Annotated in this window: 103 protein-coding genes and 2 tRNA genes (2 of these 105 running past the window's edge); 43 read left to right on the top strand and 62 right to left on the bottom strand. The window is 39.8% G+C overall.

Annotated features, from left to right (window positions below; translation table 11 throughout):
• On the bottom strand, positions 1–782 hold the 5' portion of the coding sequence (locus tag KTV93_RS02735) for an ABC transporter permease (protein ID WP_218249802.1). Its footprint begins 430 nt before the window's first position; 782 of the gene's 1,212 nt are visible here — the first part of the coding sequence; the start codon lies at positions 780–782; its stop codon lies off the left edge, out of view.
• A gap of 25 nt (positions 783–807) precedes the next feature.
• Positions 808–1,170: a 30S ribosome-binding factor RbfA gene (gene rbfA / locus KTV93_RS02730; RefSeq protein ID WP_218249801.1), complete on the bottom strand. Its 363-nt coding sequence runs from the start codon at positions 1,168–1,170 to the stop codon at positions 808–810.
• A 156-nt stretch (positions 1,171–1,326) separates the two neighbouring features.
• On the opposite strand from rbfA, the gene mce reads away from it, so the two are divergent.
• The 5 genes from mce (at position 1,327) to KTV93_RS02705 (ending at position 4,457) form a co-directional block, all read left to right on the top strand.
• The gene (mce, locus tag KTV93_RS02725) at positions 1,327–1,725 is read left to right on the top strand and encodes a methylmalonyl-CoA epimerase (protein WP_218249800.1); all 399 of its coding nucleotides are present in this window, start codon (positions 1,327–1,329) and stop codon (positions 1,723–1,725) included.
• A gap of 74 nt (positions 1,726–1,799) precedes the next feature.
• Positions 1,800–1,873 (top strand) — tRNA-Ile (locus tag KTV93_RS02720).
• Between the two features lie 396 nt (positions 1,874–2,269).
• On the top strand, positions 2,270–2,983 hold the full coding sequence (locus KTV93_RS02715) for a hypothetical protein (protein WP_218249799.1): 714 nt from the start codon (positions 2,270–2,272) through the stop codon (positions 2,981–2,983).
• A gap of 142 nt (positions 2,984–3,125) precedes the next feature.
• Positions 3,126–3,704 (top strand): hypothetical protein, encoded by a 579-nt coding sequence (locus KTV93_RS02710; RefSeq protein WP_218249798.1) that lies wholly within the window; start codon positions 3,126–3,128, stop codon positions 3,702–3,704.
• A 36-nt stretch (positions 3,705–3,740) separates the two neighbouring features.
• On the top strand, positions 3,741–4,457 hold the full coding sequence (locus KTV93_RS02705; protein ID WP_218249797.1) for a hypothetical protein: 717 nt from the start codon (positions 3,741–3,743) through the stop codon (positions 4,455–4,457).
• Positions 4,458–4,546: 89 nt separating this feature from the next.
• On the opposite strand, the gene KTV93_RS02700 is transcribed toward KTV93_RS02705, so the two are convergent.
• A complete protein-coding gene (locus KTV93_RS02700; protein WP_218249796.1) occupies positions 4,547–5,089 on the bottom strand; it encodes a hypothetical protein in 543 nt (180 codons plus the stop codon).
• Between the two features lie 518 nt (positions 5,090–5,607).
• Here KTV93_RS02700 and KTV93_RS02695 point away from each other — a divergent pair.
• Together KTV93_RS02695 and KTV93_RS02690 are read left to right on the top strand one after the other, a co-directional pair.
• Positions 5,608–5,817 carry a hypothetical protein gene (locus tag KTV93_RS02695; protein ID WP_218249795.1) on the top strand — a complete coding sequence of 70 codons (210 nt, stop codon included), beginning with the start codon at positions 5,608–5,610 and terminating at the stop codon, positions 5,815–5,817.
• A gap of 12 nt (positions 5,818–5,829) precedes the next feature.
• Entirely contained in the window at positions 5,830–6,753 is a 924-nt protein-coding gene (locus KTV93_RS02690; RefSeq protein ID WP_218249794.1) for a helix-turn-helix transcriptional regulator, read from the top strand.
• A gap of 1,063 nt (positions 6,754–7,816) precedes the next feature.
• On the opposite strand, the gene KTV93_RS02685 is transcribed toward KTV93_RS02690, so the two are convergent.
• The 5 genes from KTV93_RS02685 to KTV93_RS02665 form a co-directional block, all read right to left on the bottom strand.
• Positions 7,817–9,415 (bottom strand): ice-binding family protein, encoded by a 1,599-nt coding sequence (locus KTV93_RS02685; protein ID WP_218249793.1) that lies wholly within the window; start codon positions 9,413–9,415, stop codon positions 7,817–7,819.
• A gap of 205 nt (positions 9,416–9,620) precedes the next feature.
• A complete protein-coding gene (locus KTV93_RS02680; RefSeq protein WP_317206439.1) occupies positions 9,621–9,743 on the bottom strand; it encodes a hypothetical protein in 123 nt (40 codons plus the stop codon).
• Between the two features lie 205 nt (positions 9,744–9,948).
• The gene (locus tag KTV93_RS02675; protein ID WP_218249792.1) at positions 9,949–10,770 is read right to left on the bottom strand and encodes a hypothetical protein; all 822 of its coding nucleotides are present in this window, start codon (positions 10,768–10,770) and stop codon (positions 9,949–9,951) included.
• The gene (locus KTV93_RS02670; RefSeq protein ID WP_218249791.1) at positions 10,770–11,585 is read right to left on the bottom strand and encodes a hypothetical protein; all 816 of its coding nucleotides are present in this window, start codon (positions 11,583–11,585) and stop codon (positions 10,770–10,772) included. The genes KTV93_RS02675 and KTV93_RS02670 overlap by 1 nt, the downstream gene beginning before the upstream one ends.
• A gap of 82 nt (positions 11,586–11,667) precedes the next feature.
• The gene (locus tag KTV93_RS02665; RefSeq protein WP_218249790.1) at positions 11,668–12,060 is read right to left on the bottom strand and encodes a hypothetical protein; all 393 of its coding nucleotides are present in this window, start codon (positions 12,058–12,060) and stop codon (positions 11,668–11,670) included.
• Between the two features lie 304 nt (positions 12,061–12,364).
• Between KTV93_RS02665 and KTV93_RS02660 the strand changes: the two genes are divergently transcribed.
• Entirely contained in the window at positions 12,365–12,772 is a 408-nt protein-coding gene (locus KTV93_RS02660; RefSeq protein ID WP_218249789.1) for a helix-turn-helix domain-containing protein, read from the top strand.
• A 146-nt stretch (positions 12,773–12,918) separates the two neighbouring features.
• On the opposite strand, the gene KTV93_RS02655 is transcribed toward KTV93_RS02660, so the two are convergent.
• The 5 genes from KTV93_RS02655 to KTV93_RS02635 all read right to left on the bottom strand — a co-directional run bounded on the left by KTV93_RS02655 (position 12,919) and on the right by KTV93_RS02635 (position 24,743).
• Positions 12,919–18,624 (bottom strand): DUF3320 domain-containing protein, encoded by a 5,706-nt coding sequence (locus KTV93_RS02655; protein WP_218249788.1) that lies wholly within the window; start codon positions 18,622–18,624, stop codon positions 12,919–12,921.
• A 294-nt stretch (positions 18,625–18,918) separates the two neighbouring features.
• Entirely contained in the window at positions 18,919–21,381 is a 2,463-nt protein-coding gene (locus KTV93_RS02650) for a TrlF family AAA-like ATPase (protein WP_341849653.1), read from the bottom strand.
• Between the two features lie 54 nt (positions 21,382–21,435).
• Positions 21,436–21,969 (bottom strand): hypothetical protein, encoded by a 534-nt coding sequence (locus tag KTV93_RS02645; RefSeq protein ID WP_218249786.1) that lies wholly within the window; start codon positions 21,967–21,969, stop codon positions 21,436–21,438.
• Positions 21,970–22,227: 258 nt separating this feature from the next.
• Positions 22,228–24,396, bottom strand: coding sequence for a DUF2075 domain-containing protein (locus tag KTV93_RS02640; protein WP_218249785.1), 2,169 nt, complete (start codon positions 24,394–24,396; stop codon positions 22,228–22,230).
• Positions 24,397–24,413: 17 nt separating this feature from the next.
• Positions 24,414–24,743 carry a nucleotide pyrophosphohydrolase gene (locus tag KTV93_RS02635; RefSeq protein ID WP_218249784.1) on the bottom strand — a complete coding sequence of 110 codons (330 nt, stop codon included), beginning with the start codon at positions 24,741–24,743 and terminating at the stop codon, positions 24,414–24,416.
• 654 nt (positions 24,744–25,397) lie between these two features.
• Here KTV93_RS02635 and KTV93_RS02630 point away from each other — a divergent pair.
• Positions 25,398–26,132, top strand: coding sequence for a type 1 glutamine amidotransferase domain-containing protein (locus KTV93_RS02630; RefSeq protein ID WP_230259183.1), 735 nt, complete (start codon positions 25,398–25,400; stop codon positions 26,130–26,132).
• A 66-nt stretch (positions 26,133–26,198) separates the two neighbouring features.
• On the opposite strand, the gene KTV93_RS02625 is transcribed toward KTV93_RS02630, so the two are convergent.
• The 13 genes from KTV93_RS02625 to KTV93_RS02565 form a co-directional block, all read right to left on the bottom strand.
• Positions 26,199–26,900: a DUF421 domain-containing protein gene (locus tag KTV93_RS02625; protein ID WP_230259182.1), complete on the bottom strand. Its 702-nt coding sequence runs from the start codon at positions 26,898–26,900 to the stop codon at positions 26,199–26,201.
• 38 nt (positions 26,901–26,938) lie between these two features.
• Positions 26,939–27,268 carry a hypothetical protein gene (locus KTV93_RS02620; protein WP_218249781.1) on the bottom strand — a complete coding sequence of 110 codons (330 nt, stop codon included), beginning with the start codon at positions 27,266–27,268 and terminating at the stop codon, positions 26,939–26,941.
• A gap of 54 nt (positions 27,269–27,322) precedes the next feature.
• A complete protein-coding gene (locus tag KTV93_RS02615) occupies positions 27,323–29,446 on the bottom strand; it encodes a Tex family protein (RefSeq protein WP_218249780.1) in 2,124 nt (707 codons plus the stop codon).
• Positions 29,447–29,546: 100 nt separating this feature from the next.
• Positions 29,547–30,614, bottom strand: coding sequence for a hypothetical protein (locus tag KTV93_RS02610; RefSeq protein WP_218249779.1), 1,068 nt, complete (start codon positions 30,612–30,614; stop codon positions 29,547–29,549).
• Positions 30,615–30,730: 116 nt separating this feature from the next.
• A complete protein-coding gene (locus KTV93_RS02605; RefSeq protein WP_218249778.1) occupies positions 30,731–31,030 on the bottom strand; it encodes a hypothetical protein in 300 nt (99 codons plus the stop codon).
• 1,323 nt (positions 31,031–32,353) lie between these two features.
• Positions 32,354–33,637 (bottom strand): amidohydrolase family protein, encoded by a 1,284-nt coding sequence (locus KTV93_RS02600; protein WP_218249777.1) that lies wholly within the window; start codon positions 33,635–33,637, stop codon positions 32,354–32,356.
• A gap of 15 nt (positions 33,638–33,652) precedes the next feature.
• Entirely contained in the window at positions 33,653–36,631 is a 2,979-nt protein-coding gene (locus KTV93_RS02595; RefSeq protein WP_218249776.1) for an amidohydrolase family protein, read from the bottom strand.
• Between the two features lie 167 nt (positions 36,632–36,798).
• Positions 36,799–37,176, bottom strand: coding sequence for a YbbC/YhhH family protein (locus tag KTV93_RS02590; RefSeq protein WP_218249775.1), 378 nt, complete (start codon positions 37,174–37,176; stop codon positions 36,799–36,801).
• Positions 37,177–37,223: 47 nt separating this feature from the next.
• Positions 37,224–38,144, bottom strand: a complete 921-nt coding sequence (locus tag KTV93_RS02585; RefSeq protein WP_218249774.1) for an alpha/beta fold hydrolase — start codon at positions 38,142–38,144, stop codon at positions 37,224–37,226.
• Between the two features lie 162 nt (positions 38,145–38,306).
• A complete protein-coding gene (locus tag KTV93_RS02580) occupies positions 38,307–38,684 on the bottom strand; it encodes a YkvA family protein (protein WP_218249773.1) in 378 nt (125 codons plus the stop codon).
• 575 nt (positions 38,685–39,259) lie between these two features.
• Entirely contained in the window at positions 39,260–39,814 is a 555-nt protein-coding gene (locus tag KTV93_RS02575) for a hypothetical protein (RefSeq protein ID WP_218249772.1), read from the bottom strand.
• A gap of 167 nt (positions 39,815–39,981) precedes the next feature.
• Positions 39,982–40,272, bottom strand: coding sequence for a hypothetical protein (locus tag KTV93_RS02570; RefSeq protein WP_218249771.1), 291 nt, complete (start codon positions 40,270–40,272; stop codon positions 39,982–39,984).
• A 65-nt stretch (positions 40,273–40,337) separates the two neighbouring features.
• On the bottom strand, positions 40,338–40,907 hold the full coding sequence (locus KTV93_RS02565) for a DUF7010 family protein (RefSeq protein ID WP_218249770.1): 570 nt from the start codon (positions 40,905–40,907) through the stop codon (positions 40,338–40,340).
• On the opposite strand from KTV93_RS02565, the gene KTV93_RS12455 reads away from it, so the two are divergent.
• The gene (locus KTV93_RS12455) at positions 40,906–41,040 is read left to right on the top strand and encodes a hypothetical protein (protein WP_256118872.1); all 135 of its coding nucleotides are present in this window, start codon (positions 40,906–40,908) and stop codon (positions 41,038–41,040) included. The two genes, KTV93_RS02565 and KTV93_RS12455, sit on opposite strands and share 2 nt — an antisense overlap.
• 47 nt (positions 41,041–41,087) lie before the next feature.
• On the opposite strand, the gene KTV93_RS02560 is transcribed toward KTV93_RS12455, so the two are convergent.
• The 8 genes from KTV93_RS02560 to KTV93_RS02525 all read right to left on the bottom strand — a co-directional run bounded on the left by KTV93_RS02560 (position 41,088) and on the right by KTV93_RS02525 (position 49,251).
• Complete coding sequence (locus tag KTV93_RS02560; RefSeq protein ID WP_218249769.1) at positions 41,088–41,516, bottom strand: hypothetical protein; 429 nt, start codon at positions 41,514–41,516, stop codon at positions 41,088–41,090.
• A gap of 118 nt (positions 41,517–41,634) precedes the next feature.
• Positions 41,635–42,324, bottom strand: a complete 690-nt coding sequence (locus KTV93_RS02555; protein ID WP_218249768.1) for a hypothetical protein — start codon at positions 42,322–42,324, stop codon at positions 41,635–41,637.
• A 679-nt stretch (positions 42,325–43,003) separates the two neighbouring features.
• Entirely contained in the window at positions 43,004–44,530 is a 1,527-nt protein-coding gene (locus tag KTV93_RS02550; RefSeq protein ID WP_218249767.1) for an AAA family ATPase, read from the bottom strand.
• A 127-nt stretch (positions 44,531–44,657) separates the two neighbouring features.
• A complete protein-coding gene (locus KTV93_RS02545; protein WP_218249766.1) occupies positions 44,658–45,539 on the bottom strand; it encodes a hypothetical protein in 882 nt (293 codons plus the stop codon).
• Between the two features lie 73 nt (positions 45,540–45,612).
• Positions 45,613–46,401: a hypothetical protein gene (locus KTV93_RS02540; protein WP_218249765.1), complete on the bottom strand. Its 789-nt coding sequence runs from the start codon at positions 46,399–46,401 to the stop codon at positions 45,613–45,615.
• Positions 46,401–47,366: an SPFH domain-containing protein gene (locus tag KTV93_RS02535; protein WP_218249764.1), complete on the bottom strand. Its 966-nt coding sequence runs from the start codon at positions 47,364–47,366 to the stop codon at positions 46,401–46,403. Before KTV93_RS02535 ends, KTV93_RS02540 begins: the two co-directional genes overlap by 1 nt.
• A gap of 306 nt (positions 47,367–47,672) precedes the next feature.
• Positions 47,673–48,206, bottom strand: a complete 534-nt coding sequence (locus tag KTV93_RS02530; protein ID WP_218249763.1) for a hypothetical protein — start codon at positions 48,204–48,206, stop codon at positions 47,673–47,675.
• Positions 48,207–48,330: 124 nt separating this feature from the next.
• Positions 48,331–49,251, bottom strand: coding sequence for a M23 family metallopeptidase (locus KTV93_RS02525; protein WP_218249762.1), 921 nt, complete (start codon positions 49,249–49,251; stop codon positions 48,331–48,333).
• 213 nt (positions 49,252–49,464) lie between these two features.
• Here KTV93_RS02525 and KTV93_RS02520 point away from each other — a divergent pair, with 213 nt between their 5' ends.
• Genes KTV93_RS02520 through KTV93_RS02495 form a run of 6 tightly spaced genes read left to right on the top strand, consistent with a single transcriptional unit; the run spans position 49,465 to position 53,991 of the window.
• Positions 49,465–50,472 carry an NAD(P)H-dependent glycerol-3-phosphate dehydrogenase gene (locus KTV93_RS02520; RefSeq protein ID WP_218249761.1) on the top strand — a complete coding sequence of 336 codons (1,008 nt, stop codon included), beginning with the start codon at positions 49,465–49,467 and terminating at the stop codon, positions 50,470–50,472.
• 4 nt (positions 50,473–50,476) lie between these two features.
• Complete coding sequence (gene trhA, locus KTV93_RS02515) at positions 50,477–51,151, top strand: PAQR family membrane homeostasis protein TrhA (protein WP_218249760.1); 675 nt, start codon at positions 50,477–50,479, stop codon at positions 51,149–51,151.
• Between the two features lie 35 nt (positions 51,152–51,186).
• On the top strand, positions 51,187–52,692 hold the full coding sequence (mqo, locus tag KTV93_RS02510; protein ID WP_218249759.1) for a malate dehydrogenase (quinone): 1,506 nt from the start codon (positions 51,187–51,189) through the stop codon (positions 52,690–52,692).
• Positions 52,693–52,740: 48 nt separating this feature from the next.
• Positions 52,741–53,130, top strand: coding sequence for a hypothetical protein (locus tag KTV93_RS02505; RefSeq protein WP_218249758.1), 390 nt, complete (start codon positions 52,741–52,743; stop codon positions 53,128–53,130).
• A gap of 37 nt (positions 53,131–53,167) precedes the next feature.
• On the top strand, positions 53,168–53,782 hold the full coding sequence (locus KTV93_RS02500; RefSeq protein WP_218249757.1) for a DUF1684 domain-containing protein: 615 nt from the start codon (positions 53,168–53,170) through the stop codon (positions 53,780–53,782).
• A 53-nt stretch (positions 53,783–53,835) separates the two neighbouring features.
• Entirely contained in the window at positions 53,836–53,991 is a 156-nt protein-coding gene (locus tag KTV93_RS02495) for a hypothetical protein (protein WP_218249756.1), read from the top strand.
• Here the strand turns inward: KTV93_RS02495 and mtaB are convergent.
• The 3 genes from mtaB to KTV93_RS02480 form a co-directional block, all read right to left on the bottom strand.
• Positions 53,988–55,337, bottom strand: a complete 1,350-nt coding sequence (gene mtaB / locus KTV93_RS02490) for a tRNA (N(6)-L-threonylcarbamoyladenosine(37)-C(2))-methylthiotransferase MtaB (protein ID WP_218249755.1) — start codon at positions 55,335–55,337, stop codon at positions 53,988–53,990. The two genes, KTV93_RS02495 and mtaB, sit on opposite strands and share 4 nt — an antisense overlap.
• Positions 55,338–55,464: 127 nt before the next feature.
• Positions 55,465–56,046, bottom strand: coding sequence for a cysteine dioxygenase (locus KTV93_RS02485; RefSeq protein ID WP_218249754.1), 582 nt, complete (start codon positions 56,044–56,046; stop codon positions 55,465–55,467).
• A gap of 94 nt (positions 56,047–56,140) precedes the next feature.
• Positions 56,141–56,731 carry a DUF1572 family protein gene (locus KTV93_RS02480; protein WP_218249753.1) on the bottom strand — a complete coding sequence of 197 codons (591 nt, stop codon included), beginning with the start codon at positions 56,729–56,731 and terminating at the stop codon, positions 56,141–56,143.
• A 119-nt stretch (positions 56,732–56,850) separates the two neighbouring features.
• Between KTV93_RS02480 and KTV93_RS02475 the strand changes: the two genes are divergently transcribed.
• From KTV93_RS02475 to KTV93_RS02455, 5 genes are all read left to right on the top strand, one after another.
• Positions 56,851–57,732, top strand: a complete 882-nt coding sequence (locus KTV93_RS02475) for a DUF3667 domain-containing protein (protein ID WP_218249752.1) — start codon at positions 56,851–56,853, stop codon at positions 57,730–57,732.
• Between the two features lie 96 nt (positions 57,733–57,828).
• Positions 57,829–59,484: an alpha-glucan family phosphorylase gene (glgP, locus tag KTV93_RS02470; protein WP_218249751.1), complete on the top strand. Its 1,656-nt coding sequence runs from the start codon at positions 57,829–57,831 to the stop codon at positions 59,482–59,484.
• A gap of 84 nt (positions 59,485–59,568) precedes the next feature.
• Positions 59,569–60,681, top strand: a complete 1,113-nt coding sequence (locus tag KTV93_RS02465) for an NAD(P)/FAD-dependent oxidoreductase (RefSeq protein WP_218249750.1) — start codon at positions 59,569–59,571, stop codon at positions 60,679–60,681.
• A gap of 89 nt (positions 60,682–60,770) precedes the next feature.
• A complete protein-coding gene (gene prfB, locus KTV93_RS02460; RefSeq protein WP_218249749.1) occupies positions 60,771–61,883 on the top strand; it encodes a peptide chain release factor 2 in 1,113 nt (370 codons plus the stop codon).
• Positions 61,884–61,947: 64 nt separating this feature from the next.
• The gene (locus tag KTV93_RS02455) at positions 61,948–62,631 is read left to right on the top strand and encodes a DedA family protein (protein ID WP_218249748.1); all 684 of its coding nucleotides are present in this window, start codon (positions 61,948–61,950) and stop codon (positions 62,629–62,631) included.
• 115 nt (positions 62,632–62,746) lie between these two features.
• Here the strand turns inward: KTV93_RS02455 and dnaJ are convergent, their stop codons facing one another.
• The 6 genes from dnaJ to proS all read right to left on the bottom strand — a co-directional run bounded on the left by dnaJ (position 62,747) and on the right by proS (position 69,603).
• Positions 62,747–63,859, bottom strand: coding sequence for a molecular chaperone DnaJ (dnaJ, locus tag KTV93_RS02450; RefSeq protein WP_218249747.1), 1,113 nt, complete (start codon positions 63,857–63,859; stop codon positions 62,747–62,749).
• Between the two features lie 70 nt (positions 63,860–63,929).
• Complete coding sequence (locus tag KTV93_RS02445) at positions 63,930–64,469, bottom strand: nucleotide exchange factor GrpE (RefSeq protein ID WP_218249746.1); 540 nt, start codon at positions 64,467–64,469, stop codon at positions 63,930–63,932.
• 74 nt (positions 64,470–64,543) lie between these two features.
• Complete coding sequence (locus KTV93_RS02440) at positions 64,544–65,287, bottom strand: transporter (protein WP_218249745.1); 744 nt, start codon at positions 65,285–65,287, stop codon at positions 64,544–64,546.
• The gene (locus KTV93_RS02435) at positions 65,287–66,615 is read right to left on the bottom strand and encodes an Nramp family divalent metal transporter (protein ID WP_218249744.1); all 1,329 of its coding nucleotides are present in this window, start codon (positions 66,613–66,615) and stop codon (positions 65,287–65,289) included. The genes KTV93_RS02440 and KTV93_RS02435 overlap by 1 nt, the downstream gene beginning before the upstream one ends.
• A 105-nt stretch (positions 66,616–66,720) precedes the next feature.
• Positions 66,721–68,004, bottom strand: a complete 1,284-nt coding sequence (locus tag KTV93_RS02430) for an OmpA family protein (RefSeq protein ID WP_218249743.1) — start codon at positions 68,002–68,004, stop codon at positions 66,721–66,723.
• Between the two features lie 123 nt (positions 68,005–68,127).
• Positions 68,128–69,603 (bottom strand): proline--tRNA ligase, encoded by a 1,476-nt coding sequence (gene proS / locus KTV93_RS02425; protein ID WP_218249742.1) that lies wholly within the window; start codon positions 69,601–69,603, stop codon positions 68,128–68,130.
• A gap of 142 nt (positions 69,604–69,745) precedes the next feature.
• Here proS and KTV93_RS02420 point away from each other — a divergent pair, with 142 nt between their 5' ends.
• Together KTV93_RS02420 and KTV93_RS02415 are read left to right on the top strand one after the other, a co-directional pair.
• Positions 69,746–70,708, top strand: a complete 963-nt coding sequence (locus tag KTV93_RS02420) for a DUF3300 domain-containing protein (protein ID WP_218249741.1) — start codon at positions 69,746–69,748, stop codon at positions 70,706–70,708.
• Positions 70,709–70,733: 25 nt separating this feature from the next.
• Positions 70,734–72,134: an OmpP1/FadL family transporter gene (locus KTV93_RS02415; protein ID WP_218249740.1), complete on the top strand. Its 1,401-nt coding sequence runs from the start codon at positions 70,734–70,736 to the stop codon at positions 72,132–72,134.
• Between the two features lie 57 nt (positions 72,135–72,191).
• Here the strand turns inward: KTV93_RS02415 and KTV93_RS02410 are convergent, their stop codons facing one another.
• Together KTV93_RS02410 and KTV93_RS02405 are read right to left on the bottom strand one after the other, a co-directional pair.
• On the bottom strand, positions 72,192–72,884 hold the full coding sequence (locus tag KTV93_RS02410) for a ZIP family metal transporter (protein ID WP_218249739.1): 693 nt from the start codon (positions 72,882–72,884) through the stop codon (positions 72,192–72,194).
• Between the two features lie 42 nt (positions 72,885–72,926).
• Positions 72,927–73,664: a class I SAM-dependent methyltransferase gene (locus tag KTV93_RS02405; protein ID WP_218249738.1), complete on the bottom strand. Its 738-nt coding sequence runs from the start codon at positions 73,662–73,664 to the stop codon at positions 72,927–72,929.
• A gap of 134 nt (positions 73,665–73,798) precedes the next feature.
• On the opposite strand from KTV93_RS02405, the gene KTV93_RS02400 reads away from it, so the two are divergent.
• From KTV93_RS02400 to prmA, 3 genes are all read left to right on the top strand, one after another.
• The gene (locus tag KTV93_RS02400; protein ID WP_218249737.1) at positions 73,799–74,974 is read left to right on the top strand and encodes a THUMP domain-containing class I SAM-dependent RNA methyltransferase; all 1,176 of its coding nucleotides are present in this window, start codon (positions 73,799–73,801) and stop codon (positions 74,972–74,974) included.
• A 118-nt stretch (positions 74,975–75,092) separates the two neighbouring features.
• A complete protein-coding gene (locus tag KTV93_RS02395) occupies positions 75,093–76,100 on the top strand; it encodes a glycosyltransferase family 2 protein (RefSeq protein ID WP_425256090.1) in 1,008 nt (335 codons plus the stop codon).
• Between the two features lie 146 nt (positions 76,101–76,246).
• Positions 76,247–77,074 carry a 50S ribosomal protein L11 methyltransferase gene (prmA, locus tag KTV93_RS02390; protein ID WP_218249736.1) on the top strand — a complete coding sequence of 276 codons (828 nt, stop codon included), beginning with the start codon at positions 76,247–76,249 and terminating at the stop codon, positions 77,072–77,074.
• Positions 77,075–77,101: 27 nt separating this feature from the next.
• On the opposite strand, the gene KTV93_RS02385 is transcribed toward prmA, so the two are convergent.
• A tRNA-Arg gene (locus KTV93_RS02385) sits at positions 77,102–77,175 on the bottom strand.
• A 46-nt stretch (positions 77,176–77,221) separates the two neighbouring features.
• On the opposite strand from KTV93_RS02385, the gene KTV93_RS02380 reads away from it, so the two are divergent.
• The 3 genes from KTV93_RS02380 to KTV93_RS02370 are packed head-to-tail and all read left to right on the top strand — an operon-like array spanning position 77,222 to position 81,016.
• Entirely contained in the window at positions 77,222–78,268 is a 1,047-nt protein-coding gene (locus KTV93_RS02380; RefSeq protein WP_218249735.1) for an ABC transporter substrate-binding protein, read from the top strand.
• A gap of 51 nt (positions 78,269–78,319) precedes the next feature.
• On the top strand, positions 78,320–78,964 hold the full coding sequence (gene mtgA, locus KTV93_RS02375) for a monofunctional biosynthetic peptidoglycan transglycosylase (protein ID WP_218249734.1): 645 nt from the start codon (positions 78,320–78,322) through the stop codon (positions 78,962–78,964).
• Positions 78,965–78,982: 18 nt separating this feature from the next.
• Complete coding sequence (locus KTV93_RS02370; RefSeq protein ID WP_218249733.1) at positions 78,983–81,016, top strand: site-specific recombinase; 2,034 nt, start codon at positions 78,983–78,985, stop codon at positions 81,014–81,016.
• Here the strand turns inward: KTV93_RS02370 and KTV93_RS02365 are convergent.
• The 3 genes from KTV93_RS02365 to KTV93_RS02355 are packed head-to-tail and all read right to left on the bottom strand — an operon-like array spanning position 80,994 to position 83,129.
• Positions 80,994–81,287 (bottom strand): hypothetical protein, encoded by a 294-nt coding sequence (locus KTV93_RS02365; protein WP_218249732.1) that lies wholly within the window; start codon positions 81,285–81,287, stop codon positions 80,994–80,996. The genes KTV93_RS02370 and KTV93_RS02365 overlap by 23 nt on opposite strands.
• A gap of 3 nt (positions 81,288–81,290) precedes the next feature.
• Positions 81,291–82,370, bottom strand: a complete 1,080-nt coding sequence (gene recF, locus KTV93_RS02360) for a DNA replication/repair protein RecF (protein WP_218249731.1) — start codon at positions 82,368–82,370, stop codon at positions 81,291–81,293.
• 3 nt (positions 82,371–82,373) lie between these two features.
• The gene (locus KTV93_RS02355; RefSeq protein WP_218249730.1) at positions 82,374–83,129 is read right to left on the bottom strand and encodes a UbiA prenyltransferase family protein; all 756 of its coding nucleotides are present in this window, start codon (positions 83,127–83,129) and stop codon (positions 82,374–82,376) included.
• 61 nt (positions 83,130–83,190) lie between these two features.
• Here KTV93_RS02355 and KTV93_RS02350 point away from each other — a divergent pair, with 61 nt between their 5' ends.
• The 9 genes from KTV93_RS02350 to KTV93_RS02310 all read left to right on the top strand — a co-directional run bounded on the left by KTV93_RS02350 (position 83,191) and on the right by KTV93_RS02310 (position 95,053).
• Positions 83,191–89,061: an alpha-2-macroglobulin family protein gene (locus KTV93_RS02350; protein ID WP_218249729.1), complete on the top strand. Its 5,871-nt coding sequence runs from the start codon at positions 83,191–83,193 to the stop codon at positions 89,059–89,061.
• Between the two features lie 173 nt (positions 89,062–89,234).
• The gene (locus KTV93_RS02345; protein ID WP_218249728.1) at positions 89,235–89,672 is read left to right on the top strand and encodes a hypothetical protein; all 438 of its coding nucleotides are present in this window, start codon (positions 89,235–89,237) and stop codon (positions 89,670–89,672) included.
• A gap of 9 nt (positions 89,673–89,681) precedes the next feature.
• Complete coding sequence (locus KTV93_RS02340; RefSeq protein WP_218249727.1) at positions 89,682–91,898, top strand: zinc-dependent metalloprotease; 2,217 nt, start codon at positions 89,682–89,684, stop codon at positions 91,896–91,898.
• Positions 91,899–92,056: 158 nt separating this feature from the next.
• Positions 92,057–92,632 carry a hypothetical protein gene (locus KTV93_RS02335; protein WP_218249726.1) on the top strand — a complete coding sequence of 192 codons (576 nt, stop codon included), beginning with the start codon at positions 92,057–92,059 and terminating at the stop codon, positions 92,630–92,632.
• Positions 92,633–92,709: 77 nt separating this feature from the next.
• Positions 92,710–93,165 carry a DUF1569 domain-containing protein gene (locus KTV93_RS02330; protein ID WP_218249725.1) on the top strand — a complete coding sequence of 152 codons (456 nt, stop codon included), beginning with the start codon at positions 92,710–92,712 and terminating at the stop codon, positions 93,163–93,165.
• A gap of 1 nt (position 93,166) precedes the next feature.
• The gene (locus KTV93_RS02325; RefSeq protein ID WP_218249724.1) at positions 93,167–93,649 is read left to right on the top strand and encodes a hypothetical protein; all 483 of its coding nucleotides are present in this window, start codon (positions 93,167–93,169) and stop codon (positions 93,647–93,649) included.
• Positions 93,646–94,083, top strand: coding sequence for a hypothetical protein (locus KTV93_RS02320; RefSeq protein WP_230259180.1), 438 nt, complete (start codon positions 93,646–93,648; stop codon positions 94,081–94,083). Before KTV93_RS02325 ends, KTV93_RS02320 begins: the two co-directional genes overlap by 4 nt.
• Before the next feature lie 30 nt (positions 94,084–94,113).
• Positions 94,114–94,518, top strand: a complete 405-nt coding sequence (locus KTV93_RS02315) for a hypothetical protein (RefSeq protein ID WP_218249723.1) — start codon at positions 94,114–94,116, stop codon at positions 94,516–94,518.
• Positions 94,519–94,606: 88 nt separating this feature from the next.
• On the top strand, positions 94,607–95,053 hold the full coding sequence (locus KTV93_RS02310) for a VOC family protein (RefSeq protein ID WP_218249722.1): 447 nt from the start codon (positions 94,607–94,609) through the stop codon (positions 95,051–95,053).
• Positions 95,054–95,281: 228 nt separating this feature from the next.
• Here KTV93_RS02310 and pcaF read toward each other — a convergent pair whose 3' ends face one another.
• The 11 genes from pcaF to KTV93_RS02255 form a co-directional block, all read right to left on the bottom strand.
• Entirely contained in the window at positions 95,282–96,499 is a 1,218-nt protein-coding gene (gene pcaF, locus KTV93_RS02305; RefSeq protein ID WP_218249721.1) for a 3-oxoadipyl-CoA thiolase, read from the bottom strand.
• An 11-nt stretch (positions 96,500–96,510) separates the two neighbouring features.
• Positions 96,511–97,041, bottom strand: a complete 531-nt coding sequence (locus KTV93_RS02300) for an FUSC family protein (protein ID WP_218249720.1) — start codon at positions 97,039–97,041, stop codon at positions 96,511–96,513.
• A 22-nt stretch (positions 97,042–97,063) separates the two neighbouring features.
• Positions 97,064–98,410 (bottom strand): 3-oxoacid CoA-transferase, encoded by a 1,347-nt coding sequence (locus KTV93_RS02295; protein ID WP_218249719.1) that lies wholly within the window; start codon positions 98,408–98,410, stop codon positions 97,064–97,066.
• Between the two features lie 38 nt (positions 98,411–98,448).
• Positions 98,449–99,228, bottom strand: a complete 780-nt coding sequence (pcaD, locus tag KTV93_RS02290) for a 3-oxoadipate enol-lactonase (protein WP_218249718.1) — start codon at positions 99,226–99,228, stop codon at positions 98,449–98,451.
• Positions 99,229–99,325: 97 nt separating this feature from the next.
• Positions 99,326–100,255, bottom strand: coding sequence for a dioxygenase family protein (locus tag KTV93_RS02285; protein WP_218249717.1), 930 nt, complete (start codon positions 100,253–100,255; stop codon positions 99,326–99,328).
• Positions 100,256–100,295: 40 nt separating this feature from the next.
• Positions 100,296–100,586, bottom strand: coding sequence for a muconolactone Delta-isomerase family protein (locus KTV93_RS02280; protein WP_088360142.1), 291 nt, complete (start codon positions 100,584–100,586; stop codon positions 100,296–100,298).
• Between the two features lie 3 nt (positions 100,587–100,589).
• Positions 100,590–101,714, bottom strand: a complete 1,125-nt coding sequence (locus KTV93_RS02275; protein WP_218249716.1) for a muconate/chloromuconate family cycloisomerase — start codon at positions 101,712–101,714, stop codon at positions 100,590–100,592.
• Between the two features lie 152 nt (positions 101,715–101,866).
• Positions 101,867–102,742, bottom strand: coding sequence for an AraC family transcriptional regulator (locus KTV93_RS02270; RefSeq protein ID WP_218249715.1), 876 nt, complete (start codon positions 102,740–102,742; stop codon positions 101,867–101,869).
• Between the two features lie 62 nt (positions 102,743–102,804).
• On the bottom strand, positions 102,805–103,800 hold the full coding sequence (locus KTV93_RS02265) for an alpha/beta fold hydrolase (RefSeq protein ID WP_218249714.1): 996 nt from the start codon (positions 103,798–103,800) through the stop codon (positions 102,805–102,807).
• A 44-nt stretch (positions 103,801–103,844) separates the two neighbouring features.
• Positions 103,845–104,603 carry a tryptophan-rich sensory protein gene (locus KTV93_RS02260; RefSeq protein ID WP_218249713.1) on the bottom strand — a complete coding sequence of 253 codons (759 nt, stop codon included), beginning with the start codon at positions 104,601–104,603 and terminating at the stop codon, positions 103,845–103,847.
• Positions 104,604–104,676: 73 nt separating this feature from the next.
• Positions 104,677–105,771, bottom strand: coding sequence for an MBL fold metallo-hydrolase (locus tag KTV93_RS02255; RefSeq protein ID WP_230259178.1), 1,095 nt, complete (start codon positions 105,769–105,771; stop codon positions 104,677–104,679).
• A gap of 192 nt (positions 105,772–105,963) precedes the next feature.
• Between KTV93_RS02255 and KTV93_RS02250 the strand changes: the two genes are divergently transcribed.
• The gene (locus tag KTV93_RS02250) at positions 105,964–106,389 is read left to right on the top strand and encodes an SRPBCC family protein (RefSeq protein ID WP_218249711.1); all 426 of its coding nucleotides are present in this window, start codon (positions 105,964–105,966) and stop codon (positions 106,387–106,389) included.
• A 257-nt stretch (positions 106,390–106,646) separates the two neighbouring features.
• On the opposite strand, the gene tatC is transcribed toward KTV93_RS02250, so the two are convergent.
• Both tatC and KTV93_RS02240 read right to left on the bottom strand, forming a co-directional pair.
• The gene (tatC, locus tag KTV93_RS02245) at positions 106,647–107,468 is read right to left on the bottom strand and encodes a twin-arginine translocase subunit TatC (RefSeq protein ID WP_218249710.1); all 822 of its coding nucleotides are present in this window, start codon (positions 107,466–107,468) and stop codon (positions 106,647–106,649) included.
• Positions 107,469–107,603: 135 nt separating this feature from the next.
• Entirely contained in the window at positions 107,604–108,563 is a 960-nt protein-coding gene (locus tag KTV93_RS02240; protein ID WP_218249709.1) for a KpsF/GutQ family sugar-phosphate isomerase, read from the bottom strand.
• 230 nt (positions 108,564–108,793) lie between these two features.
• Between KTV93_RS02240 and recQ the strand changes: the two genes are divergently transcribed.
• The 4 genes from recQ to lpdA all read left to right on the top strand — a co-directional run.
• Entirely contained in the window at positions 108,794–110,998 is a 2,205-nt protein-coding gene (gene recQ / locus KTV93_RS02235) for a DNA helicase RecQ (protein ID WP_218249708.1), read from the top strand.
• 18 nt (positions 110,999–111,016) lie between these two features.
• Positions 111,017–112,102 carry a glycosyltransferase gene (locus tag KTV93_RS02230; protein WP_218249707.1) on the top strand — a complete coding sequence of 362 codons (1,086 nt, stop codon included), beginning with the start codon at positions 111,017–111,019 and terminating at the stop codon, positions 112,100–112,102.
• Between the two features lie 154 nt (positions 112,103–112,256).
• Complete coding sequence (locus KTV93_RS02225) at positions 112,257–114,809, top strand: adenosylcobalamin-dependent ribonucleoside-diphosphate reductase (RefSeq protein WP_218249706.1); 2,553 nt, start codon at positions 112,257–112,259, stop codon at positions 114,807–114,809.
• Between the two features lie 289 nt (positions 114,810–115,098).
• Positions 115,099–115,343, top strand: the beginning of a protein-coding gene (lpdA, locus tag KTV93_RS02220; RefSeq protein ID WP_218249705.1) for a dihydrolipoyl dehydrogenase. 1,159 nt of this gene lie beyond the right edge of the window; the window shows 245 of its 1,404 coding nt (coding positions 1–245); its start codon is at positions 115,099–115,101; its stop codon lies off the right edge, out of view.

The following is a 115,343-nucleotide window of genomic DNA, read 5'->3' as shown; positions in this document are numbered from 1 at the left end:
TCCTCAGCCTTGGTTTTAACCTCGTATTTGCTGCCCAGTTTTTCCTGTAAGTCAGCTTTTACAGTGTTGGTGTTTTCGGGGTTTTTCAGTTTAATGACAATCTGGTAAGCAGATTTTTTTGGCAGATCAAGCAGCTCTCTTGTAAGCTCAATCGGAGAAATAACGGTATTGTCGAGTTGATCATTACCCGGAAAAACTCCGGAGACAAATATTTCCCTCTTGTTAAAGATATCTTCTTCTTTGCTGATGATTCCTGTGCCGGGTTTGGGCATCATCAGACTTGCGAATTCCGAACTTTCACCTACGGGAATGGCCAGGCGGTTATCGAGTTTGTTTTCGATTAAAACCTCATTGGAATATTTAAAACTCGGGTAGCTGCCGTAGAAAATATTCTTGTCAATCGGATTTACGAGTACATAAGCTGAATCTACACCACGCAGAGTTGCGATATCCCCGTTTTCGCGGAAATTAATGTACACGCGCTCCTCAATAACTTTTGAGAAATGCGCAATTTCGGTGTCCGATGCAAGGATTTTTGCAGCATTATCAATGGCAGGCAGGGTTTTTCCTTCTTTGCTTTTCAGGGTAATATCTGCGTGAAGATTCGCGATAAGATCACGATTAAGATCCTCCAGTCCTGAAAATACGGAAATAATGATGAACATTGCCGTTACAGCAACCATCATGGCAAGCGCCGCCAGCCAGGTAATAAATGTTACCGCTGTGCTGCCTTTTTTAGCCAGCAGATACCTTGTCGCTATGTAGAGTGGAGTGGTTCTCAAGAAGAAGAATTTTATCGGATTTCGCTTAAAGGATAGGATTATCGCCTTCGCCTTTCAGTTCTTTTTCAATTTTCTCAACATCATCGAGAGTCGTGTCAAGATAGAAATTGATTTCCGGGATAATTCTTACCTGCTTACCCATTTTCTGGCCCATGAAGTTGCGGTACTGCGCCTTATTTTCGTTAATTTCCTTCATGATCTGTGTGCGGAATTCGGCAGGGAAAATACTCAGGTAAATCTTAGCAATGCTTAAATCGGCGGTTACTTTCACATCAGAAACAGTCACCAAAAAGGTCTGTTTGCTTTCCTTGGCCTGTTTGCGGAAGTATTCTGCAAAATCTTCCTGTATAATCTGGGCTACTTTTCTTTGTCTGTTGCTTTCGTTCATGCGGCAAATTTACTATTTTTGTTTGAGATTTGAGGAATGCCGGGTGAGGGATGCGGGATGTTTAAAAAACGTATTAATTCCCATCATTCATCATCCCAGCCAAGGTCAATCATCCAACACCTAACCCCCATCATCCTTCATCAAACACCCAACCCTATGAAAATCGAACATATCGGCATCGCCATAAAATCCTTAGAAACCTCCGATCATCTTTTTGCACGCCTGTTAGGAAAACACAGCTATAAACAGGAATCTGTGGAAAGGGAAGGAGTTACGACTTCTTTTTATGAAGTGGGAGACAGTAAGATCGAACTTCTTGAAGCAACCAATCCTGAAAGTCCGATCGCCAGGTTTCTGGACAAAAAAGGCGAAGGCGTTCACCACATCGCATTCGGTGTTGAAAATATCTATGCAGAAATTGAAAGACTGAAGAAAGAAGGCTTCATATTTATTTCTGAAGAGCCAAAAGATGGGGCCGACAATAAACTGGTGGTCTTTCTTCATCCTAAATCCACCAACGGAGTTTTGGTAGAATTATGCCAGGAAAAGGGATAAAAGCTTTTGAAATTTCAAAAAAATATTTACATTTGCAACTCGCAAAACAGAGGGTTTATCTCCTTTTGTTTTCTGGCCTTGTAACTCAGCTGGTTAGAGTAGCTGACTCATAATCAGCAAGTCCTTGGTTCGAGCCCAAGCTGGGCCACTTGAAATTCCGCAACACCCGTTGCGGAATTTTTTTTTGTGCCCTGAACAGAAAATTCCTGCGGGGTAAGTAGTGGACGTATAGGACTCATTCTTCAGGAAAACTTTTCCTGCAATAGACCGGAGGTCGGTATGTTTCTTTTCTTCATGAATTTTTATCGACCGAAGCTAAGCCATTTTCTTAGAAATTTATCCGGCAAACATCTTTTCCCGGTTTATACTGCATTCTAAAGCTTTTTACTGAACTTCCCAGGCACGGCCTTTATCCTTAAATAAGCGCCTGGAACGGTTAAGGGAGACGTACCCTTAAGCATACTATATCCATACTGTATTCATGCTGTATCCATACTATATAATATATTTATTATCTTTGAGTATCACTAAAATTATCAATAATATGGCAGAGCTTATAGGTATTCTTAAATTTAAGGGAAAGATGGATGGGCTTTCGTTTTATAAAATGAACGGCAAAATTATCGTGCGGAAACCGGGTGGGTTTGACGGAGAAAAGATCCTGAAAGATGAAAAATATGTGAATGTAAGAAAAAACGCCTCTGAATTCGGGCGCTGTTCAAAATTTGGTGCAAAACTGCGGCGGGCTCTCCAGCCTTTTGTAAAGGATTTCCGTGATCCGATTCTTCATGGGAGAGTGGCGAAGATGCTTCACGACCTTATGAAGCTGGATCCCGTATCTTCCAAGGGGGAGCGGACGGTGCAACTTGGGCTGCAGCATGCTGAAAGCGGGAAAATCCTTGACGATTTTGTATGGAACACTGGTGACGGAAAACGATGCCGCTATGATTATGAAAAGCGGACACTGTTTTTTGACCGTATTCCTGCACGTAGTACGAAAGCGGTGGTTACGCTACGGTTTATTGATCCTGATGAGGGGCAGGATCCGCTGGAGTTTCAGGATTTTGTTTTTGAGGTTTCGCTTCCGTGTACTGAGTTTTTTATTGCTGAGGAGGAGGGATTTGAGTCTGTGCAAGCGCATTATCTGAAATTTGCGCTGATCCGGTTTTATGATGCAGATGGTTTCCTGCTGCGCGGAAAGACGGCAGTGGTAGTGGGGTATTCGGGGAGGTGCTGGTTTCGGCGAATCAATATTTAATTTATGCCACGCGAAAGGATTGACTTCGTCGAATTTGCATTTCGTGCGGCTGCCGGGACACTTCTAGCAGCGAGGTATTCAATTATTCTCACACGGACATCTTTTGACTTTTGACTTTTTTACTTTTGATGAAATATCTATCATGAAAACATCAAAAAAAATGACATTACGGGAGGTGATGAAGGATAAGCAAATTTACCTCAGGGCTGAATGTTTGAATTCGAAAGGTTGGAAGGGATGCGAAAATAATGTTCTCTCCGTAGCGGAACGATTTACTAACAACTTAATTCATGCTGCGAAGCAGAGTGCTGACGAGTGTACCCTTTGTGGCCCACTTATTCTCGAGGAAAGGAGCGGTGTTTACAGAGTGGTTCAGGAGGAGCAACCAATCATTCTTCATTTTATTTTCTTAGCTGTAGTTATTGATGAACTGCACCAGCGAAATATGATAACTGTAGAGGTCAACCACATCTTTGAAGATCTTCTGAAATATGAAACTGTTTACAGGATTCATCTTGACCAAGACAGTAATCAATTTTTCCGGGATAAGGTTATTGATAGAATAGTAATTAACGAGAAGAATAAAGAAAGTTCCATTGAAACAACTATAAGAATGGTAATGGATATTTACAGCAGTATTTTGCAAAACTGCTCTGATTATAAACTTATGGAATTATTAAACTCTTCTGTCAAAAATAAATTTGAGATCATAATTTACTGATCAAAAAAAACAAGTACTTTTGAAAAAAACAAAGACATGGATGTTGAAAATTTAAGGAAGGAACATGAAAATTTAATAACAGAGATTGGAAACCTAGAAGGGATTAACTGCACACCAATTACTGATGGTATAGTTGATATTGATAGGTACTTTAAGAGTGATATTAAAATATTATGGATTAACAAGGAAGTTAATAGTGAAGGAGATAATCATGCTTGGAGTATGATTGATGTACTAAATAACTTAAGAAGCAAATTAGAAGATGAAACGGGATGGGGGAATACTTTCATACCGATCATTTATACTCTGTATGGAATTTTTAACCAAACTAACTGGAAAAACACGCCAGATATTAGGGAGGAGTACGAAATAACTGAAATAATCAAAAACATTGCATATATTAATGCAAAAAAACTTCCTGGAGGTGCCAAAGCAAATTATAATGAAGTTAAAAAATACAGTTCTGAAAACGACATATTAAAAAGACAGATTGCTCTTTTTGAACCAAATGTTATCATTTGCGGAGGAACGTTTGATATTCTAGACAATATTTTCGAAGAAATATATGGAGAAGCTTATGATAATATGAGATCGATTTCAAACACAGCGAGAAACCGTATTTATTACAATGAAGATCTAATTATTTTTGAGGCGTATCATCCAGGTCAATACACGATTAAGGACTCTGTATACTGTGATTCAATAAGTCAGAATGTTCTTCTTTGGAATTCAAAATATAGAAATAAAATTTAAATAAAATTCACATCTGTTATTCTTCTCCAACATCGTAAATGGAAAACCTCTCGAAGGTGTACATGATATTCCTAATTGGTGGATTTCCGCTATAACTGAAGCCATTCTTTCAATGGCTTTCTGTTATTAAGAACATGGTTTATGACCTGCGTAAAAGTGGGGGGCGTTCCGACCACAAAAGGTATGATTATGTGATCATGGATATCGATGACGCCAAACTCATTTCCTTTAGAAACTAAAAAATAATTTGCTCCCAAATAAGAACCAGGGCCATATTTAGGAGGAATTATCATTTCGCAACTGCGGTTAATGAAACCATAGGAAATGCCATCAAAACTTACATTTGCATAGCTCATTACAAAGGTATTAACCACTGAAAAGTGGATATGTGTAGTTGTATGGCTTTCCAGATCATATAAATACCATCTGTCTCTGGTCTTTCCCCAAAAATGGTTCTTAAAGGCCGGCTTAACTTCATCGTAAGACTTATGTGTCAAGAGCTGAAAAAACTGGTTGATTAAAATAAACTGTGTACCGGCTTCTAACAGAAAAACGTCATCAAAAATCTGCCGACCCAATCTTTTGTAATACATTATTTCATTATCAGCATGTTCAATTTTAAATTCTTCCATTTTGTAAAGTAAAGAACGATTACGGACAAAGGAAGTCATTCAACTAATTGATGATGTAATTTCTCTTTTCTTCCAGTAGCAATAATTTAGAACTCCGCAAATAATAAGGATAAGATGATAAAGAAAACTGTGTTGACTTAAAAGAAAAACTGAGAGCATACCGCTGATTTCTTCGGTTTCCGTATTGCGTTCCATATATGCTACTAAAGCGACCTATTGTGTCGTTCAAGTAGTTTATATTTGCTTAGTAATATTTGATAGAACTAATGAGCAGCATTTCCAAAAAAGATAAAAAGAAGTTTTGTGAGATCAATGACAAAATTCGCACTGAGGAAATCAGAGTACGAAATTATTTATTAAAACTTACGCTGGAAATGTTAACTCTTAAGAATCAATGCATTATTGATGATTTTGAATTAGATGTTACTGCAAATGTTTTCAGTTATAATGAAAATTTCTGATGGACAAAGGGTGTAGAAGTTGGTGATCCTTTTATCACAGGATCTGAAATAGGTTATATGATGACACATCTTGATGACGAATTTTTCAATACCAACTGGAACGAATGGCAATGGATGACTACAGGAGAACTGAAAGACCTTCATTTCGGTTATCTTATGCACTGTCTGATGTTTCATACTGATTTTAGGCTAGAAGATATTTTGGCTATTGATGATGTCTGGATTACTATAGAAGCCAGTTATCAGTTTTTTACGCAAAAAATATAAAAAGGAAATATTATGGCAAAAGAAGAACAGATGCTGCGTATGCAGTATATTCAGGAATATTTAAGAGGAAGAAAAGATAAAGGGGCAAGTTATCGGGAGACAAAGGCTTACCTGGAAAGAAAATTTGAAGAAAAGGACCTCGGTGAACTGAAATTCACAGAACGTACTTTTCAGCGGGATAAAAAAGCTATTTTGAAAGTAGCAGGCATTCAAATTTCTTACCGGCGCTCCCGGGATGTGTATTATATCGCTGAAGAAGAACTTACCAACGCTGAGGAATCCGTATTTGACAATCTGCTGTTGGTTGAAGCCTACCGTGAAGCCAAAAGCAATTCTGACATTATGATCTTTGAACCCAGGAAATCCCGGGGCTTAAACCTGCTGAACGGAATTATTCACGCGATACAGAACTCAAAAGTGATCAGCTTTACTTATGAAAAATACTGGACGAGTGATAAATCTGAGCGTGTCGTTGAACCTTATGCGCTGAAAGAATTTCACCACCGATGGTACCTTCTGGCTAATGAATTCAAATCTGAAAATCTGTTTATCAAAACTTTTGCATTAGACCGCATTTCGGATTTTGAAATTAAAAACAGCAGTTTTAAAAAGGAGCAGTTTGATCCGCGGACTGCGTTTAGTCAAAGCTTTGGCATTATCGCACCTAATGGAGAAAAGCCGTCAGATATTATTTTGTCTTTTGACCGGGAGCAGGGAAATTATATCAAATCGCTTCCCCTTCATCATTCACAACGGGTTGTAAAGGAAGAAAACGGAAGAACTTTATTCTCTTATTATCTTGTGCCGACTTATGATTTCAGACAGGAAATTTTGTCTCATGGTCAGCGCGTAGAAGTTTTGTCGCCACCAACTTTGAGAGCTGAGATTGAGCGTGACCTGCGTGCGGCGGCCCAGCAGTATGGGAGGGGAGTGTAGTAGGACGCGGAGTTTTTAAGCGGTGGTGTTCCTGCGTTTTCCTGTTTTGAGAAGATGCGACCCATTGCGTATTCAGGGAGGTGGAGCCAGTGGAAGATCAAACGAAGACTCTTTACCCAGTGGACAATGAAGTGATTTAACCACAAAAGTGACAAAAGATTTTGATGGGGAAAGGCAATCAAAAGGGGGCAAAAGGAGTCTGATCATTCTTATCGATTTTAGTGTCCGAGTGGGAGAGGGCAGAGTGATACACTTGGCCAACAAAGGCACGAAGTGAGGACACTTCGCGCAGCAGGAGATTTTAGTTGTTGAGTTTTGGAGTTTTTGAGTTCCTGAGTTGTGGGATTCGGAACTGATGTGGAGAATACTGAAGATTTTCGATCTGTGTAGAAAGACCTATCGAATGGTTCGACATGATATTCCGATGCTAGGGCACGGATTGCAAATCCGCGAGATCTGGTTTATGACCACACGATACAATCGTGCGGTAGCGGGGAGTGAAGTTGTCCGGCAGGCACCTGTTTTGGAAGATTAAGGTAGAGGTGTTATTCGTTTATTCGCCTTTTGGTATAGCGGCAAAGTCCAACCCGTAAAAGCTGGCTTTTTTATTACTTTATGACCACACGATACAATCGTGCGGTAGCAGGGCGATCTACTACGATGCAGTGCAACTAAAAAATGCTCATAAAACTAAAGAAAAGAGGTGTCAGCGAAATTTAAAGTTCACTATTATTTACACTACCGGATTATGGATTCAAGAAAACATCTATCAATCTCAGCACTTTTAAAAAAGATCATGAATAGCGATCAGAAAATTTCTAATAACGATTTTCATCCGAAAATGCATTGGAATAAAGATTACATATAGAGTTGTAAAACAACAGCCTTAAAGATAGTTATGTCTTAAGAACTAGTTTAAGGTGAAAATTGGAATATATGATCACAAAAAAGTCAAAGACTTTTAAAAGAATAACAAAATTGCTGCGATTCACTACTAAGAAAAACTAAAAAAATGTAAAAAAAAACTCTGCCTAATGGCAGAGTTCGTGAAATAACATTTTTATTAAGGTTTTGCAATCAATTTTCCACTTTGCTGAGCTCCGTTTTTACCTTTCAGTTGGTAAAAATATACGCCGGCCGGAAGTGTCATCGGGATTGATGTAGTCTTGTTGGACAGTGTTTTTTCCGCTACTTTAGAACCCGCAGCATTGTAGATCACAAGATTCGCACCGCCTTTTACTTCATCAATGGAAACATTCAATACAGAAGAAAACGGGTTAGGATAAAACTTCGCACCCTGCTTTCCGAAATCTGCAGAAGCGGTACTTAGAGCGAGACAACCGGGAGTCATTACAGCTTCAATACCAAACGTACTGATTCCACCACTTGTGCTAAGCACTCTGCCTTCGATTTTAACGCCGGTGTTGATGATTACTGCACCGTTGTTTCCGATAACCGTTCCTTTAAAATCGGCATAATCATTCAGATTGATAGCTCCGTCCACTTTCCAGAAAACGTTTTTAGCCTGCGCACCATTCTGCAAAACTACTTTTGCATAAGTACTCGTAGATAATGCTCCGTTAATTTTGATCACAAAAACAGCATCTGCATTCCCCTGCGCATTAAGATATACAGTACCGTTCAAAACGGTAGCAGCATTCATAATATAGGTATGGGGCGTAAGTACGAGATCATTTCCGAAAGCTGCTGGATAAAGCAGTTCGATATCGGTCGGAAGCGTGTTTAAATAAGTGTAGACATTGTTTAGATCTGCTGCACAAATGGCAGTAGAAACATCGGGGTTAGCATGAATGGTACCTGTAACATTCTCAGCCTGAAAACCTGTGGTAAGGCCCACATTGGTACCTACATCACCGGTGATAAATGACACTCCGGTATTGGTCACCGCTCCGTTTCCTGAAAATACGGTATAACAGGCAACTGAATTTAAAGTGGGCTGCAATGGTCCCGTAAGAACCGGCGTGCCGCATCCTAAAGGTTTAGCCATGGTGATGCCATCAACCGTTACTGCACCCGTAGTAGAAAGAGCTCTACCTTCCAGGGTTACTCCTGTACTCAAAATAATTGCTGCGTTATTGGCAACGATCGTTCCTTTCATCGCAGTGTTGGTGGCTAAATCTACAAGACCTTCAATTTTCCAGAAGACATTACAGGCCGTAGCGCCGTTCGTCAGCAAAACCTGTGCGTTTGCGCTGGAAGAAAAAGCGCCGCCGATCTGGAAAATAAATACCGAGTTAGAATTTCCGCCGCCATCCAAAGTCAGCGTGTTGTTTAAAGAAGCGGTCTGACCGATGGAATAGGTTCCAGCGGTTAAAGTCTGACCGTTTCCTAATAAAGCTGCAGGAAAATAATTCGGAACTGCAGCATTCAGTTGATTGTACGCAATAATAAGATCAGCAGCAGCAATAGCGGTGGTGCCGTCTGCATCGTGCATTACGCCATTAACATTTCCGAAATTGGTAGCAGATCCGTTGTTGGTTCCTACATTGCCGGTGATGATCGACATTCCGGTGTTCGTTACCGCACCATTAGAGGAAAAGAGTGCAAAATTTGAAGATGTTCCCAGAACAGGTGCTTGAGCACTGATGTTGCCCGTCACCATTATTGCGGCAGAGGCTGCCAATAATAAAAGTTTTTTCATGTGATTGAAATTAAACTGAATCCTTATTTAGTTCAGTCCGGCAAATGTAATTCAATAAATTGCAAATAACACCAACGTTTATTTATTTTATTTCACTAATAATTATTTATTACAACATTTTTAATAATTTTTGCATATAAAAAATATAAATTTATAAATTTCACACTTTAATGAATTTCGGGAACATGATTAAAAGTTTTTTCCTCTAAATATCTTCAAGATTTGCTTTCCTTTTTTGTCCCAGTTTTTTATAGAAAGAAGGCGTTAAACCCGTTATTTTTTTAAACTGCGCCGATAAATGCGAGATGCTGCTGTAACTCAGTTGCAAGGCAATAAAATAACTATACAGATTGATAAAAAATGATCAACCGCTTCTTAATCAATTCCATTTGAAAAAGTGTTTATAAAACTCCTCATTGGGTATAAATAGGTTAAATAGTAAAGATTTAAACCCGTAAAGGTATATTATGAATAATTTTAGTGATTTTGGACAAAATCCCCAATCCTGCACTGGGGGATTCCTGTCTGTATTTTTAGTCGGCTTGAAGAATAAGATTTTTCTCTTTAATCAGATGATCTAATTTTTTGGTCAGAACGTTCAGGATTTCATCCATAATAATTAATTCTTCCGCTGATGACCTTCCCCTGCTGTCTGAATATTTAATATAGTGATCTATTAATTTATAAAAATCAGTGGAAAGTTTTTCAAATAAAAATTCAGTTTTTTCCAGAGACGGATCTGCGTAAACACAAAGTTTCCATATACTGTATGCGTTTAAGTAGTGTGGCATATAATAGGGAAACGCAGCATTAATGTAAATGCGTAACAGGCGCATGATGCTGTTTGAAAACAACTGTACAAGTCCGCAATGATTATCATGCTGCAGGTGATCCCGAAGATTAAAGTACTGTTCTACAAAGTCTTTCACGGTACGATACTGCATGTTAAATTCCCAATCACTGGCCCATACAGAATCCTGCCAATGAATGGCTGGGTGGAAATCATTGGACTGATACACTTTATTTTCATCGGTGATGATCCGCTTCATCAGCTGTTGATGTTTACTCAGATGATTCTGAAGGTATATTCTGCTGTGACCCAATATCACAACATTTGTCCTGCCATTCGACGTGTCCGATACTGAGTGCTGAATATCCTCAATGGCACTGTTTCCAATTCCGTCACCAATGACCAGCAGATAATAGATGCATTGCTTTTCTTCAGGGTTTGGAGAACATATTTCTTTTGTTTGAAATAAGTAAATTTCTTCCGGTGCAAGTTTTGTGATAATGGTTTTTAATACATTCTCAAAATGATGATCTTTAACTTCGGTATCTTTCGCATAACAGTTCATTATTTGTGGTGACTTTTTTTGAAGCGAATCACATGGGTGAATTGCGAGAATTTATCAGCAACCATCTTATACAGCTGTGCTTCTGCTGATTTTACCGCACTAGAAAGCTCTGAATAAATATCAGATTCGCCACCGCCTTCCGCTTCACTTACTGATTCCTCCATTTTGCTGATCAGGTAAAAAGTATGTTCATTTTTCATCACAAAAACTTTCTGAATTTCCGGAATATAGCGGATCAGCTGTGTAAGTCTTGTGTGAAGGTTTCTGTCAAAGAAATTACAGCCCATGTATAAGTTTTCCAGGTATTCCACATGATGCTCAAATAAGGTCAGGTAATTCTGAAAGGCCGCTGCATACCTCTGGCCGGCGTGAAATTTATTGGCTTCTGTCATCAGGAGGTCATGGTCATGGTAAAACTTCTCCTTAAAAACATTCAGCTTTTTCTTAAACGCTTTCTTTGTGGGGTGCGTTTTCAGCGGTACACCAACTTCCTCATTCATCCAGACCATTGCTGAGGGATCAGCGTAATACTGATAGAAAGGATTGCCGCATTTCAACTGAAATTCTGCTTTATGGTGATAAGCAATATGGATACTGACCTGAGCAGCTGCAGCTTTGGCTATCCATTTTCTGGCGCGCAGGGTTTCTGCCTCTTTAGGGTCTTTCATCAGGATCAGTACTTCTATTGATGAAGTGTTTTCAGGCTTTAACACATGCAGCTGAAGCACTGAAAATTCATGAAGGGCTTGAGAGATCTGATTTCTGATGACCTCATGCGGTAAAGGAATGCTGATTTTCTGTTTCGTTTCCATCATTTTGTATTTTTAAAGGTTAGGACACAAATTTCTTTAAGGTACAGGAGCTATTCAAGTTTGAAGAGGGATATTATATTCCTGATTATGGATATTTTATCTTTTCAATACCCCGTTCGCGGATGAGTTGGGCCGCATCAAGCATTTTCTGAAGATGTAAAAACGGAGAAATAACATTCCCCTGTGGATGATCGCTATACGGACCCAGAGAAAAATAAGTAACCTCCGTAAGAAAATCCTCGAATTCCTGGAGAGAAAAATCCCTAAAGGCTCTCGTAAATACCAAAAACGGATCAGTGTACTCGTCGTCGAATAACGAACCCTGCATGACGTGAGAAACATATTGAGGAGGTTCACTCAATTTCCATTTTTTCGATCCTGACGTCAGCACATAAGCCGCACGTAAAAATGATTTGAGGGAAACATAAAAATGCAGAACCAGTGAAGGATCACGCTGTAAAAAGACTTGTGGCCTCATTGTAAAATGCATGAGTTCAAATAACCGGTCTTTGGTTTCACTTAATGTACCGCTTGTAAACAAGTCATCAAATACTCTCAATGAGCAAGTCCCTGAATACGAAGCCCAAAATCTGGCTTCAAAATCTATTTTTTTCTTTTCATCACTTTAATCTTTAATTTGGTACGAAGTTGAAGAATGATGAAGAGCTATACTATTCTGAAAAGGGATAATATATCCACGGCATTAGGATTTTTACCTCAATTTTTTTAACTTTACTTTTCAACGGATCGCCGTATCTTTAGGGCTCAGAAAAACAATACGCATGGAACAGAAAATACATCAGGGACGCAACGTGAAACGCTTCAGAGAAATGCTGGGCATCAAGCAGGAGGCATTAGCCTTTGACCTCGGTGAGGACTGGAATCAAAAGAAAATCTCGCTGCTGGAGCAAAAGGATGTCATTGAAGATCCTCTGTTGAAAAAGATTTCTGAAGTACTGAAAATCCCCGTAGAAGCTTTTCAGAATTTTGATGAGGAACAGGCGGTGAATATTATATCGAATACGTTTAATGACCAGTCGAACGGATATAATTACTATCCTACTTTCAATGTTAATCCAATAGAAAAGTGGATTGAGGCTCTTGAAGAGATTAAGCGTTTGAATGCTCAATTAATAAAATCAAAGGATGAGCAGATTAAATTGATGGAGAAATTGATTCAAGATAAATAAAATATTATATAAATAGAAATCCCGAGAACGCTCTCGGGATTTCTAATTTTTTGATTTTAATACTCAATTCAAAATATGCAAGTCCGATAAAAGAAAGATTTCCCTGGGTTTGTTTGGGTAATTCAACCCAAAATTATAGTTTAAAATTAAACTACATTTACACGGCCATCTTTTATATTTACATTCCCCGTCTCAAGTAATATATTAATCGCAGCACTTATAATTTGGGCAATTTGATTTCCAACCTTCATAAAACCCAATGTTTTTGACGTAATTCTTACCAGGTCCTCCTTACCTAAACTTAAATTCATTTCCAGAATTTCCATGACCACCAACATGATTTCTTCCTGAGAAATGTCTTCTATTGATCTTTTTTCAACAGAGTTATCTCGGTACTGATGAAGATTTTCCGGGTTGACCATTTCATTCCAATAGAAAACCTGGTGTGTTTCATTTTTCGAAACTGCCGGTATGCTCTCAACTATTTGTGTGAGATACCCATTGAGTTTAGTACCAGCTCTTGCAGTATTCCATAATTTAAGAACTTTTCTGAATAAGTAATTTTTGCTGATCGGAGCTTCGACTGAAATTATTTTGGTGAATTGATCAATAAGTAAAGTTCGGTTCTCCAAAAAGTATATGCTCTCTGAATTCGCGGATGCTGCAAATTCTATAACCGCACTTTCGTAAGGAATCATAGCTTTATTGAAACCGATGCTTTCGATTTCGAGTAAAGGATTTTGCGATCTAAGTGCGTCCGTTGGTAAAACTGGTTCAACTGTTTTTTCCTCTTTAGGCAAATTTTTATAATGCTCCACTTTTTCCTCTACCTGCGCAATGATCTTATCTTTATTTTTCAGCCAATCCAACGTCCAAATTCGATATAAATTCCAATCTAGGCCTGCTAATACATTGGGTGCCAATAGTTCCCGGTCGTTTGTGGTATGTATATTATAGTAGTTTTCACTATCGACCAATATCCCCAGCACATACTCATTTTCATTCTCGGGATGTACAATCCCCAAATCTACTTTATAATCTGAGGTACCGATATTTCTGCTCACTTTCAGACCTTTGCTTTCCAGATGTTTTGCAATAGATTCAGTGAGAGAAATTTTATCTGTATTTTCCGCAGGCAAACGCAGGGAAAAGTTGCCTTTTTCTGCAAAATGTAGAAAGTCTTTTAGACCTTTCACCCCTTCAGATTTTGTCCGGTTCAGGTCTATCTGGTCACTCTTCAGCGAAGAAAACACTTTCATTTCATACCGCGCTCTTGTAACCGCCACATTTAATCTTCTCCATCCTCCGTCCCGATTCAATGGACCAAAGTTCATCGATATTTTATTTTCCTCGTCAGGACCATATCCAATTGAAAACAGAATGAAATCCCGTTCATCGCCCTGCACATTTTCAAGATTTTTAATAAAAATGGGCTCTTCTGTATTCATCGCGAACTCTTCCAACTGCGGATTCTCCTGAAACAATTTCTGCAATAAATCTTCAATTAAAGTCTGTTGGGTCTGACTAAAAGTTACAACACCTAGCGACTTTCTGATACCTAAGGACAAGTGTTTTTTAATATAATTAATAATTGCAAAAGCTTCATTCTTGTTTGTTCTTGTTTTCCCCTTGTCATAAAATCCTTCTACAAATTCAAACGTCACCTTCTGATTTAAATCATCAGGAGAAGGGAACGTTAACAACTTACTGTCATAAAAGTTTTTATTACTGAAGGATATTAAACTCTCGTGCTTGCTGCGATAATGTCTTAGCAAATAATTAGACGGGATCGATAAAGCCAGACAATCCTCTAAAATACTTTCCAAGTCCTCCATTTCTAAATTATCTTCATCCACCTTCGAAGAAGAAAAGAAACTGGTTGGGGGCATCTGTTTTGGATCTCCGACAATTATCGCCTGCTTTGCTCTTGCTAAAGCACTTATTGCTTCTGATGTTGGCAATTGAGACGCTTCATCAAAGATGACCAGATCAAAATGCTCGCTGTCCACGTCAAAATATTGCGCGACTGAAATCGGACTCATGAGCATGCACGGTTTTAGTCGTGGAATTAAAGCTGGAATCTGATCAAAAAGCCTCCTGATAGAAACACCTCTACCTCTGCTCCTAATTGCTTTCTGTAAAAATCCAATTTCCGAGCTTTGAGCAGCATCCTGACTGAAATTTGGAATATTTGAACTTAATTTTACAATTAACTTATTTTTGGAAATATCTACGAACTCTTTGTGGAGCTTTTTATACTGCTGAATTAACGATTCGTAAATATTGATATCAAAACCTGTTAAAACTTCAGAGTTGTAAGTAGTTTGGATGAAATGATTGAAGTGCAGTATTTTATTAAAATCAAACTGGATATTATTAGGATTTACTTTTCCTTCCTCTAACAAATCAACAAACCATTTAAGATCTATTTCCTGTGCTTTCGTGCTGTAAATATTGTAATTAATCCAGTTTTCCAACTGATGAAGATTGACTTTTATGTCCGAAAGCTTCTCCAGATTCGGAATTTCTGACAGATAATTTTTAAGATGCTCTTCCGTATTTTCCAGCAGGTTTGCGTCCGCTGTGATCTGCTCAATTTCCTGTGTTATATTCAGATTTATAAAGTTCCCTTTCATCCATTCCTCCGGGCTTTCAACCAAAGACTGTTTAAGACTTATATCCAGTTGTTCCACGTGGCGCAGAGACGTTTGGAGATGTTTAGTGTCCAGATTATCATTCAGGAAATAATGTGCGCGCAAACTGCTGTAAACATTAAACTTATTTTCAGAAAGCTTACCCTTTACAGTCTGATACTCTTCCAGCCGGCTAAATAGTTGATCAATAATTTCTTCGGATTCTATTTTTGAATTGGCATAACCCTGCAACTGCTTCTTTACTTTTCGCTGATTGATCCATTTTGGCAAAAACCACGCATGTCTGTATTGGTTCCAGGTTATTCGTAAGGGAGCGACATCCATTCCCAGAATATTCTCGCTGAATTTTACTGTAATGGCAGATTCCAGACTTTGCATTTTAGCATTAAATTCAACCCATTGGTTCAGATCCTGCTGTTTTTCTTTGTCGAAATAGAACTCAAAAAGCGCTGGATGAATTTGGTTTTCTTTAATAAAGCTAAAAACCGATGAAAAGGCCTTGTACTGATTACTGTCAATTTGATACTTATTAAATAAATCCTGGGCTTTCTCATAAGTCGAGCGGTAGTTCTCAATCGCTTTCGAAAGATTATTCTGATGGTCGAACTGATGGCTGTCTATTTTCACTAGACGTAACGGATGAGTAGAGGGCGCACCGGTTTTCACACCAATAGAACTGAAGGGCACAATCCAATCGTTCCAGGTATTCCATTTTGAAATTGTTAGATTTTTAAAATCAATATGTACTTTTTCTCCGTCAAAGTAGGAAACTGTATTACTTTCCAAAAACGAAATGGAATCATATAAGCTCCAACCTATTGAATTTTTATGATGTAACTGAGTGACGTATTTGTTTATTTCATTTTTACGTTCGTCTAGCCGTGTCGCTTCCTGTAAAAAATTTTTGTTCAGCTGATACTTAGGTACCGCTAGGACCTCTTCGAACTGTTTTAATACATCTGACTTCTTAGATTTATTAGAGTGCAATTCTAAGCAGAAAGGTGCCAGTCCAATATTTTCCAATCGCTTGTGTACGACATCTAATGCCGCTTTTTTTGCTGCCACAAACAATACTTTTTTATTGTTGGCTAGTGCGTCTGCAATAATATTGGTAATGGTCTGTGATTTTCCCGTTCCCGGCGGACCATGAAGAATGAATGTTTTGTTCTGATTGGCATTCAGTACCGCATTTAACTGGGAATTGTCCGCTGGAATGGGCAAAGTTAATGCCGCCGAAGCCAGATTTTCCAACTCAAGATAGTCCGCCTCTACACTTTCCAAAGTATTGGATAACTTACCGTCAATCAGACTTTTTACGATAGGGCTTTTTTGAATTTCCTCAGCATATTTGGAAATATCCTGCCATAAGATGAGTTTATTAAATGAAAAAGTACCTAAAACAATCTGCTCCAATACGTCCCAACCTTCCAAATTAAGCACTGCGCTGCGGATCATAGCTAGAACCCTAGGGACATCTACACCTAAATCGTCCATTGGCAGCGTTTGCAACGCATGCAGATTCAGATTGTATTCCTGCTTCAAATACTCGATTAACGTGATGTTAATCATGGTTTCTTCTTCGCGGCTTCTCAAAGTATATTTCGAAGTGACTGATTTTCTGAACAGTTCCACAGGAATAAGCAAGATGGGCGCAAAACGCGGGACGTTTCTATTTCTGGGTTCAAACCACTTCAGTAGACCGAGACCCAGATATAAAGTACTTTTTCCGTTTTCTTCTTCGGCAAGTTTGGAGGTACGGAAAAGGTTCGTTAAAATAGCGTCTAAATCATCATTATGGTAGGTCGTAAGCAGGCGATTATATTTGAACTCATCGTTTGCAAGTTTAAATAAATCAGAGGAACTGTGTATAGGTGGCAGATAGTTGTTATATTTTCGCGTAACCGGCTGATTATTATCCGGCTGTATGGTGTATGCCTTGCCTTCGGCGAAAGTATCCTCAAGCAGGTTAATTTTTAGATCAACAATCTGAAGCATGCTCTTGGTAAAACGTAAATTGAGCAGATTATTCCGCAATGATAAATCCAGCAGTTTCCTCTCCCATATTTTCTGTTTGGTAAGATTGGTGAAATCGGTAAGTTCAAGATTGTCGTAGGTTTCACCAAGATCGTATTCGTCATCTAAAACAATGTCGGCCATACCGCCCACAGATGGAATATTATTCTTTAATCCCGAATTAATCGGTGATATTGATAAAGGCACCACGCCATTAGATCTTGTATTTTTAATATCGAGGGAAAGAACAAAATCCGCCTCGTTCAGTAATTGCACTTCAGCTTCTGCGATCGCTTTGCTGAACGGTATGTTGCTTCCTTTACAGAGAGTGGTAGTTTCAATTATTATAATCTCCCTGATTCCTTGCGCAATTCTCTTGGCGATCGCTGCCTGATCAAAATTGATCATCGACTCGAAACGCTTATCTTCAAGCCAGACTCCTACAAAAGCGTGCCCTTTTGTAATAATGACGATGGGGTTTAGATCGCTTGCTTCAAGACATGCTGCGAACAGAAGGGTAATGTCAATACAGTTTCCAAATTTAGTTTCAATAACCTGATCTACAAGTCGGATTCGTTGACCATGATTTTCAAAACTCGGCGGCATCGCACTATAAATCAACTCTTTGTTCTGAATAGCCTTGTATAATGCAGAAACCAGTTGAATTACCCTATCTTTATTTTGAGCCTGATAACCCTCAAATGCCAACGTAAACCCATTTTGCTCCAGAATTTTTATGGCATCAGATTTTATTTCATAGATCTTGGAATTATTAGGAGTAACATATGAACTCAGTAGTTGTGGAAGAAACTGTAAACCGCCGAAATAGTCTATGGGCAAAACGTCTAAATTAAATTGCGTTGCAGCCACTTCCGTATCATTTGAAATGACGGTAATCCTGATGCTGTCAATATCTTTTTCTGACAGGTTTTTAAGCAGCTGCAACTGATAGTGAAAATCAAAATGAGTAAGGGTAAAAGAGCCGCCGGAAACCTTATCTATGAAAGTACTGTACTTTTCGAATATTCCTTGGCTTGAAGTTATTTCCACTTTAAGATTTTCCAGTTCTTCGTTTAAATTTACGACCGTAACTGAAGACAGAAAATTATACTTATTCAAACTAAAAGTATAATTGAAATAAGGGGTGCTTTTTACAATGATTTCGGGTGTAAAGGTTTCAGTCATTTGTGTTTTATGTTAATGGTTAATTTCTGTTACTCTTAAAATTCTCTCCCTGCTCCAGCATATTATTGTACACTTCATCCGGTATATTAGGCGGATAACCGGACGCTTGCAACTCACTGATTCCCTTTTTAGCTATGCTTTGATGTCGCCTCTGTCACTCCAGTCGGGATAACACGACAATAGAAAATCACTAAGGTTTTCCTTAGTCAGTATCCTGATGAGATGTACATACCCTTCCTTTTTCATAACATGGATAAATGGATTTTTATAATTGGATCTTATATATTTCTTTGATTAAATATTCTCGTAATATTTTAATTTTCTTTTATTAAATGCAGGCATTGCTCCTTCTAAAACTTTTACAATACACTCGTTAATTTTGGGATTTTCGATTGCACCTGCTTTAAATGAAAATTTATAATTATTTTCTTTATCAAGTTCAGTGTAAATTACTTGTTCTGCATCTGCGACAACTGCTAAATTTGGATTATGCGTAACTAGTATTATTTGTCTTTTTGATTTAGCTTTCTTAATAAATGGAACTAAAATATTTGCAACGCTGTGATTATCGAGATTATCTTCCGGCTGATCAATGATTAATGGAATATCATTATTATCAAGTAGCAGATAAAATATTAATAACAAAGCTCCTTTTTCCCCGGGAGATAGCTGATCTAAATTTTTATTTCCCTGTCGTAATTCATAATTATAGTCAACGAAATCAAGGGAAAATAAATAATCATACAAATCCACCACATCATTTACTTGATTTTCAATATATGTCTTTTTCTCTGGCTCTCTTAAATCAGTAAAAAATGGATTTACTAAATTTTCCAATAGCTTACTAACACCATCAAAAATGCTAATATCCGCATTCTCAATTAGTTTTCTGAATTGTAATTCTGCATTTTCTTTTCCGTAAAAAGTTCCAGCTTTATTAAAAGATATAAAATCTAAAAACCGTTTCTGAAAACTTGAAGTAAGGGTAAAAGACGCTTCTATTTCTATCGGATATTCAGATAGTAATTCATTGTTTTCACAAATAATATTGTCAATACGTTGTTTTACGTTTTGGTAAGTTGATAATACAGAAGTTTTTAAGTCAAAGATCTCTTTAGTCAATCTTAATCTTTCAATTTTATCGGTTTCAATATCACTTGTGAGGTTTGTATTTAAATAGTTTAGTTCTTTTTTATAGAACTCGAGCGTACCATGAGTGGTTGGAGTACCAATTATTTTATTTTTAAGATCTTCCCAATTCTTTTTTTCTAACAGATAATGCTGGTAAATCTTGTCAGCTTCACCTAAAGATTTTTGTATTTCTTCTTTTCTTTCTATGTATTCTTTTAGAATAGCTTTTTCAGATTTGTATGTAGGATCCGTCGAAATAGATTCATCTAATGATAATTTGTAAACTTCGTATTGCATGTTTTTTTCAGACAACAGTGTTTCTAGAGTTTCTAGATTTGAAGTAACTGTAATTAATTGATCAATGTCGAGATTTTCATATTTTGATATTTCTGAAGCTAAACTATTTTTAAAATCAACAACTTCTTTAATTTTATTAACAATTCGTTGTTTTACTGATTTTAACTCGTTTAACTCAATGAGAAGAGTCCCTTTTAGCTCTTCAGTTGCTTTTATTTTGTCTTCTTGCTGATTTATTTTATTAGTTAACTCTTCGACCTCATCATTAATATTTTTATTCTGTTCTGCATGGTCAGGATCATCATTAGGGTTTGTAACAGCAATTGGCTCAATTAAAGCATCTAACTCATCTTGCCTTTGCTTAATATGTTCTTCAATACTATTTTGGTGTAAAGGATTTAACTTAATTTCTTTATTTAGTATTGATTCATTAATAGAATGTAATTTACCTTTCAACAGAATAATTTCTTCTTTGCTTACACTATTTTTATAATCAATTAGTTCCTTGAAGTTTGTCTTTCCTAACTTCTCATCTTCTTCCAAGTGAGTAAATACAACATTCTCGATTTCCTTATTAAAATCTTCTACAGATTCATTAGTAATACTTTCAAAATAGCCTTGTGGTAAATACTTTACTTTTTCTGTATGTAGACTATCAGTTTTGTGATTTAGATTTTTTACACTTTCAGCACCGCTTAACCATTTTAGTTTTGCTTCAAAATTCTGGGAAATACGGCCACTATTCTCGCCAAACTTTTTTTTATTCAAGAAAGAAAAATCATCATGTCTTCCATTGTAATCTCCACAAAGTCCTATTATATCAGCTAAAGCGCTTTTGCCATTTCCTTTATTACCGATAATAGCAACTAATTCAGGATTTAGAGGTATTTCAATATCTCTAAACCAGACACCATGAGAACTTTCATCATATCCCGTCACTTGATTTATTGTAATCGATTCAATATATTTAGTCCTGTTAGTGTTAACTCTTAAATTAATATTAGGTTTATCTCCTACAAACAATCTACTTTCTTTCTCTATTAAAACTTGTTTCAACCCATGAAAAGATATATCGGACTTTAACCAATTTAAACAATTTCCAACTCTATCTTTTTCAGATGTTTCCGTAGAAAAAGAATGGGCATCACTGCAATCAAATAAAAAATCATTGACATTTTGTGAATTAAGTTTTTCTTTCGCCTTATTATAATTCTCAATTGACTCTGCTGCCGTAAAAACTATATTTGCGCTATTAATTATAGATTTCTTTTGAGCAATCGATGCATCTGTCCATTGCAATTTATCCCATTCGGTTTTACCTATAGCAATGAGATATTTATCGGTAAAACAATCTTTATTTAAAGAATCAAAAATCTGACTTTCCTATAAATTCAGATTATTAAATCCTTCAATCAAATCGGAACCGTAATTGTGCAGTTGATCTGCAGGAACACTTTCTTTTATCTTTCGTCCTAATTCTTCTACACTACTTCTCGTTATTGCCCTAGTCCATGCGGCTCCGTCAGATTCTAAAACATAGGATTGTTCTAAAGTATTAAGAAACTGACTTTTAATTGTTTCAATTGAAACTTCAGGGGAAAATATAACGTGAAAATTTATTCGTTTAAGATTTTTAAAATCAACTCCAGCAAACTTTTCAATTCTGAATTCTAAAACAGGTATTAACAACAAATTATTTAAACGCCCATTTTCGTTCTGTTCGCGTAATAATCTTTCATATCCATCAATAAAGAAATAATCATTTATCCCTACAACCTTAAACTCGCTAGGCAAGTTTTCTAAATCGGTTATATATTTTTCCCACACATCACTATCATTTCCATATCTATGGAAAATCGATGCTGGCGTATGTACATGTAAATCCCAAATATTCCATTCAGATCCTTTATTTATCATTGTTACGTTTTTATAGATATTAGTTTTAGTTTTCTTTATTTTAAGCACTCACTTCCTCCCCAACCGCCAACCGCGACAACAACAAACTTTGCAGTTGCGTGAGTTTTGGTTTTATTTCAATTTAATTTTTATCTTTTCCACAATCTCGTTCTCCCCCTTACTCCACCCAAAAAGTTTATAAACCATCTAATGTTTTTCTTTATCTGTACTAGTGGTTTTGGACTCAAAATGTTTTTTTGTTTTTTGTCTAACTTTAGTTTATAACACTTTCTCAAACACCCCAATCACCTTAAAATTCATCGTCTCCTCATCTCGTAAAGAAATAGCTTCAAAAGATTGAGTAGATAAAGGTTTTAAAGAAATTTCTTCATGATGCCACCCTTCCTCATCAATGGTCTTTTTACTGGTATATTCCTTTATGGTGTAGTTTGCACCCGTTTCACTGTCGAAGATATCAGCACCTTCAACCAAGGTGATCAACCCGTTTCTACTGCCTGCTGAATATTTTTTGAATAAACACAGGCTTCTGTTCGGAATGACTTTGTTCATCGATTCACCCATTACTCTACAGACAAAATAGTCAGGATGATTGGTCATGTTTTTTAATTCTATATATTTTACTTCTGCTACCGTCTGCAAGTCGGAAAACTGTCCGGCTGCAATTTCAAGATCATAATAAGGAACCGTAAATTCATTAGGAGTATCAACGATAGCGTAAGCCATCACCTCATCTTTAGAATTCTTAAATGACGGAATCACCTGTGCGAAGTATTTCCTCAAATTTGGATTGCACACATAAATGTAGGTGCCTTCAATGCCTCTAAGTAATATGGTTTTGTAAATATTAATGACATAATCCAATAAAACCTTAGTATCTTTTATTGAGTTTTTACCGTTTTTATCCTTATAATTTTCTTTATAGACCACTAATTCGTTGGTTGTAAAATCATAATCCAGCTCCGGTCCGATTATGACTCCCGTGTAATTCAGATCATAACCTTGTGTGGTATGAATACAACCTACCTCATTGATTGCATTTGGAGAATTCACCCAATCTGTTACAATACTGTTCCATTGTAATGCGGTATCACCAATTACGATATCAAATTTTGACCGATCATTTTTTGAAATCCATTCCCATGCAAACCCTGCGACCATTCTTGATAATCCTCTCTGATTTTCCTTTACATGAATTTGTTCAACCATTTGATTTAAATCATCAAACAATTTTAGATCATAAAATCCAGTATTCTGTTGATTTTGTTCGGTCAGGTCTGCTTTATCAAACATTTGATGAACCAACTTTACATATTGATTTCCTCCCTTTACCCTGAATTGTGTAATTAACTTTTCATTGCGTGTACTTGGCAGTTGTTTTAAAGCGTAGAAACTCTCCGGACTGGCATCAGATGGTTTGATGGATTGAAACTGGTCGTAAAAAATAATGGATTTTTCACTTTGTAGCTGAATCCAATCCAATTCAGAGGAAGTCATTTTATCTAACCCTAACAGCTCACAATTTTTATCAAAAGTTCCGAAATAAGAACCGAGGTTCACCCTCCTTCTGAGACGGTGGCCCTCATCAACAATAAGCAAATCATATTTTTGCCTGGTTATTTCGGAAGGTCCGATCACCATCTTATGAGACAGGCCCTTGATATTCTTAAAAACATTAGAGATGGTTTTACGGAATGATGCCATCGGTATGACCAGAGCCATATTCAGATCTCCATATTTAGCTTTCACACTTTCTAAAAGCCTAAACAGCTCTTCATCCTCCTCATCAAAATCTGAATAATTAAAGTCATTTAAATCTGTTTTTAAAAGCTTAAAAAGGAAAATGGCAAGAATCGATTTACCGGTACCTGCTCCACCCTGAATTAAACTGACTTTCGCCTGCTCATCTAAGAGACAGATCAAAATTGTTTTCAGTCCGTTAATCTGTTCTTTAGAAAGTGATTTGTAAGGAGAATATTTAAAAAGATCAGAGTTATCAATATAGTCGAGGGAATGTCTGGCAATTCCCATGCTTCTCAATTCACCCCAGATATCTTTGAATAATTCCCAGTAGGTCTCCTTTTGTTGGTAGTACTGGTGATTTGATATTCCCAGATTCCCATTTTGGAGGGAATAAATCCCGTCTGCAGCAATATATCTGATAAGATTGGATTCAACATCCAAAGTCGCAGATTTATTAAACATTTCACTCAGAATCAAATTGACACTGCTTAAGTTCTTTTTTCTCTCTGATTTAGAATGGGCTTTTAATCTGGTGAGAACGTCAGTCGTTTCACCGACATAAGCTTCCTTACTTTTTTCTTCTTCTAAAAAGTAAACAAGTGGCCAATTGAGAAATTCACGGTGATTTTCAAGTATGGCAGATTCCAGATCAGTGTCGAAAGAGTATTGTTTAATGTTAAAACTCATTAGTAAGATAATTGAGACTACAGTTCGTTGTATTTGGTTGCATTCCCTTTAGCTTTATCGACAGGATATTTTTCAGCATTTTTCTTAATCTTATCCAACACAATCTGATGAATATCCAGATTGTTTTTATCCGCTAATAACAATGCATACATCAGCACATCAGCTAATTCATCTTTTAGCTTGTCTACATTGAAGTCTTCATTTTTTTTCCAAAGAAATAATTCAAGAAGCTCCGAGGCTTCCACAGAAAGTGCAAGCGCCAAATCTTTAGAATTATGAAACTGTCCCCAATCTCTTTCGTCCCGAAATTTTACTATTTTGTTTATAAGTGTTTTGATGTCTTTCATAATTCTGTCTTTCTGAAATACCTGTAAAAAGCTTAAAAGCAATAGAATCAAAGATATTAAAAATAAATGTCTAAAAATTATATCAATCAGTTTATACTGCCAATTCTTTCAGGTACTTTCAAGTTTTCTATTTAATCTTCAAAGTATATATTTAAAGTCCTTTAACTGTTTATAAAATCCTTAATTAAGTCCAAAAGCTCCTGCTGACTGTATTGCAATGAAGTAACATTTTTGGAATGATTTGGTCTGCACCAGATGCAACCGTATTTTTTCAGGGAAAAAATAAAAGAAGTTTTTTGCCGAAAAGTGGTTACTTATCTTACTCCCATACAACAGGGGTATTTCAAAATAAAATGAGTGCTGGCCTTCGAGAGCCTCAGGCACCACCTTCGAGAGCCTCAGGCACAGCTGTTGACTTCGTTCAGGAATCGGTCGCACTTTTTTTTTCCGTTTATCAAACAGTGTTCCTTCCGCCGTGGGTATCCGAGCCGATGGAGTAGCGGTGAAAAAGCAGGTTCGATTAAATTTCATAAAAGATGAGGTCCTTTCGCCAGCCTATTTGCGTTATTCATTGTTTCAATGATGCTGCACACCAATTGGAACAGATGTTGACGTGAAACAGCAGTAAAAATGTTGCGATTTCACCTGTTACGGATGAAAATATCCCGCATTCTTTTACTGACTAAAGTAACTAAAAAAACAAAAGCAATGCACGTACTGTTTGTATTAACTTCCCATGACAAACTGGGAAACACTGGAAAAAAAACCGGTTTCTGGATTGAAGAATTTGCAAGCCCCTATTATTATCTGACTGATAAAGGGGTCGAAGTAACCCTTGCTTCTCCTGCGGGAGGACAGCCGCCGATCGATCCCAGCAGTGATAAACCAGAAAACCAGACTGAAGCCACCATCCGTTTCAAAGCTGATGAGGCACTTCAGGAAAAACTGAGCAGAACGATTCCTCTGGCAGATATTTCTGCCCAGGATTACGATGCCGTATTTTATCCGGGAGGTCACGGACCGCTTTGGGACCTTGCAGAAAGTGAGGATTCCGCAACGCTGATAGAAACTTTTTATGGTCTTCAGAAACCGGTAGCGTTGGTTTGCCACGCTCCTGCAGCGCTGAAAAATGTGAAAAACCAAGAGGGTCAACCTTTGGTTAAAGGTAAAAAGGTAACAGGGTTTGCGAACAGTGAAGAAGATCTTGTACAGCTTACCGAAGTAGTTCCTTTTCTGGTAGAAGATATGCTGAAACAGAACGGCGGGATTTATTCCAAAGCAGGTGATTTTGAACCTTACGCCCTGGAAGATGGTCTGCTCATTACGGGACAGAACCCTGCATCGTCTGAAAAAGTGGCAGAACTTTTACTGGAAAAACTTCAAAAGTAAAATATTTAAACTCAGTCCTAAAGTTCCGGATGATTTTCATGCCGGAACTTTTTGTTCAACCCCATTTTAACTGATTCTTTTCTTATTGATGGCTTCCACCCAGTCCTCTCTTTTACAGCGCGGGCAGCAACCGGCATTACCTACAGCTTTGTTTTCTGTATAACCGCAGAATGTACAGGAGTAACAACCCGGTGTCTCAATATTTTTAACAGGTCTGTTCAAGGAATCAGGCATTACAGAAAGTCCGGGTCTGATGTTTTCGTCTGCATAATAAAAGACGCTTAATTCGCCTGAAGTCTCTTCAATTGCGGTCTCCACCTGGCCGAGGTGAGAAATACCTTTCAACCTGAGTTCTGCAAAGAATTCGTCACTTCCGAGATTTTCTTTTTTAAAGTTTTCCAATACAAAAACACCGTCCTGAATCAGGCACAGCGGTTTACCTTCCAGCATATCCTCCGCTTTTTTAGATTTCCCTACGATATAGGTCAGTCCGGCATATAACAAGATAATAATGAGGAAGACAAGCAGCGAGAATACGATCCCCACCTCTTTGTAGAACATCGGATCGCCCGCGGCTGATCCCAAACCGATAATAACAACAAGTTCCACTACCGACAGCTGTTTCACCCCGCGCTTTCCCATAAACCGCAGGCCGGTAATGATGATGATAAACATGATGAGGGTCCGAAGCGCCACCTCCGGCAAAAAGGACCACTCTTCACTTCCCAGGACAATAGCGGACCAGTCGATTGTAAGCATATTTTTCATGAAATAACCGTTTGGCATTTTATAGCCAAAAGAGTGCCTTATTCCCGGCGCAACATGATGACAATATCAGTAGCGCTGTTCTGCAGCACAATTTCTTTATCTGTCCATTCCAGGATTCTGTAGAGTTTGCGGTTAAATTCAAAAGTGTTGCGCAAGTGAAAAACGTGGTAGGGATATTTTAAGATTGTGTTTTCTTCGTAGGCATAGCCGTTAGTGTGAAATCTTACTTTAATCTTTCTGAAGTTCTTATTCTCGGGATCATCGTGCCTCGAAACCGTCCACACCGACTGATCGTCCAGGTTCTTCCGGCTTTTTTGCGAGCAGCCCAATATGAAGCAGATTAAAAAAGCGTAAATCAGAAGTTTCATTGAACATTTAAAAGGAGGAAAGTTTTATAAATATATGAAAAATCATCCTGAAATCTAGAGTATCATACTCAGCTGCACCCTTTTTCTGGCCTCATCCACTTCGGTCACCCTTACCTGAACGTGCTGATGCAGTTTCACCACTTCATTCACATCGGAAACAAAACCGTCTTTCAGCTGGGAAATATGCACCAGTCCGCTTTCCTTGATCCCGAGATCCACAAAACAGCCGAACGCCGTGATGTTGTTGACGATGCCGGGCAGAATCATTCCGGTTTTTAAATCTTTAATGCTTTTAACGCTCGGGTCAAACTCAAAGACTTTAGCCGCTTTCCTCGGATCCAAACCGGGTTTTTCCAGTTCTTTCAGGATATCTTTAATCCCCAAAATACCGATTGTTTCGGTTACATATTTTTCAGGACTGATCAATGCAATTTTTTCTTTATCAGCGATGAGGTCGATGGTTTTAATGCCTAAGTCTTTTGCCATTTTCTCAACGACAGGGTAGGCTTCCGGGTGAACCGCTGAATTGTCCAGCGGGTTTTTGCTGTTGGCAATTCTCACAAAAGCTGCGGCCTGCTGAAAAGCCTTTTCTCCCAGTCTCGGAACTTTTTTCAGTTGTTTTCTGTCTTCAAAAGCTCCGTTTTCTGCACGGTAATTCACAATATTCTCTGCCATCTTTTCCCCGATTCCCGAGACATAACTCAACAGCGATTTGCTTGCCGTATTCAGATTGATTCCGACAGAATTTACGCATTTCATTACGGTAGTATCCAGTTCGTTTTTCAGCTGGGTCTGGTCTACATCGTGCTGATACTGTCCGACTCCGATTGATTTCGCATCGATCTTTACGAGTTCTGCCAATGGATCAGAAAGTCTTCTGCCAATCGAAATGGCTCCGCGAACCGTGACATCGAAAGATGGAAATTCATCCCTCGCAATTTTGCTTGCTGAATACACCGACGCGCCGGCTTCGGACACGACAAAAACCTGAGGCGGCGTATCGAAAGCTATTTTCTTTATAAAGAACTCTGTTTCCCGGCTTGCCGTCCCGTTTCCAATCGAGATCGCCTGAATATTATAAGCGTTCACCATGGAGCGGATCTTCTTCATCGCCATTCCGCTCTCGTTTTGCGGCGCGTGAGGGTAGATCGTTTCGTTGTGCAGGAGGTCGCCTTTTTCATCCAGACAGACCACCTTACAGCCGCTTCGGTAACCGGGATCGATGGCAAGAATCCGTTTTTCGCCCAAAGGCGGCGCGAGGAGCAGCTGTCTGAGGTTTTCAGAAAAGATGCCGATTGCTTTTTCGTCTGCCTTCTGTTTCGCTTCCTGCAAAGTTTCGTTGGAAATTGCGGGTTCAAGCAATCTTTTATAACTGTCCGCGACTGCAATTGCAATCTGATCTGTACATTCGTTATTGGATTTCAGGATGGCGTTTTCGATAAGGTCGAGCGCTTCATCTTTGTCGACATCAATTTTGGTTTTAACAAAACCTTCAGCTTCCGCTCTTAGCATCGCTAAAAGACGGTGCGACGGAATTCTGTTCAGGCTTTCTTCCCAGTCAAAGTACTGGGAGAATTTCTGTGCGGCTTCCTCTTCTTTTTTGGCTTTTACCACCTTGGACGAAATCAATGCCTTCCGCTGGAATAACCGTCTGAGGTTTTTGCGGACGTAGCCGTTTTCATTAATCCATTCCGCCATAATGTCTCTGGCGCCCTGAAGCGCGTCTTCCAAAGAAGTCACCTCATCATTCAGGTATTTTGAAGCAAGGAACTGAAGGTCATTCGCTTTCTGGCTCATAATGATTCTGGCCAAAGGTTCCAGACCTTTTTCTTTCGCGGTGTCGGCTTTGGTTTTTCTTCTTTTCCTGAAAGGCAGATACAGATCTTCCAGTTCCTGAAGGTCGAAACTTGTTTCAATCCGCTGTTTCAGTTCAGGGGTCAGCGCGTTCTGTTCCTCAATGGATTTAAGGATGCTTTCTTTCCTTTTAATAATTTCCTCAAACTGGGCATTGAGTTTGGCGATCTGCTCAATCTGAACTTCGTCGAGGTTTCCCGTGGCATCTTTGCGGTATCGGGAAATAAAAGGGATGGTACAGTCTTCGCCCAGAAGTTTCAGGGTTGCACTGATATTTTTGTCTGAAAGTGGTAGGGATTTTTGAATAAAGCCGGTGGCGGTCATAGGAGATTTTTAAGACCGCTAAAATAGGGAGAATTAAGGATATTCAATCAAAAGAAAAATGTCAACCGGTGTTAGCATAAAGATTTAAAAAATCCGGCCGTTATTCTGCTGGTTCGTTTTGAAACACTTTCACCTTTACCATTTTAGATGGATGCAACTCTAATGTAATGGAAGGTTTAAATTCCGACGTTTTACCCACCGAACTCCAGTAGGTCGCGTACCGAAGTTTGCCCGCTGCCAGAGCATTCATAAATTCAACCGCATGTTTTAAATTTTCTTCTGAATAAGGTGCGTCGGCGCCGATGAGACTGTCTGTATTTTGTCCAGCTTCTTTAATAATAAGTTTTTTGAGGTTCTCATAGGTGCCCATTAGTTCCCGCATCTGTTCCTCGGGAGTACCTGAAGCTGCAGTTTGAGGGCGCATTCCCAGCATGAAACTCTCCTCATAAACTCTTCCTCTGCCGTTGGCTTTAGGAAGATAGCCAAGTTCATAAATCATCTGAACCCCCGTTTTATCATCGGTTTTTCCATAATAATCATGGTCTTTCAAAGCAAAAGGGAGTTGTCCCGTCATTTCCTGCAAACCACGCTTTTTGTAATCACTTAATTTATCTTCGCGCCAGTCGGCATAATTAACCTTCAGTTGAAGAAATGAAAGTTGAGCAAGAAAATTTTTCTTCCCTGATTCTTTTAACTTCGCGACCGTATTTGTGGAATAGAGAGGAAAATCATTTAAAGCACTGGTATGGGAAATATTCTGTAAGGCAATGGTTTTAGCCGGGAAAGTATAAACAGTATAGCCCAAGTCTTGATAAACGTTGGTATAGCGGGTCCTTTCTTTTTTGGCAACCTCATGCGTCTCGAATTCCATAAGATCAAAATTTTTCAGCAACATCTTTTCCAGTTTAGTACGGTCAGCTTCTGTGGTAGAACCAAGAGCTGATTTATCTGCGTCGCTGAGAGCCGAAATCATATCCTGAAGAGATGCTTCCAGAAAAGCATCCACTTCTTCGTCGGTAGCGTTTTCACTCACTCTGCTGAGGTGAGACTGAACGAAAAGGAGGTTGTATTCCGGCAACCGGAAAACGGTATAGACTGAAGCGGACTGCGCAGTTACAAGTGAACTGAAAAAAAATACCAGTATAAGGGGGAAATGTTTTATTTTCATGAGAGGAATTGAAACGATTTTTGAAGCCGCTAAAATACTGGTTCTCAATGAATACTGCAATACTGATGGGGAAAGAAAATTTAAGCAGAATGAACCGTTTTTTTTAATACTATTAATCAGGCATCTGTAGCGATTCTGTCGAATATCTGGTGGGTAGAGGTGCGGTCGGAAATCGTGATGAGTTTCACATTTTCAGGCAGCACATTCTCTTTCAGGTTCTGAATGAAAATGTTCGATTTTTCACCAAACAGTCTTAAATCGATAATTACGGCGTCGAGATCAGCTTTTGAACAGATATTGAACACACTTTGGGTTTCGGTAGGCTTCACCACCTCAAACTTTTTCTGCTTTAGAAAATTGGAAATTTTAGAGAGGGAATATATTTTATTGTCGAGGATAAGGATCTTGCTTTTCATAATCATTTTCAGTAAGTTATGAAACACTAATAAAAAATTATGCCAGACGTGGAATGTTGTACTCATTTTTAATTTAAACGTTGTCACTGATTAAAAAAGAACGCTGTCAAAATCCTGGACTTTGACAGCGTCTGAAAAGTTAAAAACTATTATTCCTATGCTGAGTATTTTCTTTATCCGGCTTATCTTATCAACTTTGCCAAAGTGATTTTCATGCTGACTAAAACTTTGGCAAAGTAAGAGGATTTTCGTTTTGACTAAAGTCATATGAGTGCTGCATTTTAAAGTAAGGGCTGAAGCCTGATTCTATTGATAGGCAGGAGAAAATTTTAGATTTTGACTAAAGTCAGCAATACGTCTAAAAGAAATCAACGGGCTAAAGCCCGCTGCTATTCATGATATTATTTAAGAATGATGGAGTTTAATTTTTATCACGCCGCTCCGGAATTTTTCTTTATACCGCTTATCTTAAAAACTTTGCCGCGGTGATTTTCGTGCTGACTAAAACTTTGGCAAAGTAAGAGGATTTTCGTTTTGACTAAAGTCATATGAGTGCTGCATTTTAAAGTAAGAGCTGAAGCCTGATTCTATTGATAGGCAGGAGAAAATTTTAGATTTTGACTAAAGTCAGCAATACGACTAAAAGAAATCAACGGGCTAAAGCCCGCTGCTATTCATGATATTATTTAAGAATGATGGAGTTTAATTTTTATCACGCCGCTCCGGAATTTTTCTTTATCCGGCTTATCTTATAAACTTTGCCAAAGTGATTTTCATGCTGACTAAAACTTTGGCAAAGTAAGAGGATTCTAGTTTAGACTAAAGTGATATGAGTGCTGCATTTTAAAGTAAGGGCTGAAGCCTGATTCTATTGATAGGCAGGAGAAAATTTTAGATTTTGACTAAAGTCAGCAATACGACTAAAAGAAATCAACGGGCTAAAGCCCGCTGCTATTCATGATATTATTTAAGAATGATGGAGTTTAATTTTTATCACGCCGCTCCGGAATTTTTCTTTATACCGCTTAGCTTAAAAACTTTGCCGCGGTGATTTTCGTGCTGACTAAAACTTTGGCAAAGTAAGAGGATTTTCGTTTTGACTAAAGTGATATGAGTGCTGCATTTTAAAGTAAGGGCTGAAGCCCGACGCTATTGATGCCAAAAGAAATCCCCTTTTTAAATGAGCTTTTCACAGAATGAGCGCTTTGCCGGAGGGCTGATCGTGCTTTAACGAACATTGTTTCTTATAAACTTTGCCAAAGTGATTTTCATGCTGACTAAAACTTTGGCAAAGTAAGAGGACGGTGGTATGTTTTAAGATTATTATTCCGCAACGGAATATTTTTCTTTATACCGTTTATACAGTTCCTTCTGCTGGTTGTTGAGGTCGATCTGTCGGCCGTCGATAAAGGCTTCAGTGACATTATTGGTCAGCTGGTCCAGCGCGTCGCCATCAGAAATAAACAGCGTAGCGCTTTTACCCACTTCCAGACTGCCGTACTCTTTGTCGATACCCAGCATTTTCGCCAGGTTCAGCGTTATACTTTGAAGGGCTTTTTCCCTGTCGAGACCGTAAGCAGCGGTGGTTCCTGCCAGGAATGGCAGATTGCGGGAATCGGAAAAATCTTTTCTGGCGCTGTAATCCAGACCGTGGAGAATGCCTTTGTCCGCTACCTTTTTTGCGAATTCATAAGGCAAGCGCGGCGACATCGATTCGTTAGGCGGTAAAGAGTGTGGATTCGTAATAATCAGCGGGAATCCGCTTCGCTTGATTTCATCCAGCACGCTTTCCAGACCTGCATCTCCCAGAAGTACGGTTTTCTTTACCCCATAATCCTGCGCGAATTTAATGACTTCCAGTGCGTCATTGGCTCCAGAAACCTGTGCGAAGAGTATTTTTTCTCCGGTCAGCACCGGCGCAATGGCTTCCAGTTTATAATCTTTGATACCGGTTTTGGGCTGATAGGCTTTAGCTCTGGCAAAAAGCGTTTTCAGTTCGGTAATGTTGGCGTCACGGCGCTCCTTAAATTCCTTATTTCTCTTTTCATCCGTTGATTTACGGAGTTCCGGCCATGAAAGATGTAAAACATTATCAGTGGACACCACGGCATCCTGCCAGTTCCAGCCGTCGAGGTTCATTACAGAGGAAGTTCCCTTTAAAATTCCGTTGCCCAACACAGGCTGCGCGAGCAGCACTCCATTCGTCCGAACGGTGGGAATCACGTGACTGTCGGTATTGAAAGCAATTAAAGTCCGGATTTCCGGTACAAAACCGTTGGATTCCACGAAATCTACGGTTGCTTTGGTGGCGGAAACTTCCACCAGACCAAGCGAATTGTTGACGAGGATAAAGCCGGGATAGACGTGCTTTCCTGTGGCGTTAATGACTTTCGCGTTCGCAGGTACCGGTGTGTTGATGCCGGTTATTTTTCCTTTATCGAAAATAATGGAGGCATTGGGAACAACGCTTCCTGTCGCGGTATGCAAAGTCGCACCCGTAATCGCTACAGGAACCGTCTGCTTCGGTGCCGGTGCCGGCCTCTGGGCAGAAACCATTCCCGAAATACAAAGCGTAAAAGAAAGTATGGTAAATATTGATTTTTTCATGTTCTTGATTGGGGATTAATGGGAGTGGGACTCATGTTCTTCGCCTTCCAAAGTGTCGCAGTGGTAGAGAACGCGCTGTTTCTTTTCAGCACTTTGGGTGTTGCCTTTTCCGGTATCTTCAGAGAAGAGCATCTTTTGGATGATCCTGTTTTTCTCGTCTTTTACCATCTGGTCTTTTCGCTGCTGCTGCGCTGCGTCAAAATAAAGGGTTCCGTCGACAAAAGTTTTATCCACCGTCGCATAAATACTTAAAGGATTATCCGTCCAGAGTACCAGATCAGCATCTTTCCCCGGCTCAATGCTTCCCACTTTATGATCGATCTGCAGCATCTTCGCAGGATTGAGCGTTACCATTTTCCAGGCGTCTTCCTGAGGAACATTTCCGTACTTCACGGCTTTACCCGCTTCCTGATTCAGCCTTCTTGCCATTTCCGCGTCATCAGAATTGATCGCGACATTTACACCCGCCTGCAGCAAAAGCGCCGCGTTGTAAGGAATGGCTTCCCGCACTTCTTCCTTGTATGCCCACCAGTCGGAGAACGTAGAGGCATTGGCGCCGTGCTTTTTCATTTTGTCGGCTACTTTATAGCCTTCAAGAATGTGGGTAAAGGTCTGCACCCGGAAATCGAAACGGTCAGCTACATCCATGAGCATATTGATTTCACTCTGCACATAGGAGTGACAGGTAATGAAACGGTTGCTTTTGAGGATCTCAAGCATGGTTTCCAACCGGAGGTCTTTGCGGTAGTTTTTATTGGTGCTTTTTTCCTTTTCATATTCCAGTGCACGGGTAAACCAGAAGTCAAACGCCTGCTCCACACCGCCACGCGATTGCGGGAAACGGTTTGGGTTATTGCCCCAATTGCTCTGCTTCACATTTTCCCCCAAAGCGAATTTAATGTAGGGTTTTGCGCCCGGGAACATCATGTCTTTAGGATCTTCGCCCCATTTGAATTTGACCATTGAGGCCTGTCCGCCAATCGGATTGGCCGAACCATGAAGCTGCTGAGCAGAAGTAACCCCGCCCGCGAGCTGACGGTAGAAATTTACATCATCAGGATCGATGGCGTCGCTCATGCGCACTTCGCCGGAGTTATTACTTCCGGATTCGTTTACGCCGCGTGCAAGCCCGATATGCGTGTGCTCATCGATGATGCCGCTGGTCAGGTGAAGGTTGCTTCCGTCAATAACGGTAGCGTTTCCGGCAGAAAGTCCGGGTCCTACCTGTACGATTTTCCCTTTGGAAACCTTTACATCGGCATTTTTTACGATGCCTTTAGCATTGTTGGTCCACACCGTTGCGTTCTTAATCAGATAATCCTGCTGCGAAGCCAACTGTTCCGCACCGAAAGCAGAAAACGGATACCAGATTTTTCCGGGTTCATCGCTTTTGGCCTTTTCATCTTTTTTAAGTTCAGGTTCGAAAGCCTTTACGTATTTAATCGTAAACGGAATGTTTCTGCCGTCTTTATCAATGGCGATTCCTGTTCTGTTTTTATAATCGGTAAGCGGGAGCATTACCCGGTAATTCTGCAGCGAATCGTTCGGCAGTTTTACTTCCATCGCCATTTTATAATCCGCTACGGCGAGTTTTACTTTACCTTTCTTATCGTTTTGGGTAATTTCCGCTTCGGGCTTTGTGATTTTTCCTTTGATCTTCAAATCATAGGTCTGGTTATTAAGCTGCACCTGATAATCGCCGCGCACATCGGTATCGGGCATGCGGTTGATGATATTCTGCTTACCGGAAACCCAGTTCTCATAAATCACCGACTCCTTCATAAAAAGGTCATCAGAAACAATGATGAAATTCGCCATAGAACCTTTATTAAGATTTCCGAGCGAACTTACCTGAAGGATCTGTGCCGGCTTTTCGGTGAGCGACTGCAGGATTTCTTCTTTGGAAAGCCCTTTTTTATTCAGGTCTCTGAGTTTATCAAGGAAGGAGTTTTTATCCTTAAGTTTAAACATGGTCAGCGCAAAAGGCACTTTTTCTTTCGCCATACACACCGCGTTGTAGGGCGCCAGTTCCCAGTGCTTAAGGTCCGCGACATCCAGGTCTTCCACATTCATGAGGTCCTGGCTCTGGAACGGTTTCGGATATTCGAGCGGAAGAATGAAGGTTCCGTTGGTCGCTTTCATTTCTTTGGCTCTCTGGTATTCGTTGCCTGAACCTACGAATACAAACTGCGTCGCAGCTTCATCACCAATGGCATCAGCTCTTAGAACATCCCATTTTTCTGAAGTTTCAATAATGGTCGGCAGTTTGCGGTAGCGGTTGAAGGCTTCCAGATTGGTGTTTTTATTTTCGAGGTGGCCGCCTTTTGAATACCAGTCTGCATCCAGATAAAGCTGGCGGAGCAGCGCCACCGATCCCACGAGTGAAGAAGGGTAGGCCTGTCGGGAACTTCCTTTGTTCAGGGAAAGCAGAAAACCAGCATCTTCTTTAATTACTTTTTCGGAGGAAATGCCTTCGCCCAAACCGATGAGCACTGCAGAACCGCGCACGATTCCGTCTTCATTAAAACTCAGCACCGAGCCGAAACCCTGGTTCAGATAATCCTGAAAATCCTTACCCTGGTTCGTAAAAGTGCTTACCGCCCGTGTATCCGCTTTTACCGCATCGTTATAAGCCGCGGAAGTCGCATCTGTAGGCAGATAAGTGCTGCCCGGATTGTATTCGCTGCGTTTGGCTTTTTCAACACCGATAGTGGCATAGGGATCGATAAAAGAAGGATAAACAAATGCCCCACGGCCATCGATCACCACCGCGTTTTTTGGGATGTTCACTTTGCCTGAAGCCACTACTTTGCCTTCCTGAAAGACCAGTACGGCGTTTTCGACTTTTGTTCTGTAATCCTGATAAAGGGTGATGTTTTTAACGGCATAGAGGCTGCGGTCTTTTCCCTTGGTGTCATTGGGCCAGTAGCCGACCTGTGCCGCGCCTGCCACAAAAATCCCCAGAGAAAATGCAGAGAGTAATTTCCTGATCATGAATTGAAGTTTTCAAAGGTTGGTTAAACCCGTAAATTTATAAATATTTAGGACTTAAAGCCGCTTATTCATAAAAATAACCGCACTTTTTAGTACGGTTGTCGATAAATCTTTACTATTTGTGATGATCAATCACCTTCGGACATGTGAGTGGACTGTTTATGAAACTATTTGTAATGGATTATTTTTAAAATCTTTCCGTCCCGGGGATCAATATCAATCTCAAATGTTCCTCCGAATGCAGGCATTCCGCCGGAGACTAACTTTTCTACCGTGCTATTATTTAAAGTGCCTTTAAGTGACCATACTTTATTTCCCAGCAGCCTGACTTCATAGGGTCTTTGATCCTTTATCCGGGATTGGCCGTATGTTTCAAACAGAATTTCTTCAGCGATATCAACAGCGGTTTCTTCATTTTTAACAGTGCAGCCGTCGCAGTTGCTAACCTGCTGGTTCAGCGCGGTATATCGGTCTGTACTGAAAAATGCTCTGTATACCGCTATGCCCATAACCATCAGTATCAAAAATATAACTGCTCTTTTCATTTTCATTTGATCTCTTTAATGATCTGGTTTATCAGATCCGTTCAAAGTTAGCGTTCTTTCCTGATAAATGAAAAAACACTTTTGATAAACTCATCACTGTTTTCGTAATACAGCAAATGTCCGCCCCTGATCTGTACGACTTTCTGTTTAGGGAATTTAAACAGTTTATAGTGCTGCGGACCTACTGCGTGATCCTGAGTTCCGCTAATGACCAGAACGGGAACTTTTATATCCGGTGTAAGTTTGGTAAAATCATCATAATATTCACCGATGTTCCATACGTTGTTCCGGAAGCCATTCTCCTCAGGTCTTTTTGCATCGATAGCATTCACCGCATCCATATTCGGATGGCTGTCGGTAAGGAGTTTATACATCAGACCTTTCTCATTCAGTTTGCCCATCGCTTCGCCAAGTGCCGGCATATACTGACCGTCTTTAATTTCGATTTTGCTGCCCGTAAGTTTATTGGCATATGCAACCTGGCTCATGACAGAATCGTTAAGGTAAAGCGTGCTGTTGACCAGTATCAAGCCTTTCAGGTGCTGGCCGTATTTCGCCGCATAACCTGTCGCGATAATGCCCCCGAAAGAGTGCGACATTAGATAGACTTGGTCTGCGCCCAGTTTTTTGCGCAGGTCTTCAATATCCTCCACCATACGGTTTACGGAATAATCATTGGTTACTGAAGCTCCGGAACGTCCGCTGCCGCGCTGGTCGTAATATACCATTTTGAGGTGGCTTTCCAGGTTTTTGCCTTTAAGGTTTTCGAAGGATTCGCTCCACATGCCGGGACCACCGTGTACATAAATGCAAAGGTCGCCGGTTCCGGAAACTTTGGTGAAAAGTTTGGTGCCGTCGGAAGCTTCAGTGAAAAATGGAGTGGAGGTGGGTGTGTTCTTAGAAAAGGTTTGCGCGAAGAATAACTGCGCAAGGACAATGCATAGGGCAGTGAGAAGTCTGTTTTTCATGGAAATAAAATGGTTATTAGTTTTTAGTTTTGTTTTGCGATTGGTAGCGTGCGTTATTTTTTTGTTACAGAACCATCAAAAAAATCATCATGATCACCATCAGACCTGATGGATTTTAAAGCTGAAAGGGCAATTAACTCACTGGCTGTACTACTATTTTCATCAGTCAAACCATTTCCGGGAGTAGCCAAAGAGCAGAAAAAGCAGATAGCCATACAGCAGCACTACGGGAAGTGCATAATACCACTTCGCCGGGAGTTTTTCTTTGCTGTCGATCTTCGCTTTAATATCGTCGATAACGTATTTTGGGATGAGGCGTAACGTGGCTTTGATGAGCAGGGGCACCAGAAGGAGGTCATCCAGCAGGCCCAGGCCCGGAATGAAATCCGGAATCAGATCGATGGGACTCAGCAGATAGGCGACGGTAACACCGGCCAGGATCTTTGCAGCCAGTGGCGTGCGTCTGTCGAACAGGGCGTGGTAGATAGGAACGGTTTCCTGTTTCAGTTTTCTGACCTGTTCTTTTAACTTGCGGAGCATGAGGGTAAAGGAATTATAGCGACCGTAAATTCTGGTGATCTGAATGTAACCAAAAGTACACCAGAGATTATCTCAATGCGGATTAGGAATCAGCCGTCAGCCATTATGTGTACTTTTTTTTACAGTCTTAACATTTAGTTTGTTTGACTTTTGTGGTTGAGGTTTAACCACAAAGAACACGAAGCGCTCACAAAGGTCACAAAGATTGTGTTGCTGACAACTTCTGTGTGCTTCTAAACAGAATTATAATCAACTTCTTTGAACCACGGCGGGGACGGAGGTTTTTACGGCGGACACAGGGATTCTTTTACAGCATGAGCATAAACTTTTGTGACTTTTGTGGTTGTTTTAACCACAGAGGGCACAGCGGTTTTTACGGCGGACACAGGGATTCTTTTACAGCATGAGCATAAACTTTTGTGACTTTTGTGGTTGTTTTAACCACAGAGGGCACAGCGGTTTTTACGGAGGACACAGGGCTTCTTATACAGTATCAGCATAAAACTTATGTGACGTTTGTGGTCGAGGCTTAACCCAAAACGCGCGGGACAGCGTGATAAAGTGTGGTTCTGTCCTCAGTCAAACTGCGCCGCGTAAACCATAAGATCGCGGTAAAGCGGGTCGGTAGATTTATAGTACAGGCGGATGAGGTTCCGTATCTGGTCGCCGGTAGCGCTGGGAGTTATAAAGACTTTCGCATATTCCACTTCGCTTTCTGCCATTGCCGTGTGATCTGCCTGAAAGCCTTTTAAAAAACTACCGGTTTTCGTGTAATAAAGGATAAAGTTATCCGGAACGTAGCCGGTAGCTTTCTCAATGAATCTTGCAGTCTCGCCGCCATTAAGGTAAGCCACAAGATTTTCAGAATTGTTTTTATCGGTCATGAATCTCAGTGTGGCATCATATTCCACGATTTTATAAGAAACTCCGCCGTCCATAGAATAGCGTACCCGTACCACCGCCGGCTGTTCTACATTAAGGCCTGTAGGTTCTTCACCAGCCATGATGAACTGGTAATGCACACCGTCATTGGCGGTCCAGTTATAAAAGTCCACGACCTCTACTTTTTTTAGCTGAGACTGGAATACTGTAAAAGAAAGAAAGAAAAGAAAGGAGAAAAATGTTTTCATATTCAGGTTTTATAGATCAAATATATTAATAAAACCGAATTTCTCTACAGATGACGTAATTTTTTTTAAAATTTATTTTATAAAATGCAATCGTTCTTAGTTTCCAAAGCCCGGATTATCCTAAGCTACCCGAATCTGTGCTGTAGACTGTGATAAAGTATGAATTTTTATCTGGCTTCTGTTTTCTTTTTGGCCGGCTCCGTTCCGTTGTTTTTTACTTTATCTGCCATATATTGCTGTGCTGCATAGGTTCCGGCTCTTTTACCCTCTTCAAAACATTTGCTGCTGCTGCCCTGCGACTGCCAGCAACTCGTGTTTGAGGGTATACTTGGCGGATATTCATTCGTGATCCGGCGATAGTAATAACGGTATGAATCTTCATAAACTTTATCACCCTCCTGGGCGTAAAAAGCTACGGTCCCAAAGACCGTCATCCCTAAAATCAGTAATTTTTTCATCGTTGTATGTTTATTAAATGGTAAATCAACAGCGTAAAAAGTTGATAACAGCGGTACGCTTCACTTTAAGCATCCGTCACCGCATCAGTGCTGCTGCTCCTGCTTTTCCTGAAAAGCCCAAAAAGCACAGTCCCAAAAATAATTTCAGTCACCGCACCGGCTAAGGCAGAGTAGAACGCACCGGCCTGTAACGCAAAAAGCACCCAGGCAGCAACGGCGAGCAGACCGCCCAGAAGCCAATAAGCACGCATCCCGTACAGACTCGAAAAAGTAAGATAACGTCCGCCAATAATGAGCAACATTCCCTGGAAGAACCATTCCGGTTTTACCATTGAAAGACCGTAAGCCAGCGGGATACTCATAATCATCCACACCGTCCCTTCCATGGCCGACCTGCCAAGCGGATTCCCATTGGTGTGACTGCCGGATATTCCCGCCAGTTTGCCAATCAGCATAGAAAGCGGAAAGATCATCATGCCGCCGATAATTAAAGTCCAGATTCCTGTATTCACCTCATACCGTAGCACGGCAGCAGCGGCACAGAGCCAGACCAGTCCCGAGCTGAAGACACCCGAAGCGCCGTAGCCATAACCTGTTCTCATATCGTGCTGGGCATTCTCAAAGTTGTTGATCATGATCTGGTGGTTTTTACCAAAGATAGAAATCTTTTCGAAAGCACAAAGTCCGGAAATTGAAGAGCAGGTGATGTCAGAATTTGCGGAGCGGAGGGGAATTCACTATATTGACACTTATAAATTTGCAGCCTAAATCTTAACAGTTTTTATTTGCTTTTTATCATAGAATGCGCAGCAGGGTTATTCATCATCAGAAATGATGTCATCAATCGACGTTTCATAAAGCAGCCTAATTCTTTTATAATTTTTCATGCAATCATAAAAATATTCTGAAATAGGCGTTATAAATTCCCGTTCATGTATATATTTCTCTTTCATCTCTTTCACACTATTATATGTTGAAAATTTCGTTTCGTTGCTATAATTAGCCCATCTCAACCCTTTCCATTTATTGGAACTCATCCAAAACATGACCTTATTCTTATAAACGAGTGACGTATCATTTGATGTTCCATTACTAGATCGGTCAATCTGTAATTCTTTATCTGAGGTTATAAGATTACCCTCAATAAACATTTTTAATCTCCCTTTAAATAAACTTTTCTTTATATGTAAATGCAATTCTACATTTTCGGATTGAAAATGAAAAGTCTTGGTTATATCATCCATAATTTATGATTTATTTTTTCTCCCTAGCAAACATTTTAACCACTTTCAAATTAAGCGTTAGATAGTAAATATTAGTGCAAATACGAGAAAGAATTTGCGGTAGCGGTGGGGGGTGAATTTATCGCTTCTTTTTGAAGACATTAAAAATGCTTAAAATGCTTTTCGCACCTTCATTTTGCAACATTGTTGAAGTTGATTTTGTCTTTAGTGGTTTATTCGATGTGGTCGGCTTGGTGTCATTTTCGATAAAAATTAATAGACCATTTTCATCTCTCCTTGCCACCACGCCAAAACTACAACCACAACCAAAACCTTCACAAGTGCAATTTTTATGTGGTAATCTGTCGCTATCCAAAAATTCGTCTAAATTAAAAGCTTTTCCATCGTCTGCTGTACATTCAGGGCAACAATTTTTGATCGAATTATAAATTTTAGCATCCATAACCACCCCTGTGCCTGTTTGTGATATTTTGTAATGTGTTTTTTTTGCATCAATAGACTGCTGTTTAAGTCTGTCAACGTCTTTTCCTTCTTCATAATTAAATCGGAACATTGCCATTGCATAATAAATTCGTGACTGTAAATCGGAGTCCTTGGCTTCTCTCTGCAGGTGTTTGTTGAATTGATACCATATAAAGTCTCTTAATGCTCTAACATTGCCAGCCTCTATATTTGAATTGATAAAATCATTTTCAAGTTCAACTGTCGGTACGCCTAATTGTTGTAACGTTAGAAATGTAGATTTCTTTATCCGGTTAAATTCTTTCTCTAATTTTCTTGTATCATCCATAATGTGTTTTTCTACCATTCAATATCTTAATTTTTCGATGCATTTTTGTGCTTCCTCCGAAAACTCGCGTTCATAATCAATTACATAAATTAATAACTTTGTGCCGACTTCTGACAGCCCACTACTGCGACGCTGATAAAATAAAGACCTTAAGGATTATGGAATTTATAGTTTCGACTCATTTTCAACTATGATTTACCTAAAAGTAGAAAATTATACTGATATTATTGTGCCCACGCGAAGGGATTCGCGCGGCAGCGGGGGGGCTTTATTTTTCTTCTATGCCCTTCTTAATCCTTTTAACTGTCTCATTCATAAATTCAGTTTGAAACTTCTTATAGTTATTACGAAAATTTACATCATTAACACATTCTTCAAGTAATCTTTGATTTAAGCGCACTTCTTCTCTTAATTTAATGTTATCGTAAACTAGATAGCCAATCACTAATAGTAAAAGAACGTTGAAGACAGGAAAGTTTGTTGATTTCATATTGATTATTTGGACATTTAATAATTTTGGATCACTGGATTTCGTGCGGCAACAAGGTTTTTTAGGTAGTCAACAGAGCAACTCCCTATATTGACACTTATAGATTTGCAGCCTAAATCTTAACAGTTTTTATTTGCTTTTTGTCATATAATTATGCGCAGCGGGGCTTTGTCATAGAATGCGCAGCATGGATAGCAGCGGTGTGTTTTAGCTTTCGGTTGCTAACTCATAAAAATTGTCAACTATGCGAGTTATAATTTCACTTGTTCTTGTTATTACCTCTTGTGTTTCAACAGGATTTAATTCCTTCCATCTCAGGAATAATAATGATGCATCTTCGCCCCAAAATTCGATTTCAGAATTAAACCATCTTTTCATAGTATCTCTATTGTCTGCTACGCCATTTATGCTATCGAGAAAAACACGTTTAGTATATCTGAACGTGTTGTCCCAAAATAAATCACTTTCTGGAAGACTTTGTAGAAAATCTCGAACTATATTCTCGGGCCGAACTATTCCAGGTAAAAAGATTACATTATTTGGCTGGGTCTGATTGAAGCCTGATTTAAAATCTCCATCAAGAACAACAACACTTTTAAAAAACTCTTCAAAGCCTTTATCTATTAGTGTCTTATATGTCCCGCAACTTAAACTTAGATTTTTATATGAATTTTCACAACCGAAATCGATTCCATCTACAATACCTTTAAAGAAACAACATGCCTCATAATCTTCGAAATAGAAGTTTACCTTTCTCGGCCTAATCGTTCTTAACGCTTCATGATTCAAATCAGCTAATAAAATATTTAATTCTTGAAAGCCTTGAGTCGCCGTTACAGTACCCAAAGAATTTGTTAAACTAACAAAATTTGTATGATGTTTAAATTGAGAACCATTCCTTGAGGATAAGAAATTTAATAAATCCGATGAATGGGTTGTGAAAACGATTTGTACATCTGATTCTCTACCTATCCTGAGCATTACTTTCAACAAATTTTTTTGAGATGCTGGATAAAGCGTAGCATCAAGTTCATCACTTAATAAAAGTCCATCAACATAATTTGGATCATTCTGTTTTAGTTGTTTAAAGGAAAGTAAAGCTAATATTATTTGCCCAATATTATCTTGACCAGCAGAAATTCCGTGTGCGTCAAAATTATTCGTAGTTGGAGAAAATGAATTTTTATTATTTGAAATAGTGTGTACTGGGCTTATAGTTTCGGTTGCAGAAAATATTTCATTATAAAGTTCACTATATTCTGTGGCTAACGCAGGAGTTAATGTTTGTACTCCCATTCTAATATTTCTTTCATTTTCTTGAGCAAGTGGTATAAGCCTTTTTAAACTTAAAAAAATAACGGGTTTCATTATTTTTCCACCGTGCCTAACTCTTCCTCCCACATCTATTCGATGCCTAATTCTTCCATTTTCGTTAGTTTCTCTCAATTGGGCTTCTTTTTCTGTACGATCGGTAAATATAATTTTATATTGATAGGAATTACCAGCATCGTGTTGACTTGAAAAACGGAATACAGATGAATACTTAGTTTCAAATCTGCTATTAAATAAATTGTGAGAAGTATTACCAAATTTAAAAACATGCCCTATCAACCCCAATAGTGAGGTTTTTCCAGTTCCATTTCCACCCGCTATAACTGTTATTGTACTTCCCAAATTAAAACTAAGATTGCTCAAGTGTCTAAAAGTGGTAATTGAAACTTTCGATATTTTCATAATTTCTATTTTAAGATTAACATGTTTAACGTTTACTATTAACAGTTGGGTATTTCTGGTGTGGCGGGGAGTATACTAACAGATATTTGCTAATAGAAATACACTGTCAAACTATAATTAATACAAACTATTTAAACAATATATCTTCATTTTTATATATTAAAATATTAGGAGGTAACTTCCCATTACTAACATTGTCATTGTGTTCAACTAACTCGATAAAAATGTATTTGTCATTGAGATAGCGAATGTTTATAACTTGCTTAGTCCCATAATCTATTTTTACTTTTTCAGTAATGTTTTTAAAATTTTCCACTCTTTTAGGTAGAACCAATGTTAGCCTTATAAAAAAAAGTGAAGCGATTGTTAAAACTAAGATAAAAACCATTCCTATACCTACCACGAATTTTGATGTAATGCTGGCGACCTTAGAAAGATTTGTTTCTTGAAGTGGTAGTGCATTTATACTCCCACTTCTTATTTTGTCGTTTTTATAATTATAGATGTTCCAGCTAAACATGAAAAGTCCTCGTAAAAAAAAAGGAGAAATAAAAATCGCAAAACAGAGTAAAGTCAAAATAATTAAAAATCTCTTATTGGCCACCTCGCCATGAAAAATATCTGTTCTCCAAAATGTGGCGAGTATTAGGGTAACAGAAGAAGTCATTAGAATAATACCCCGTACTAGATTCCACCAAGAAAACTCTTCTAAATTATCAATCGAGGTTACATTTCTAAACTTAAAAAAAATATTTGTTATAATAAAGCTTAATATTATCAATCCAAAGATTGCCAATATTAAAAGACCATCAGGTATCATTTGAGAAATTGAAAAAAATCGAATGAATGCTGGATCAATCAAAGCTAATTCTAAAATTTGCCATATACCACCTATTATTGTTGGAAACAATAATATAAAGGGGAGGAATCCTTTATATTTCTCAATATGTTCATCATATCGATCAACATTGTTTCTTAATGCTAAGGTTAAAGAACCATTATTTTTCATCTTAAAATATTTTCGATTGTACTGCTGTGACTCCAATATTTTTGTAATTACGTTTACTTGTAAAAATTTATTTTCACCTTATATTATTTTGCTGTACTTCATTTTGAAGTTTTGTTATTTCATCCAGGTTTTCTACGTTTTTGACTACAACATATCGCTTTGTTTTTGTATCTTGTAAGAAAAGGTAGAGATTATTGATATATATAACTTCATATTTACTGCCAGCATTTATATTCATTGTGTTTTCTATTAGATTATAATTACTGACTTTGTCAAATGAGTGTATTTTTATTCTTGTTGACAATGCGTTAAATGAGATAAAAGTTGTTATAACATGAAATATAGCAACATAAAAAAGAAATCGATGAATTTCTAATGCTGTTGTTTTTTCACTCTCATCATCTTCTGATATTTCAGAACGATTTCCCGTACTAAAAATTACAGGTAGTATTGCCGCCGGTAATAAGAGCAGCAGATTGAGAACAGGTATATTCCATTTAAGTAGTACAGTGGTAATTAGCCAAAGCAGTGTGTACGTTACTATAAAGAAGGTGATTTTAGTGTCTATATTTGCCTTTCGTCGTAAAAAATTAAAGATAATTATAAACCAATAGTAAACTAACGATACTGTAAGAAAAAACACCAAATATAAAACCCCATCTAAAAGCCCTTGACCAGGGGAATAAAAGTTAACTAAGGAGGGATTCAACCAAAGTAAAGTAGATACTTGATTTAAAGCACCTACTAATGTAATAATTATACTTAATACCGTTACATTATCCTTTAAAAAACTCCATACCTGGGGTAATATTTTTATTAAACTATCAACTTTTCCCAGTCTTATATTTGTTTCTTTTTCCATTATTTCCCCAAATTCAGCAGCGTTCCACTACCGCTTCCCAGCGTAGTCGTCGGCATTACGCCGTCCCATTTCAGTACGCGTTGGTATTCCACATAAGTAGGCGTAATTTCCTGCTGCTTCAGGCTGATCGCCTTGGCATCGGCCTGCGCCCGGATCACAATAGAAGCAGAATCTCCTTTTGCAAGCTGGATTTTCCGCTGTGCATCCGCCTGCGCCACACGGGCCTGAGCTTCCGCCTTAATCGCATCAGCATCGGCGGTCGCCTTGTCTTCAATCGACTGGCGGATGGCTTTCGGGGGCTGGATATTGGTTTTCAGCTGGGAAACCAGAAACCATTTTCCGATCCTTTTATTGACTTCCGACAGAATTTCCGCTTCATAGGTTTCCCGGTTGTTGAACAGGTAATCAATCGAATGCCGGTTCGCCACATCATTGATGGCCCCGATGATGGCGTTGTTCAGCCACCCGTCCTGAATGGCTTCCAGTCCGCCTTTTTTATAGGTAGACCTCAGGTTGGTAAACATATCCGACGCCGTTGATTCCTTCACCGAATAGTTGAACGAAGGCTTGATCGGGCAGGGGAACCCGCCTTTGGCCACGATAATGGATTCAGGATATTCGATATGTCTCTGGTCGAGTGGGATTTCCTGGATCTCCTGGGTGTATTTGTTATAGAATACGACTCCCGAAACTTCCTCCGTATCGGAAACGCCTCTCCGGTCGCCGAGTAAGTTGATGAGCAGGCCTTTGTGTCCCACGCTGATCACGTCGTAATTCATGGGCTGTATGAGTGCCGCGAGTGCTGCCAGCAGGATAAAGGTGACGGGTTTCCATTTCACGCCGTTGGGTATCTGTCTGCCGTTTTTATCCGGCGGTGAATAGGTGAGGATATCGAGTTTTTTGGTAATGATTCCGATGGTCACCACAAGGGCGATGAGGACAAGAAGTAAAAATGTTAAAGACATAAATAGTTTTTAGATGTAAGTTCCTAAAGATAATCATTTCGCGGAATCCCGCAAAGAGGAAAACCGTAAAGCATACAATGCGCAGGCGGCGCAAAAAAGTGTACCGCAAAAGCAGCAAAAACCCGCCGGTAAGTTTCCAAAAAAGGGCAGAACTTGTAGGGACGCCCTGTCTTTATCGGTATTGGATTACCGCAAAGGAGACAAAAGCCTTGTGTCTCTCAAGGTAGCCAGTACAAAAGCGCCCCACAATGTGGAGCGCCGTAATTAAAGATTCCAGAGGCTTTAAATAAAGTAATGCTGAATGGGCTATTTCACTTTTTCAAGCAGGTAAAGCCGGGTGCCCGCCATGGTGAGATTTCCTTCAAGGATAAGATTTTTACTGCTGACATCAATCACCGAAATATAGTTGCGTGAATTGTATTCGATATAATTCTCCCGCTCGCCATTCGACGGGTTTTTCCCGAATTCGAGATCGTATTTGGTCCAGTCTTCCTTGTCTGAACTGCAGTGTACAGGCTTGAATTTACTTTTGCGTGAATTGAATTCAATCTGCTCGAAACCGTTTTCACATTGGGTTTCAAAGGAAGTTTCGGGGTTCTGCCGGGTTTCGTAATCGCTGAACGGACCTTTGTAGATTCCCACCACTTTCCAGGTGCCGTTCAGCCGGTCTTTATCGATTTTGCCCTTTGCTTTGCTTACCGTCCAGCTGATGCCTTTCACGGTGCCTTTCACGGCTTTATAGCCTACGGTGGCAACTCCTTTTACCACTTTTGCCGCGGTGGAAACCACACACGACTGTAATAGAACTGCGGCGGAAATAAGGACAATAAATTTTCTCATGGGATAGTTTTTATCTCACGAATATAAGTTTTTTTTAACGGTGCAGTCACTTTGTGCGGACTTAAAACGTTGAGCCGGAAACAAAAAACGCTCCGTAAGGAGCGTTGATATCTTTGGGAACCTGTTATAAATTGATAAACAGTTTAGGATTCACCGGGGTGTTGTTCTTATGAACTTCGTAATGAAGATGAGGGCCCGTAGAACGTCCGGAGTTGCCTGATTTGGCAATCACCTGATTCACTTCTACCGTTTGGTTGGCCTTCACACTGATGGTGGAAAGATGCCCGTACAGCGTCGCCAGTCCGTTACCGTGAGAAAGGATCACACAGTTTCCGTAGCCGCCTTTCTCGCCTGCGAAGATCACCGTTCCTTTAGCCGCCGCACGCACTTCGGTACCGTAGGCTACCGCATAATCCATCCCTTTATGAAACTGGATCTGCTTCTCTTCAGCATCCGGATGGTCTGTGGTTGCGGTGGGGGTTTTGGCTACGGGATTTACGAGTGTTCTTTTTACAATATTTCCTAAGCTGTCTTTTTCTTCAACGTAATGTGGGGTTGCCGGCACTTCAACTTTTACGGGTTTTACAGAGGCCATCAGGATATTTCTCACCGGAATGGGATTAATTCTTTTGCCGAAATTTGAGGAAATATATCCGTCAGTCGGGTGGCCCAGAGGAACCTGCTGCAGTTTGTTTTGCAGATCCATCAGATACTGGCTGTAGCGGTTGGTCTGCTTGGCAAGATACACGGCGTTCGAAATGCTGTCCTGAGCAAGGGTTGCAATTTTACCGTCGCTGATGTTTTTGGCTGCCAGAAAGGAGTTGAGTTCCCTTACCGTATAGTCTACCAGTGTAAGATTGTTTTTCATTTCCAGATAATCAACACTGTCTTTCTGCGTATTGATCTTTACCAGATTCACTTCATAGGATTTATCGTTTTTCTCTGAATAGAGCTTACCGATAAACAGCGCCTGTCCAAAAATGATCAGTAAAAATGTTCCGAAAAGCACGTTTACTTTCTTTTTGTTGCTTAAAAAATTTTTCATTCGTTAGCGTTGGGGGACTTTAATTCTTAATTTTTCGGATGCAAAAATAATAAAAAATAATAAATAGTTTCTAAAGGTCTCAACGACATACCTTTATTAAAAATTTCACATAATCTGTTAATCTTTTGATAAATATCAGCCTGAGACGTATTTCCCTGCCAAATCCTTTTTTTACTTCTACACTTTCGTATCTTTGTACGTCAAGTATACATTATGGCTAAAAAAGATCAGAAACCGGGACAGGTGGTAGGCGTAGTTGGCAGCGGCAGTTTTGCGACCGCCATTGTAAAGATGCTCACCGAAAACTGTAAAACCGTGCACTGGTGCGTAAGAAACGAATTTGTAAAGGGTGCCATAGAGCTCCGTCACCATAACCCCAATTACCTTACCGCGGTGCGGTTCGATGTCAAAGGCCTGAAACTCACCACGGATATTAACGAACTGGTTTCCGCCTGTGATATTGTAGTCCTCGCGACACCTTCCATTTACCTTTCAGATGCGCTGGATAAAATGACCTGTGATTACAGCGGAAAGATTTTCGTTTCAGCCATCAAAGGGATTGTACCTAAAGTAAACGATGTGGTTGCTCATTACCTCCGCGACGAATTCAAGATAGGCTTCCGCAGTCAGGCAGTAATAGCAGGACCCTGTCACGCAGAAGAGGTGGCGATGGAAAGACTTTCTTACCTCACCATTGCAACGGTGGAAGAAAATACTGAACTTTTAAGGGATAAGTTTGCCTCGCATTTTATAAAAGTGAACTGTAGCTGCGATATTCTGGGGAATGAATACAGTGCCATTCTGAAGAATATTTATGCCGTAGGAGCCGGTATTGCAAGCGGTCTCGGATACGGTGATAACTTTACGGCGGTTTTCGTGTCGAATGCCATCCGTGAAATGGAAGTATTCCTTGAAGGAATTCATGAAATGCCGCGCGATGTGAATGAAAGCGCTTATCTGGGCGATTTACTGGTGACCGCTTATTCACTGTTCTCCAGAAACAGAAGTCTCGGGAACCTCATCGGAAAGGGCTATACCGTGAAATCTGCCATACAGTCGATGAACATGATCGCAGAAGGGTATTATGCCGCAGATTCCATTTATAAAACCTCGAAAGAGAAAAAAATGAATACGCCGATCATCGATACCATTTACGCGATTCTTTACGAAGAGAAAAATGCAGAGAAACAGTTCCAGAAACTTACTGCAAAACTGAACTGATCGAATGAAACCAGAGAAACAATATGAGGTTCAAACCTATTCAGAACTGGAAGAGAAACTCAATGTCTGGTCGCATTTCCTTGGTTTTGTTCTAAGTATTGCCGCTCTGGTGCTGCTTATTCTGAGGGCAGTTGATTTAAAGGACACTTGGGTAGCCATCAGTTTTCCCGTATTCGGCGTGAGCATGGTGATCCTCTATATGGCTTCCACGTTGTATCACCGGTCAAAAGATCCTGAAGTCCGGTACCGGCTCAAAATCTTCGATCATTCCGCAATTTACGTGCTGATTGCCGGAACATATACCCCATTTGTTCTGGTTACCCTCAACGGAACGGAAGGATGGGTTATCTTTTCGGTCGTTTGGCTGATTGCCCTTGTCGGCATCATTTTTAAGATCTTCCTCACCGGTAAATTTAAAATTCTTTCGACTTTGCTGTATGTCGCGATGGGCTGGATCATCATTTTCAGCTTCCGGTCTTTGGTTCAGAATCTTGATTATAACGGGCTTGTCTGGCTTATTTCCGGAGGATTGGCCTACACGGTCGGCGCTGTTCTCTACAGTATCGAAAAGATTAAACTCAATCACGCGATTTTTCATATTTTTGTTCTGATGGGAACCTTCTGCCATTTTATTTCGGTCTATCTTTATGTAGTTCCTGTGGCAGCAGACTTAGCGTAATTAGACGCCCACCCTTAATAAACTAATACTTATTTATGCCCGACTCTCTGATCAAAAAAACGCCGAGCCCGAAATACGATGTGGTATTAATCGGAGGCGGAATTATGAGTGCTACGCTGGCCACGCTGCTTCACGAGTTTGAGCCCGGCCTGAAGATTGCAATTTTCGAAAGACTGGGCAGATTTGCGCAGGAGAGTTCTGCAGCCTGGAACAACGCCGGCACCGGTCATTCTGCATTCTGCGAACTGAATTATACTCCTGTAAATGAAGACGGCAACATCGATATCTCTAAGGCAGAAAATATCGCTGAGCAGTTTGAAATCTCCAAGCAGTTCTGGGCCTATCTGGTGAAGAAAGAATATATACAGAGTCCGAAGCAGTTCATCACCTCCTGTCCTCACATGAGTCTGGTTTTCGGGCCTGCGGATGTGGAATATCTGAAGAAACGCCACGAAGCCATGATGCAGTCGCACCTTTTCCGCGGGATGGAATTTACGACCGACCACGCGACGCTGAATGAATGGATTCCGCTCGTCATGCAGAAACGGAAGGAACATGAAACCCTGGCAGCTACAAAAATGGACATGGGAACCGATGTAAATTTCGGAACACTTACCAGAAAAATGGGACGTTTCCTCGCTGATGATTCCAATGTAGATGTCTTTCTTTATCATGAAGCCAAAGATCTGGACCTCCGCGATGACGGAAAATGGGCGGTGGACATCCGTGACCGGCTTCATCAGCATAACCAGCAGGTGGTAGCAGATTTCGTCTTCATTGGAGCCGGAGGTTATGCTTTGCCGCTTCTCGACAGTTCTGATATCCCCGAAAGTGAAGGCTACGGAGGTTTTCCGGTGTCCGGCGAATGGCTCGTATCCCACAATCCCGACCTTATCGAAAAACATCATGCAAAAGTTTATACTTTAGCCTCCGTTGATGCTCCGCCCATGAGTGTGCCGCATCTTGACCTGAGAATTATCGACGGCAAAAAAGCGCTGCTCTTCGGCCCGTTTGCAGGCTTTTCTACCAAATTTCTGAAAGAAGGCAGTTATCTTGATCTGCCGGAAAGCATCAACTTCAGCAATATCCGCTCGCTGTTTGGCGCGTGGTGGCACAATCTTCCGCTGACTCAATATCTCGTAAGACAGGTCGCAATGACCAAAGCACAGCGCGTACAGCATTTAAGGGAATTTATTAAAGACGCCGATGAAAAGGACTGGGAACTGAAAGTGGCCGGACAAAGAGTGCAGATCATTAAAAAAGATGAAGAACTTGGCGGTAAACTGGAATTCGGGACTGAAGTGGTGGTGAATGCCAACGGGACTATCGCGTCATTGCTCGGTGCTTCTCCGGGAGCTTCTACCGCAGCGTATGCCATGATTCAGGTGTTGGAAAAATGTTTCCCCGACAAGCTTCAGAATGAATGGAAAAAGAAACTCCTCGAAATCATCCCGTCTTACGGACAGGATCTTTCTGAAAACCCTGAGCTCACCGAACAGATCCGCAATTATACCAAAGAAAAACTGGAGCTGGATTATTAATCGGTACAGTTCATTAAAAACCTTGTTCTTTAATTATCTACCTCAGCAATGCCTACTATTACCAAACCCGAAATCTGCCAGGAAATACTGGAAGCACTGCAAACCGAAATACAGGAGGAAAAACAGGTGATTGTGCACTGCTGTTTTCCCGCAACGTTTTATGACGGAAGTCTGATCCGTATCTGGCGGTCGACTTTTCTGGTTGATGAACGTTTGAAACATAAAAGCAGCCTCATCCATCATGAGAATATCTCGATTTTCCCTTACTGGACTGCGGTTCCGCCTATGCAGGATTACTGGTTTACTTTAGTTTTTTCGGGGTTACCGAAAGACTGCACCAGCTTCGACCTGAGAGAGGAAATTCCCGAAGAAGGAGGTTTTCTGGTGAAAAACATCAAAAGAAACGGTACCGATGTTTACCGGGTGAAATTATCCTGAACAAATTAAAAACCACGTTAAAAAAATACAGCTCTTCATGAAGAAAATTACTTTAATCCTGATCCTTATTTCAGCCTTCGCTTTTTCCCAGACCGAGAAGAAACAGATTTCAGAAATAAAAAAGTTCCAAAAGGAACTCAATGACGGGTACACGAATAAAAAGGAGACTCCGCTCAGGGGCGACAACTACACCCAATTCAGGAAACATCCGTTTTTTCCAATTGATTTAAAGTACAGGATTAAAGCGCAGTTTACGAAAACCGAAAACGCCGTTGCCTTCGAAATTCCAACTTCTTCGGGGAACACGCAGCCGTACCGCGAGTTTGGTAAAACGACCTTTACCATAGATGGCTCAACTTATATCCTTACCGTATACCAAAGTCTGAATTTAATTCACACCGCGGGCTATGAAGATTATCTTTTCCTGCCGTTCCGCGATGAGACGAATGGCAAGGAGACCTACGGTGGCGGTAAATACATTGATTTAAGAATTCCTGATGGTAACGAAATCATCATCGATTTCAACCAGTCTTATCAGCCTTACTGCGCTTACAACGCGTATGACTACAGCTGCCCGATCGTGCCTGAGGAGAATTTTTTACCGGTAAGAATTGAAGCAGGAGTGCAGTATGACGATGTTTATCATCACTGATGATTTCTGATGGCATAAAAATGGCTTTTCCAGAAACAATTAAATAAATCGTTATGGAAACCTCAAAAAGAAATAAACCGGCAACCCTGATTATAGTGTCTGTCGCGGTCATCGTGCTGCTGATTGTATTCTATTTTATACTGCTTACTGTATTCCCCAATCTCTTCGAAACACTTCCGACAGGAGATGTGCAGCCGGTGCAGGATTAGATTTTCGCAAGAAATTCCTCGAAAGCAGGAACTACAGATACCGTACCGTCGGCCTCAATCTTATTGAGTTTTAAATTCTCAATCTGATTAACGGACTGCGCGTCATAAGGTTTCTGAACGCGTACATAATTTTCAGTAAATCCGTACATGATTCCGTCTTTGTCTTCGTGTTCCCAAAGCACAGGCAGGGTTTTTCCGATCTGGCTCTGGTAGAAAGCCATTTTCTTTTTTTCTGAAAGAATTCTGAGCATTTTATTGCGTTTTTTCCGCTCCGGAATCGGTACTGCTCCGTGCATTTCAGCAGCTTCCGTATTTTCTCTTTCGGAATAGGTGAAAACGTGTAGATAGCTGATCGGAAGTTCGTTCAGGAAGTTATAGGTTTCGAGAAACTTCTCTTCCGTTTCGCCCGGAAATCCCACAATCACATCCACGCCAACACAGGAATCCGGCATTACATCGCGGATTTTATTAATCCTGTTGGAGTATAATCCTGTTAAATAACGTCTTTTCATCATTTTCAGCAGATTGTCGCTTCCGCTTTGTAAAGGAATGTGGAAGTGCGGAACGAATCTTTTGCTTTTAGAAACCAGCTCGATACTTTCGTCTTTCAGAAGGTTCGGTTCAATAGAAGAAATACGGATTCTCTCAATTCCATCCACCTGATCGAGTTCTGAAATCAAGTCCAGAAAAGTATGTTCGTGCTTTTTATTACCGAATTCACCTTTTCCATAGTCACCAATATTTACCCCGGTCAGTACAATTTCCTTAATTCCTTTTCCGGCAATTTCGCTCGCGTTTTTCACCACATTTTCGATGGTGTCTGAACGTGAAATTCCTCTTGCTAAAGGAATGGTGCAATACGTACATTTATAGTCGCAGCCGTCCTGAACTTTAAGAAAAGCCCGGGTTCTGTCACCGATAGAATAGCTTCCGATGAAGAAATCGGCTTCGTCAATTTCACAGGAGTGAATCAAACCGTGATTTTCGGTTTTCTGCAGATCATCCAGATAGCTCAGAATATTGAATTTTTCTTTTGCTCCCAAAACCAGATCTACGCCTTCAATCGCTGAAATTTCTTCGGGTTTCAGCTGTGCATAACATCCCAGAATCACCACCAATCCATCAGGATTCGCTTTCATGGCACGTTTCACATGAAATTTACATTCGCGGTCAGCATTTTCTGTTACCGAGCAGGTGTTGATTACGTATACGTGAGCCTTTTCGTCAAAGCTTACCTTTTCATAACCGGCGCCGGTGAGTTGGCGGGCAATGGTAGAGGTTTCCGCGAAATTTAATTTGCAGCCAAGAGTGTGAAAGGCAGCGGTTTTGGTGGTAGAATGTTGCATAATATGAAGCTGCAAATTTAAGCATTTTTTTTAACCCAATGTAGGGTGAGGTGGGACAGAAAAAAACCACAAAACAGATTGTGGCTTTCACTAATGAAAAAGATATGAAAAAATTACTTTTCTGTTGTTAAATCTGAATGATTTTGGTGTACGCATTCTCGGGTAGATCCCATGCGCAGGACTGGGCAAGATGCGACAGGTGAGCCACTTTGCGGTGTTCTGTATCGAATATTCTTACGCCTTCCAGGTTCAATTGGTCGCTGCGGTAAAGGTGCAGACTTACGCTGATGTCGTTTTCATTATTGATGATAGAATGAATTCCTGCGAGTTCTTCGGTAAAAACATCGCCTTCGCCGCCAACAGCCAGGGAATTGAATTCGATGAAGTTTGAGTTTTCGCGGTAATTCACCACGCCCAGGCTTCCTTTCAGGATTTTGATTCTGCCGTCGTAACTTCCGTGATCGTGAATCGCCGTGCAGCTGTCGCCTCCCCAAATGGTAATCACCGCCAGCGGCTCATCTTCAAAAACCGGAATTCTGATGACATTTTCGTGACCGATTTCTCTGTGGGACAAATTATAAACCGCATCGAAATCCCTGTACCGGAATGTGAAGAGCAAATCGCAGATTTCTTCAAAACTCAGCCTTTTTTTTGTTTTAAGGTCTTCGAGAACATGCGTTAAACTGGGATCTTCGAATGGAGGTTTCATCACTTAGATTTTTGTAGTGTAAAGTTACGTACCACAAAATTGATGTGATAAGCATCTTAAGTGATTTATATCAGCGCTGACTTTTATCACAAGTTCAGGATTTGAACTCATCGCGTACTTCGGGGTCCTGAGCAAAACATACAGGGGATGAATTCTGAGGGATTTCGTCAGGATTTTGTTTTTTCAGCATTTCTGTATTGTATTCAGCTGATTTCGATTTTGGGATGGAAAGATTCTGCCAGTCTCCGTTCTTAAGGATTTTGGCCACGTAAATGATCTGGCCGATATGGTAAGGATAGTGTGCAAGCTGCCTCAACACTGCATCCAGTACAGTATGTTTCTCGCCGCGGATAAAAACAGTTTGATGAATATTATTTTCAGTGATTTGATTCAATGCTTCGAAAAGCACTGCCCATCCTTTTTCCCAAAGTTCAAGCATCTGATCTCTGGATTTTATGTCACTGACGAATTCGGTGTCCCGGTTGCGCCAGGGTTTTTCTCCGTCTTCAATGAGGAAATTTGTCCAACGTGAAATCATGTTTCCTGAAAGGTGTTTTACAATAACCGCAATAGAATTGCTTTCGGAATTCGGCTGCCAGCGCAGCTGTTCATCATTCAGCTGAACAAAGGTTTTATCGCCAAGCTCTTTGTAGTAGAGAAAACGTCTGATGAATATTTCTTTCATGAGATTTTTTTAAAGGGAAGGGAATCTAAATTACGAAATATTTCAAAACCTCAGGATTTATAGTTCTTATTTATATTGGAAAAAGGGTTTGGTTAAATAATTCAGAAAATTAATGGCGGATGACGGATGAATTTTTTAATTTTGATAAAACAAATGCCATGATCAAGCCGGAAAAACGATGCAGAAACTGCAATCATCACCTGTTGCTGAATCAGAGATTCTGCCACGAATGCGGGCAGAGAACAGATACCCACCGCCTGAACTTTCATTATTTTCTGCATGAGGTGCCGCACAATATCTTTCATGTAGACGGCGGAATTATTTTCACCTTAAAGGAATTATTTACCAGACCGGGACATACAATCCGCGAATATTTAGAAGGGAAACGCCAGCCACATTTTAAACCTGTAATGCTCGTTCTGATCATGGGTTCGGTATGTGCGCTGATTCAGTATCTGCTGAAAGACCAAACCAAGAAAAAGATTGCCGACAGCGAAATTCTGAAAGGCGATGTGAAGGCTTCAGGACTTACCAATTATGTTGATTTCGAAGGACTCGTTTTATATTTTAAACATATCGTTGAATGGTTGAGTAATCATTTTGCGTTTACCGTTCTGCTCATGCTGCCAATTGCGGCTTGGGGATTTTTTCTGGGATTTAGAAAATACAGACTCAATTATCCTGAATGGCTTGTGGTATTTCTCTTTCTCGCGGGGCAGTCGCTTGCAGTGTATGTTTTTTTTATCTTTCTGAACCGGTTTTCAGGTAACTACAATGCCCTGTTTTTTCTGATATGTTGGGGATTGGTCACCTTTTCACTCACCCAGCTTTTCAATGAACGAGGGGCAAAGTATGTCATTCTGCGGTCGCTTTGGTCCATATTTCTTAGTTATTTTTTCGCACTAATTTATATTGTTATCGCCGGTTTAATCATCGCGGCGATAGGATTTATACTCTACGGATACGACACCCTGATTCCGGTAATATCCAAGGAACTATGATAAGAATTAGGATAAAGGAAATTTAAACCTGAATAATTTTCAGCAGGAATTTAAATATTTACCTTTGCACCTTAATTTTTATGAAAAAGAGATATTATGGATTTCAAAAATTTTACAATGCCTTTCAGTATCAACCCCGAGTATTCTAAAAAGGTAGCCTATTTTTCAATGGAATTTGCCATCGATCAGGCACTTAAAATATATTCCGGCGGACTCGGATTTTTAGCAGGCTCCCATATGCGAAGCGCCTATAACCTGAAGCAGGATTTAGTAGGAATCGGTATTTTATGGAAATTCGGTTATTACGACCAGGCCAGAAATCACGACCAGACTTTGCAGCCAACATGGACCAGAAAAATGTATTCTTTTTTAGAAGATACAGGCATCAAATTCCAAATTGAAATTCACTCTGCACCGGTTTGGGTAAAGGTGTATTATCTGGATCCCGAAATCTTCCATACCGCACCGATGTTTTTCCTTTCTACCGATGTTCCGGAAAACGATCATATTTCTAAAACAATCTGCCACAGACTTTACGATGCTAATGAATCTACAAAACTGGCTCAGTACATCCTATTGGGTAAAGGCGGTGCGAAATTACTCGATGTAATGAATCTTGAAAGAGAGGTTTACCATCTGAATGAGGCGCACGGGCTACCTGCAGCATTCTATTTACTGAAAAAATTTGGAGGTGATTTAGAAAAAGTAAAAGAAAAACTTGTATTCACTACCCATACTCCTGAAGAAGCAGGAAATGAAAAACACAATCTTCATCTGTGTCACGATATGTCTTACTTCTCAGGACTCACCATCAACGAGGTGAAATCTATAGAAGGAGTGGCTGATGACCGTTTTAACCATTCCCTCTGTGCCCTGAGAATGGCACGGGTAGCAAATGGAGTTTCGCAGTTGCATGGTGTAGTTTCCCGCGAAATGTGGAGCAAATATTCAAACATCTGCGAAATCAAAGCCATTACCAATGCACAGGAATTTAAATATTGGGCAGATAAACCGCTGTACGATGCTAAAGACGAAAATGATAATATGCTCTTTGATTTCAGAAAAAAGCACCTGAAAAAGCGAACATTTAAAATCGTAGCCGATCAGACCGGAAATTTATTTGATCCAAATATCTTTACCATAGTGTGGGCAAGAAGGTTTGCTGGATACAAGAGAGCAGACCTGCTTCTTCACGATAAAGAACGTTTCGAAAGACTTCTTAATAATCCTAAATATCCCGTACAGATCATCTGGGCAGGGAAACCTTATCCAATGGATTATTCGGCGATTTCTACTTTCAATACCCTTGTTGAGGAAAGCAAATATTACAAGAATATGGCCGTGCTTACCGGTTACGAACTTGCGCTGAGTAAGTCATTGAAACAGGGATCAGATCTTTGGCTGAATAACCCGAGAGTTCCGCGTGAAGCGTCAGGAACTTCCGGAATGACGGCTTCTATGAACGGATCGATAAACCTTTCTACCGATGACGGCTGGATTCCGGAGTTTGCCAAAAACGGTGTAAACGGTTTTGTAGTGCCTCAGGCGGATTACAAAAATGCAAGCGTGTACGATCAGGATAATTTCGATCTCGAAAACCTGTACAATGTTCTGGAAAATGAAATCCTTCCAATGTATTACGACAGACCAGATGAATGGAGAAAAGTGCAGCACAACGCGATGGAAGATGTTAAAAAATCCTTCAACAGCGACCGGATGGCCGATGAGTATTACAAACAGATCTACGCATAAACTTAAAATGTTTAAGTGGTAAATACAGAATCCGGAAATTTATTTCCGGATTTTTTATTTACTTTTAGCCTGAGAAATTATTTTATGGATTCTAGTATCTGGGAACTCGAAACTTTTTACCGAAAACGCGATCTTATTATTATCGGCGCGGGTTTCACCGGACTTTGGACCGCCATTTCGGTGAAGGAGAAATTTCCTGTTAAATCTGTTTTGGTGGTGGAGCGCAGTTCCGTGCCCATAGGAGCTTCCACCAGGAATGCCGGCTTTGCATGCTTCGGAAGTCTGACTGAAATTATTGCAGATTCTCAAAAAATGGGTTGGGAAAAAACACTGGAACTGGTTAAGATGAGGTTGCAGGGTTTGAAGAAAATTCAGGATTGTTTTACGCCTGATGAGATTGATTTTGAACTCTGCGGAGGTTACGAAATACTTAATAATGATAGCCCTTTAGCGAAAATTGATGAGGTTAATTACCATCTGAAACCGGTGACGGGTTTAGAAAAAACATTCAGTCTTAACCAAAAAAAGCTGAAAGAGTTTGGTTTTGGAAACTCAGAATATCTCATCGAAAATCCCTGTGAAGGAAGTCTGCATTCCGGAAAGCTGCTTCAGAAGCTTCTCGAACGGTGCCAGCAATTAGGGATCGAATTTCTTTTTGGAACAGAGGTTTCAAAAATATCTGAAGATGAAGACCATGTTCTCATCAAGACTGAAAATTTTGAAATCAGTACTGAAAATCTTATCATCGCCACCAATGCCTTTACCAAAAACCTGGTTGAAGATCTTGATTTGGTTCCCGCCCGGGGACAGATTTTGCTTACAGAACCCATTGAAAATTTAAAAATCAAAGGCACTTTCCATTATGATGAAGGGTTTTATTATTTCAGAAACTTAGGAAACCGCATTTTGCTTGGCGGCGCAAGAAATCTGGATTTCGAAACCGAAGAAACCTCAACACTGGAAACTACAGATATTCTGCAGAATCATCTGGAAAATTTTATAAGAACAGTAGTTCTTCCCGGTCAGAAATTTGAGGTTACCCACCGGTGGAGTGGGATCATGGCAATGGGAGCAGAAAAGTCTCCAGTTGTTAAAGCGATCTCCAAAAGGCAGATCGTTGCGGTCCGGCTTTCAGGAATGGGCGTGGCGCTTGCCCCTCAAATAGGGGAGAACGTAGCTGAGATGATTGTAAAATGATTCAAAATATGATTTCTTAAATGTTTGCGTAACCATTCTTTAAAGATGATTTTCGAAAAATTTCAGTACCAAATGCTTATTTTTGCACTATGATTAACAGCGACCAGGTTAAAGACCTCAAATCCAGAATTGAGGATCTGTACAAATATCTTCAGATCGAAAAAAAACAGATCGAAATCACCAACGACGAAGAAAAAACAGTTTCTCCTGAATTTTGGGATAACCCGAAGGAGGCGGAAGCTTTTATGAAACAGCTCCGTTCCAAGAAGAAGTGGGTGAATGATTATGAGGAGATCTTTACGCGCTACGAAGACCTTCAGGTGCTTATGGATTTCGCCAAGGAAGATCCGGACTCTGAAAAAGAACTCGATGAGGCATTTCCGGTTTTAGTGGAAAAAATAGAAGATCTGGAATTCAGAAATATGCTCTCCAACGAAGGCGACGAACTTTCGGCGGTACTGCAGATTACTGCTGGTGCTGGCGGAACAGAATCCTGCGACTGGGCATCAATGCTCATGAGAATGTACACAATGTGGGCAGAAAAACAAGGTTATAAGCTAAGGGAACTTAATTATCAGGAAGGTGATGTTGCCGGAATCAAAACCGTTACACTGGAAATCGACGGCGAATTTGCCTTCGGTTATCTGCGTGGCGAAAATGGGGTACACCGTCTGGTAAGGATTTCTCCTTTCGATTCCAATGCAAAAAGACATACGAGTTTCGTTTCCGTATATGTTTACCCTTTAGTTGACGATACTATTGAGATCAACATCAATCCGGCAGATATTTCTTTCGAAACCATGCGTTCGAGTGGAGCAGGAGGGCAGAATGTAAACAAGGTCGAAACGGCTGTCCGTTTGCGTCACGCACCGACTGGAATTATCATTGAAAACTCAGAAAGCCGGTCACAACTTCAAAATAAGGAAAAAGCGATGCAGCTTTTACGTTCAAGACTTTATGAGATGGAACTTGAAGAACGGATGAAGGCAAGAAACGAAATTGAAGCAGGAAAAATGAAAATCGAATGGGGAAGCCAGATCCGCAATTACGTCATGCATCCGTATAAATTGGTAAAAGACGTACGTTCGGGTTACGAAACCTCTGATGTAGATGGGGTGATGAACGGTGACCTGACTCCTTTCCTTAAAGCATTCCTGATGGCCGACGGAACCGCTGCAACGACTGATGATTTTGCACTGTAATTTTTGGGAAACTTTAACAGATTATTAATCTGTAAAAAACTGCTCTTTTATTATCTTTGCGAATATGGAACATTTTGAGAGTTGGAAGGATTTACTGAATCCTGAATTTTACATAAAAATGGGCGGTTTCTGGCTCATTTTGTTTATTATTTTCGCGGAGACAGGTTTATTTGTAGGTTTTTTTCTGCCGGGTGACAGTCTGCTTTTTGTATCCGGAATCTATGCTGTAGAAATTGTGGACCAGGCTATCGGTTCGACCGGAAGTGATTTTTTAGACACCACTATCTTGGCTACTGCCATTGCGATTGCAGCAGTTATCGGAAACGAAGTTGGCTATTGGTTTGGCCGAAAAGCAGGACCTGCACTTTACAAAAAAGAAGATACTTTCCTTTTTAAGAAAAAATATCTGTTTCAGGCTCATGATTTCTTTGAAGAACATGGCGCGCTGGCTGTAATTATGGCTAGATTTCTCCCTGTAGTACGAACCTTTACCCCAATTGTTGCGGGAATTGTGAAGATGGATAAAACGAGATTTCTTATCGATAATGTCATTGGTGCATTCCTGTGGTCTTTCTCCCTGATCTTTGCGGGCCACTATCTCGACAGGCTTTTCATGGACCAGTTCGGAATCGATCTTAAGTCGCATCTGGAGATGATCATTATTATTATCGTGCTGATTACTACCGTTCCGATCATCGTTAAATTCTTCTTCGGTAAGAAAAAGGAAGAAAAGCATATTGAAAAGTAAGAATTTCCCCAATATAAAAAAAAGCAATCTGAATAATCAGATTGCTTTTTTATTTTTAGTAGTATGGAAATAAGAAGTTTAGTTTAGAAAATATTTAACCCAACTTTTTAATTATTCAATTGAAAAGGTCGCGTACTTTATCGAAAAAGGTCTTTTCTTTTCCGGAAGGTTCTGCGATCATGTCTCCGCTCTTCATTTGTTTTTCGAAAAATTCCCGCTGCTCAGCAGACAAATGCTGTGGAGTCCAAACGTTGATATGAACAAACATGTCACCTTTGCCATAACTGTCGATGCTTGGTAAACCTTTACCGCTCAGTCTGAGAATTTTTCCCGACTGTGTACCGGCATCAACCTTAATTTTAACTTTACCGCCAACGGTAGGAATTTCTTTTTGTGTTCCTAAAGCAGCTTCTGCAAAGGAGATATACAGTTCCTGGTGAAGATTGTCGCCTTCACGTTTGATGGTGTTATCTGTTTCTTCTTCCACTACAACCAAAAGATCACCAGGATTACCACCAAACGGTGCGTCGTTTCCTTTGCCGCGTACATTCAGCTGTATTCCTTCTCTGGCTCCAGCTGGAATATTGATTGTTACTTCTTCATCTTCTTTAATGAGACCCTGTGCATTAGCTCCTGCCGGAATTTTATCAGCAATTTTACCGATTCCCTGACAGGTAGAACAATGGGTTTGAGTTTGCATCTGTCCGAACATGGTGTTCATTACTTTCACCTGCACACCGCTTCCATTACATGTTGTACAGGTTTTGGATGTGGCACCCGGAGCCATTTTCATCTTCTTGACTTTGATGGTTTTCTGGGTTCCGTCCACCATCTCTTCAAGATTGAGTTTTATTCTTACTCTAAGGTTGCTGCCGCGCTGCTGCTGTCTCTGTGCGCCACCTCCACCACCGAAATGTCCACCGAAGATATCACCAAACTGGCTGAAGATATCATCCATATTCATTCCGCCGCCGAATCCGCCACCACCGAATCCACCGCCGCCATTCATTCCGGCATGGCCAAACTGGTCGTAACGAGCTTTTTTATTATCGTCGCTCAGCACCTCGTAGGCTTCTGCAGCTTCTTTGAATTTTTCCTCAGCGCTTTTATCACCCGGATTTTTATCTGGGTGGTACTTAAGCGCCATTTTTCTGTAGGCTTTCTTTATTTCGTCTGCCGACGCATTTTTACTGACTTCGAGTATTTCGTAATAATCTCTTTTTGACATTTTCTGGGTATAATTGATAAAAGATAAAAAGATAACTGACTGTTTTCAATTACCTTTTTTATTTATGTTTTTAATTTCCTGTAACGACTTTAGTAAACCGAATTACTCTGTCGTGAAGGGTATAACCGGTTTCTATAACATCTACAATTTTACCTTTCAAATCTTCAGTCGGTGCCGGAATCTGGGTAATCGCTTCGTGAAAATCTACGTTGAAATCGTCGCCGGGTTTCACTTCCATTGATTGAAGTCCTTTTTCCGTAAGTTTACCTTTAAATTTCTGGTAAATCAGTTCTACACCCTGTAAATCGGTTTCGTTTCCTGTCTTTGCAATTTCTTTAAGTGCTCTTTCGAAATCATCCAGGATTGCAAGCATAGAAATCATCATGTCCTGATTCGCATACTGAAAAAACTCCATTTTTTCTTTGGCAGTTCTTTTCTTATAATTTTCGAATTCTGCAAAAAGACGGATGTAACGGTCTTTTTCTTCTGCCAAAAGTTCCTCTGTTGTAGGACCTGCTGTCACATTCTCTGTGGCATCAGCTTCCGGTTTTTGATTGATTTCTTCCTGCAGATTTGCATTTTCATCGTGTATATCTTGATTTTCCGACATAATATTACATTTTAGTACTCATCATTTCGCAAAGATTTTGCCAAATGAGGTTTCAAGACATTTCGGCAGAATTCCTATTTTAGCCTGAAGCGGTACGAAGCGCCGCAGGATAAAAAATAGCGGGGTGATAAATGGGAAATTCCAATTCCGGCAGAAGCATCAACCTGAAAATTATTACTAAACAGATAAGTGAAGCCGGTATCGAAACGATGATCTGGCGGTTGAAATTCATTAATAAATCCATAAAATTCGGCAAAGCCGCCAAACCGCTCATTAAATGAATAGGAAGTTGAAACCGTATAAATTCCGGTGATATCTGGGTTTTCGCCGTTCCACTCTGCACCCAGATTGTAACCCAGACTTAATCGGTCCGATAAGGTGTGCTGAAAAAGAAATCTGAATGAAGGGGCAGGATGCGGTGTTTTATAATTTGAAGATGCAAGTCTGTTTGCCGTCAGGTGACCTAGAAAAGAAATTTTTGGAAAAAACACCTTTTCGTCTGCAAGTTTAACCTTAAAACCAAATGTCAGCGGCGGAATGCCAGACTTTGTATCAGAAGAGGCGATTTCCGACATGAATTCTGTGCCAATTCTCGCTTCAAAATTTTCATGAATTCCGTATTTCCACAAAACGGTAGGATGGGAGAATGATTTAGATTCTTTCCCGGTCCTTTCATAAAAAAATCCGGTTTCAATGTGCAGGTGACCTTTCGGAGTAATTGATGTTGATTCCGTTTGGTCAGGTCTGTCGGTTTGAATACTTTCCTGAGCATTCACCAATCCAAAAGGCCATAATAAAACAAAAAATTTTATTTTCATTACCCAAAAAATGTTTCGATGAGGAGGTATAAATTCAACAAGATGATTATAATGGCAATTATCCATACCGTTATCTGCAGCCATGGCTTGTTTACGAATTGTCCCATTTTTAATTTAGATCCGGTAAACATAACCAAAGGAACGACCGCAAAACTCAACTGCATTGAAAGGATAACCTGACTTAATACGAGTAAATCGGTAGTACCTTTTTCGCCGTAAAGAATGGTGACAATAAGTGCCGGAATTACAGCGATTAACCGCGTAATCAATCTTCTTAACCAGGGTTTCAGACGAATATTCAGAAATCCTTCCATCACGATTTGCCCAGCCAGAGTCCCGGTAAGTGTTGAATTCTGCCCTGAAGCCAGTAGTGCAACTGCAAAAAAGATGCTTGCGAAAGTAGTTCCTAAAATTGGTGCAAGCATTTTGTGCGCATCATGAATGTCCGCAATATCCTGATTCCCTGTGGTGTGAAACGTAGCTGCAGCAACGATCAATATTGCGGCGTTGATGAAAAAAGCTAAGAATAATGACGCTGTACTGTCGATCGTGGCGAACTTAATCGCTTCTTTTTTTCCTTCGTTAGTCCGTTCGTAGTTCCGGGTTTGAATGATGCTGCTGTGTAAATATAAGTTATGCGGCATCACGGTAGCACCCAGAATCCCTATTGCAATATAGAGCATCGAAGGATTTGTAATGACTTCTTTTTGAGGAACAAGACCGCTTAGAATTGGGAATATATCGGGTTTGCTGAGAATTATTTCATAAATGAAACAGCCTAAGATCACAAAAATCAGCCCTGCCACGATGCTTTCGAGATATCTGAAACCTTTGGCCTGAAGAAATAAGATAAGAAATACATCTACGACTGTAATAACCACTCCCCATGTTAATGGTATCCCAAAAAGGAGATTAAGGGCAATTGCAGATCCTATCACTTCTGCCAAATCACATGCGGCGATGGCAATCTCGCAGAAAACCCACAGGATGAAGTTGGTGGTGGGATTAAAATGGTCGCGGCATGCCTGTGCTAAGTCCCGTTCAGCTACGATTCCCAGTTTCAATGATAAATGCTGAAGAATGATTGCAAACAGATTGGAAATTAAAATAACAGACAATAATGTATAACCAAACTGTGCGCCGCCCGCAATATCAGTGGCCCAGTTTCCAGGATCCATATACCCTACGGCCACCATAAGCCCAGGTCCGGCAAAAGCAAAGAGTTTTCGCCAAAAACTCGCGTCTTTCGGAATGTTGATGCTTGAAAATACTTCAGGCAGGGAATTTGAGTGTTTTTCCCGCTGCCAACCACTATTAGATTTTGGCACAATTGTTAGATTAGACTAACAAAATTAAATAAATAAATCTAATTCGCAAATTTCAACAAAAAAAAATCCCGACTATCTGCCGGGATTCATACAAATCTTAATTAATTATTTTGCAAATCTTACTGCCATCTTACGGTCAACTGCACGTTCGGCATCAGAAGCTGTAGCTGCAACAGTAGCAAACTGGCTTCCGTAACCTTCGGCACCAATCACCTGAGCACCTACACCCGCTTTTTCCAAAGCAGTTTTAATATAATTTGCTCTCGCTGTGGATAGCTTCACGTTAGCTGCTTCGTCCCCAACCTTATCTGTGTAACCTCCGACTTTTATCTTAGCATCAGGATAAGCTTTAAGAATCGCCACCAAATTATCCAACTGAACCTGGGATCCATCTTCTAGCTCTGTAGAAGAACCCATTTTAAAGTTTACTTTGTCAAAGGTGTACCATGCATCTTTAAGTGCTGCATCATCCGCTGCATTTGTATATCCACCGGACTTAAGGAAAGAAATCATTGAATCTTCCATTCCGCCTCTGTATCCTTTCAGAGCTACACCGTTCAGATCAATATCTTCATCTGTTTTTGTAACGGTAACCGCTGAAGAATCCATTGGCATCATATCAGCAGAGTCTGTAACTACAGAGGTAGAATCTGTCATGGTTGTGGTCTGATTAGCCGGCTGGTTGCACTGTTTCCAAAGGAACCAGGCAGCGAGAGCCAATAGTAATAATGGTAAAAGCCATTTCCAGATGGATCCGGCATCTTTATCATCAGTACGGTCAACATTTACATGAGTATTACCACCTCGGTTTACTTCAACTTTTGGGTCGTCATAAGAAGTTACCTTTACCTTTTCGGTTTCCACAGCAGTTTCGCCGCTCCAATTTCCTAAACCGAGGGACGCTAATGATAGTCCTGCAGGAAGTAGGGAAGAAACAATGCCTTTCTGATCAGCTAACAGACTAGAAAGACCGTTTCTGTCAAGATTATTATCTGCCGAATACTTACCTAGTGAACCTAAAGCAGCACCAGTAACCATATTGAGTAGAGAACCCGATGTGGAATTGCTTACTCCGGAAAATCCAGAAACAGCATTAATCAATCCATTCATTTTATCTCCAAAGATGGCAGACAGAACGGTGGTGATTAAAGAATTATTAGATGAGCCTCCTAAAAGATTGCCGAGCAAACTTGTAGAATTGGCACCTGTAATAGCATCCAATAGTGTAGACTGGTTAGCATTATTTGCCATTCCACCAACAACCGCAGGCAATAAGCCGCTTATTGCTTTGGAAATTCCTGATTCACTTTCTCCATACTGCGTAGCAGCCTGAGAAACCAATGCCGGACCTAACTGTCCCTTGATAAGATCGATAACATTTAATGACATAATAGTTTATTTTAAAATTTAACTTAATAAATCCATGCAAATATTAATCCAAAAAGGCTTTAAATTATATAATTTATATTTAAATTAACACTTTAATGTCATTTATTTAACCAGTCAACGATGTTAATAGGATTTTGCGAAAATAACACGTTGAGTTGAAGTTTTTCCGGAAATCATTGAGATGCCTTCTTCCAGTTCATTATCTAACGGAATACATCGGATCGTCGCTTTTGTTTCATTTTTGATCTGCTCTTCCTCTTCAGCAGAACCATCCCAGTGAGCTGAAATAAAGCCGCCTTTTTCTTCCAGTACTTTTTTGAACTCTTCGTAAGTTTCAACTTTTGTGATATGTTCTTCACGGTAATTCAGCGCTTTCTTATAAATATCTTCCTGTATTGTTTTAAGAAGATTTTCAATATAAGTACCGAGATTTTCAAGAGGCTGGGTTTCTTTTGTTAAATTGTCTCTTCTGGCAATTTCCACAGTTTTGTTTTCAAGATCTCTGGCACCTAGTGCAATTCTTACAGGAACACCTTTAAGTTCGTATTCTGCGAATTTCCAGCCCGGTTTATTTTCGGTCCGGTTATCATATTTTACAGAGATACCTTTTGCTTTAAGTTTAGTCTGAATTTCATAAGCAACTTCGTCAATCTGCTGCAGCTGTTCCTCGCCTTTAAAAATAGGCACAATAACAACCTGAATTGGTGCTAACGAAGGAGGCAGTACTAACCCTAAATCATCAGAGTGAGTCATGATCAATGCACCCATCAGTCGGGTAGAAGTTCCCCAGGAAGTTCCCCATGCGTGCTCTATCTTTCCTTCTCTGTTTGTGAATTTGACATCGAAAGCTTTTCCGAAATTCTGCCCTAAGAAGTGTGACGTTCCTGCCTGAAGGGCTTTTCCGTCCTGCATCAATGCTTCAATACAGTAGGTTTCATCTGCGCCGGCAAATCTTTCGGATTCGGTTTTAATTCCCTTAATTACGGGTATTGCCATGAAGTTTTCGGCAAAATCTGCATAAACGTGAAGCATCTTTTCAGTTTCCTCAACCGCTTCTTCTTTTGTTGCATGTGCGGTATGGCCTTCCTGCCAAAGGAATTCCGCCGTTCTCAGGAATAAGCGTGTTCTCATTTCCCAACGCACAACATTTGCCCACTGATTGATTAGTATCGGAAGATCGCGGTAAGACTGGATCCAGTTTTTGTAAGTGTTCCAGATGATGGCTTCGGAAGTAGGACGAACAATCAGTTCTTCTTCGAGTTTAGCTTCAGGATCGACGATCAGTTTTTTCGGATCATTCGGATCGGTTTTCAGTCGGTAGTGGGTAACAACCGCACATTCTTTGGCAAAACCCTCGGCATTTTTCTCTTCAGCTTCAAATAAACTTTTGGGGATAAAGATGGGGAAGTACGCATTTTCATGCCCTGTCTCCTTGAACTTACGGTCCATTTCATCGCGCATTTTTTCCCAGATCGCATAACCGTAAGGTTTAATCACCATACATCCTCGAACCCCGGAATTTTCTGCCAGATCCGCTTTTACGACCAATTCATTATACCATTTACTGTAATCTTCGGCTCTTGAAGTTAATTTTGCCATTATATTTATCTTTGATTTAACTTTTGTGTAATACTTCTATCTAATCTAAAAAGTGTATTTTTACTCAAAATTTAGCCGTGTTAATGGTATAATTTTGGTATAAAGTGCAAATATAAATCAAATTAAAACTTTTCACCTTATCATGAAAAAAATTACTTATAAAAATTTACCTCAAATCCTGAAATCACAAGCGGTTTTGGCGGTTGCAGGAGGTTTAATTTTAATGTCCTGCGGTTCGCAGATGGGTGGGTACAGCGAAACCGATGGTGTTTACTACGATCCTAACCGAGATACACTACCTGAAGGAACCGTGATGAACAGCGGTAACAGGGTTGGTGAATATTATGATTATCAGGCAACTGATGATCAGAACAAATATTTGAATGCAGATAACCGAAACGAACAATGGAAGGAGCAAAACTCCGACTGGGGCAGCTATTCGGGAACTGATACCTATTATAATGACACCTGGGGATATCCGTACGGAATGTATTCCGGATTTGGATGGGGAATGAATTTCGGTTTCGGATCATATTGGGGATACGGAGGTTACTATAGTCCGTGGGGTATGGGATATAATCCTTGGTACGGTTACTACAGTCCTTGGTATGGTCATTACAGCCCCTATTACGGATACTATAACCCGTATTTCGGATATAATCCTTATGGTTATTATTCGCCTTACGGTTCCGGTTACGGAAACTACAACAGCTATAATGGTGGATTCACATACAAAAGAAGTGGGGCAGATGGGGCCTTCAGAAATTCTTTACGAAATTCCAATGACCGTGTAAATACCAACGCAAACTCTGGTTTCAGAAATGATAATCCAAGAATGAATCAGAATCAACAGAATAATCCAAGATTCAATCAGCAGAATAACGGTACGCAGCCAAGACTCAGAACTACTCCGCAACCAGCGACCACGCCAAGACAAAATACGCCGAGACAGAGTTCCCCAAATTACAGTGAACCAAGAACCAGAACGAATTCTAATGACGGCGGGGGTTTCCGTTCAGGCGGTAACAGCGGTGGAGGATTTAACAGCGGATCATCGAACTCTAGTTCGGGTTCAACCAGATCAGGCGGAGGATTCAGAAGATAATATATTTAAAAACTTATAATTTAAAATGATTAAAAATTCTTTAATAGTTTTAACACTTTCTGCCGCATATTTTGTGAATGCGCAAGATGTTTCGACTCTTAGAAATACAGCTGAGGTATACTCTAACTCATCGTTGAATGGCTCTTCGAAATACAATGCAATGGCCGGATCTATGGGGGCTTTAGGTGGAGATTTCTCAACGCTTAATTCAAATCCTGCGGGTATCGCTGTAAGTATTGCAAGCGAATTTTCGGGGACTTTAGGGATTGAAGCGAATAAAAATACCACTTCATATGCTGGGAAATCTGCTGATTACAAGGTAAATAATACTGATTTAGGAAATGTAGGCGGAATTGCTGTTTTTCCTGTCACCGGCTCGACACCCTGGAAATTTGTAAATGTAGGAGTAAATTATTCGAATCAGTCGATTGAGAATTATTCTGAAACTCCCGGCAACAGCAATATTATCTATGAGATTAGGGATGCTGATAATTTGCTTGTTGATGAGCTTCAGTTTGCAGGACACGCTTATAACCGTTATGGGAATCTTTCGAAAATGAGCATTGGAGTTGGAGGTAACTACGATAACAGAATTTATGTTGGAGCAGGACTAAACTTCCATAATACTATTTTGGACCAGTATGATTCTGCCGCGTTTACCAATAATGAAAATATTACAGACGTTTACAATAAGCAGTACACGCCTTTCTCCGAATCTGCAAATGGGTTTTCTGCTTCGGTAGGAATTATCGGCAAAGTAAGTCCACAGTTTAGATTAGGAGCGTCACTCGAAACCCCAACTTGGTGGAGTATTGCAAGAGTTTACAGCGAATATGAAAATCCTGTTGACGGAACTTATACTGAAGACCGTAAACTTTCATCGCCAATGAAAGCGACCTTAAGTGCGGCTTATGTAGCTAACAAAAATTTCGCGATTAATGTTGATTATTCATTAGGCATTACTAAACCAAAATATAAAGTTTATGGAAATGCAGAGACTGAGCTGAATAATTTCTTTACTGATAACTCCAGAAATCTTTCAGAAGTTAAAGTTGGCGCGGAATACCGCATTGCTGCTTTCAGATTAAGAGGCGGTTATGGGTTTGCTTCCAGTCCTTTTGATTCAGTTTCGATCAGCACTTTGTCGGATAACGGCACTGCGTCTAATACTTCTTACGACAACTTGATTTTAGGAAAAAGAAATACGTTGGGCTTAGGAGTTGGATATGATTTCAAATCCTTCTTTATCGACGCAGCATATCAGAATGTGAATTCTGAGTACAGCAGCCCGTTTTTACAGGGCTCAGCGTCGAACAATACCGGTTATTTTTCAAACAATTATATTGTTGAGTCTGATGCGTCAATTGTATCAAATGTAGAGAATAAAAAAGATAATTTCTTTCTAACACTAGGCTGGAAGTTTTAATTCCAGAATTAAGTGAAATAATGATGGGAGGCTTCGGAGAAATCCGGAGCCTTTTTATTAATGGTCATGGAACAAATGTCCCACCAGCGCTAAAATTACGCCGCAAATCACCATCAAAATCTTACTCCAGTCGATATTGTGATTCTTATTGCTTTCGAAAATAATTACCGACGAAATGTGGAGGAATATACCCCCTACCAGCGCCAGAAAATAAACTTTGTAATCAGGATTAAAGTAGTTTCCGGTAATTAATCCCAGTGGTGATGCAATTGCAAAACAAGCAATGATGAGCCACGATGTGGTCGTAAACTTCTGTTTCTGAATTAGAAAAGCCCCTAAAACAAACGAAATCGGAAGGTTGTGAAACAGAATGCCCATTAAATAAGGATTGAAAACATCGGTTTCATTTGCGAGCGGAATTCCTTCCAGAAAAGCATGAATAAACATCCCGATCATCAGAGCGGCTGGTAAAATATTTTTCTCTTCGTGGTGGTGGTGAAAGTGCCCGTGTTCAAACCCTTTCGTTAGATTTTCAAGCAGCATTTGTAGCAAAACACCGGCGATTACAAAGATTCCGATATTCGGATTTGCTTCTGCATAAACTTCTGGGAAAACGTCGTTCAGACAGATTGTTATTAAAAAACCTGCACTTAAAATCAAAAGATTTTTCGCGAATTTCTGTTGTGCTCCAAAATATTTTCCGAGAAATACTCCCGCCAGAACACTAAGTATTAAGAGAAATATGATCATAAATCTATAAGGTTTTTATGGTTTTACCGGTTGAGGTTAGTTTTAAATCTTCCGGAATACATTAATGCATCTGGGCGATTTTTGTAAATCGAAAGTTCCCAGGTTATAATCCCCGTAAATTTTTATGCGCTGAAATCCAAATTCTTCCGCATAAGCGCCAATTTCCTCTAATGTATGAAGTTTAACCTTCTCGAAAAAATGAAAATCCTCGCCCTGATCTTTAAAAATAATATCTTTAATAACGTGGTGGTCTTCAATTCTTTTTGAAATATGAAAGTCGATGTCTGCTTTTGTAATTACTGCCTCCGGGATCAAAGTGTTTTTCACCCACTGTTCGTTCAGAAAGTCCAGAACAAAAAAACCGTCGGCATTAAGTGCCTCACTTACAGATTGAAAAATTTTCTTGTCTTCAACGTCACTCTCGAAATATCCGAAACTTGTGAAAAGATTGAAAACCGCATCAACTTTCACTTTCGAGACTTCCGGAAAAATGGGGTTTCGCATATCGTGAACCTTAAATTTCAGGGAATTATTTTCGAAATCGATGTTCTGCGCAATGCTTTCTTCAGACAGATCCAAACCTAAAACTTCAAATCCCATTTTGTTCAGAAATACAGAATGTCGTCCCTTTCCGCAAGCTAAATCAATAATTTTTGAGTGTTCGGGTATCTGCAAATCATTGATTAGCAATGTGATGAAGTTCTCTGCTTCTTCGAAATTTCTATCCTTGTAAAGAATGTGATAATAAGGGGTATTAAACCATGTTTCAAACCATGCCATTGTGCAAAAATAACTAAATTTGCAGTTCGCTAGCTACAAATCAAAAAGATTTCTTTTTTTAAACACTGTCCGTGTCTTTCATTTCGGACTGAAGTTTTAAAGATAAACTTTGTAAAAGCAGAGCTCAAATAAATATGGATACAGAAAATTTAAAGATACAGATCAAAACGTTTTTCGGATTAGAAGAAGTTTTGGCAGAGGAAATCAAGAAACTCGGCGGTACGAACGTGGAAATTAAAAACCGTGCGGTAAACTGCGAAGGTGATCTTGGTTTTCTATATAAAATCAATTACTCCGCGAGAACTGCGCTTAAAATTATGATACCTGTGCTTACCTTTAAAGCCTGGGACGAAAGCCGTTTTTACGACAAACTTTTTGCTTTTCCGTGGGATGAATATATGGATGTGGACCAAACTTTCGCAATTGACGCGACGGTTTATTCCGATCGGTTCAGACATTCGCAGTTTATGTCGCAGAAAATGAAAGACGCGATCGTGGATTATTTCAAATTCAAGCACAGAAAACGCCCTAATGTTGACACTCAGGATCCTGATATTAAGTTCCATCTGCATATCGACCGCGAATTGGTAACGATCTCTTTAGATTCGGCAGGTGATCCTTTATTCAAGCGCGGTTACCGAAAAGAACAGGGTGAAGCTCCAATTAATGAGGTTTTGGCCAGCGGAATGTTACAGCTGGCAGGCTGGGACGGAAAGGGTAATTTTCTTGACCCTATGTGCGGTTCCGGAACTTTACTCATTGAAGCCGCTATGATTGCAATGGATTTACCCGCGCAGATTTTCAGGAAAAAATTTGCTTTCCAGAACTGGAAAAATTATGATGCTGAACTTTTTCAGAAAATAAAAGAAGTAAGAATAAACCGAGTTAAGGAATTTACAGGAAAAATTGTTGGATACGACATCGATTCACAAATGCTTAACGCTGCTCACATCAATGTAGAAGCTGCCGAAATGGAGGATGTTATCGACGTGAGAAGACAGGATTTCTTTGATTCTAAGAAAGAACTATTCCCGCTTTTAATGGTTTTCAATCCGCCTTACGATGAAAGAATTGAAATCCATGACGACGAATTCTACAAAAAAATCGGTGATACTTTCAAGAAAAATTATCCGAACACGTTGGCGTGGTTAATTTCTTCGGATTTGGATGCTGCCAAGAAAGTTGGTTTAAGACCTTCACGAAGAATCAAACTCTTCAACGGAAAACTGGAATGCCGTTTTCTTCAGTTTGAAATGTATGAAGGAACAAAGAAAATTCATAAACTAGAAGGCCGAGAAGGAGATAGTTAAGTGAGGATAAAGTTGAATTTATGTTTTGGAATATTTTAGATATCATTTCTAATTTTTTGCGACTTATTAGTTTATTACCAGATAAACAGGACGATGACGCAACTGAACATTTTAAAAAATGAGATTGCACACCATTTCAATAATCATCGCCATTTTCAACCGGAAAGACGAACTTTTCGAGCTGCTGAATTCACTGTCCCACCAAACGGACAAAGATTTTGAAGTGATTATTGTAGATGACGGCTCACTGATTGATTTAAGACATACCACTGAACTTTTTAAGGGAAGTTTAAATATCCAGTTTTATCGAAAAGACAATTCCGGTCCCGGTTTATCGCGGAATTATGGCGCAAGAAGAGCCAAGAACGACTGGCTCGTTTTTGTGGATTCCGATGTGATCGTGGAGAAAGATTACATCGAAAATATCAAAAAAAATATTACAGACATTCCCTGCGACGCTTTTGGAGGCGCCGACAAAGCCCACAAAGGTTTCAACCTGATGCAGAAAGCGATTTCGTATTCTATGACTTCGGTTTTTACCACAGGAGGAATCCGAGGTAGTAAAAAAGCGGTCACCAAATTCCAGCCGCGAAGTTTTAACATGGGCGTCAAAAAATCAGCGTTCCAGGCTGTGGGTGGATTTTCAGAAATGCGAATTGGCGAAGACCCGGACCTTTCCATGACACTTTGGGAGAATGGTTTTACCACGGCTTTTTTTGATGATATCGGGGTTTATCATAAGCGGCGCGTCGATTTTGGGAAATTCTCCAGGCAGGTTTATCAGTTTGGTTGTGCAAGACCTATTCTTAACCTGCGCCACCCAAATTACGTGAAAATCTCATTTGCGTTTCCATCCCTGTTTCTTATTGGTTATGTTTTGGGATTCATCGAATATTTTCTGCTTCAGAAAGGATTTATCCTTGCGATGTATGGCTTATACACGGTGCTCGTATTTTTTCACGCGCTGTATAAAACCAAAAATATCAGCATCGCTTCATTCGCGGTTATCTCAACTTATATCCAGATGTTCTCTTACGGCTATGGCTTTCTGAAATCCTGGATTTTGCTCAATATCTTCCGCCAGAAACCTGAAGACGCATTTCCTGCGCATTTTCACAGGAATTAATTTGGGCGCACATTTCCGGCTTTCACTACTCGCTTTTTTCGGGCGGCGGCGAAGCCGCCGCCCGAAAAAAGCTCAAACATGCCGTTCAATCCGGGGCGCAGTTCCCTTTATCAATAGAAATTAGTTATTTTTACAAAAAATTTACCATGAACAATTATTTAGAATTCAACTTTAATATATCACCACTCCAGCCCTGGAACGAAATCCTGATGGCAGAACTCATCGAAATCGGTTTCGAAAGTTTTACGGAGGAACACAACGGAATTCTGGCTTATATCCAGAAGGACCTTTTAGATGAAAAACAACTTAAGGAAATTAACATGTTTTCAAATGAAGCTGTAGAAATTTCCTACACCTATCAGGAAATGCCCAATATCAACTGGAACGAGGAATGGGAAAAGAATTTTGAGCCAATTAATGTAGAGAATCAGGTTTCCATCCGGGCAGAATTTCATTCAAACCAAAACCTCCCTCACGAAATTATTATCCAACCTAAAATGTCTTTCGGAACGGGACATCACGCAACAACCTATCTTATGATTCAGCAGATGCTCGATATGGATTTCGAAAACAAAACCGTTCTCGATATGGGTTGCGGAACTTCGGTTCTCGCGATTTTCGCAAAGCAGAAGGGCGCAGGAAAAACCGTTGCCATCGATATAGACGAATGGTCTGTAGAAAATTCGAAGGAAAACGCAGAAAGAAACAATGTTGATCTTGATATTTCTCAGGGAACTGCGGATAATTTAGGTGCCGAAAATTTTGATATAATTCTGGCTAATATTAACCGGAATATCCTTATTTCAGATATTCCTACCTACGTTTCGATATTAAATAACGGAGGACAACTGCTGCTTTCGGGATTATGCTTCTTCGATGTTGATGATATTCTGGAAGTTTGTAATGAGCAGAAACTTACCCTGAAAAGAAAACTGCAGCGTGAAGAATGGGTTTCCCTGCTTCTGGAAAAATAAAAAACCCTGCTTAATGCAGGGTTTCTGTGACCTCGACAGGATTCAAACCTGTAACCTTCTGAGCCGTAATCAGATGCGCTATTCAGTTGCGCCACGAGGCCTTTTTTTAGGTCTGCAAATATAACACTTTTTTATTCCTTTCAAAAAATGAAACGTACTTTTTTTGCATTTTTATTTCTATTTCTGCTTTTGTCGTGTAAAAAGGAAGAAAAATTTACGATAAACGACTGGCAAAAAATTTCGGAAAATGTCGCATTCAAAAGTGACGGCGATTTTGTAAAGTTAAAATCAGGTAAATTTAATTACAATATTCCTGTTTCGAAACTGCCTTTTAAAAAAGTAATGTTACTCAATGCAAGTCTGGTCGGATACTTTACAGAATTGAGTTTAGAAGATAGAATCATCGGAATCTCCAGTCCGGAGTATGTTTATTCGGAGAAAATTCATAGTCTCATTTCAGAGGGAAGAATTCAGAACATCGGAAACGAGCAGAAATATGATGTCGAAAAAATTATCGCACTAAAACCCGACGCGGTCTTCACGAATTATATTGCAAGTTTTGACAATACCTACGATCTCATCAGAAAAAACGGAATCGAAATTATTTTTCTGGATGAATATCTGGAGCAGAATCCTTTGGAAAAATCCAAATATCTTATGGTTTTCGGAAGACTTATAGGTCCTGAAAAAGCTTCAGCTGTGCGGTTTAAAGAGATTCAGAGTTCCTATGATTCCCTGAAAACGTTAGCTCAAAAAGCACAGAACAAACCTGTTGTTCTTGCCAATGAAATGTACGGAAACCAATGGTTCTTACCCGGCGGAAAAACAAATTTAGCAACACTGATTGCAGATGCAAATGCTAAATATATTAACGCTGAAAACTCCCGTTCGAAAGCAGTTCCTTTAAGTTTTGAAGAAGTTTTTGCGAAATCTCAGAATGCTGAATTTTGGGTGAATGTGGGAAACCATAAAACAAAGAAAGAACTATTACAAATCAACCCGAATTATACGAAAATGAATGTATATCATCACGGAAAACTCTACACCGTGAGCGGGAAAGAGAAGGGAAGTGCGAATGATTTTTTCGAAAGCGGAGTAGTCCGTTCTGATTTAATTCTGAAAGATTACATCAAAATTTTTCATCCCGAATTGCTGCCCGATTATAATTTAACATACCTGAAGCCCCTTAAATAATTAATATTTCTATTTTTGCAGGCAATTAATAATGCTCATCACCCGAAGTTTATGTGGAAGAAAATCAAAAAACTCATCTTTATACTCATTCTCGCGAATATACTTTTTATTGTATGGGGTAAATTCTTTAATCCGCCTGTTACGATCACCCAGATTGGAGGTTTGCTTCAGTACGGAAAGCTGAAAAGAGATTATGTATCCTATGACGAAATGGGCAGTCTTGTAAAAAAAGCAGTAATTGCTTCAGAGGACCAGGCTTTTTTCAGTCATACAGGTTTTGATTATAAAGCCATTGAAAAAGCAATGAAGCATAATGAACAGGGCAAAAAACTGCGTGGCGGAAGTACCATTTCCCAGCAGACTGCTAAAAATATTTTTCTTTGGCAGGGCAGAAGCTGGATCAGGAAAGGTTTGGAAGCCGTTTATACCTTCATCATTGAACTTGTGTGGGGCAAAGACGTGATTCTGGAAAGATATCTGAACTCAATAGAAATGGGACGCGGAGTTTTTGGAGTTGAAGCTGCATCTGAATATTATTTCAACAAAAGCGCCATAAATCTCACGAAAAGTGAGGCCGCCTGGATTGCCGCCATCCTGCCTAATCCAAAAAAATATGATCCCAAAAATCCATCTTCTTACCTCAAGCGGAAACACAGCTGGATCATGCGGCAAATGAATAACGTAAGTTTGAAATAAATTATCTTTGTAGGGAATATGCCTTTATACAAAAGAAATAAGACAGATTTTAATACCCTTCTTTCCAAGTATTTCAGTTTCCGTAACGAAACGAAATCTTTGGAGCCGCTTTCTGAATTGATGCTTAATCTGCGTGCGTCTGATTTTGAGGAAATTCTTGATTTTCTGCGTACAAATCCCGATGTTACTGAGAATTTTGCGTTCTATATCAACCATGTCTTTGAAGGAAAACCCTTTAATCTTTCGCTTACCGAAGCTAATATTTTATCGGAAAACGCTTTTTTTCCTGAGTTTAAAAAACGACTGCTGAATAAAATTCTGCCGGCCGTGGAACATGAAAATACGGTTTGGTTTCTCGTAGATGCCACTTCTGTACGGCCAACAAAGGATTTGCAGTATTTCCAGAATCTTCCGGAGGAACAACTGAGTGAGTTTTTCCGTCTGCTTCGGATTGATGATTTAATTTTAAGGCCTAAAGTGAAAAAAGAGCTGCTTTTTTCAATGAATATACTGGCGTGGCGCGTGATCGGGAATGCGATGGATGTAGAAGTTGTCAATATGGCTCCTGAATACCGTAATTTCGATAATCCTTTTTTGGCGCTTCAAAATGAACTCGACCGACTTAATGAAAATTACGCTGAAAATCCTGATTTCACCCTCAATTCCAAAGATGTACATTATAAGCAGATAAAAGTGTATTTGGAGCAATGTCTTGATTTCGTGACACTAGCCTTCAAAAACTCCGCGAAATACGGAATTTCCAGCAAAATCAACCAGTCGCTTATCAAAATCAGGCAGCAACTGAACCGCATGAGCGATATTCATAACGTGATGGTGATTGATGAGGAAGAAGATGTTGTGCACAAATCCAAACAGCTGTTTTTCCATATTCTGGATTATAAATCACATAAGAATAATCTGGTCGATTTGGTGTCAGACAGTACGACGCTGATGTCTCACCTGATTACCAATCACACAGCCGAAACCGGAACACACTACATTACCTCGTCACGCAGGGATTATATGAGCATGTTCCTGAAAGCCAGCGGCGGTGGAATTATAGTAGGTTGTCTTGTGGTTCTTAAACTTTTTTATGGCTCGCTTCCCGGAAGCGATTTCTCTCACGCCATTTTATATGCCACCAACTATGCGATGGGATTTATCATGATTTATCTGATGAGTTTTACATTAGCGACCAAACAGCCTGCGATGACTGCAGCAACGATGGCAAAAGTACTTTCGGAAGGTGAAAACACCCAGAAAAACTATGTCGATTTTGCGCATTTGGTTTCCAAGGTTTTCCGGTCGCAGTTCATTGCATTCATGGGTAATGTGGCATTGGCTTTTCCGGTAGCGCTTGCGATTATTTATGGACTTGATGTTCTCTTTCAGCAGAATTTTGCGGCAGAAAAAGCTACGAAAATTCTTCAGGATCATGATCCGTTTCATTCCAAAGCAATTTTCCACGCGTGTATTGCAGGATTCTTTCTCTTTATTTCAGGGATTATTTCCGGGAATATCGGCAACAGTTCTGTATTTTACAGTATTCCGAAAAGAATCGCAAAAAACCCTTTTCTGAACTACTTTCTGGGTAAAAAAGCAGCGGAAAACATTTCAGATTACTATGCCCGAAACTCCGCCGGTATCATCTCCAATTTCTGGTTTGGTGTCTTTCTCGGAATTACAGGTCCTGTAGGGCTTTTTCTAGGCTTGGATCTCGACATCCGCCACATTACTTTTGCTGCAGGAAATATTGCTTTAGGCTTTTATGGTAAAGGATTTGTGGTGGATTCTTACACCGTATGGATTTCGGTGATTACCGTCTTTTTGATTGGTTTCTTCAATTTTGCAGTAAGTTTCGGACTTTCGATGGTATTGGCTTTCCGTTCCAGAAAGGTGAATTTTGGCGAGGTGACCGAAATTTATAAGGAAATTTTCAGGTATTTCATGAAGAATCCGCTGCGCTTTTTCCTGCCGCTCCGCTCAGATCTGGACGACAGCGCGAAAGAAATGGTGGATAATACCGTGGTTACAAAATCTGAAGATCGGTAATATTTTCTTCGCCGAATTTTTCTTTAAACTTATTCAGAAAGAAGGTTTTCCGCATTCTGAAATCATTTTTCAGAAGCGGAGATTTTATCCTGATTTCTAAAATTTTTTTATTCAGATTTACAGATTCAATTTCATTGGAAAGTGCTTCGCTTAGATACTCGCTGAGAAAATCCTTAATTTCAAAAGCAAGCAGTTTATCTTCGAAACCATGAATTCGGGCAAATGATCTTACCAGTTCGGAAGACTGAAATTCGCGCTTTTTCTTTTTCATGGTTTAAATTTCAAAAATTTTCGATTCTTCATTAATCTTTTTCACCACTTTTTCGGTGCGTTCCAGATTGGTATCCGTAATGAAAATCTGTCCGAAATGCTCCTGATTCACGAGTTCAATCAGCTGCGAAACCCGCGTGTCATCAAGTTTATCGAAGATATCGTCTAAAAGAAGAACCGGCGTTTTTGCCGTAAGTTCTTTAATTCTGTTCATTTGGGAAAGCTTCAGCGCGATGAGAAAAGATTTCTGCTGACCCTGGCTACCGATTTTCTTCAGCGAATTACCGTTCATCTCAAAAACCAAATCATCCTTATGAATTCCTGTTGAAGTATAAGTGAGCATTCTGTCTTTTTCGGAATTTTCCTGCAGAAGAGTCCCGAAATCATTTTCCTGCAGATGCGACTGATAAATTACCGTAACCTTTTCGTTTCCGTTGGAAATAATATCGTAATACTGCTGAATCAGCGGGACAATGGAATCGGTAAACTGCTGTCTTTTTTCAAAGATTTTTGTACCGAATTTGATCAGCGGTTCATTGTAAATTTTGAGATTTTCTGCATCGAAATAGCGGTTTCTGGCAAAATTTTTCAGCAGTGCATTTCTTTGCTGCACCGTTTTCTGGTACTGAATCAGGTTGAAAAGATAATCCGAATCAGTCTGCGAAATCATGGCATCCAGAAATTTTCTTCGGCTTTCTCCAGAATCGGAAATCAGGTTAGAATCGTAAGGCGAAATTATTACGCTGGGCAAAAATCCGATATGATCGGCAATTCTGTCGTAGGATTTATCGTTCTTTTTTATGATTTTCTTAGCCTCTTTCGGCATCTGAACCTTGATGATATTTTCTTTTTCACCATCAGAAATTTCGCCTTCAATAGCGAAAAAATCTTCATCCGTTTTAATATTATTCAGATCCGTGTTTCCGAGAAAACTTTTGGCTACGGAAAGATAATGCAACGCATCGAGAACATTGGTTTTTCCCACCCCGTTGTTTCCTACAAAACAGTTGATTTGGGGTGAAAATTCAAAGGATTTTTCCTGATGGTTTTTAAAATTGATGAGATGCAGCTTCCGGATAATCATTTTTCAAAAATACTTCATTAAAATCAGAAATAAAAGCGGCAGACCTGAACAACTTTCCACGCCAAAAGAAAAGTAAGAATCTTTATTAGCGTTTTCTGAGAAATATATTAAAATGAAAGTAATTATTGAAGTGGTGAATAAAGCCAATGCATAATCAGTTTTCAAAAATACTACCGCCAGAATCATGCTTATAAATACCATTATATAGGCCATGAATTTGGTATTCTGTACTCCAATAAGCTGTGGGAAAGTGATCACCGTGTCATCTTTCATATCGCGGATATCAAAAGGAAGGACCAGCGCGCTTACGAATAAGAGACTGATGATGAAGATTTCGGGATGAAATTCGGGTACGATAAGCCAGGAATTAATTAAAGCCCACGTTAGTCCGACATAGAATACTTTAAGCAAAGGAATATTTCTGATTTGATTTTCAATAAATGCTGAATTGTAAACTAAACCGAGGACAACGATTATGCCCCATTTTAAAAGTCTTATTTCATTATGGTTTAAGAGGATTAAAACCGCAGAAAAAATGCCGCAAAGTATATTAAAGATCAGAATTCTGGTAAAAAAACGGTGTCGCTGGTACTTGGTATAAAGATAGCCGCTGAAAAATGTGATGAATATTAAAATCACTGTAGGGAAGCGGAACAGGTTTTGCTCCAGCATGAAAAATACTGCCAAAAAGGTTCCCATCACAGAAACATATATTTGGCTGTCGATAATGTATTTTTTTAGTAAATTTAAAAACTGCATCTGCGCAAATTTAACCAATAATTCCCTTTAGCATCCTATTAAGACTTTAGCAATAAACCATATGAAAAATTTCACCAGAATTTTTACGCTTTTCCTTTTAATCTCTTTTATCTCACCGCTTTTTGGTCAGAAATATTACGATGACCAGTGGAAAAAAGTCGCTGAGAATTACAAAACCGGAAAATACAAATCGAATCTTCCCATTATTTTAGAAATCCAGAAACAAGCCATGAAAGACGACAATGCGAATCAGTTAATACGCTCGCTGAAAGCGGAATTCAGCATTGTGAACCAAACCCGTGATGACGGAAACAACGATTCGTCGAGTCAGTTTTTTAAAAAGCTTTCTTCTTTCGGTGATCAGCTGAAAGGAGAACAGAAACTGGTTTATGAGGTTATGCTTGGTCAGTTTTTTATGGATTATTACCAGAATGAATCGTGGGAAATTAACCAACGAACCAATATTAATAATCAGGATGTTGCCCAAATTGAAACCTGGAGCAAACTTGATTTCAAGAATTATTTAACTCAACATTTTGAAAATTTAAATAAGGTAAAGGCTGATTTGCAAAAAATACAGCTTTCAAAATACAAAGCTGTTTTCGAGGAAACTCAGGATCTAGAGTATTTCCCGACTTTATTCGACTGGAATGCGGTAAATGAAACCGAATTTTTGAAAAATTCTGAACTTTTTACTCCGAATGAACTCAAAGCGAACCATGATAATATATTGAATATTTATGACGAACTGATCGCCAGGAATTCAGGAAATTCCAAACTCTATTTTCAGCATCAGAGACTGAACTATAACTGTGAATTTACCAACTGCAAGGATAAATTAGCGCAGCTTCAGGATCTTGTAAAATCAAATACAGAAGGCGATTACAAAGTTTTGATTATTGCTGAGATCATGGATGAACTTACTTCTGAGCAGAAATATCAGGACGCGCTTTCCTGGGCTGAAACTGCGAAAAAACAATATCCGAAATCGAAGTTTTCAGATAATATAAAAAACCGGGAAAACCAGATTGTAAATCCGGTGCTGGTCATTAAATATGAAACCCACACGCAGGCAAATCTGCCGATTCATTTGGTTGCAGAGGCGAAAAATGTTCATCAGTTTTCTTTAAATATTTATGAAGTAAAAGATGATTTTCAGAATTTTTTGAAATATGTCTCCAATCAGTATGACAAAAATATTTTCCAAAATGTGAAGAAAACGCTTGTGCGTAAAGAAACCTTCAGTATTCAGGATTTAAAGGATTATGCAACCCACAAAACTTCGCTGGAAATTAAGCCGCTTCCTTCCGGAATTTATATGGTGGAATATGTGGTGGAAAATGCCATTCAGAAGAATTTTTATTTCATTTCCACATCTTCGCGAATTATTTATGCAAAAAAAGATGAAAGGAAATCTCTGGAAGACCAGCTGAAATTGGTCAGCCGCGAAAACGGAAAGTCCATTTCCAATGAAGGTCTGAAAATCTTTGAATATTCCCGCGGAACTTCCATAAATTCATTTAATGCAACTTCTGATCAGTCTGCGACTTTCAAATTCCCTGTCTCCAGCGAAAAAGATTATTACCGGTATTATCTTGTTCAGCAGCCGAAGACCAATGATTTCAATCTGATGCAGGTTTACGGAAATCAGTATTATGGCGAAAACAACATTCAGGACCGCGAACAGGCGCAGATTTTCCTTGACAGAGCGATTTACCGACCTGGACAAACTGTTTATTTTAAAGTCATTGCCACGGCTTTTAACGGACAATCCAAAGAAGAAAATGTTGTCTCGAAATCTAAACTCAATATCATTTTAAATGATGCGAACGGTGAAGAAATTTCGAAACAGCAGCTCACCACTAACGAATTTGGCTCCATCAATGGCAGTTTTATTCTTCCTCAGGGAAAACTTAACGGCGAATTCAGTATTGAAGTGGATAATGACGATGAAAAATCAGATTATCTGATCGACGGAATGAAATATTTTAAAGTTGAAGAATACAAAAGACCGAAATTTGAAGTCATTATCGATCCGGTAAAAGACGAATACAAATACGGACAAACCATAGAAATCAAAGGCAAAGCGATGACTTTTTCCGGAATTCCGCTGAGTAATGCGACCGTGAATTATGAAATAAAAAAACGCAATATCCGCTGGATGTATTTTTACTGGTATCCGCGTGGAAATGATAATGAAAACTCGATTTTAGGCGAGGTGAAAACCAATGAGAAAGGAGAGTTTACCATTAAACTGGATTTGAAAAAAGACGAAACTTTAGATGGAATTCAGATCGATAATTATGAAATCAATGCTTCCGTAACGGATATCAACGGTGAAACACAATCGGAGACGGCAAATGTGCGGGTTGCTTCGGTTTCCCATTATATCAAAGCCGACGACATTAAAGATACTTTTACCGATGAAAATTTAAAGCTTAAAGTTGAAACCAAAAATTACAACGAGCAGAACTTAAAGAAACCCTATCAGGTAAAACTTTCAAAACTGGTTGCCAATGAAAGAGTTTTCAGAGATAATTTTAAAGACGAAATTCAGGATTTGCCGAAGTTGACGAAACCGGAATTCATCCAGAAATTTCCGCATGATTATTTTTCCAAAGAAGAAAAAGAGAAAGGAATGCAATCCGTCATTCTGAACGGATTACAGAAAACGGAGGAATCCCTGGAATTGGGCAAACTCGCCGCTGGAAAATATAAACTGGAGCTTTATAATATTGAAGGAAAAGACACCATAAAAACTGAAAAAACTTTCGAAGTCTTCGATAAAAGATTCCTAACAGATTCACAGAAACCTTTCCTCAAAGTTATTCAGCCAAAAAGTGAATTCAAAAGAAGTGAAAAAGCGAAAATCTATGTTTATTCCGCAGTTCCGAATGCTTTAGTGAATATTTACGTTCAAAACGGAAACGGTGAAACGGTGACGGAACAGAAATCTTTTAAAAACGGCGTTTTGGACTATGAAGTAGCGTTCCCGAAAGATGAAAGTATCGAGCAGATCAATGTGCAGTTTCAGTTGGTCGCTTTCAATGATGTGCAGACGCAATCGGTAAATCTTAAGATTGCTTCCGATAAAAAACCGTTGAGAATTGAAACCGTGACTTTCCGCGACAAACTTCAACCGAATTCCAAAGAAAAATGGACGGTAAAAATTCTTGGCGATGACAAAGAACGCGTCAATGCTGAAGTTTTAGCCAATATGTATGATAAATCTTTGGATCAGTTTGCAGCCAATTCTTATTCCTGGCAAAAATTGTATCAGAAATATTTCCTCATCAATTCTTATGGAATCAATGAATACCTGTCTCAGGAGAACTTCAGCAAAAGGGTACCGTATCTAAATCAGAAAGGAGTTAATATTCCCGAATTTAATTGGTTTAATGGAGGAATTTACGGAAACCGAATGGAAGTAATGTATAGTGCGGCAGTTGCCGAACAGTCAAATGCTGTTCGAGCCAAATCTGAAATGAAATCGGTTGGAAATCCGCCGCCGCCGCCGCCAAAAGCCGAACGTATGGTTGATTCCACTTCTGTTTCGGATGTGGAAGAAGTTGTGGTAATTGGACTGGGCGGGAAAAAAGAGGATTTGGGGAAAATTCCGGTTCGTCAAAACTTAAACGAAACCGCATTTTTCTACCCTAATTTATTAACTGACAAAGATGGAAACGTAACTTTTGAGTTTACTTCGCCGGAAGCTTTAACTCAATGGAAACTCATGTTTTTGGCCCATACCAAAGATGCAAGATCTGCAGTTTTGGAGAAAGAGGTGGTAACGCAGAAAGAGTTTTCGGTTACACCAAATTATCCGAGATTTCTGCGTGAAGGTGACGAACTGAATCTTCAGTCCAAACTTTCAAGTTTAGTCAGTCAAAAGCTCAACGGAACGGCACAGCTTCAGATTTTGGATGCTTTTACCAATGAAGATATTTCCGGTAAATTTAGTTTGAATGAAACACAGGAAACCTTCAGTCTTGCCGAAAACGGAAATGCTGTGGTCAACTGGAAACTTAAAGTTCCGAACGATGTGTCTTCGATCATTATTAAAATCGTAGCCAAAGCCGGTAATTTCTCTGATGGTGAACAAAAAGCAATCGCCGTGTTGCCAAACAGAATGCTGGTTACCGATGCTGTTCCGATTTTCGTGAAAGAAGGTCAGACCAAAACGTTTACACTGGAAAATTTAGCCAAAAATACTTCAACAACCGCCACTAATTTTTCCAATACTTTGGAACTGACAACCAATCCAATCTGGGAAATTATGTTTGCTTTGCCAAGTCTGAAAAACGACCAAAACAATTCAGCTGATGTTATTTTTAATAAATGGTTTGCTGATGTTTTGGCTTCTGAAATTTTTAAAGCCAATCCAAAACTGAAAACTGTTTTTGAAGAATATCAAAGCAAAGGTTTACTGACTTCAAATCTTGAAAAAAATCAGGAACTGAAACAGTTGCTGCTGGAAGAAACGCCTTGGGTTTTGGACAGTAAAAATGAAACGGAACAAATGGAAAAATTGGCTCGTCTTTTTGATGCAAATACGATGCGGAATTCCATTCAAAGCGATTGGGCAGAGCTGAAAAAACTGCAAAATCCGGATGGTGGATTTTCGTGGTATCAAGGTTATCCAAGTTCGTATTATAACTCGCTGTACATTTTGAAATCTTTAGGAAAAATTAATGAATGGCTGAAAGGAAATACCGCAGATTATCAAAGTTCTGAACAGAAAGAAATGGTTTCTAAACTGATCAGTTTTGTGGATACGGAAGTGAATAAATATGGGCAGATCGATAAAAAGAACGTGGTTAATAATTATGTTCTGGACTATCTCGATACCCGAAATTATTGGGAGAAAGAATATCCTTTAAAAGCGAAAGGAACTGCGCTGAAAAATGCCGTAATTTCCAAAGCGAAAACAGAAAAAATCACCGATTTTACTTTCTTTGGATTGCACCGTTTAGCGATTTTATTTGACAGTTACGGATTGAAAGATGTTTCGAAAAAATTCCTGACTTATCTTAAAGAAACTTCTACAGATACAGAAACTCAGGGCGTTTACTGGAAACAGAATCTGAACGATTGGGGCTGGTACAATTCTAAAACTGTAAATCACGCCGGAGCTTTGGAGGCGTTTAATAAACTGACGCCTAACGATACCAATTTCATTGAGGAAATGAAAATCTGGCTGATTACCCAGAAAGAAGTGAATTCATGGGGAAGTTCACGTGGGACTGCAGAAGTGATTTTTACTATTTTAAATTCAAGGAAATCATGGACGAATTCAGAAAGCGATGCAGCAACCATTATTTGGGGCGGAAAAGAACTTGTAAATCCGGATACAAAAGCAACAGGTTACGTAAAAAGTTCAGTGAAGGAATCTGTAATTGATAAAAATTTAGGAACGGTTACTGTCACCAAACCCGGTCCCGGAATTGTTCAGGGGGGCTTGTTCTGGCAGTATTATGAGGATCTGGACAAAATTAAATCCTCCGAATCTTACCTTTTGATCACGAAAGAACTGTATAAAAAAGTGAAAACCGTAAACGGCGAAGAGTTAATTAAAATCACAGAAAATTCACCGTTAAAAGTGGGGGATAAAGTTACCGTAAGAATGATTTTGAATACCGACAGAAATATGGAATTCATTCATTTGAAAGATATGCGTGCTGCAGGTTTTGAGCCGTTGAACATTATTTCAGGTTATGAATGGAAAAACAGTTTGGGTTATTATCAGTCCACGAAAGATGCTTCAACAAATTTCTACATCGAATATATGCCGAAAGGGAAGTACGTTTTCGAGTACGATTATATCTGCAACGCATCGGGAACTTTCAGCAACGGAATTACCACTCTGCAGAATTATTACGCGCCACAGATGAATGCGCATACGAAAGGCACGAAGGTAACTATCACTCAATAATTAAGAACGGACTTCGGTCCGTTTTTTTTTTCTATTATATACTAAAGAAATAAGCTAATAGATAAGGAAAATGATATTGTTTTGATAGAAATATTGTCAAAGGAGTGCTCTTTTGCTAAAAAATATGTATTTTCGTCAGTTCATAAATGAATTGAACTCATAATAAGTAATTTATGCGCTATATTTTGTTGTTGTATATTGTAATGTCCTGCCAGCAGCTTCATGTAAAACCTGTTGAAGATTTGAAAAATATGGAATTTTCCGAAATCAATCATGTAAACGTGAAGCTTATTGAAAGTGAATCCGAGATCCTGAATTCGCAGAAAAGTATTGACCGCATATATAACACCATCAACATGAATAACCCTTCTCCGAGGAAAAATCCAATACCGTCTTTTACTGAAACAGAAATGTATATTCTGGTACAGCCAAAGATTGAAAAATCAGATTTCACTGTTACGGGGGTATCTGGCGGCGGTAATACATTAAAAATTACTGTTCAGCCCTATGATAATCGCGAGTATACAGGCAGGTCTAATCCCGCAAGTGTTATCGTCATCAGTAAAAATCATCAGTTTAAAACGATAGAAATTCAAAAAATAAAACCATAAAATTTTCGCATGAAATCAAAACTACTATTGACAGCGGCAGTGATGTTTTCGGGAATAGTTTTCTCGCAGACAAACCACTGGAAGTCGGTCGCAAGCGTAGACAGCAAGGCGCCCGTGTATGACAAGACCTCGACCCCGGTAAAGTATAAATTATTTAAACTTAATCTGGAGGATCTTAAAAATGATTTGGCTACAGCACCACAGAGATTTTCTAATAACGAATCGCTCATCCTGAAATTTCCTACTGCAGACGGAAAGCTCGTAAACTATGTGGTAAACGAAGCCTCGGTAATGGATCCTGTTTTACAGGCAAAATTCCCGGAGATCAGATCGTATGTAGGTTATGAAAAAGGAAACCAGAGCAACTCAATCCGATTCAGTGTCAGCCCGTACGACGGGATAAATATAATGTACTTCAACGAAGGAAAAACCGCTTATCTTGATGCTCATACTCAGGATAAATCTACGTACATGGTGTACGACCGTAAAGAATTGCCAAGTGTGGGTGGTTTTGTATGCCATTACGAAAATCCTGAAGAAAACACGGCAGCAATTGAGCCACAGGCACAGGCGCTGGTTCAGGATGGCCTGTTTAGAAATTACCGTTTGGCACTTTCTTCCACTGTTGAATACTCTAATTATCACATCAACAGGGCAGGATTAGGATCTGGCACGGTTGAACAGAAGAAGGCTGCAGTTCTTGCGGCAATGAATACTACGATGACCAGAGTGAATGGGGTATACGAAAAGACGATATCATTAACCATGACCATGATACCCAACAATGATTTGTTGATTTCGATCGGGACTGATGCTTACGGACCTGGATTTACCAATAATAACGGTAGTTTACTCCTTAACGAAAATCAAGCCTTTATCGATGCAACAATCGGAACAGCAGCTTACGATATCGGTCACATCTTCAGTACCGGTGGCGGTGGAATCGCGCAGTTGAGATCGCCGTGTACTACGAGTAAGGCTCGTGGTGTTACAGGTCGCTCTGCACCGAGAACCGATGCCTTTGACATCGATTATGTAGCACACGAGATGGGCCACCAGTGGGGAGCCCAACATACTTTTGATAATTCGTGTGGTGGTAACAGATCGTCAGGAAGCTCCGTCGAGCCTGGAAGCGGAAGTACGATAATGGCTTATGCCGGAATTTGCGCGCCTAATGTGCAGCCTAACAGTGACGCTTACTTCCATGTAGTAAGTGTGAATCAAATGTATACTAATATCACCACTCAGAACAGCTCTGTATGTGGGGAAAAAACTCCGAACAATAATCAGGTTCCGGTAGTTCAGCCTCTTGCGAATTATACCATTCCAGCGGGAACCGCATTTGTACTGACCGGTACCGCATCTGACCCTGACGGTGACGCAGTTACCTATCTTTGGGAACAAACCGATACAAGAACTTCAACAACTTCAACTGAACCTTCGCCAACTCAGACCAATGGAGCAGTATTCCGTTCTGTAACGCCTACAACGTCTCCTCAGCGATATTTCCCCATGATGGCCTCCATAGCTGCAGGTAATCTTGCGCCAATATGGGAAGTTATCCCAACCGTGGCAAGAACGCTTAATTTCGCGCTGCTCGTTAATGACAATAAGGCGACAGGTAATCAGGCTGCAAGGCAAAATATGGTAGTAACTGTTGCAGGCACGGCACCTTTCAGAGTCACTTCTCAGAACGTCGCAGCTACCTATACTGGAGAAACAGCACTTACCGTAAACTGGGATGTTGCAGGGACCAACGCCGCTCCAATTAATACTGCAAATGTTCAGGTTTTGCTTTCCACCGATAACGGATTAACTTATCCGACAGTTTTGGCTGCAAGTGTACCGAATACAGGAACTGCAGATGTAATACTGCCGAATATTGATACCTCTAATGCAAGAGTTATGGTGAAGGCGGTTAACAATATTTATTTTGCAGTAAATGCTACCAGATTTAATATTACTAAAAATCTTGCAGTGAGCGATACTTCTAAGAAAGGCTTCAGTCTTTATCCGAATCCTGCCAAAGGTGAAGTAAATGTTCAGTTGAAAAATAATGTAAAATCTGATTTCAAGATCTATGATCTTTCAGGAAGATTAGTGAAATCAGGATCACTCGCCGCAGATCAGAACAAGATCAGTATCGGTGCACTGAAAACAGGAACGTACAGAATTGTAGTTTCAGCTGACGGGGCAACCTACAGCCAGAATCTTATAGTAAAGTAAAATTTCAATATCCAAAAAAAGGCTGCCAATGGCGGCCTTTTTTTATTTTATCTGTTTCGCTAAGACAGTCTGTTACTAACAAAATGTTTATATTTGAGAAGGATTCGTCTTCGGATCTTTTAGCTATCATAAATTCGTTAACACTCATATTAAAAAGCATGGTAAAAAATTTTACATTACTTATTTTTACAATCTTATTTTACAATCTGAATGCTCAGAATAAACAGATACCTAGCGAAATATTCTGGAACAGTTTAAAAAATCACTGCTCTAAATCCTACGAAGGAAAAATTACAGCCGGCGGTAAAGAAGGCGACGGTTTCACCGGTAAGCGTCTGGTGATGCAGGTTTTGAGTTGCGAATCTAACAGAATCAGAATTCCGTTTTATGTAGGTGAAAACAGTTCGCGCACTTGGGTTTTATCAAAGAATGATAAATCAATTTTAAAACTTAAGCACGACCACCGCCACGAAGACGGTACAGAAGATCAGGTGACGCAATACGGCGGTCAGGCTCCGAATCAGGGCTTAGAAAATCTTCAGATTTTTCCGGCAGATGAAGAAACTGCCAACAGGATTTCTTACGCTTCAACGAATGTTTGGTGGATTACTTTGGATGAGAAAACATTCAGTTATAATCTGCGTAGAATTGGCAGCGACAGGGTGTTTACAGTTGAATTTGATTTAACCCAGCCTATTGAATTCAGTTCAAAACCATGGGGCTGGAAACAATAGTGATGATACTCTAAAATAGTTTCAGGAGCAAACTCAAAAAATATTAAATTTGTTTTGAAATAAAAAAACCTGAAAACATGCAGAACATTTTCGACGCTAAAGATGCGCAGAATTACATCGACAGAATCAATACACTTACGCCGGAAACCCAGAGAAAGTGGGGCAAAATGAGCGTAGATCAGGTACTTGCTCATCTGAACGTTGCTTACGAAACGATTTACGAAACTGATAAACATCCCAAACCGGGTTTTATTGCAGGATTTCTGCTGAAAAATTTTGTGAAACCAAAAACTGTAAATGAAATTCCGTACAAGCAGAATATCCCGACGGGTCCGATGTTTATCATCAAGGGCAACAAAGATTTTGAAACCGAAAAAAAGCGTTTGATCGGTTTCATCCAAAAAACCCAGCAGTTGGGTAAAGAAGCTTTTGACGGTAAAATGTCGCACTCGTTTGGCAAACTTACCGCTCAGGAATGGAACAATATGCTGGCGAAACACCTGAATCATCACCTCGGCCAGTTTGGTGTTTAATATGAAATATGTTTTCTTTTTTCTTTTGTGTTTTATTATTACGTCAGCACAGAAGAGCATTGACCTGCCTGACTTAATTAAGAATAACGGTCATTATTTTGAAGGGGAAAAGGGTAAAAAACAGTCGATAAAAGTTACTTTTAGTTCAGTATTGATGAGTACCGGAATATCAAGCCTGTATGACGTAGAAGGAAGTTTGCAGATCGGTGATGAGACTCATAAGATTACAGGAAATGTGAATTACAATCAAACGGAAACTGCCATAGTGAATGATGAATCAATTCAAATATACAGCGCTCTCTTAAACATTGAAAAGCAAGGTGTTTTTAAAGGTTCTTTGGGACTTAAATTAATGCCCAAATTATTTAATGTTATTGTATTTGAAGGGGTTTTGCAAAAAGATAAAAAGAAAGTCCCGATGCATTTTGACAATTCTAATCAAATTATGACCTATCTGGAATCGCTAAAACAACCAAGCAAATGAAAAAATTCCTATTAATATTCCTGCTAGCATCAGGTTTCGCGTTTTCGCAAATGCCTAATATCGCTGAAGTGTGGATGAATAAATCCCAACCTTACACGGGAACAATTGCAGGCAAAGAACCTCTCAAGATCAAAATTAATATTTCAGAACAGAACAGGAAAAACGATCAGGAATATTTTCTCGCAGGATATTCAATGGTTGAAAAGAACTTTTCAAAATTTGAAGGAAAACTGAAAATCAACCAATACCGCGACGGCAAAAAACGCAGTACCGTGTATGGTGAATACGGCTTGCGGAAGAACCGAAAGGCAAACATTCCGGTATTTTTACCGGTAAATTCATTTACACTTTTATGTGGAATGCAAAACTTCAGCAGGTCGAAAAACAGTTCATCGAATTCATCGGAAACTGGAAGAGCTATGATGGAACATTAAGTTATAAAACAACATGGAAAAACCAGTAAAATGTTAAGAAAAGCAGCAGCAATAATCGCTGGAATAGTAGCCACCAGTATCGCCGTTGGGCTCGTTCAGCAGTTGGGTCATTATCTTTATCCACTTCCTGCAGGCACTGATCCCAGTGATGCAGCAGCGATTAAAGATTACGTTGAACAGGCACCGTTTATGGCCGTTTTCTTTGTCATTATTTCTTATGCCGCAGGTGCATTGGCAGGAGGTTTTGTATCAACAATAATTGCAAACGACGGTAAAAAAATCTACGCCATCATTATTGGGATTTTCTTTCTAATAACGTCGGTCTATATGATGATCACCATTCCGTCGCCCATTTGGTTCTGGATTCTTGGGATTGCTGTTTGGGCCCTGGTTTTAGTAGGCTATCGGTTGGCTCTAAAAAAAACAAGAGTATAGAAATCAATGTTTTCGGAAACTCATTTTTCTGAAAATTTTTATAAAGAGGAACTTTTTTCATCAATTAAATAACAAAAAAACTACAATCATGGCACAGGTAAACGCGTACTTAACTTTCAACGGAAACTGCGAAGAAGCTTTTAATTTCTACAAATCCGTTTTCGGCGGAGAATTTCCTTATATCGGCCGTTTCGGTGATATGCCTTCCGGTGAAGAAGGCAAACAGATGTCTGAAGATGATAAAAACAAAATCATGCACGTCACCCTGCCTATTTCTCAGGAAACGGTTCTGATGGGATCTGACACAGGCGGGGAATATGCGTCGCAATTCATTCAGGGAAACAATATTTCACTTTCAATCAACACCGATTCTAAAGAAGAAGCCGACAGGCTTTTCAACGGTCTTTCCGAAGGAGGAAATGTGACAATGCCTCTCGCGGAAACGTTTTGGGGCGCGTATTTTGGCATGTGGACCGATAAGTTCGGCATCAACTGGATGGTGAATTACGATGATCCGGAGAAAACCCAACATTAAAATTTTCAGGAGCAACAGGGTTTCGCTTTTTTGCTGAAACCCGTCCCGCTTTCCGCACTCGCTTTTTCAGGCCGCGGCTTTGCCGCGGCCCAAAAAAGCTCAAACACATGCTCCAATCGGGGCTATAAAATAATTTTGGTGTTTTATTCAGAGAATACCATTCAGCACCAACTAAAAACCCTTTCAATTGAAAGGGTTTTATATTTCACATTGGTTATTCAGCGACAATTATACATTTACATTTTCCAGAATCACCGCGTAACCCTGTCCAACACCGATACACATTGTAGCCAATGCATATTTTTTGCCGGTTTTATTCAGTTCGAAAGCTGCAGAATAGGTAATCCGCGTTCCGCTCATTCCAAGTGGGTGACCAAGTGCAATAGCACCTCCGTTCACATTTACTCTTGCATCGTCATTTGCAATTCCAAGTTCCTTCAGACACGCGATACTTTGCGCCGCGAAAGCTTCGTTCAGTTCGATGATATCGATTTGGTCTAAAGTAAGATTGGCTCTTTTTAATGCCAGTTTTGTAGCATCAACAGGGCCGATTCCCATAATTCGGGGTTCAACTCCCACAACAGCGGAACTTACTATTTTCGCTAAGGGTTTCAGGCCGTAATTTTTTACCGCGTCATCAGACGCAATAAGCACTGCAGCAGCACCGTCATTTAATCCCGAAGCATTTCCAGCAGTTACGGTCCCGTTTTCTTTAATAAAAGCGGCTCTCAATTTTCCTAAACCTTCCATTGTGGAATTAGGTTTAATGAATTCGTCTTTGTTGATAATGACCGGATCGCCTTTTCTCTGAGGAATCGCGATATCAGAAATTTCTTCTGCCAACCTTCCGGATTCCTGCGCTTTTTTTGCTTTCATCTGAGAATTCAAAGCAAATTCATCCTGTTCCTCGCGTGATATTTTATAGATTTCGGCCAGGTTTTCCGCGGTTTTGCCCATGGCTTCTGTTCCGTACATTTTCTCCATCTGCGGATTGACAAAGCGCCATCCGAAACTTGAATCGTACATTTTAGAATCAGTTCCAAAAGCGCTTTCTGCTTTCGAAATCGCGTAAGGTGCGCGTGACATTCCTTCCACACCGCCGGCAATAAAAAGATCCCCTTCGCCGGATTTTATCGCTCTCATCGCCTGAGCAATTGAGCTCATTCCTGATGCACAAAGCCTGTTCACGGTTTCTCCCGGAACACTGGTTGGAAGTCCGGCCAAAAGCAGAGCCATTCTTGCAACGTTTCTGTTATCTTCTCCGGCCTGATTTGCGCAGCCTATAATCACATCATCAATTTTATCCAAAGGTAATTCCGGATTTTTGGCTACAAGGCTTTTAATCACGGAAGCCATCAGGTCATCTGTTCTTACCGGTGCTAAACTTCCTTTGAAATTTCCAATGGCAGAACGGGTTCCGTCGATAATATATGCTTGTTTATTCATATTTTTTTAATTTAATTTTTATTACTGATGTGGTATTCCAGATCAAGTATTTTGCGGTGCACAAATTTAATCATAAAAGCCGTGGAAACGGTAACCAGCAAACCGATTATGCAGCCGATGAATACCGATACGAACCTTTCCACCGGTGCCATAAAACTTTCGTCCGGCCGCTCCATCAAAACGATGATGATCGCAACAATGGCGCTCCGCGACACATTCAGTAGATTAAACAGTTTGCAGATCAGCGCTGCCGCTGTAATTCCGATCAGAATTTTAAAATACAGCTCAATCGGGAGTGAAAATACAATAATTCCGGATAATGCACCGATAAAATTAGCTTTCACCCGCTCAATGGATAATCTTTTCGAATCTTTCCCTTCCGGAGAAATGACCAGCAGAATAGAAAGCAATGCCCAAAAAAGATCAAACCCCGGAAAGGTTTTTAAAAGAAAATATCCAATAGAAAATCCAATAATACACCGGATAATGTAAATTAAAATCGGTGAAAAAAGAAAAGCTCTTATTTTGTTGGTTTTCTTCAATGCCTGGGTTTAAGCCGTTTTTTTATGAAAGTCTTTCTTCAAACTTTGCAGCAGTTTTTTCGCGGACTTCTTCTAATGTTGCGCCCGGCATAACCTCCGTCAGGGTTAATTTACCATCGATGTATTTAAAAACTGCAAGATCCGTAATTACGACATCGACAGATTTTAAAGCCGTCAAAGGTAAATCGCAGACGGGAACGATTTTCGAAGTTCCGTCTCTTTCGGTATGCATCATCGTGATGATGAGTTTTTTCGCGCCCGAAGCCAGATCCATTGCGCCGCCAACTCCTAAAAGCGGTTCGCCCGGAACAGCCCAGTTGGCAAGATTTCCAGCTTCATCCACCTGAAGACCGCCCATCACCGCGGTATCGATATGTCCGCCGCGGATCATTGCGAAAGAATCGGTGCTGTCGAAATAGCTGGTTCCCGGAAGTGCTGTAACGGGGATTTTTCCTGCATTCACGGGATAATCCATTGCGCCGCCGCCATCTTCAGGAACAGGACCAACACCCAACATTCCGTTTTCTGTATGAAGAATGATTCCGTGTTCTTCGGTGATCAAATCTGCTACTAAGGTTGGAATTCCGATTCCCAGATTCACCACTTCGCCTTTCTGAAGCTCGGCTAAAGCGCGTTTTGCCATATTCATTCTTTTTTCCGAAACGACTTTTGATTTGCTTACCGAACCTGAACTTCCGAGTTCTTCCAAAGTCGTATGCGCCTGAACCAAATAGTCGATATAACAGCCTTGTGTGTGAATATTTTCAGCGGCAATTTCGCCAACCTCAACAATTTCTTCCACTTCTGCAATCACCAGATCAGCGGCAGTTGCGAAAGCACGGTTAAAATTCTGCTCCGTCATTCTGTACTGAAGATTCCCTGCAGTGTCAGCTTTCCAGGCGCGGATAAAGGCTACATTTCCTCGGATCCCGGGAACGAAAACCATTTCTTTTCCGTTGATGATTTTGGTTTCTCTTCCTTCTGCAATTTCGGTTCCGGCAGAAGTTACGGTATAAAAGCCGCCAATTCCTGCGCCGCCTGCCCGAACCGCTTCTGCGAGCGTTCCCTGCGGGATGAGTTCATATTCTACATCGCCGTTTTGGGCTGCTTTTACGGCTTCAGGATTTGAAGTGAAAAAGGAGCCGATCATTTTTTTTATCTGTCCGTTTCTTAAAAGCCGGCCACCGCCTAAGCCAGGTTCGCCAACATTATTTCCGATGAAAGTGAGGTTTTTCGTTTCTGTTTCCGCCAAAGCGTGCATCAGGTGAACCGGATTTCCGGTCATCCCGAAACCGCCCTGTAAAAGGGTGTCGTCATCTTTTACCAACGCTGCGGCTTCCTGTGGTGTAATTTGTGGAACGTGTTTCATTTTACTTTTTTTATATTTAATGCAAACTGCATATTTCTTTATTGATTTAAAAACCGAACAACCGCGTCGTTGAATTCAGTTGGTTTTTCGAAGTTGGAAAGATGGCAGGTTTCCAAATAAATATGTTCTGAATTTCTGATATTTTTCTGTAGAAAATTGCCGTCTTCAACTGTTGTTACTTCATCGTATTTTCCTGAAATGACGAGGGTAGGAATATTGATTTTGTCGAGTTCATTTCTGAAATCGGCATCGCGGACCATCGCACAGTTGGAAATATATCCCTGCAAAGGCGTTGCAGCGAAATTTTTCAGAATTCCATCCACTTCATTTTTATGATTTTTATTGAAACTTTCCGTAAACCATCTTTCGGCAGTTGCTTCAAGAATGGAAGAAAGTCCGTTTTCGGATACGCTTTTGATCCGGCTGTTCCAGCCCTCAGCGGTACCGATTTTGGCTGCTGTATTGGAGATAATCAATTTTTTAAGTCTTCCATCAGCACTTAATGCCAGCCACTGACCAATTAATCCACCCATTGAAATTCCACAGAAATAAAATTCCTTAATTCCTAAAAATTCAGTGAGTTGTAAAATATCGTTTCCTAGAAGTTCAGCACTGTAATCGCCCTCCGTTACTTCGCTTTTTCCGTGTCCGCGGGTATCGTAGAACAGAATGTTGAAATGTTTTGAAATCTCTTCCCACTGTTTTTCCCACATCGAAAAGTTGGTTCCCAATGAATTTGAAAATACGAGCGTGTTCTCTTTGCCGTGATTTTCAAAAAGATAGTTGATTTCTGTGTTATTTACTTTTGCTGAAGGCATTTAATTAAATTTTTTGTCTTTCAAAATTGAAAAAACCAAACAAACTCTACATCCGGAAATGAAGAGTCTGTCTGAAGATTAGATTGATTTCAAACTGTTATGATGCGAGTGCTCTCGTTCTGTGATTTTCGCCGTTATCATGAATTGCTTCTTCTTTCACAATAGTGAAATTGAAAAATGAATGTGCGTAAGCTTCGTCTCCGTAACCATTAGCGACAGCTTCTTCCGCGGAATGTCTGGTAATTTTAGGTACCAAATCTGCTTTCGTTGCAAAAGCAAAATCTTCAAAAATTAAAGGATCTCCTTCGATATTGATCTGGGTAGTCAGTTTTCTGTAACCCGGCGCTGTAACGAAGAAGTGGATATGCGCAGGTCGGCTTCCGTGTCTTCCCAAAAGCGTCATCATTTTATCGGTTGCGCTTCCGGGCGGACATGAATATCCCGGTGGAACAACGGTTTTGAACTTATATTTTCCATCAGCTCCAATTCTGATGGCTCTTCTTAAATTGTATTCAGACTGACTTGTATCGAAATAAGAATACATTCCATGTTCGTTGCAGTGCCAAACTTCCAGCAAAGCGCCTTCTACAGGATTTCCGTCAACATCTTTTACGGTTCCTTCCATATAGAATCTTTCCAGATTGCGGTTTTCTTCAGGATTGTTTTCCAGTTCCGCATAAGATTCAGTTTCCGGAGAACCCGCAACATAAAGCGGTCCTTCGATGGTTCTCGGTGTTACATTATTTAATCCTGCCTCCTGGTCTTCATGATCCATCATGTCATCCATGAATTTTTCAATTCCTAAACCTGCGAAAAGCAATCCCCATTCGTTGTTCTGCCCAACCGTTTTCAGATAATCTGCTGCGTGCCACATTTCCTCCGAAGTAATATTAAGGTCGACCATTGCATAAAAAAGGTCTTTCAGAAGACGGTTTGTAATTTCCTTTACTCTCTCATTGCCCTGTCCGGCTTTTTCCTGACTGGTGATTACCGCCAATACGGCATCTATCTGTTCTCTTGTCATCATGATTTTTAAATTTTTTTGAATTGATATTGTTGTTAAATTTTTAGAGAAGTGTTTCGCGCAAAGCGTTCGGGTGTTTGCAGACACTGGTTACTTTGATGGTCATGTAAGGGAAAAGTGGGAGGGAACTCAGGATTTCATGAAGTTCATCCGGACTTTCTACTTCCAGAACACTGATGTTGGAATATCTGCCCGCAACGCGCCAGAGATATTTCCATTTCCCGGAATTCTGCCACTTTTGGGAAGTTTCCTGTTCTCTTTGCATGAAAGATTTTTTTTTGTCTTCGTCCCAGGTTTCGGGGATGTGAACATCCATTTCTACTACGTATACCATGATTTATTTTCTTTTGTAATGATTTATTTTGTCTTCGTCCACTTCGATTCCTAATCCGGGACCTTTCGGGAGTTCGAGTTTGCAGTCTTTAAATACCATCGGATTGGTGACGATATCGTCGGTCAAAAGCATTGGTCCAAAAAGTTCGGTTCCCCAGCTTAAATTGGTAAACGTGCTGAAAATATGCGCCGATGCTACGGAACCAATTGTTCCTTCAAGCATAGTTCCGCCGTAAAGACCGATGTCGGAAGCTTCTGCCATACCGGCGATTTTTGCAGCGTTATAAAGTCCGCCTGTCTTCATAATTTTGATCGCGAAAACACTTCCGCCACGGATTTTGCAGAGTTTAATTGCATCTTCGATTGTCGCCACGGCTTCATCTGCCATAACCGGGACGTGGAAATATTCTGTAAGCCGCGCCAGTCCGTCGAAATTTGTTTTAATGATAGGCTGTTCAATTAAATCGATGCCGTTGTCCTGCAGGATTTTAATCCATATTTTTGCATTAAATTCACTCCATGCCTGGTTGATGTCCACGGTAATTCTGATGTTTTCGCCCAGGGTTTTTTTTATGGCAACAACATGCGCTACGTCTTTTTTGGGTTCGTTGCTTCCGATCTTTAATTTAAAAGTGTTGTGACGGTTAATTTCAATCAGGTGTTTAGCTTCTTCAATGTCCTTTTCGGTATTTCCGCTGGCTAAAGTCCACAAAACAGGCAGTTTATCGTTAATAGAACCGCCGAAAAGTTCAGCGATAGAAACGCCAAGACGTTTTCCCTGTGCATCGAGTAAAGCGGTTTCAATACCGGCTTTAGTGAAGGTGTTTCCTTTGACATTCCGGTTGATTTCATGCATCAGGACATTAATGTTGGTCGCATCTTTTCCGGTCAATAGAGGCGAAATATACTGATCAACAGCCAGCTTCATGGATTCCGGAGATTCCGGTCCATAGGTCATTCCGCCGATCGTTGTAGATTCTCCCCAACCTATAATACCGTCTGTGGAAGTGATTTTAATAATCACCATCGTCTGCTTCATCATCGTCGCCATTGAAAGTTTGTGCGGACGGATGGTCGGTAAATCTATAATTGAGGCTTCTACACTTATTATTCTAGGATTCTGTCCCATTGATATGATGGTAATATTCAGTTAAACTTATCTTATAAATCTATAAACCGAAATTACCACACCCCGAACGGATGAAGTAGGATTTTTTGAAGGATTAATAGGAGTTTTTGTAAATAAGCAGATAATCCTGCTTAAATATTGCTTTTACAGCATCAGTTGAGATTGGACCTGTACTGTTTTGGGGTCTGTCCGGTTTTCTGTTTGAAGAGTCTTGCAAAATAACTCGGATCATCAATGTCGAACTGATAAGAAACTTCAGAAATGCTGAATTCGGGATTCTTTAAGGTTGATTTAATATTAAGGATAAGGAAATCCAGAATAACCTCTTTGGGAGATTTCCCCGAAATGGCCTTGCAGATCTGGCTTAAAGCTGCGACCGTAATTCCAAGTTCCGACGAGTAATCTTCAACTCTTTTTTTAATGGAATTGTTTTCCTGAACCAGTTTCTTGAAATTCCGGAAAACGGTTCTTTCATTTTGGTTAAGCGTATGGATAACCGTCTGGTTGGAATGATTGATTCTGTATAGCCGCAACAAAAGCATTCCCACAAGATATTGAAGCGCCAAATCTTTTCCCGGAAGTGCATTATTATACTCAAAAACGCATTTGTGAATGGTATTGTAAACGTCTTCAACCAATTGGTTTTTCTGGCTGATTTTAGTAATACTGATCGTATCGAGCTCGTAAATCACTTCCACATCAAACTTCAGCATCTGCTCGACAGCGTTTGCGGAAAGTGAAATTAAATATCCTTTAGAACCGGGTTCAAACTCAAGGCCATGAAAAACCGACTGTGGAATCGTGATAATGGAAGGTTGATCAACAGCAAAATGTTCGTTATTCGCCAAAAGCTCAACTTTTCCTTTTTCGAGGACGAAGATTTGAAAAAGATTGCGGTGAGCGTGGGTTTTTACGGAATACCCAATCCGCGAGAACATTTCATCAAGTGAGACGATGTTGATGATTTCGCGTACCAGCTTGATGTGATTTTCACCAAAAATTCCGTTGTAATAAACCTTCTGAGACATTTCTTAAAATTACAAAAAATTAAGAATATGAAAATGGTTTTTCCCGAAAACTCATTTCGGCGTTATTTGATAAACTCCATTAAAGGCGTAATAAACCGGTCGAAAACTTCGATATGCGGCGAGTGTCCTACATTTTCAAGCTCGACCAATTTCGAGCCTTTGATTCTTTTCTGGGTTTCCTTTCCTAAATTTTGGTAAAGTCCCATTAAAGGCTGCAGTTCTTTCGGTGCATTTCCTTTTCCAATCGCGGTTCGGTCGCGAGTTCCGATGATGAGAAGAGTAGGAACGGTGATCTTCTGAAAATCTTCAACCACAGGCTGCGTGTAAATCATATCAGAAGTTAAAGCCGCATTCCAGGCGGTGATGGGAAAATCTTTAGAAACCGTCCAGCCTGCCAAAAGATTCAGCCATTTATCGTATTCCGGCTTCCATTTTCCGTCGTAATAAAATTTGAGCTGATAATCTTTGTAAGAATCGTAAGTGTTTTTAAGTTCTGCAGCATATTGTTTGTCGATATTCTGGTAAGGCGAAAAATTCCGGTAATCTTCTAGTCCAATTGGATTTTCGAGAATCAGTTTTTCCACATTTTCAGGATACATCACAGCCATTTTCGTGGCAAGCATTCCGCCCATTGAATGGCCAAGGACGATAAATCTATCAATTTTTAAATCATTCAGCATTGATTTGCTGTTTTCCGCCAACTGCTGAAAACTGAACTGATACTGTTTCGGTTTTGAGGATTTTCCGAAACCGATCTGATCCGGCATAAGGACGCGGAAGCCTTCTTTCTGAAGTTCTTTTGCCGTCTGTTCAAAATAATATCCGTTGAAATTTTTCCCATGAAGAAGGACTATGGTTTTTCCGTTAGGTTTTGCAGGTTGCACATCCATGAAAGCCATTTTCAACTGCTGTCCCTGATTTTTTAATTCTTTAAACTGAACGGGAAAAGGATAATTTACCGCCGTAAGTTCAGCGTCCAAAGGCTGTAATTTTGATAAGTCCTGTGCTTTTGAAAATAAAGAGAATAATAAGATGAATAATGTGATTGGAAACTTCATATCGATCAATTTTCCCAAAAATACAAAAACAATCTGTCTTTGCTCTAAAGCACGCTTCTTTTATAGAGATTGGTGCAGCTGCTGATAAAAAGAACTGTAGCTGCAATTATTGCAAAAATAGAGACTGCTGAACCCGCTTCATTTGACTGTGAGATGGCGATAAATGCCCACGCGCCGACAAAAGCGAAGAACGGTGCGTTTTTCTGCCATGTCATCATAAGGTGGATAACAGATGCGACTGCGATCATAATAATCGTCCATGTGCTTTCAGAAATTCCCCAGCCGTTCCAACCGATTTTATGAAGCCAGGAAGCAGTTGCAACAATTAAGGCTACACTCATCCATCCAGCGTATATTTGAAAAGGAATATTAATGAACCCTTTTTCCGCGGTACTGTTGTTATATTTTAAAGCTTCAAGTAAAATTTTGGTGAGGGAAACCATCGCAACCCCTAAAATCAAAACCGAAATTCCGCTGAAGCCGTACAACCAGGCGACGATCCACGCGCAGTTAGCAATGCAGGATATTACAAACCACCAACCGATGTTTTTTACAAAATCATCTGCTTCATTTTTGGCAGTATTAAATAAACTTCTCCCTGTGTAAAAAACGAAGCCCAACAAAAGCAGATAAATTAAACCCCAAATGGAAAATGCATAACCTGCAGGAGTAATTAAAGTATGGTACTGATCGGAAACATTTCCGATGGTTTTACCGTTGAAAATCCCTGTGTTGCTGAGATAATTAAAAATAATAGTGAAAATGAGCGAAAAGCCGTTGGCAACCTGTAGTATTTTTTTCATGGCGCGGAATTTATTTTAGTTCGTGCTTCTTCAAGACCTTTTTTACATGCAAGAAAAAATTATTCCAAATATCTTACAGATTGTTTTGCCACCATTCTTCGTACACTTTCAAATCATCTTCCCAGTTTACTTTTTCCCCTATTTTTGGGGTGATGATTCGAAGCTTTTCCGTATTCAGTTGGGTCATTTTATCGAGCGGTTCTTTCCACGAATGATTTGCCAGGGCGAATTTCGAGTTATGAACCGGAATCATTCTTTTTGCATTAAGTTCTTTCATGGCTTTAATGTTTTCTCCCGGCATAAAGTGAATATACCGCCAATCGCTGTTGTACTGGCCGTTTTCAAGAATAGCAAGATCGAAGCTCCCAAATTTATTGCCGATCATTTTATAATGATCATCGTAACCGCTGTCGCCGCCGATATAAATTCGCTGTTTCGGAGTTTCAAAAACGAAACTTGCCCAAATCGCCTGGTCACGCTTAAAACCGCGCCCGGAAAAATGTCTTGCAGGTTCGCAATAGACTTTAAAACCGTTTTCTAAATCTGAACTTTCGTTCCAGTCGAGTTCGATAAGATTTTTAGGATCGTAGCCCCAGTATTCAAGATGTTCGCCGGTTCCAAGGCCAGTGATCACTTTTTTAACTTTAGGAATGAGCTTCTTCACGGTTTCATAATCCAGATGATCCCAGTGATCATGCGAAATGATAAGATAATCCAGCTCCGGAATATCGTCAGTGGTGTACAGATCGGATCCTTCAAAAGCTTTGGTTGTAAAGGTAAAAGGCGACGCATTTCCGCTGAAAACCGGATCAACAAGGATTTTCTTGCCGTTGATCTGGATAAAATAAGAAGAATGTCCCATCCAGATATACGCGTTTTCGTTGGGATTCAGATTTTTTAAATCAGTTTTGGTAAAATTGAATTTCTCTGAAGGTCTGAGGTTTTCTTTCTTGCCGAAAAGAAACCTGAACATCACTTCCGGCATTGAGGTGTCTTCTGCAAGTTGAGGTGTTTTATTAAGATTAAGGAACTTTCCGCTTTTGTAATGCGGCGATTTCTGTATTCTTTCCATCCGTTCTCCAGACGGGCTTTTTCCGAATTTTGGATGCTTCATCACCAGATAAGTTGCGGTGGCAAGAACCGCGAGCAGAAAAAGTATGATAATCATAACGTTTTTTAAAATCTTCATCTTATTTTAGACAGTTTTAATGGTTTAAAATAAAACTGTGTACACGAATTTTACTTTATAAATGGCTGCAAATGTAACCGAAAATTAAGGAAATGAATAAAATCATGGTAATAATTTTATCTATGACTGAAATAAATGTTAACTTTAATACCATCAAAAAAATCTAAGATTATGCACGAAAATGTTGTCATTAAACAAAGAGTGAATGCGCCCGTAGAAAAGGTATGGAACGCTTTGACCGATAAAGCGCAGATGAAGGAATGGTATTTTGATATCCCGGATTTTGAACTGGGACTTCACAAAGAGTTCAATTTTTATGAACCCGGCGAGGAAAAAAGGTTTCATCATCATGGGGAAATTCTGGAGGTGATTCCGAATGAGAAATTTAAGCATACCTGGTCTTACCCGGAAATTTCTAAGGAGAAAACAATTGTAAGATGGGAATTGGAGGAAGAAAATGGGGGAACAGTTATTACCCTCACGCACAAGGGTCTGGAGAATTTCAGTCATTTAGGCAAAGATTTCCAGAAAGAAAGTTTCGAAAACGGATGGACCGATATTGTGGGACAGAGTTTAAAAGAATTTATAGAAAAATAGGTTAATATTGATTGAGGAAACACGCTGTGAGGCGTGTTTTTTTTGGAAGGAACTTCAAGTCCGGAAAGATAACCGAATTGTCTGTTCGAAAAATAGTTTAGAAAATTTTCTAGAGGAATAAAGAAGAGAAGTTCTAGCCCCGATGGAACGGTATGTTTGAGCTTTTCAGCGCGGCGGCGCAGCCGTCGCGCTGAAAAGCGAGTAGTGACAGCGGGACGGGTCTCAGAAAGAAACGAAAACCGTGTTGCTTCTCATAATTACTGTTCTGCAGGTACCTGCGATCTGTCCTGAACTTTTTTGTAAGTATAAGCGCTCATCATGATACTGAATTCATACAGTAAAAGCAGCGGAAATGCAGCCATAAGCATACTTAAAACATCTGCCGGAGTAATGATCGCAGCGACAACCATAATTAAAACAATTGCATGTCGGCGGTAAGTGCGCATAAATTTGGGAGTAAGAATTCCGATGGTCGTCAGAAAATAAACGATTACGGGAAACAAAAACACAATGCCCATACCCAGTACAACCTGCATGAATAAAGTGGTGTAATCGCTAAGATCGAAAAGCTGGGTAATGGAATCGGAAATGGTAAATAAGAGTCCGAAATTAATCGCAAAAGGAAGAATCAGGAAATATCCGCACAGAATCCCTACCAGAAAAAGTATCCACACAAAATTAATCATGAAGACTGAGTTTTTTCTCTCGTTCGGATGAAGGGCCGGAGAAATAAAGCGCCAAAGTTCCCAAACAATATAAGGAAACGCCGCTACGATACCTCCAAAAATAGAAACCGACATCATTACATTAAACTGCTGAAAGAGCTTCTTCTGCTGTACCGCAAAATGATCGGGGAGCACAATACTGTTTTCTCCAATCAGTTCCCGTGAGAAATGGTTTACCACCCTGAATGTAAAGAAATCGTTTCTCGTAGGCCCGAAGAAAATATGGTCCATAATCCAGTTCACATTAAATCCTACAACAATGGCACCCACGATAATGGCAATGATGGACCGGATTAGATGTCCCCGCAGCTCGCCAATGTGTCCCCAAAAAGACATTTCTTTTCCTTCGCTCATTTTAAAATTCTAGATTTGGAATTCAAGACTGCGAAATTACTGAAATATTGCCGAATACAGGAAACGGACGAAACAATTTTCGCCCGATTATCTTGATCATTCGTTTTATAAAAAACTGTTTTCCAGTAAACCTCTTTAATTTATACCTTCATCCAGAAGTCTGTGGATGTCGATGATTCCGTGGTATTTGCTATTTTCGGTTACGATCAGCTGACCGATGTTCTTGTCTTTCAGAATCTGCATCGCCTCTTTTGCAAGCGCATTCTTGTCGATACTTTTTGGGTTGCTGCTCATAATATCTTTCGCCACAATCTTAGAAACATCCTGTTCGCTCATGAGCATCCTCCTTAAATCTCCATCGGTAATTACGCCGGTGATTTCTTCTCCTTCGGTCACAACCGTGATTCCGTGCGAAGAACTACTCACAGAAATAATGATTTCGCGGATGTTTGCAGTGCTTGAAACCTGTGGTTTTTGTGAAGAAAGAAACTGTTCCACTTTCGCGGTGAGGTTTTTTCCTAAACTTCCTCCTGGATGGAATTTCGCGAAATCGTTTTCTTTGAATCCGTTGAGTTCCATCAGACAGACTGCCAAAGCGTCTCCCAAAGCCATTTGTACTGTTGTAGAACTGGTTGGCGCAAGTTTGATGGGACATGCTTCTTTTTCTACCGAAGAGTTTAAAACAACGTCCGAAAAATCCGCCAGTTTAGATTTCAGATTGCCCGTCATTCCTATTAAAGCAGACGAATAATCTTTAAGAAAAGGAAGAAGATTTACAATTTCAGGCGAATTTCCGGAGTTGGAAATACAAAGCACCACATCGGTTTTCTGAATAACTCCTAAATCGCCATGAATCGCCTCTGAAGCGTGGAGAAACTGCGAAGGTGTTCCGGTAGAATTCAGCGTGGCAACAATTTTGTTTCCTACATGTGCAGATTTTCCGATTCCTACGATGATGAGTTTGCCTTTCGCGGAATTAATGATTTCTGTGGCTTTCAGAAAATTATCATCGAGCCGGTTTTTAAGATTTTCCAGCTCATTAATTTCAACTGATATTGCCTTTTTCGCGATTTGAAGAATTTCGGGATGGTTCATTTTGCTATTTTGAAAACAGGAAATTTTAATCCTATTAATATAAGGAAATATTTTATTTATATGCGTCCCAAAATTAGTAGTGTATATTTTTATTTTGATTTTTATTTTCTAACTTTGGGTGGTATGCAAATTTAGCAAACAATTTAAGAAGAACTGCCACGGATGATTAATTTTGCGGTAAATGAAGGAATAAGGAGTTCAGTCTGCGCTATACAATTGAATAATAAAAAATGAAAACAAAAACTGCCGATTTATCGAAAGAACTCAAAAAATATTTCGGCTTCTCTACATTTAAAGGTCAGCAGGAATCAATTATAAAGAATTTACTGGAAGGCAAAGATATTTTCGTACTTATGCCCACTGGCGGCGGGAAATCTCTTTGTTACCAACTTCCTGCTTTAATTTCTGAAGGAACTGCGATTGTAGTTTCTCCGTTGATTGCGCTGATGAAAAATCAGGTTGATGCCGTTAACGGACTTTCCTCAGATCCCGGCGTAGCCCATGTGTTAAATTCCTCACTCAATAAAACCCAGACCAAACAGGTTTTTGATGATATCAGGGCGGGTCGCACCAAACTTTTATATGTAGCTCCAGAATCACTGATTAAGGAAGAATATCTTGATTTTCTGAAAGAGGTTAAAATTTCATTCGTAGCCATTGATGAGGCGCACTGTATCTCCGAATGGGGACATGATTTCCGACCGGAATACCGTAATCTTAAGCTGATCATCGATAAAATAGCAGACGTTCCTGTGATTGCTTTAACAGCGACTGCAACGCCAAAAGTTCAGGATGATATCCAGAAGACTCTGGGAATGTCGAATGCATTGGTTTTTAAAGAAAGCTTCAACAGGCCAAATCTTTTCTATGAAGTTCGCCCGAAAGTGAATATTGATAAAGAAATCGTAAAATTCATCAATCAGCATAAAGGAAAATCAGGAATTGTTTACTGCCTGAGCCGGAGAAAAGTAGAAGAATTTGCTCAGTTACTCCAGGTTAACGGAATCGATGCTTTACCCTACCACGCCGGACTCGATCAGAAAACCCGTGTAATGAATCAGGATAAATTCCTGATGGAAGAATGCGATGTAATCGTTGCCACGATTGCTTTCGGAATGGGAATCGACAAGCCGGATGTTAGGTTTGTGATTCATTACGATATTCCGAAATCTCTTGAAAGTTATTATCAGGAAACCGGAAGAGCTGGAAGAGATGGAGGTGAAGGAATTTGCTTGGCATTTTACGATCCGAAAGATATCGAAAAACTAGAAAAATTCCTTGCGCAGAAACCCGTTTCTGAGCGCGAAATCGGTCTTCAACTCCTGAATGAAGTAGTTGGCTATGCGGAAACTTCCATGAGCCGGCGACAATATATTTTATACTATTTTGGGGAGCAGTTTGATCCTGTAAGTGGTGCAGGTGCGCAAATGTGCGACAATTCTGTAAATCCACCCAAGCTGAAAGATGCCACCAAAGAACTAAAGCTGGTATTGAAACTTGTAAAGGACCTTGAGGAAAAATTCAAAACCAAAGATTTGATTTCCGTGATTGTGGGAAAAGAAAATTCGGTCACCAAATCCTATAAATTAGAAACTACCAAACATTTCGGAATTGGCAGAAACCAAGCTGAAAATTTCTGGAAATCCATTATCCGGCAGGCAACCGTACAGGATTATCTTCAGAAAGATATTGAAACCTATGGCGTTCTTAAAGTAACAGAAAAAGGCCTTAAGGCTATTGAAGGAAAAGATAAAAATACATTCCTTATTGCTGAAGACCGCGAATATGATCTTGCCCAGACTAAAGCAGATTCCCAGCAGGTTCAGGTACAGCAAAACAGCGGTTTAGACGAAAATCTTTTTGTTCAGCTGAAAGAATTGCGGAAATCTGTGGCTAAAAAACATGGGATTCCGCCTTACACCGTTTTTATGGATCCAAGTTTGGAGGATATGACGGTACAGTATCCGGTTACGGTTGATGAAATCGGAAAAACTTACGGAGTTGGTGAAGGAAAAGCCAAAAAATACGGAAAAGAATTCGCGGATTTTATCAGGAAATATGTCGCGGAGAACGGTATCGAGCGAACTCAGGACATGGTTATCAAGCAGGTAGCCAATAAATCCAGCCATAAAGTATTCATCATTCAGAGTACCGATAAAAAAATTGATCTGGAGGATATTGCGAAAGCAAAAAATCTTTCGATGGAGGATTTGCTAAAGGAAATGGAACGTATTGTTTATCAGGGAACTAAACTTAATATTGATTATTACGTCGATGAAAATTTCGATGAAGATATTGTGGAAGAATTCATGGAATTCATGCGCGGATCGGACAGTGACAGTATGAAAGTGCTTCTGGCAGAATTCGGTGATGATTTAAGCGATGAGGAAGTTCGGATGCTAAGAATCAAATTCATCAGCGATGTCGCTAACTAACGGTCAAAACTGTAGACATTGGCAGCGGTTCAAAGCAAAAAATCAATTATTTTTATTCTTCCCGACCTCGACACCGGTGGCGCTGAACGGATTGTTACTACCATTGCCAATCACCTTCCAAGAAATCTTTTCTCCGTAAAAATATTATTACTGCGGAAGGAAGGTGGTTACCTCGATATTTTAAAAGACGATGTAGAAATCATCGATATAAAAACTCCGCGGATCCGTCATTCTTTAAAGCCGATTCTGCTCGAAATTAAGAAGAGAAAACCTGATATTGTCTTCTGCGGTTTCGGAGAAATTAATGCTTATCTCTCGCTTTTTATTCCGCTTTTTCCCAAAACCAAATTTATTGCAAGGGAAACCAATGTGGTTTCGCGGCATGTCAAGCGCAAAGAAATCCGATTCTTTTACCGATTTTACAGTAATTATCATCGCATTATTTGTCAGAGCGATGATATGATGCACGATCTTGTGGAAAATTTCAAAATAAGACCCAGTAAAATTATTAAAATCAATAACCCGGTCGATTTCGCTTTTATTGAAAAACAGTTGGAAATTTCGAGGAGACCCGAAGCCTTTAAGAATGATTATAAAAATGTCGTCGCTATAGGGAATTTATCGTCCAGAAAGGGTTTCGACAATTTACTGAAGGTTTTCAGTCATCTGAAAAACGACAAAATTCTTCTCCACATTCTGGGAGATGGTAGAGACAGGGTTTTGCTGCATCAGAAAAAAGAAGAATTTGGATTAGAAAACGTTATTTTCCATGGACAGCAAAAAAATCCCTATCAGTTTCTGAAATATGCTGATTTATTCATCCTTTCCTCACGTTACGAAGGTTTTCCGAATGTATTGTTGGAAGCCGGAGCCTGCGGTGTTTATGCGCTGGCGAATAACTGTCCTGGCGGAATCAACGAAATCATCCAGCCCAAGATCAACGGAGAGATTCTAGCCATCGAAAACCATGAACTGTTTGCTGAAAAAATTCTGCAGGTTTTGGATGAATCCCATTTGGAAAGTTTAATTAAGGAATCTATCCGGTCAAGGTTTTCTAAACAATTTATTCTCAGTCAGTACGAAAAAGTTTTCAACAATTTGTGATTATAATCATAAATAGATTTTAAAAATTTGTAAACTTTTTTAAATCAGAAAATATTTTTTACATTGATTATTAGTATCTTAAACTAAAATATTTGTAAACTTTTTTTTAATCAGATAATCTTCTGTAATTTTATTTCGAAAAACAAATATTATTATGGAAGGCACAAAAACACCGGTTCAACCCAAAACTTTTACTTATCAGGATGCTTACGAAAGTACGCTGAAATATTTCGAAGGCGATGATCTCGCTGCAAAAGTTTGGGTGAGCAAATACGCGCTGAAAGATTCAGACGGCAATATCTACGAACAGACGCCGGACGATATGCATCGTAGGATTGCTGCAGAAATCTCAAGAATCGAAGCCAAATATCCTAATCCGCTTCCTAAAGAAGAAGTTTTCGATCTTATAAAGAAATTCAGATATATTATTCCGCAGGGAAGCCCGATGACAGGAATCGGGAACGATTTTCAAATCGCTTCACTCTCGAACTGTTTTGTAATTGGCAGCGGAACCGACAGCGATTCATACGGAAGTATCATGAAGATTGATGAAGAACAGGTTCAGCTTATGAAAAGACGCGGTGGCGTTGGTCACGACCTTTCCCACATCCGTCCGAAAGGATCTGCAGTAAAAAATTCCGCGCTTACTTCTACCGGTTTGGTTCCGTTCATGGAAAGATATTCCAATTCGACGCGCGAAGTGGCTCAGGATGGCAGAAGAGGTGCACTTATGCTTTCAGTTTCTATTAATCATCCCGACTCCGAAGACTTCGTGAATGCAAAACTGGAGCAAGGGAAGATTACCGGAGCAAATATTTCGGTCCGTATTGATGATGAGTTTATGAAAGCGGTGGTGGGAAAGGAAGATTATGTTCAGAAATATCCTATTCACAGCACAATTCCTAAATTCAGAAAAGAAGTAAAAGCAACTGATCTTTGGGATAAAATCATTCACAACGCATGGAAATCTGCCGAACCCGGTGTGCTTTTCTGGGATACTATTATTAAAGAATCTTTGCCCGATTGCTACGCAGATTTAGGTTACGAAACGGTTTCCACCAATCCGTGCGGCGAAATTCCGTTATGTCCTTATGATTCCTGCAGGCTTTTAGCGGTAAATCTCTTCTCCTACGTTGAAAATCCTTTTACAAAAAAAGCAAAATTTAATTTTGAACTTTTTAAAAAGCACGTCGGCTATGCCCAGAGAATGATGGATGATATTATCGATCTGGAAATGGAAAAAATCGACGCGATCCTTATTAAAATCGATTCGGATCCGGAAGGAAATGAAATTAAAGCAACGGAAAAAAATCTGTGGACAAAAATCCGCCAGAAAACCATCGAAGGCAGAAGAACCGGTGTCGGAATTACGGCGGAAGGCGATATGTTAGCGGCTTTAAATATCCAGTACGGCAGTAAAGAAGGAAATGAATTTTCTACTTTGGTTCATAAAACATTAGCGCTTGCAGCATACCGTTCTTCTGTAGATATGGCGAAAGAAAGAGGAGCTTTTGGAATTTATGATGCGAAAAGAGAAGAAAAAAATCCGTTTATTTTAAGATTGAAGGAGGCCGATGCCAAATTGTATGAAGATCTAAAAAAATACGGACGAAGAAATATTGCATTGCTGACGATTGCGCCTACCGGAAGCACTTCGCTAATGTCCCAAACCACTTCAGGTATTGAGCCGGTGTTTCTTCCTGTTTACAAGCGAAGAAGAAAAGTTAATCCCAATGATAAAGATGTGCGCGTAGATTTTGTTGATGAAGTAGGGGATTCATGGGAAGAATATATCGTTTTTCATCACCGTTTTAAAGAATGGATGGACGTAAACGGAATCGATACTGATAAAAATTATACCCAGGAGGAAATCAATAAAATCATTGAAATTTCTCCATATTACAAAGCAACTTCCAATGATGTGGACTGGCTTAGCAAGGTTGAAATGCAGGGCGCGATCCAGAAATGGGTAGATCATTCGATTTCAGTGACGATTAATATTCCGAATGATGCCACAGAAGAACTGGTGAATCAACTGTACATCAAAGCTTGGGAAGTAGGCTGTAAAGGCGTTACCGTTTACCGTGACGGTTCACGGTCCGGAGTTTTGATTTCGAATGACGAGAAAAAGGAAGAAAAAACTGAAGTTCTTCAACCTGCATTTCCGACAAAAAGGCCACAAGTTTTAGAAGCTGAAATCGTCCGTTTCCAGAACAATAAAGACAAATGGATTGCTTTTGTCGGTTTAATTGACAAAAAGCCTTACGAAATATTCACCGGTTTGGCTGATGATGAAGAAGGAATTGCGCTTCCGCGTTGGGTGAACGAAGGTCTTATTATTAAAAACCGCGATGAGGACGGCAAATCACGCTACGATTTCCAGTTTACCAATCTTCGTGGCTACAAAACTACGATTGAAGGACTTTCACACAAGTTTAATCCTGAATTCTGGAATTACGCTAAATTGATTTCCGGGACTTTAAGACATGGTATGCCGATTGAAAATGTAGTGGAGTTGATCAACAGACTAGAACTCGATTCTGAATCCATCAACAACTGGAAAGCCGGTGTTGCAAGAGCTTTGAAACGTTATATTCCGGATGGAACGGATGCCGGCGGAAAATGTTCCAATTGCGGTTCCGATCAGGTGGTGTATCAGGAAGGATGTTTGATTTGTAAGAATTGCGGAAGTTCGAAATGTGGGTAAAAGAAGTTTAATCTGAAAAAAAAGACGCGATTTTTGCGTCTTTTTTAGTGTCAGTTATTTTGAACTATAACATTATTGAGTATGTTTTTTAATTAAAATCGGGCTTTCATAGCCCTGATTGCAGCGGCATCCTTTTGCAGAACGAAGTGGCGCAAAAGAAAAAGCGGAAAGCAGGTTCCCGGCTCCTGAAAAGTGCAGGAAAATCTATCGAAAACGACACGGGTAAAACGGGAAAATATTTTGTAAATTTGTGCAGCTTTAATTTTTAATAAATCAAACAAAAATAAAAATGAGTCAATTCGATGTTACCGTTATCGGTTCCGGTCCTGGAGGATATGTTGCTGCAATCCGTTGCGCACAGTTGGGTTTAAAAACAGCTATTATAGAAAAATATCCTACAATGGGCGGTACCTGTCTGAATGTTGGATGTATCCCTTCTAAAGCACTTTTGGACAGTTCAGAACATTTCGAAAACGCAAAACACAATTTCGCCAATCACGGAATTATCATCGACGAGCCAAAAGCAGATCTGGT

The organism is Kaistella faecalis (assembly GCF_019195395.1).
Lineage (GTDB): Bacteria > Bacteroidota > Bacteroidia > Flavobacteriales > Weeksellaceae > Kaistella > Kaistella faecalis.
This window is presented reverse-complemented; position numbering and strand designations above follow the sequence as displayed.

Coding starts and splice junctions, on each gene's coding strand:
- KTV93_RS02465 (WP_218249750.1), top strand. CDS start 59,569: ATGGATTCTAGTATCTGGGAACTCGAAACTTTTTACCGAAAACGCGAT.
- KTV93_RS12455 (WP_256118872.1), top strand. CDS start 40,906: ATGATCTGGTGGTTTTTACCAAAGATAGAAATCTTTTCGAAAGCACAA.
- KTV93_RS02595 (WP_218249776.1), bottom strand. CDS start 36,631: ATGATCAGGAAATTACTCTCTGCATTTTCTCTGGGGATTTTTGTGGCA.
- KTV93_RS02540 (WP_218249765.1), bottom strand. CDS start 46,401: ATGGAAAAAGAAACAAATATAAGACTGGGAAAAGTTGATAGTTTAATA.
- pcaF (WP_218249721.1), bottom strand. CDS start 96,499: ATGAATAAACAAGCATATATTATCGACGGAACCCGTTCTGCCATTGGA.
- KTV93_RS02575 (WP_218249772.1), bottom strand. CDS start 39,814: ATGAAAACATTTTTCTCCTTTCTTTTCTTTCTTTCTTTTACAGTATTC.
- KTV93_RS02265 (WP_218249714.1), bottom strand. CDS start 103,800: ATGAAGTTTCCAATCACATTATTCATCTTATTATTCTCTTTATTTTCA.
- KTV93_RS02630 (WP_230259183.1), top strand. CDS start 25,398: ATGAAAATATCCCGCATTCTTTTACTGACTAAAGTAACTAAAAAAACA.
- KTV93_RS02585 (WP_218249774.1), bottom strand. CDS start 38,144: ATGAAAAACAGACTTCTCACTGCCCTATGCATTGTCCTTGCGCAGTTA.
- KTV93_RS02335 (WP_218249726.1), top strand. CDS start 92,057: ATGGTAAAAAATTTTACATTACTTATTTTTACAATCTTATTTTACAAT.
- recF (WP_218249731.1), bottom strand. CDS start 82,370: ATGATTATCCGGAAGCTGCATCTCATCAATTTTAAAAACCATCAGGAA.
- KTV93_RS02315 (WP_218249723.1), top strand. CDS start 94,114: ATGTTAAGAAAAGCAGCAGCAATAATCGCTGGAATAGTAGCCACCAGT.
- KTV93_RS02670 (WP_218249791.1), bottom strand. CDS start 11,585: ATGATGGAAACGAAACAGAAAATCAGCATTCCTTTACCGCATGAGGTC.
- KTV93_RS02695 (WP_218249795.1), top strand. CDS start 5,608: ATGATGACACATCTTGATGACGAATTTTTCAATACCAACTGGAACGAA.
- rbfA (WP_218249801.1), bottom strand. CDS start 1,170: ATGAACGAAAGCAACAGACAAAGAAAAGTAGCCCAGATTATACAGGAA.
- prfB (WP_218249749.1), top strand. CDS start 60,771: ATGATTAACAGCGACCAGGTTAAAGACCTCAAATCCAGAATTGAGGAT.
- pcaD (WP_218249718.1), bottom strand. CDS start 99,228: ATGCCTTCAGCAAAAGTAAATAACACAGAAATCAACTATCTTTTTGAA.
- KTV93_RS02660 (WP_218249789.1), top strand. CDS start 12,365: ATGGAACAGAAAATACATCAGGGACGCAACGTGAAACGCTTCAGAGAA.
- KTV93_RS02635 (WP_218249784.1), bottom strand. CDS start 24,743: ATGAAAGACATCAAAACACTTATAAACAAAATAGTAAAATTTCGGGAC.
- glgP (WP_218249751.1), top strand. CDS start 57,829: ATGGATTTCAAAAATTTTACAATGCCTTTCAGTATCAACCCCGAGTAT.
- KTV93_RS02285 (WP_218249717.1), bottom strand. CDS start 100,255: ATGATGACAAGAGAACAGATAGATGCCGTATTGGCGGTAATCACCAGT.
- KTV93_RS02330 (WP_218249725.1), top strand. CDS start 92,710: ATGCAGAACATTTTCGACGCTAAAGATGCGCAGAATTACATCGACAGA.
- KTV93_RS02405 (WP_218249738.1), bottom strand. CDS start 73,664: ATGGCATGGTTTGAAACATGGTTTAATACCCCTTATTATCACATTCTT.
- KTV93_RS02340 (WP_218249727.1), top strand. CDS start 89,682: ATGAAATCAAAACTACTATTGACAGCGGCAGTGATGTTTTCGGGAATA.
- KTV93_RS02615 (WP_218249780.1), bottom strand. CDS start 29,446: ATGACCGCCACCGGCTTTATTCAAAAATCCCTACCACTTTCAGACAAA.
- KTV93_RS02415 (WP_218249740.1), top strand. CDS start 70,734: ATGATTAAAAATTCTTTAATAGTTTTAACACTTTCTGCCGCATATTTT.
- KTV93_RS02480 (WP_218249753.1), bottom strand. CDS start 56,731: ATGAAAGAAATATTCATCAGACGTTTTCTCTACTACAAAGAGCTTGGC.
- KTV93_RS02710 (WP_218249798.1), top strand. CDS start 3,126: ATGAAAACATCAAAAAAAATGACATTACGGGAGGTGATGAAGGATAAG.
- KTV93_RS02505 (WP_218249758.1), top strand. CDS start 52,741: ATGCCTACTATTACCAAACCCGAAATCTGCCAGGAAATACTGGAAGCA.
- KTV93_RS02370 (WP_218249733.1), top strand. CDS start 78,983: ATGCCTTTATACAAAAGAAATAAGACAGATTTTAATACCCTTCTTTCC.
- KTV93_RS02520 (WP_218249761.1), top strand. CDS start 49,465: ATGGCTAAAAAAGATCAGAAACCGGGACAGGTGGTAGGCGTAGTTGGC.
- KTV93_RS02225 (WP_218249706.1), top strand. CDS start 112,257: ATGGAAGGCACAAAAACACCGGTTCAACCCAAAACTTTTACTTATCAG.
- KTV93_RS02715 (WP_218249799.1), top strand. CDS start 2,270: ATGGCAGAGCTTATAGGTATTCTTAAATTTAAGGGAAAGATGGATGGG.
- KTV93_RS02410 (WP_218249739.1), bottom strand. CDS start 72,884: ATGATCATATTTCTCTTAATACTTAGTGTTCTGGCGGGAGTATTTCTC.
- KTV93_RS02380 (WP_218249735.1), top strand. CDS start 77,222: ATGAAACGTACTTTTTTTGCATTTTTATTTCTATTTCTGCTTTTGTCG.
- KTV93_RS02355 (WP_218249730.1), bottom strand. CDS start 83,129: ATGCAGTTTTTAAATTTACTAAAAAAATACATTATCGACAGCCAAATA.
- KTV93_RS02485 (WP_218249754.1), bottom strand. CDS start 56,046: ATGAAACCTCCATTCGAAGATCCCAGTTTAACGCATGTTCTCGAAGAC.
- KTV93_RS02365 (WP_218249732.1), bottom strand. CDS start 81,287: ATGAAAAAGAAAAAGCGCGAATTTCAGTCTTCCGAACTGGTAAGATCA.
- mqo (WP_218249759.1), top strand. CDS start 51,187: ATGCCCGACTCTCTGATCAAAAAAACGCCGAGCCCGAAATACGATGTG.
- KTV93_RS02570 (WP_218249771.1), bottom strand. CDS start 40,272: ATGAAAAAATTACTGATTTTAGGGATGACGGTCTTTGGGACCGTAGCT.
- trhA (WP_218249760.1), top strand. CDS start 50,477: ATGAAACCAGAGAAACAATATGAGGTTCAAACCTATTCAGAACTGGAA.
- KTV93_RS02580 (WP_218249773.1), bottom strand. CDS start 38,684: ATGCTCCGCAAGTTAAAAGAACAGGTCAGAAAACTGAAACAGGAAACC.
- KTV93_RS02275 (WP_218249716.1), bottom strand. CDS start 101,714: ATGGGACAGAATCCTAGAATAATAAGTGTAGAAGCCTCAATTATAGAT.
- KTV93_RS02700 (WP_218249796.1), bottom strand. CDS start 5,089: ATGGAAGAATTTAAAATTGAACATGCTGATAATGAAATAATGTATTAC.
- KTV93_RS02675 (WP_218249792.1), bottom strand. CDS start 10,770: ATGAACTGTTATGCGAAAGATACCGAAGTTAAAGATCATCATTTTGAG.
- KTV93_RS02565 (WP_218249770.1), bottom strand. CDS start 40,907: ATGATCAACAACTTTGAGAATGCCCAGCACGATATGAGAACAGGTTAT.
- KTV93_RS02325 (WP_218249724.1), top strand. CDS start 93,167: ATGAAATATGTTTTCTTTTTTCTTTTGTGTTTTATTATTACGTCAGCA.
- mtaB (WP_218249755.1), bottom strand. CDS start 55,337: ATGCAACATTCTACCACCAAAACCGCTGCCTTTCACACTCTTGGCTGC.
- KTV93_RS02550 (WP_218249767.1), bottom strand. CDS start 44,530: ATGAAAATATCGAAAGTTTCAATTACCACTTTTAGACACTTGAGCAAT.
- dnaJ (WP_218249747.1), bottom strand. CDS start 63,859: ATGTCAAAAAGAGATTATTACGAAATACTCGAAGTCAGTAAAAATGCG.
- KTV93_RS02655 (WP_218249788.1), bottom strand. CDS start 18,624: ATGACTGAAACCTTTACACCCGAAATCATTGTAAAAAGCACCCCTTAT.
- KTV93_RS02610 (WP_218249779.1), bottom strand. CDS start 30,614: ATGAAAATAAAACATTTCCCCCTTATACTGGTATTTTTTTTCAGTTCA.
- KTV93_RS02590 (WP_218249775.1), bottom strand. CDS start 37,176: ATGAAAAGAGCAGTTATATTTTTGATACTGATGGTTATGGGCATAGCG.
- KTV93_RS02500 (WP_218249757.1), top strand. CDS start 53,168: ATGAAGAAAATTACTTTAATCCTGATCCTTATTTCAGCCTTCGCTTTT.
- KTV93_RS02395 (WP_425256090.1), top strand. CDS start 75,093: ATGAGATTGCACACCATTTCAATAATCATCGCCATTTTCAACCGGAAA.
- KTV93_RS02525 (WP_218249762.1), bottom strand. CDS start 49,251: ATGAAAAATTTTTTAAGCAACAAAAAGAAAGTAAACGTGCTTTTCGGA.
- KTV93_RS02445 (WP_218249746.1), bottom strand. CDS start 64,469: ATGTCGGAAAATCAAGATATACACGATGAAAATGCAAATCTGCAGGAA.
- KTV93_RS02430 (WP_218249743.1), bottom strand. CDS start 68,004: ATGTCATTAAATGTTATCGATCTTATCAAGGGACAGTTAGGTCCGGCA.
- KTV93_RS02280 (WP_088360142.1), bottom strand. CDS start 100,586: ATGGTATACGTAGTAGAAATGGATGTTCACATCCCCGAAACCTGGGAC.
- KTV93_RS02690 (WP_218249794.1), top strand. CDS start 5,830: ATGGCAAAAGAAGAACAGATGCTGCGTATGCAGTATATTCAGGAATAT.
- proS (WP_218249742.1), bottom strand. CDS start 69,603: ATGGCAAAATTAACTTCAAGAGCCGAAGATTACAGTAAATGGTATAAT.
- mtgA (WP_218249734.1), top strand. CDS start 78,320: ATGTGGAAGAAAATCAAAAAACTCATCTTTATACTCATTCTCGCGAAT.
- KTV93_RS02645 (WP_218249786.1), bottom strand. CDS start 21,969: ATGATAAATAAAGGATCTGAATGGAATATTTGGGATTTACATGTACAT.
- KTV93_RS02530 (WP_218249763.1), bottom strand. CDS start 48,206: ATGAGAAAATTTATTGTCCTTATTTCCGCCGCAGTTCTATTACAGTCG.
- KTV93_RS02320 (WP_230259180.1), top strand. CDS start 93,646: ATGAAAAAATTCCTATTAATATTCCTGCTAGCATCAGGTTTCGCGTTT.
- KTV93_RS02260 (WP_218249713.1), bottom strand. CDS start 104,603: ATGAAAAAAATACTACAGGTTGCCAACGGCTTTTCGCTCATTTTCACT.
- KTV93_RS02475 (WP_218249752.1), top strand. CDS start 56,851: ATGACGGATGAATTTTTTAATTTTGATAAAACAAATGCCATGATCAAG.
- KTV93_RS02600 (WP_218249777.1), bottom strand. CDS start 33,637: ATGAAAAAATCAATATTTACCATACTTTCTTTTACGCTTTGTATTTCG.
- KTV93_RS02255 (WP_230259178.1), bottom strand. CDS start 105,771: ATGATTATCATACTTTTTCTGCTCGCGGTTCTTGCCACCGCAACTTAT.
- KTV93_RS02640 (WP_218249785.1), bottom strand. CDS start 24,396: ATGAGTTTTAACATTAAACAATACTCTTTCGACACTGATCTGGAATCT.
- KTV93_RS02535 (WP_218249764.1), bottom strand. CDS start 47,366: ATGTCTTTAACATTTTTACTTCTTGTCCTCATCGCCCTTGTGGTGACC.
- KTV93_RS02685 (WP_218249793.1), bottom strand. CDS start 9,415: ATGAAAAAACTTTTATTATTGGCAGCCTCTGCCGCAATAATGGTGACG.
- KTV93_RS02665 (WP_218249790.1), bottom strand. CDS start 12,060: ATGAGGCCACAAGTCTTTTTACAGCGTGATCCTTCACTGGTTCTGCAT.
- KTV93_RS02605 (WP_218249778.1), bottom strand. CDS start 31,030: ATGAAAAGCAAGATCCTTATCCTCGACAATAAAATATATTCCCTCTCT.
- KTV93_RS02555 (WP_218249768.1), bottom strand. CDS start 42,324: ATGGTAGAAAAACACATTATGGATGATACAAGAAAATTAGAGAAAGAA.
- KTV93_RS02560 (WP_218249769.1), bottom strand. CDS start 41,516: ATGGATGATATAACCAAGACTTTTCATTTTCAATCCGAAAATGTAGAA.
- KTV93_RS02345 (WP_218249728.1), top strand. CDS start 89,235: ATGCGCTATATTTTGTTGTTGTATATTGTAATGTCCTGCCAGCAGCTT.
- prmA (WP_218249736.1), top strand. CDS start 76,247: ATGAACAATTATTTAGAATTCAACTTTAATATATCACCACTCCAGCCC.
- KTV93_RS02250 (WP_218249711.1), top strand. CDS start 105,964: ATGCACGAAAATGTTGTCATTAAACAAAGAGTGAATGCGCCCGTAGAA.
- KTV93_RS02705 (WP_218249797.1), top strand. CDS start 3,741: ATGGATGTTGAAAATTTAAGGAAGGAACATGAAAATTTAATAACAGAG.
- mce (WP_218249800.1), top strand. CDS start 1,327: ATGAAAATCGAACATATCGGCATCGCCATAAAATCCTTAGAAACCTCC.
- KTV93_RS02310 (WP_218249722.1), top strand. CDS start 94,607: ATGGCACAGGTAAACGCGTACTTAACTTTCAACGGAAACTGCGAAGAA.
- KTV93_RS02420 (WP_218249741.1), top strand. CDS start 69,746: ATGAAAAAAATTACTTATAAAAATTTACCTCAAATCCTGAAATCACAA.
- KTV93_RS02455 (WP_218249748.1), top strand. CDS start 61,948: ATGGAACATTTTGAGAGTTGGAAGGATTTACTGAATCCTGAATTTTAC.
- KTV93_RS02270 (WP_218249715.1), bottom strand. CDS start 102,742: ATGTCTCAGAAGGTTTATTACAACGGAATTTTTGGTGAAAATCACATC.
- KTV93_RS02495 (WP_218249756.1), top strand. CDS start 53,836: ATGGAAACCTCAAAAAGAAATAAACCGGCAACCCTGATTATAGTGTCT.
- KTV93_RS02620 (WP_218249781.1), bottom strand. CDS start 27,268: ATGAAACTTCTGATTTACGCTTTTTTAATCTGCTTCATATTGGGCTGC.
- KTV93_RS02295 (WP_218249719.1), bottom strand. CDS start 98,410: ATGAAACACGTTCCACAAATTACACCACAGGAAGCCGCAGCGTTGGTA.
- KTV93_RS02350 (WP_218249729.1), top strand. CDS start 83,191: ATGAAAAATTTCACCAGAATTTTTACGCTTTTCCTTTTAATCTCTTTT.
- tatC (WP_218249710.1), bottom strand. CDS start 107,468: ATGAGCGAAGGAAAAGAAATGTCTTTTTGGGGACACATTGGCGAGCTG.
- KTV93_RS02545 (WP_218249766.1), bottom strand. CDS start 45,539: ATGAAAAATAATGGTTCTTTAACCTTAGCATTAAGAAACAATGTTGAT.
- KTV93_RS02400 (WP_218249737.1), top strand. CDS start 73,799: ATGGATACAGAAAATTTAAAGATACAGATCAAAACGTTTTTCGGATTA.
- KTV93_RS02440 (WP_218249745.1), bottom strand. CDS start 65,287: ATGAAAATAAAATTTTTTGTTTTATTATGGCCTTTTGGATTGGTGAAT.
- KTV93_RS02240 (WP_218249709.1), bottom strand. CDS start 108,563: ATGAACCATCCCGAAATTCTTCAAATCGCGAAAAAGGCAATATCAGTT.
- recQ (WP_218249708.1), top strand. CDS start 108,794: ATGAAAACAAAAACTGCCGATTTATCGAAAGAACTCAAAAAATATTTC.
- KTV93_RS02625 (WP_230259182.1), bottom strand. CDS start 26,900: ATGAAAAATATGCTTACAATCGACTGGTCCGCTATTGTCCTGGGAAGT.